At 54.2% G+C, this 114,021-nt stretch carries 114 protein-coding genes and 7 pseudogenes (2 of these 121 only partly in view); 42 read left to right on the top strand and 79 right to left on the bottom strand.

Going from position 1 to position 114,021, the window contains the following annotated elements; translation table 11 throughout:
* On the top strand, positions 1–144 hold the end of the coding sequence (locus VSQ83_RS26090; protein WP_326427907.1) for an MSMEG_0570 family nitrogen starvation response protein. It extends 192 nt beyond the left edge of the window; the window shows 144 of its 336 coding nt (coding positions 193–336); its start codon lies beyond the left edge, outside the window; the stop codon is at positions 142–144.
* A 42-nt stretch (positions 145–186) separates the two neighbouring features.
* Complete coding sequence (locus VSQ83_RS26085; RefSeq protein ID WP_075944571.1) at positions 187–1,488, top strand: MSMEG_0569 family flavin-dependent oxidoreductase; 1,302 nt, start codon at positions 187–189, stop codon at positions 1,486–1,488.
* Positions 1,489–1,759: 271 nt separating this feature from the next.
* Here VSQ83_RS26085 and VSQ83_RS26080 read toward each other — a convergent pair whose 3' ends face one another.
* The gene (locus VSQ83_RS26080; protein ID WP_326427906.1) at positions 1,760–3,652 is read right to left on the bottom strand and encodes a sigma 54-interacting transcriptional regulator; all 1,893 of its coding nucleotides are present in this window, start codon (positions 3,650–3,652) and stop codon (positions 1,760–1,762) included.
* A gap of 214 nt (positions 3,653–3,866) precedes the next feature.
* Between VSQ83_RS26080 and cynS the strand changes: the two genes are divergently transcribed.
* The 4 genes and pseudogenes from cynS to VSQ83_RS26885 all read left to right on the top strand — a co-directional run.
* The gene (cynS, locus tag VSQ83_RS26075) at positions 3,867–4,307 is read left to right on the top strand and encodes a cyanase (protein WP_085702083.1); all 441 of its coding nucleotides are present in this window, start codon (positions 3,867–3,869) and stop codon (positions 4,305–4,307) included.
* Positions 4,308–4,354: 47 nt separating this feature from the next.
* Entirely contained in the window at positions 4,355–5,170 is an 816-nt protein-coding gene (locus tag VSQ83_RS26070) for a formate/nitrite transporter family protein (protein WP_166622849.1), read from the top strand.
* Positions 5,171–5,634: 464 nt separating this feature from the next.
* The gene (locus tag VSQ83_RS26065) at positions 5,635–7,683 is read left to right on the top strand and encodes a 2Fe-2S iron-sulfur cluster-binding protein (protein ID WP_166622850.1); all 2,049 of its coding nucleotides are present in this window, start codon (positions 5,635–5,637) and stop codon (positions 7,681–7,683) included.
* Positions 7,684–7,799: 116 nt separating this feature from the next.
* Positions 7,800–8,138: pseudogene (locus VSQ83_RS26885) on the top strand (aldehyde dehydrogenase family protein); the annotation flags it as partial.
* Here VSQ83_RS26885 and VSQ83_RS26060 read toward each other — a convergent pair.
* The gene (locus VSQ83_RS26060) at positions 8,095–9,075 is read right to left on the bottom strand and encodes a site-specific integrase (RefSeq protein WP_166620389.1); all 981 of its coding nucleotides are present in this window, start codon (positions 9,073–9,075) and stop codon (positions 8,095–8,097) included. The pseudogene VSQ83_RS26885 and the gene VSQ83_RS26060 overlap by 44 nt on opposite strands.
* 178 nt (positions 9,076–9,253) lie before the next feature.
* Between VSQ83_RS26060 and VSQ83_RS26055 the strand changes: the two genes are divergently transcribed.
* From VSQ83_RS26055 to VSQ83_RS26035, 5 genes are all read left to right on the top strand, one after another.
* Positions 9,254–10,261, top strand: coding sequence for a DNA-binding protein (locus VSQ83_RS26055; protein WP_326427905.1), 1,008 nt, complete (start codon positions 9,254–9,256; stop codon positions 10,259–10,261).
* Between the two features lie 607 nt (positions 10,262–10,868).
* Entirely contained in the window at positions 10,869–12,428 is a 1,560-nt protein-coding gene (locus VSQ83_RS26050; protein WP_326427904.1) for a hypothetical protein, read from the top strand.
* A 264-nt stretch (positions 12,429–12,692) separates the two neighbouring features.
* Positions 12,693–13,268, top strand: coding sequence for a recombinase family protein (locus tag VSQ83_RS26045; protein ID WP_195156991.1), 576 nt, complete (start codon positions 12,693–12,695; stop codon positions 13,266–13,268).
* 4 nt (positions 13,269–13,272) lie between these two features.
* Positions 13,273–14,910, top strand: coding sequence for an IS481 family transposase (locus VSQ83_RS26040; RefSeq protein ID WP_228842136.1), 1,638 nt, complete (start codon positions 13,273–13,275; stop codon positions 14,908–14,910).
* Positions 14,900–15,031, top strand: a complete 132-nt coding sequence (locus VSQ83_RS26035; RefSeq protein ID WP_326427930.1) for a hypothetical protein — start codon at positions 14,900–14,902, stop codon at positions 15,029–15,031. The genes VSQ83_RS26040 and VSQ83_RS26035 overlap by 11 nt, the downstream gene beginning before the upstream one ends.
* A 228-nt stretch (positions 15,032–15,259) precedes the next feature.
* On the opposite strand, the gene VSQ83_RS26030 is transcribed toward VSQ83_RS26035, so the two are convergent.
* The 9 genes from VSQ83_RS26030 to VSQ83_RS25995 form a co-directional block, all read right to left on the bottom strand.
* Complete coding sequence (locus VSQ83_RS26030; RefSeq protein ID WP_004574805.1) at positions 15,260–15,826, bottom strand: OsmC family protein; 567 nt, start codon at positions 15,824–15,826, stop codon at positions 15,260–15,262.
* Positions 15,827–15,840: 14 nt separating this feature from the next.
* On the bottom strand, positions 15,841–16,617 hold the full coding sequence (locus VSQ83_RS26025) for an SDR family NAD(P)-dependent oxidoreductase (RefSeq protein ID WP_004574804.1): 777 nt from the start codon (positions 16,615–16,617) through the stop codon (positions 15,841–15,843).
* A gap of 59 nt (positions 16,618–16,676) precedes the next feature.
* Positions 16,677–17,261 (bottom strand): TetR/AcrR family transcriptional regulator, encoded by a 585-nt coding sequence (locus VSQ83_RS26020; protein WP_004574803.1) that lies wholly within the window; start codon positions 17,259–17,261, stop codon positions 16,677–16,679.
* Positions 17,258–17,938 (bottom strand): cupin domain-containing protein, encoded by a 681-nt coding sequence (locus tag VSQ83_RS26015; RefSeq protein WP_004574802.1) that lies wholly within the window; start codon positions 17,936–17,938, stop codon positions 17,258–17,260. Before VSQ83_RS26015 ends, VSQ83_RS26020 begins: the two co-directional genes overlap by 4 nt.
* 128 nt (positions 17,939–18,066) lie before the next feature.
* Positions 18,067–18,378 carry a hypothetical protein gene (locus VSQ83_RS26010; protein WP_326427903.1) on the bottom strand — a complete coding sequence of 104 codons (312 nt, stop codon included), beginning with the start codon at positions 18,376–18,378 and terminating at the stop codon, positions 18,067–18,069.
* A 492-nt stretch (positions 18,379–18,870) separates the two neighbouring features.
* Positions 18,871–19,005, bottom strand: a complete 135-nt coding sequence (locus tag VSQ83_RS26880; RefSeq protein WP_421666832.1) for a type IV secretory system conjugative DNA transfer family protein — start codon at positions 19,003–19,005, stop codon at positions 18,871–18,873.
* A 262-nt stretch (positions 19,006–19,267) separates the two neighbouring features.
* Complete coding sequence (locus VSQ83_RS26005; RefSeq protein WP_326427902.1) at positions 19,268–19,795, bottom strand: hypothetical protein; 528 nt, start codon at positions 19,793–19,795, stop codon at positions 19,268–19,270.
* Between the two features lie 331 nt (positions 19,796–20,126).
* Positions 20,127–20,396 carry a hypothetical protein gene (locus tag VSQ83_RS26000; RefSeq protein WP_326427901.1) on the bottom strand — a complete coding sequence of 90 codons (270 nt, stop codon included), beginning with the start codon at positions 20,394–20,396 and terminating at the stop codon, positions 20,127–20,129.
* Positions 20,397–20,496: 100 nt separating this feature from the next.
* A complete protein-coding gene (locus VSQ83_RS25995) occupies positions 20,497–20,718 on the bottom strand; it encodes a hypothetical protein (protein WP_326427900.1) in 222 nt (73 codons plus the stop codon).
* A gap of 186 nt (positions 20,719–20,904) precedes the next feature.
* Here VSQ83_RS25995 and VSQ83_RS25990 point away from each other — a divergent pair.
* Positions 20,905–21,758, top strand: a pseudogene (locus tag VSQ83_RS25990) (IS5 family transposase).
* A 58-nt stretch (positions 21,759–21,816) separates the two neighbouring features.
* Here VSQ83_RS25990 and VSQ83_RS25985 read toward each other — a convergent pair.
* From VSQ83_RS25985 to VSQ83_RS25915, 15 genes and pseudogenes are all read right to left on the bottom strand, one after another.
* Positions 21,817–23,022 (bottom strand): ISL3 family transposase, encoded by a 1,206-nt coding sequence (locus tag VSQ83_RS25985; protein WP_326427899.1) that lies wholly within the window; start codon positions 23,020–23,022, stop codon positions 21,817–21,819.
* Between the two features lie 94 nt (positions 23,023–23,116).
* Positions 23,117–23,629, bottom strand: a pseudogene (locus VSQ83_RS25980) (site-specific integrase); the annotation flags it as partial.
* A gap of 118 nt (positions 23,630–23,747) precedes the next feature.
* A pseudogene (locus tag VSQ83_RS25975) lies at positions 23,748–23,867 on the bottom strand (Y-family DNA polymerase); the annotation flags it as partial.
* Positions 23,854–24,096, bottom strand: a pseudogene (locus VSQ83_RS25970) (LexA family protein); the annotation flags it as partial. The pseudogenes VSQ83_RS25975 and VSQ83_RS25970, both read right to left, overlap by 14 nt.
* A complete protein-coding gene (locus VSQ83_RS25965; protein ID WP_432780041.1) occupies positions 24,047–24,424 on the bottom strand; it encodes an RsbRD N-terminal domain-containing protein in 378 nt (125 codons plus the stop codon). The gene VSQ83_RS25965 and the pseudogene VSQ83_RS25970, both read right to left, overlap by 50 nt.
* 631 nt (positions 24,425–25,055) lie before the next feature.
* Complete coding sequence (locus VSQ83_RS25960; protein ID WP_279158011.1) at positions 25,056–25,346, bottom strand: hypothetical protein; 291 nt, start codon at positions 25,344–25,346, stop codon at positions 25,056–25,058.
* Positions 25,347–26,057: 711 nt separating this feature from the next.
* Complete coding sequence (gene bhcC, locus VSQ83_RS25955) at positions 26,058–27,221, bottom strand: 3-hydroxy-D-aspartate aldolase BhcC (protein ID WP_279158012.1); 1,164 nt, start codon at positions 27,219–27,221, stop codon at positions 26,058–26,060.
* Between the two features lie 12 nt (positions 27,222–27,233).
* The gene (bhcB, locus tag VSQ83_RS25950; protein ID WP_279158013.1) at positions 27,234–28,181 is read right to left on the bottom strand and encodes a beta-hydroxyaspartate dehydratase BhcB; all 948 of its coding nucleotides are present in this window, start codon (positions 28,179–28,181) and stop codon (positions 27,234–27,236) included.
* Between the two features lie 18 nt (positions 28,182–28,199).
* The gene (locus VSQ83_RS25945) at positions 28,200–28,607 is read right to left on the bottom strand and encodes a RidA family protein (protein ID WP_218277891.1); all 408 of its coding nucleotides are present in this window, start codon (positions 28,605–28,607) and stop codon (positions 28,200–28,202) included.
* A gap of 58 nt (positions 28,608–28,665) precedes the next feature.
* Positions 28,666–29,961, bottom strand: a complete 1,296-nt coding sequence (locus VSQ83_RS25940; protein WP_104882138.1) for an NAD(P)/FAD-dependent oxidoreductase — start codon at positions 29,959–29,961, stop codon at positions 28,666–28,668.
* 55 nt (positions 29,962–30,016) lie between these two features.
* Positions 30,017–30,370 (bottom strand): RidA family protein, encoded by a 354-nt coding sequence (locus VSQ83_RS25935; RefSeq protein ID WP_279158014.1) that lies wholly within the window; start codon positions 30,368–30,370, stop codon positions 30,017–30,019.
* A gap of 307 nt (positions 30,371–30,677) precedes the next feature.
* Entirely contained in the window at positions 30,678–31,409 is a 732-nt protein-coding gene (locus VSQ83_RS25930) for an amino acid ABC transporter ATP-binding protein (protein ID WP_279158040.1), read from the bottom strand.
* Between the two features lie 71 nt (positions 31,410–31,480).
* Complete coding sequence (locus VSQ83_RS25925; RefSeq protein ID WP_326427898.1) at positions 31,481–32,173, bottom strand: amino acid ABC transporter permease; 693 nt, start codon at positions 32,171–32,173, stop codon at positions 31,481–31,483.
* A gap of 2 nt (positions 32,174–32,175) precedes the next feature.
* Positions 32,176–32,907 (bottom strand): amino acid ABC transporter permease, encoded by a 732-nt coding sequence (locus VSQ83_RS25920; protein WP_279158016.1) that lies wholly within the window; start codon positions 32,905–32,907, stop codon positions 32,176–32,178.
* Positions 32,908–32,962: 55 nt separating this feature from the next.
* Complete coding sequence (locus tag VSQ83_RS25915; protein WP_279158017.1) at positions 32,963–33,874, bottom strand: amino acid ABC transporter substrate-binding protein; 912 nt, start codon at positions 33,872–33,874, stop codon at positions 32,963–32,965.
* A 218-nt stretch (positions 33,875–34,092) separates the two neighbouring features.
* On the opposite strand from VSQ83_RS25915, the gene VSQ83_RS25910 reads away from it, so the two are divergent.
* The gene (locus tag VSQ83_RS25910) at positions 34,093–34,995 is read left to right on the top strand and encodes a LysR substrate-binding domain-containing protein (RefSeq protein ID WP_326427897.1); all 903 of its coding nucleotides are present in this window, start codon (positions 34,093–34,095) and stop codon (positions 34,993–34,995) included.
* A 221-nt stretch (positions 34,996–35,216) separates the two neighbouring features.
* Here VSQ83_RS25910 and VSQ83_RS25905 read toward each other — a convergent pair.
* Positions 35,217–36,070, bottom strand: a protein-coding gene (locus VSQ83_RS25905; RefSeq protein ID WP_086005488.1) for an IS5 family transposase whose coding sequence is annotated in 2 segments (ribosomal slippage) — positions 35,217–35,726 and positions 35,729–36,070 — 852 coding nt in all. Because the reading frame shifts where the segments join, the coding sequence is not laid out codon by codon here.
* 51 nt (positions 36,071–36,121) lie between these two features.
* On the opposite strand from VSQ83_RS25905, the gene merG reads away from it, so the two are divergent.
* The 6 genes from merG to yidD all read left to right on the top strand — a co-directional run bounded on the left by merG (position 36,122) and on the right by yidD (position 38,806).
* On the top strand, positions 36,122–36,781 hold the full coding sequence (gene merG / locus VSQ83_RS25900; protein ID WP_326427896.1) for a phenylmercury resistance protein MerG: 660 nt from the start codon (positions 36,122–36,124) through the stop codon (positions 36,779–36,781).
* A gap of 83 nt (positions 36,782–36,864) precedes the next feature.
* Positions 36,865–37,503, top strand: coding sequence for an organomercurial lyase MerB (merB, locus tag VSQ83_RS25895; RefSeq protein WP_033917449.1), 639 nt, complete (start codon positions 36,865–36,867; stop codon positions 37,501–37,503).
* Positions 37,500–37,841 (top strand): mercuric resistance transcriptional repressor MerD, encoded by a 342-nt coding sequence (merD, locus tag VSQ83_RS25890; RefSeq protein ID WP_033869424.1) that lies wholly within the window; start codon positions 37,500–37,502, stop codon positions 37,839–37,841. The genes merB and merD (VSQ83_RS25890) overlap by 4 nt, the downstream gene beginning before the upstream one ends.
* A complete protein-coding gene (locus VSQ83_RS26875) occupies positions 37,834–38,004 on the top strand; it encodes a transcriptional repressor (protein ID WP_196484667.1) in 171 nt (56 codons plus the stop codon). The genes merD (VSQ83_RS25890) and VSQ83_RS26875 overlap by 8 nt, the downstream gene beginning before the upstream one ends.
* A complete protein-coding gene (gene hisI / locus VSQ83_RS25885) occupies positions 38,004–38,477 on the top strand; it encodes a phosphoribosyl-AMP cyclohydrolase (RefSeq protein WP_034389874.1) in 474 nt (157 codons plus the stop codon). Before VSQ83_RS26875 ends, hisI begins: the two co-directional genes overlap by 1 nt.
* Positions 38,474–38,806 carry a membrane protein insertion efficiency factor YidD gene (gene yidD, locus VSQ83_RS25880; RefSeq protein ID WP_034389870.1) on the top strand — a complete coding sequence of 111 codons (333 nt, stop codon included), beginning with the start codon at positions 38,474–38,476 and terminating at the stop codon, positions 38,804–38,806. The genes hisI and yidD overlap by 4 nt, the downstream gene beginning before the upstream one ends.
* A gap of 3 nt (positions 38,807–38,809) precedes the next feature.
* On the opposite strand, the gene VSQ83_RS25875 is transcribed toward yidD, so the two are convergent.
* From VSQ83_RS25875 to merR, 3 genes and pseudogenes are all read right to left on the bottom strand, one after another.
* The gene (locus VSQ83_RS25875; RefSeq protein WP_033869425.1) at positions 38,810–39,226 is read right to left on the bottom strand and encodes a SufE family protein; all 417 of its coding nucleotides are present in this window, start codon (positions 39,224–39,226) and stop codon (positions 38,810–38,812) included.
* Positions 39,227–39,436: 210 nt separating this feature from the next.
* Positions 39,437–40,261: pseudogene (locus VSQ83_RS25870) on the bottom strand (IS256 family transposase); the annotation flags it as partial.
* Between the two features lie 33 nt (positions 40,262–40,294).
* Positions 40,295–40,768, bottom strand: coding sequence for an Hg(II)-responsive transcriptional regulator (gene merR, locus VSQ83_RS25865; RefSeq protein ID WP_023102386.1), 474 nt, complete (start codon positions 40,766–40,768; stop codon positions 40,295–40,297).
* Positions 40,769–40,820: 52 nt separating this feature from the next.
* Between merR and merT the strand changes: the two genes are divergently transcribed.
* From merT to VSQ83_RS26870, 8 genes are read left to right on the top strand one after another with little or no spacing between them, the layout of a single operon-like run.
* Positions 40,821–41,171 (top strand): mercuric ion transporter MerT, encoded by a 351-nt coding sequence (gene merT / locus VSQ83_RS25860; RefSeq protein ID WP_023102385.1) that lies wholly within the window; start codon positions 40,821–40,823, stop codon positions 41,169–41,171.
* Between the two features lie 13 nt (positions 41,172–41,184).
* Positions 41,185–41,463 carry a mercury resistance system periplasmic binding protein MerP gene (merP, locus tag VSQ83_RS25855; RefSeq protein WP_003131880.1) on the top strand — a complete coding sequence of 93 codons (279 nt, stop codon included), beginning with the start codon at positions 41,185–41,187 and terminating at the stop codon, positions 41,461–41,463.
* A 12-nt stretch (positions 41,464–41,475) separates the two neighbouring features.
* The gene (gene merC, locus VSQ83_RS25850; protein WP_003131881.1) at positions 41,476–41,910 is read left to right on the top strand and encodes an organomercurial transporter MerC; all 435 of its coding nucleotides are present in this window, start codon (positions 41,476–41,478) and stop codon (positions 41,908–41,910) included.
* A 32-nt stretch (positions 41,911–41,942) separates the two neighbouring features.
* Positions 41,943–43,622 (top strand): mercury(II) reductase, encoded by a 1,680-nt coding sequence (merA, locus tag VSQ83_RS25845; protein WP_031633059.1) that lies wholly within the window; start codon positions 41,943–41,945, stop codon positions 43,620–43,622.
* A 20-nt stretch (positions 43,623–43,642) separates the two neighbouring features.
* Positions 43,643–44,062: a hypothetical protein gene (locus VSQ83_RS25840; protein ID WP_017849615.1), complete on the top strand. Its 420-nt coding sequence runs from the start codon at positions 43,643–43,645 to the stop codon at positions 44,060–44,062.
* On the top strand, positions 44,059–44,421 hold the full coding sequence (gene merD, locus VSQ83_RS25835; RefSeq protein ID WP_017849614.1) for a mercuric resistance transcriptional repressor MerD: 363 nt from the start codon (positions 44,059–44,061) through the stop codon (positions 44,419–44,421). Before VSQ83_RS25840 ends, merD (VSQ83_RS25835) begins: the two co-directional genes overlap by 4 nt.
* A complete protein-coding gene (merE, locus tag VSQ83_RS25830) occupies positions 44,414–44,650 on the top strand; it encodes a broad-spectrum mercury transporter MerE (protein WP_017849613.1) in 237 nt (78 codons plus the stop codon). Before merD (VSQ83_RS25835) ends, merE begins: the two co-directional genes overlap by 8 nt.
* Positions 44,647–45,024: a DUF3330 domain-containing protein gene (locus VSQ83_RS26870; protein WP_425274543.1), complete on the top strand. Its 378-nt coding sequence runs from the start codon at positions 44,647–44,649 to the stop codon at positions 45,022–45,024. Before merE ends, VSQ83_RS26870 begins: the two co-directional genes overlap by 4 nt.
* Positions 45,025–45,317: 293 nt before the next feature.
* Here VSQ83_RS26870 and tnpC read toward each other — a convergent pair whose 3' ends face one another.
* The 7 genes from tnpC to VSQ83_RS25790 form a co-directional block, all read right to left on the bottom strand.
* Positions 45,318–45,680 carry a Tn3 family transposase post-transcriptional regulator TnpC gene (tnpC, locus tag VSQ83_RS25820; protein WP_017849612.1) on the bottom strand — a complete coding sequence of 121 codons (363 nt, stop codon included), beginning with the start codon at positions 45,678–45,680 and terminating at the stop codon, positions 45,318–45,320.
* The gene (locus VSQ83_RS25815) at positions 45,680–48,697 is read right to left on the bottom strand and encodes a Tn3 family transposase (protein WP_026140367.1); all 3,018 of its coding nucleotides are present in this window, start codon (positions 48,695–48,697) and stop codon (positions 45,680–45,682) included. Before VSQ83_RS25815 ends, tnpC begins: the two co-directional genes overlap by 1 nt.
* Before the next feature lie 132 nt (positions 48,698–48,829).
* Positions 48,830–49,099 (bottom strand): hypothetical protein, encoded by a 270-nt coding sequence (locus VSQ83_RS25810; RefSeq protein ID WP_326427895.1) that lies wholly within the window; start codon positions 49,097–49,099, stop codon positions 48,830–48,832.
* A 114-nt stretch (positions 49,100–49,213) separates the two neighbouring features.
* Positions 49,214–50,095: a hypothetical protein gene (locus VSQ83_RS25805; RefSeq protein ID WP_169872922.1), complete on the bottom strand. Its 882-nt coding sequence runs from the start codon at positions 50,093–50,095 to the stop codon at positions 49,214–49,216.
* A 12-nt stretch (positions 50,096–50,107) separates the two neighbouring features.
* Positions 50,108–50,419 carry a hypothetical protein gene (locus VSQ83_RS25800; protein ID WP_169872921.1) on the bottom strand — a complete coding sequence of 104 codons (312 nt, stop codon included), beginning with the start codon at positions 50,417–50,419 and terminating at the stop codon, positions 50,108–50,110.
* A 199-nt stretch (positions 50,420–50,618) separates the two neighbouring features.
* On the bottom strand, positions 50,619–51,401 hold the full coding sequence (locus tag VSQ83_RS25795; protein ID WP_262384473.1) for a hypothetical protein: 783 nt from the start codon (positions 51,399–51,401) through the stop codon (positions 50,619–50,621).
* A 1,016-nt stretch (positions 51,402–52,417) separates the two neighbouring features.
* Positions 52,418–52,948, bottom strand: a complete 531-nt coding sequence (locus tag VSQ83_RS25790; RefSeq protein ID WP_326427894.1) for a hypothetical protein — start codon at positions 52,946–52,948, stop codon at positions 52,418–52,420.
* 404 nt (positions 52,949–53,352) lie between these two features.
* On the opposite strand from VSQ83_RS25790, the gene VSQ83_RS25785 reads away from it, so the two are divergent.
* Genes VSQ83_RS25785 through VSQ83_RS25770 form a run of 4 tightly spaced genes read left to right on the top strand, consistent with a single transcriptional unit; the run spans position 53,353 to position 65,955 of the window.
* Positions 53,353–54,042, top strand: coding sequence for a hypothetical protein (locus VSQ83_RS25785; protein WP_169872919.1), 690 nt, complete (start codon positions 53,353–53,355; stop codon positions 54,040–54,042).
* Positions 54,039–54,389: a hypothetical protein gene (locus VSQ83_RS25780; protein ID WP_169872918.1), complete on the top strand. Its 351-nt coding sequence runs from the start codon at positions 54,039–54,041 to the stop codon at positions 54,387–54,389. Before VSQ83_RS25785 ends, VSQ83_RS25780 begins: the two co-directional genes overlap by 4 nt.
* 12 nt (positions 54,390–54,401) lie before the next feature.
* Positions 54,402–55,238, top strand: coding sequence for a hypothetical protein (locus VSQ83_RS25775; protein ID WP_169872917.1), 837 nt, complete (start codon positions 54,402–54,404; stop codon positions 55,236–55,238).
* Positions 55,239–55,257: 19 nt separating this feature from the next.
* Positions 55,258–65,955 (top strand): ADP-ribosyltransferase-containing protein, encoded by a 10,698-nt coding sequence (locus tag VSQ83_RS25770; protein WP_326427893.1) that lies wholly within the window; start codon positions 55,258–55,260, stop codon positions 65,953–65,955.
* A 1,117-nt stretch (positions 65,956–67,072) separates the two neighbouring features.
* Here VSQ83_RS25770 and VSQ83_RS25765 read toward each other — a convergent pair.
* The 16 genes from VSQ83_RS25765 to VSQ83_RS25690 all read right to left on the bottom strand — a co-directional run bounded on the left by VSQ83_RS25765 (position 67,073) and on the right by VSQ83_RS25690 (position 79,847).
* Positions 67,073–68,200 (bottom strand): chromosome partitioning protein ParB, encoded by a 1,128-nt coding sequence (locus VSQ83_RS25765; protein WP_326427892.1) that lies wholly within the window; start codon positions 68,198–68,200, stop codon positions 67,073–67,075.
* Between the two features lie 172 nt (positions 68,201–68,372).
* On the bottom strand, positions 68,373–69,254 hold the full coding sequence (locus tag VSQ83_RS25760; RefSeq protein ID WP_326427891.1) for a tyrosine-type recombinase/integrase: 882 nt from the start codon (positions 69,252–69,254) through the stop codon (positions 68,373–68,375).
* An 82-nt stretch (positions 69,255–69,336) separates the two neighbouring features.
* Positions 69,337–70,491: a hypothetical protein gene (locus VSQ83_RS25755; RefSeq protein WP_326427890.1), complete on the bottom strand. Its 1,155-nt coding sequence runs from the start codon at positions 70,489–70,491 to the stop codon at positions 69,337–69,339.
* Positions 70,492–71,457: 966 nt separating this feature from the next.
* The gene (locus VSQ83_RS25750) at positions 71,458–71,805 is read right to left on the bottom strand and encodes an Arc family DNA-binding protein (RefSeq protein WP_326427889.1); all 348 of its coding nucleotides are present in this window, start codon (positions 71,803–71,805) and stop codon (positions 71,458–71,460) included.
* Positions 71,806–71,826: 21 nt separating this feature from the next.
* Positions 71,827–72,291, bottom strand: coding sequence for a hypothetical protein (locus VSQ83_RS25745; RefSeq protein ID WP_326427888.1), 465 nt, complete (start codon positions 72,289–72,291; stop codon positions 71,827–71,829).
* 512 nt (positions 72,292–72,803) lie between these two features.
* A complete protein-coding gene (locus tag VSQ83_RS25740) occupies positions 72,804–73,169 on the bottom strand; it encodes a hypothetical protein (RefSeq protein WP_169872909.1) in 366 nt (121 codons plus the stop codon).
* Positions 73,170–73,568: 399 nt separating this feature from the next.
* Positions 73,569–74,408 (bottom strand): hypothetical protein, encoded by an 840-nt coding sequence (locus tag VSQ83_RS25735; protein ID WP_326427887.1) that lies wholly within the window; start codon positions 74,406–74,408, stop codon positions 73,569–73,571.
* A 135-nt stretch (positions 74,409–74,543) separates the two neighbouring features.
* Positions 74,544–74,960 (bottom strand): hypothetical protein, encoded by a 417-nt coding sequence (locus tag VSQ83_RS25730; RefSeq protein WP_262384472.1) that lies wholly within the window; start codon positions 74,958–74,960, stop codon positions 74,544–74,546.
* 96 nt (positions 74,961–75,056) lie between these two features.
* Positions 75,057–75,404, bottom strand: a complete 348-nt coding sequence (locus VSQ83_RS25725; RefSeq protein ID WP_169872907.1) for a hypothetical protein — start codon at positions 75,402–75,404, stop codon at positions 75,057–75,059.
* An 11-nt stretch (positions 75,405–75,415) separates the two neighbouring features.
* Positions 75,416–75,700, bottom strand: coding sequence for a hypothetical protein (locus tag VSQ83_RS25720; protein ID WP_169872906.1), 285 nt, complete (start codon positions 75,698–75,700; stop codon positions 75,416–75,418).
* Between the two features lie 10 nt (positions 75,701–75,710).
* The gene (locus tag VSQ83_RS25715) at positions 75,711–76,397 is read right to left on the bottom strand and encodes a GNAT family N-acetyltransferase (RefSeq protein WP_326427886.1); all 687 of its coding nucleotides are present in this window, start codon (positions 76,395–76,397) and stop codon (positions 75,711–75,713) included.
* A gap of 283 nt (positions 76,398–76,680) precedes the next feature.
* A complete protein-coding gene (locus tag VSQ83_RS25710) occupies positions 76,681–76,935 on the bottom strand; it encodes a hypothetical protein (RefSeq protein WP_326427885.1) in 255 nt (84 codons plus the stop codon).
* Between the two features lie 59 nt (positions 76,936–76,994).
* Positions 76,995–77,231, bottom strand: coding sequence for a hypothetical protein (locus tag VSQ83_RS25705; protein WP_326427884.1), 237 nt, complete (start codon positions 77,229–77,231; stop codon positions 76,995–76,997).
* 339 nt (positions 77,232–77,570) lie between these two features.
* Positions 77,571–78,098: a hypothetical protein gene (locus tag VSQ83_RS25700; protein ID WP_326427882.1), complete on the bottom strand. Its 528-nt coding sequence runs from the start codon at positions 78,096–78,098 to the stop codon at positions 77,571–77,573.
* A gap of 129 nt (positions 78,099–78,227) precedes the next feature.
* Positions 78,228–78,599, bottom strand: a complete 372-nt coding sequence (locus VSQ83_RS25695; RefSeq protein WP_326427881.1) for a hypothetical protein — start codon at positions 78,597–78,599, stop codon at positions 78,228–78,230.
* Positions 78,600–79,244: 645 nt separating this feature from the next.
* Positions 79,245–79,847 (bottom strand): DUF6012 family protein, encoded by a 603-nt coding sequence (locus VSQ83_RS25690; protein ID WP_222933294.1) that lies wholly within the window; start codon positions 79,845–79,847, stop codon positions 79,245–79,247.
* A gap of 304 nt (positions 79,848–80,151) precedes the next feature.
* Between VSQ83_RS25690 and VSQ83_RS25685 the strand changes: the two genes are divergently transcribed.
* A complete protein-coding gene (locus VSQ83_RS25685; protein WP_169872904.1) occupies positions 80,152–81,504 on the top strand; it encodes a toprim domain-containing protein in 1,353 nt (450 codons plus the stop codon).
* 434 nt (positions 81,505–81,938) lie between these two features.
* Here VSQ83_RS25685 and VSQ83_RS25680 read toward each other — a convergent pair whose 3' ends face one another.
* The 7 genes from VSQ83_RS25680 to VSQ83_RS25650 all read right to left on the bottom strand — a co-directional run bounded on the left by VSQ83_RS25680 (position 81,939) and on the right by VSQ83_RS25650 (position 85,409).
* On the bottom strand, positions 81,939–82,226 hold the full coding sequence (locus VSQ83_RS25680; protein ID WP_326427879.1) for a hypothetical protein: 288 nt from the start codon (positions 82,224–82,226) through the stop codon (positions 81,939–81,941).
* 10 nt (positions 82,227–82,236) lie between these two features.
* Positions 82,237–82,659 carry a ParB N-terminal domain-containing protein gene (locus VSQ83_RS25675; RefSeq protein WP_262384476.1) on the bottom strand — a complete coding sequence of 141 codons (423 nt, stop codon included), beginning with the start codon at positions 82,657–82,659 and terminating at the stop codon, positions 82,237–82,239.
* Between the two features lie 67 nt (positions 82,660–82,726).
* The gene (locus tag VSQ83_RS25670; RefSeq protein ID WP_262384471.1) at positions 82,727–83,173 is read right to left on the bottom strand and encodes a hypothetical protein; all 447 of its coding nucleotides are present in this window, start codon (positions 83,171–83,173) and stop codon (positions 82,727–82,729) included.
* A gap of 12 nt (positions 83,174–83,185) precedes the next feature.
* Positions 83,186–83,524: a hypothetical protein gene (locus VSQ83_RS25665; RefSeq protein ID WP_169872899.1), complete on the bottom strand. Its 339-nt coding sequence runs from the start codon at positions 83,522–83,524 to the stop codon at positions 83,186–83,188.
* Positions 83,525–83,535: 11 nt separating this feature from the next.
* A complete protein-coding gene (locus tag VSQ83_RS25660) occupies positions 83,536–83,784 on the bottom strand; it encodes a hypothetical protein (protein WP_326427877.1) in 249 nt (82 codons plus the stop codon).
* 227 nt (positions 83,785–84,011) lie between these two features.
* The gene (locus tag VSQ83_RS25655) at positions 84,012–84,452 is read right to left on the bottom strand and encodes a DUF6957 family protein (RefSeq protein ID WP_155418777.1); all 441 of its coding nucleotides are present in this window, start codon (positions 84,450–84,452) and stop codon (positions 84,012–84,014) included.
* A 318-nt stretch (positions 84,453–84,770) separates the two neighbouring features.
* Positions 84,771–85,409 (bottom strand): antitoxin Xre/MbcA/ParS toxin-binding domain-containing protein, encoded by a 639-nt coding sequence (locus VSQ83_RS25650; protein ID WP_230679725.1) that lies wholly within the window; start codon positions 85,407–85,409, stop codon positions 84,771–84,773.
* Positions 85,410–85,635: 226 nt separating this feature from the next.
* Here VSQ83_RS25650 and VSQ83_RS25645 point away from each other — a divergent pair, with 226 nt between their 5' ends.
* A complete protein-coding gene (locus VSQ83_RS25645) occupies positions 85,636–86,184 on the top strand; it encodes a 3'-5' exonuclease (RefSeq protein WP_032901853.1) in 549 nt (182 codons plus the stop codon).
* A 28-nt stretch (positions 86,185–86,212) separates the two neighbouring features.
* On the opposite strand, the gene VSQ83_RS25640 is transcribed toward VSQ83_RS25645, so the two are convergent.
* The 12 genes from VSQ83_RS25640 to VSQ83_RS25585 all read right to left on the bottom strand — a co-directional run bounded on the left by VSQ83_RS25640 (position 86,213) and on the right by VSQ83_RS25585 (position 101,387).
* Positions 86,213–86,695: a Mov34/MPN/PAD-1 family protein gene (locus tag VSQ83_RS25640; protein ID WP_032901850.1), complete on the bottom strand. Its 483-nt coding sequence runs from the start codon at positions 86,693–86,695 to the stop codon at positions 86,213–86,215.
* A complete protein-coding gene (locus VSQ83_RS25635) occupies positions 86,692–88,476 on the bottom strand; it encodes a HesA/MoeB/ThiF family protein (RefSeq protein WP_047304352.1) in 1,785 nt (594 codons plus the stop codon). The genes VSQ83_RS25640 and VSQ83_RS25635 overlap by 4 nt, the downstream gene beginning before the upstream one ends.
* On the bottom strand, positions 88,460–89,710 hold the full coding sequence (locus tag VSQ83_RS25630; protein ID WP_047304353.1) for a nucleotidyltransferase domain-containing protein: 1,251 nt from the start codon (positions 89,708–89,710) through the stop codon (positions 88,460–88,462). Before VSQ83_RS25630 ends, VSQ83_RS25635 begins: the two co-directional genes overlap by 17 nt.
* Positions 89,711–90,877, bottom strand: coding sequence for an SAVED domain-containing protein (locus tag VSQ83_RS25625; protein WP_047304356.1), 1,167 nt, complete (start codon positions 90,875–90,877; stop codon positions 89,711–89,713).
* Positions 90,878–91,231: 354 nt separating this feature from the next.
* A complete protein-coding gene (locus VSQ83_RS25620; RefSeq protein WP_047304359.1) occupies positions 91,232–94,375 on the bottom strand; it encodes an efflux RND transporter permease subunit in 3,144 nt (1,047 codons plus the stop codon).
* A complete protein-coding gene (locus VSQ83_RS25615) occupies positions 94,372–95,856 on the bottom strand; it encodes an efflux RND transporter periplasmic adaptor subunit (protein ID WP_047304361.1) in 1,485 nt (494 codons plus the stop codon). The genes VSQ83_RS25620 and VSQ83_RS25615 overlap by 4 nt, the downstream gene beginning before the upstream one ends.
* Positions 95,853–97,109 carry a TolC family protein gene (locus tag VSQ83_RS25610; protein WP_326427872.1) on the bottom strand — a complete coding sequence of 419 codons (1,257 nt, stop codon included), beginning with the start codon at positions 97,107–97,109 and terminating at the stop codon, positions 95,853–95,855. The genes VSQ83_RS25615 and VSQ83_RS25610 overlap by 4 nt, the downstream gene beginning before the upstream one ends.
* Positions 97,110–97,208: 99 nt before the next feature.
* Positions 97,209–97,550, bottom strand: coding sequence for a hypothetical protein (locus tag VSQ83_RS25605; RefSeq protein ID WP_080896087.1), 342 nt, complete (start codon positions 97,548–97,550; stop codon positions 97,209–97,211).
* A gap of 73 nt (positions 97,551–97,623) precedes the next feature.
* Entirely contained in the window at positions 97,624–98,562 is a 939-nt protein-coding gene (gene copD / locus VSQ83_RS25600) for a copper homeostasis membrane protein CopD (RefSeq protein ID WP_042556867.1), read from the bottom strand.
* Between the two features lie 3 nt (positions 98,563–98,565).
* Positions 98,566–98,949, bottom strand: a complete 384-nt coding sequence (copC, locus tag VSQ83_RS25595) for a copper homeostasis periplasmic binding protein CopC (RefSeq protein WP_042556868.1) — start codon at positions 98,947–98,949, stop codon at positions 98,566–98,568.
* Between the two features lie 363 nt (positions 98,950–99,312).
* The gene (locus tag VSQ83_RS25590; protein ID WP_047304366.1) at positions 99,313–100,701 is read right to left on the bottom strand and encodes a heavy metal sensor histidine kinase; all 1,389 of its coding nucleotides are present in this window, start codon (positions 100,699–100,701) and stop codon (positions 99,313–99,315) included.
* A complete protein-coding gene (locus tag VSQ83_RS25585) occupies positions 100,698–101,387 on the bottom strand; it encodes a heavy metal response regulator transcription factor (protein ID WP_047304368.1) in 690 nt (229 codons plus the stop codon). The genes VSQ83_RS25590 and VSQ83_RS25585 overlap by 4 nt, the downstream gene beginning before the upstream one ends.
* 204 nt (positions 101,388–101,591) lie before the next feature.
* On the opposite strand from VSQ83_RS25585, the gene VSQ83_RS25580 reads away from it, so the two are divergent.
* The 6 genes and pseudogenes from VSQ83_RS25580 to VSQ83_RS25555 all read left to right on the top strand — a co-directional run bounded on the left by VSQ83_RS25580 (position 101,592) and on the right by VSQ83_RS25555 (position 106,563).
* Positions 101,592–101,945, top strand: a complete 354-nt coding sequence (locus VSQ83_RS25580) for a co-regulatory protein PtrA N-terminal domain-containing protein (protein WP_042556871.1) — start codon at positions 101,592–101,594, stop codon at positions 101,943–101,945.
* Between the two features lie 167 nt (positions 101,946–102,112).
* Positions 102,113–102,649 (top strand): cupredoxin domain-containing protein, encoded by a 537-nt coding sequence (locus VSQ83_RS25575; RefSeq protein WP_326427869.1) that lies wholly within the window; start codon positions 102,113–102,115, stop codon positions 102,647–102,649.
* Between the two features lie 79 nt (positions 102,650–102,728).
* On the top strand, positions 102,729–102,965 hold the full coding sequence (locus VSQ83_RS25570; RefSeq protein WP_047303434.1) for a DUF2933 domain-containing protein: 237 nt from the start codon (positions 102,729–102,731) through the stop codon (positions 102,963–102,965).
* A 2-nt stretch (positions 102,966–102,967) separates the two neighbouring features.
* Positions 102,968–103,708: pseudogene (locus VSQ83_RS25565) on the top strand (YHS domain-containing protein); the annotation flags it as partial.
* A 49-nt stretch (positions 103,709–103,757) separates the two neighbouring features.
* A protein-coding gene (locus tag VSQ83_RS25560) for an IS3 family transposase (RefSeq protein ID WP_094991569.1) occupies positions 103,758–104,920 on the top strand; the annotation gives its coding sequence in 2 pieces (ribosomal slippage) (positions 103,758–104,013 and positions 104,013–104,920; 1,164 coding nt in all).
* The gene (locus VSQ83_RS25555) at positions 104,917–106,563 is read left to right on the top strand and encodes a copper-translocating P-type ATPase (RefSeq protein WP_326427866.1); all 1,647 of its coding nucleotides are present in this window, start codon (positions 104,917–104,919) and stop codon (positions 106,561–106,563) included. The genes VSQ83_RS25560 and VSQ83_RS25555 overlap by 4 nt, the downstream gene beginning before the upstream one ends.
* A 149-nt stretch (positions 106,564–106,712) precedes the next feature.
* Here the strand turns inward: VSQ83_RS25555 and VSQ83_RS25550 are convergent, their stop codons facing one another.
* The 4 genes from VSQ83_RS25550 to VSQ83_RS25535 are packed head-to-tail and all read right to left on the bottom strand — an operon-like array spanning position 106,713 to position 108,519.
* Positions 106,713–106,895: a DUF1289 domain-containing protein gene (locus VSQ83_RS25550; protein WP_050683282.1), complete on the bottom strand. Its 183-nt coding sequence runs from the start codon at positions 106,893–106,895 to the stop codon at positions 106,713–106,715.
* A gap of 2 nt (positions 106,896–106,897) precedes the next feature.
* Positions 106,898–107,269, bottom strand: coding sequence for a hypothetical protein (locus VSQ83_RS25545; RefSeq protein ID WP_047303440.1), 372 nt, complete (start codon positions 107,267–107,269; stop codon positions 106,898–106,900).
* A gap of 39 nt (positions 107,270–107,308) precedes the next feature.
* Complete coding sequence (gene dmeF / locus VSQ83_RS25540) at positions 107,309–108,223, bottom strand: CDF family Co(II)/Ni(II) efflux transporter DmeF (protein WP_314492650.1); 915 nt, start codon at positions 108,221–108,223, stop codon at positions 107,309–107,311.
* A gap of 20 nt (positions 108,224–108,243) precedes the next feature.
* Positions 108,244–108,519 (bottom strand): metal/formaldehyde-sensitive transcriptional repressor, encoded by a 276-nt coding sequence (locus VSQ83_RS25535; protein WP_047303444.1) that lies wholly within the window; start codon positions 108,517–108,519, stop codon positions 108,244–108,246.
* Between the two features lie 365 nt (positions 108,520–108,884).
* On the opposite strand from VSQ83_RS25535, the gene VSQ83_RS25530 reads away from it, so the two are divergent.
* On the top strand, positions 108,885–109,085 hold the full coding sequence (locus VSQ83_RS25530) for a heavy-metal-associated domain-containing protein (RefSeq protein ID WP_019821359.1): 201 nt from the start codon (positions 108,885–108,887) through the stop codon (positions 109,083–109,085).
* A 118-nt stretch (positions 109,086–109,203) separates the two neighbouring features.
* Here the strand turns inward: VSQ83_RS25530 and flgB are convergent, their stop codons facing one another.
* Complete coding sequence (flgB, locus tag VSQ83_RS25525) at positions 109,204–109,617, bottom strand: flagellar basal body rod protein FlgB (RefSeq protein WP_047303446.1); 414 nt, start codon at positions 109,615–109,617, stop codon at positions 109,204–109,206.
* 353 nt (positions 109,618–109,970) lie between these two features.
* Here flgB and VSQ83_RS25520 point away from each other — a divergent pair, with 353 nt between their 5' ends.
* Together VSQ83_RS25520 and VSQ83_RS25515 are read left to right on the top strand one after the other, a co-directional pair.
* Positions 109,971–110,177: a co-regulatory protein PtrA N-terminal domain-containing protein gene (locus VSQ83_RS25520; RefSeq protein ID WP_047303448.1), complete on the top strand. Its 207-nt coding sequence runs from the start codon at positions 109,971–109,973 to the stop codon at positions 110,175–110,177.
* Between the two features lie 176 nt (positions 110,178–110,353).
* The gene (locus VSQ83_RS25515; RefSeq protein WP_047303450.1) at positions 110,354–112,348 is read left to right on the top strand and encodes a copper resistance system multicopper oxidase; all 1,995 of its coding nucleotides are present in this window, start codon (positions 110,354–110,356) and stop codon (positions 112,346–112,348) included.
* A 152-nt stretch (positions 112,349–112,500) separates the two neighbouring features.
* On the opposite strand, the gene VSQ83_RS25510 is transcribed toward VSQ83_RS25515, so the two are convergent.
* Positions 112,501–113,481 carry an IS5 family transposase gene (locus tag VSQ83_RS25510; protein WP_106117533.1) on the bottom strand — a complete coding sequence of 327 codons (981 nt, stop codon included), beginning with the start codon at positions 113,479–113,481 and terminating at the stop codon, positions 112,501–112,503.
* 31 nt (positions 113,482–113,512) lie between these two features.
* Positions 113,513–114,021, bottom strand: partial view of a methyl-accepting chemotaxis protein gene (locus VSQ83_RS25505; RefSeq protein ID WP_326427865.1) — the final stretch only. The gene runs 1,081 nt beyond the window's last position; only the last 509 of its 1,590 coding nucleotides appear in the window; its start codon lies beyond the right edge, outside the window — the gene reads right to left on this strand; it ends in the stop codon at positions 113,513–113,515.

Below are 114,021 nucleotides of genomic sequence, written 5' to 3'. Positions count from 1 at the left end.
TCGGCCATGGACACCTTGAGCTCGCTGAAGGGTCAGGCCAGTTATCTGGTTGAGCCGGCCGACGTCGAGGGGCGGGTGAACGTGATCAGCATGCGCACCGAGGGCGCGGGGCAAGTGATCGGTGCGGGCTGGAGCTCGTTCTGATTTTTCTGAATTTTTATCGTCACCGATGACCGGAGCAACGTTATGACCAGCCACCTCACTTCCATCAAAACTCAACACCACAGCGTGATCGTCGTCGGCGGCGGGCAGGCCGGATTGTCTGCCAGCTACTACCTGCAACAGGAAGGGGTCGATCATCTGGTGCTGGAAAAGCACAGCGTCACCCACACATGGCGCAACCAGCGCTGGGATGCCTTCAGCCTGGTCACGCCGAACTGGCAGTGCGCCTTACCGGGTTACACCTACGTCGATGATTTCAAGGGCGCCGATCCTCACGGGTTCATGAAAAAAGACGAGATCAACGCGTACCTGGCGGGCTTCGTTAAAGCGGTGAATGCGCCGGTGCGCGAGGGCGTGACAGTACAGCGCGTGGTGCCGCGCGCCATCGGTGGTTTCGAGGTGCATACCTCCCAGGGCGAGTTTTCGGCCGATCAGGTGATTGTTGCCTCGGGTGGTTATCACACGCCAATCATTCCGCGCCTGGCCGAGCGTCTGCCTGCGGGCGTTCATCAGTTGCATTCGGAGCAGTACCGCAATCCCGCGGCCTTACCTGCCGGGAATGTGCTGGTGGTCGGATCTGGACAATCGGGGGCGCAAATCGCCGAGGACCTGCACTTGGCCGGGCGCAAGGTCTTTCTGGCGGTCGGTGATGCACCGCGTTGCGCACGCTTCTACCGGGGCAAGGACGTGGTCGATTGGCTGGCGGAAATGGGCTACTACGAAATCGGGGTTGACACCCATCCGTTGCGCGAAGGCGTTCGCGATAACACCAACCACTATGTCACCGGGCGTGACGGCGGGCGCGACATCGACCTGCGCAAGTTTGCCGTGGAAGGCATGGAATTGCTCGGTCGACTAGAAGGCTTGCAGGGCACGCGGATGCAGTTCGCGCTTAACCTAGCGGAGAGCCTCGACAGCGCCGATGCGGTGTACAACCGCATCAACGGCTCGATCGACAAGTACATCGAACAGCACGGCATCGAGGCGCCGGCCGGTGAGCGCTATGTTCCCACCTGGACGCCTGAGCAAGAACGCAGTGAAGTGGACCTTGTGGCGGCTGGCATCACCAGCATCATCTGGTGCATCGGCTTCAGCCCGGACTTCACCTGGGTCGAGGCACCGGTCTTCAATGGCCGTGGCCATCCGGGCCATCAGCGCGGCGTGACCGCGCAGCCGGGGTTGTACTTCCTTGGGTTGCCTTGGTTGTACACCTGGGGCTCGGGGCGGTTTTCCGGGGTGGCCAAGGATGCGCGTTACCTCGTGGACCAGATCAGCTCTGACCGGGCCGAGAGCTTGATTCAGGGAAAACGGGCAGCGGCGAGGTGATTGAGCAAAGGTTTTGAGCCATGCCTCAGACCCAATGGGAGCAAGCAGGCGCTGACGATGATTGAGCAAGTTGGCTGATTGCCAGTTCGCACCGACCTCCGGTAACTCGGTCATTCTGGCAGCCTGCGTCATCGTTGGCGTCCATCACGAGCTGGCTCGCTCCCATGATCCAGGTTATACCTGATCCTGTACCCGTCACATCACCCCTGTGGGAGCGAGCCTGCTCGCGATGGTCTCATAGACGCTGCGGATAACCAGACGAAGCCCGTTATCACTCGCGGCGACCGGGTTTGTAATTCCGCGGATCAATGTTCCATTTGCGCAGGCGTGAGGCCAGGGTGGTCGGTTTGAGCCCCAGCAGTTGCGCAGCTCCGCCTTCGCCGGAGACTTTGCCTCCAGTGCGTTTGAGCATCGCCACGGTGTTCAGGCGAAGTTGCTGTTGCACAATCTCATCGCGCAGCGGTTCGCTGTCGTCCAGCGGTTCTACGGGTGTCTCAATCTGCTCGCGAGCGGCGGCCGGCAATAGCTCATCGAAGCGTAAGCGGCCATCCTGCGAGACGATGATCTGTCGCTCGATCACGTTTTCCAGCTCTCGAATATTGCCCGGCCACGGATAACGCTTGAGCACCTCGACCTGGGTCAACGGCAGACGCACTCCCGGTTTGTTGAAGGCCTGGCAGGCGCGCTCAAGAAAGTGGCCAGCCAACAGCGGTATGTCGCCCAGGCGTTCGCGCAAGGGCACCGAACGCACCGGAAACACGTTCAAGCGGAAGTACAAATCTTCACGAAATCCGCCAGCGGCGACCATCTCCCGCAGGTCGCGGTTGGTGGCGGCAATCACCCTCACATCCACCGCTCGGGTCAGGTTATCGCCCACCCGTTCGAACTGCTGGTCCTGCAGCACCCTTAGCAGTTTGCTTTGCAGCTCCAAGGGGATTTCGCCCACCTCATCGAGAAACAGCGTGCCGCCATCGGCCAGTTCAAAGCGTCCGACCCGATCATTGGTGGCCCCTGTGAAGGCGCCTTTGACGTGACCGAAAAACTCGCTTTCGAACAAGTCCCGAGGAATCGCCGCGCAGTTGACGCGAATTAACGGGCGGTCGCTGCGCCGGCTGCTGGCGTGGATCGCCCGGGCAATCAATTCCTTTCCGGTCCCGGATTCGCCAGTGACCAGCACGTTGGCGTCGGTTGGCGCCACCAGTTCGATCTGGCGGATCAGATGCAGCACCGCAGGACTATCGCCAACGATCTCGTGGTGATTGCGCTCCGCCTTGATCTCTTCCTGCAGGTATTGGTTTTCCAGCTCCAGACGTTGCTTGAGTTGCTCCACTTCATTCAAGGCTTCGCGCAACCGCAGTTCGGCCCGTTGCCGCTCACGAATGTCGCGGAACAACACCACCGCCCCCACCAGACGGCCCATCTCGAAAATCGGTGTGCTGGTGTACTCCACGGGTATGGCTTCGCCGTTCTTGTGCCAGAAAACCTCGTTGTCGACACGGTGCACCTGGCCGTCGCTGAACGAGGTGTGAATGGAGCACTGCTGTACTTCAAACAGACTGCCATCACTGTGGCTGTGGTGAAACAACTGGTGGGCGTCATGGCCGACCATGTCCCCTGCGCTCCACCCGAGAATCCGTTCGGCGGCCGGGTTGATGAAGGTGGTTTGCCCAGTGGCGTCCAGCCCGTAGATGCCTTCACCTACGGCGCCGAGGATCAGGCGGTTCTGTCGCTCGATGCGTTCGAACACTTGGGTGATGCGCTCCCAGCCAACGTGGCCCAAGCGATGCTGGCGGCGGGCTTCGGAACGGTTGCGGCGGGTTTCCAGCTGATCGCGGTCTTGGATCATCAGCAGGATGCGCTGGCCATCCTCCAGTGCCCGGGCGTTGACTTCGACGGCGTGGTGTTTGCGGGTCAGGTCGAGCAGGCTGAGATCGTCGGACCAGGCTTCGCCCTGAGTTAGCACCTCGTCGGTGAAGCTGACCCACAGTGCGATGGCGCTGCCGAAGAAATGGCTGAAGCGGGTGAGGGAAGTAGCATTCTCTTCGCAGCCAAGCAGAGCGAGGCCGGCGGCGTTGACCTGGACCAGAGCGTCCGATGCCGGGTCCACCACCAGCATGGCTAGCGGAGCGTACGCAGCGGATATTTTGTCGATGGCGGTGGACATGGTCCGGGAGCCCTAGCTGATACGGTACGTCGAATATACGAAAAATCGTAAATTAATTAACCAAGTTTCGTTATTTACGATAATTCGTTAGTTTCTTTTGAAACTATTCTGAGAATAAACCTCTAAAAATCAACGTGATAAGAATAATTTAGCAATTGGCACGACTCTCGCTATCTCTCCAGTATCGCTAAAACCCACAAGAGAGATCTTCAACATGAACAAAGTCGAAATGCATCACACCATCATGGCCGCCAAGGCTCGCAAGGAAATGACCTGGGACCACTTGAGCGAACTGGTCAGAAAGGCGCCGGTGTGGCTGGCCTCGGTGTGCTACGGCATGAACAGCGCCTCGCCGGATGTCGCCGCGCGTATTTGTGAGGTGCTGGAGTTGGGTGAAGACGTGGCCATAGCCATGACCGAGTTCCCGGTCAAGAGTTGGGAAAAGACCGTGCCCCAGGACCCGCTGATCTATCGCCTGTACGAGGTGGTGGGTGTCTACGGCCCGACGCTCAAGGACGTGATCCAGGAAAAATTTGGCGACGGCATCATGAGCGCCATCGACTTCTCCATGCATGTCGAAAAAATTGAAGACCCCAAGGGCGATCGCGTCCTGCTGACCCTCAATGGCAAGTTCCTGCCTTACCGGTCCTGGTGATCGAGCAGCCGTTCCGCTTTTGAAAAATCAGCTACGAGGAAAGCCCAATGTCCTATCTACTTCCGTTCGAATTCGTCACCAAGATGCTCGATGCCGGCGAATCGAAAATTCACATGTCGACCCGCGACACCCTGATTCGCAGTTTCATGGCGGGGGCGATTCTGGCTCTGGCCGCAGTGTTTGCGGTCACCATCGCGGTGCAGAGCGGTTCCGCGCTGCTCGGTGCGGTGCTGTTCCCCGTGGGCTTCTCGATGCTGTACCTGATGGGTTTCGACCTGCTGACCGGGGTGTTCATGCTCACGCCACTGGCGCTGCTGGACAAGCGTCCGGGCGTCACCGTGCGCGGTGTGTTGCGCAACTGGGGGCTGGTGTTTGTCGGTAACTTTGCCGGTGCGCTGACCGTGGCGTTCATGATGGCGTTCGTCTTTACCTACGGCTTCAACACCGGTCCGGGCGCGGTCGGGGAAAAGATCGCCAGCATCGGCGAGGCCCGCACCCTGGGTTATGCACACTATGGCGTGGGCGGCTGGATCACGATTTTCCTGCGCGGCATGCTGTGCAACTGGATGGTCTCCATGGGTGTGGTCGGCGCGATGATCTCGACCTCGGTGAGCGGTAAGGTGATCGCCATGTGGATGCCGATCATGCTGTTCTTCTTTATGGGGTTCGAGCACTCGGTGGTCAACATGTTCCTGTTTCCGTCGGCGATGATCATGGGCGGCGGGTTCTCGGTGATGGACTACCTGGTCTGGAATGAGATCCCGACCGTGCTGGGCAACCTGGTTGGTGGCCTGGCGTTCACCGGGTTGACGCTGTACAGCACCCACATCAAAACGGCGGCCAAGCGCTCTGGCGTGATATGAAAAGTCACGCCAAGGCGACAAACGCTCACCGCTGATTATTTTTACAAGGCGTGAGCGTATGGTTAGGCGGCAGCTGTGATTCATGAGCTTGAGTCGACAGGAACGCACCAGTGCGGGGTTCTCGAACTTTGCGAGCTAGGCGTCATCGTGGAAAACCTTGGAGGTGTCGTGAATCCAGACGAAGTCGATGCTGTCCACGTCCATGCACGTAAAGCGATCCTCGAACGACTTTTAGCTAACGCCTTCGGAGTAGTCATACGGGGTGCCTTCGCCAACTCGCTCCTACAGGGATTCACAAACTCGCTATTGACGCCCCAGCATTTCATTTTCTGAAATGCTGGATTGCATTTTGTGCCCATTCCGCCACTGGCACTTCAGCGTCAAGATGAGCCTGACTCAGTTCACCTCCACGTTTGAGGTGACGAAGCAGACAGACCGTTACGGCGGGCGCAAGGGGAAAGCGAATGGACGACACCTCAAAACCTCTATCTTCACCTTGGCATGAAGGTGAATTGACTTTACAGCGCGCCGTCGGTGCAGTGGACATGATGGTGGGTGTCGGTCAGCGGCAGATGTCGCGGACGTGGATGCCGGACCAGCATCGCGAGTTTTATTCGCAACTACCTTTTGTGGTGTTGGGCGCCGTGGATCGGCAAGGCGATGTGTGGGCCACCCTTCGCACCGGGCAACCGGGCTTCATGAACTCTCCCACACCGGAAGTTTTGCAGATCAAGCTCGAACCACAGCCTAACGATCCTGCTCATGAAGGCATGCAGCCGGGCGATGCGATAGGTATGTTGGGCATTGAGTTGCACACTCGCCGCCGCAATCGTATGAATGGCAATGTACTGCGGGAGCTGGACGATCGTATCGAGATCGTCGTGACTCAAGCCTATGGTAACTGCCCACGCTACATTAATCTGCGTCAGTACGAGTTCGTCGAAGAGACGGCAGACATCGCTCAAGAGCTGACCGTGACCGATCCACTGATACGCCGCATGGTCACATCGGCGGATTCGTTTTATGTAGCGACCTACGTCGTGCGTGATGGTCAGAACCAAGTCGATGCCTCTCATCGCGGCGGCAAGGCTGGTTTTGTACGAATGGAAGAAGACGGCTCGCTCACTATCCCGGACTTTTCCGGCAACCTTTTTTTCAACACCCTTGGCAACATCTTGCTCAACCCCCGTGCCGGGCTGACGTTTATCAATTTCGAGAACGGTGACCTGCTACAAATGACCGGCACCGCTGAAGTACTGCTAGACGACCCGGAAATCGCCGCGTTCCAAGGCGCCGAGCGGCTCTGGCGTTTCACGCCGCAGCGCATCGTTCACCGTCAGGCTGCGCTGGCATTGCGCTGGGCCGACCAGGCCGAAGGCGAATCACTCAACTCGACGATGACAGGAAGTTGGGAGCAGGCTGCGGAGCGATTGGAGGCCGAAGCCCTTCGTACTCACTGGCGTCCGCTGCGGGTGGCGCGCATCGTCGATGAAAGCCGCAGTATTCGTTCGTTCTATTTTGAGTCGTGCGATGGCGTTGGTTTGCCCGGATTCGAGCCGGGCCAACACATGCCTGTGCGGCTGTTGCTGGATGGGCAACCGCCGACGATTCGTACCTACACCGTGTCCAGTGCACCCTCGGATCAATTTTTGCGCATCAGCGTCAAGCGTGATGGCGTGGTGTCTTCACATCTGCACGATCGGATTCAGGTCGGTGACTTGATCGAAGCGCGGGCACCCCAGGGGCATTTCACGGTTCAACCCTCGGAGCGGCGTCCTCTTGTGCTTCTGGGGGCGGGCGTTGGCATTACGCCGATGTTGTCGATGCTGCGGGAAGTAGTCTACGAAGGAAAACGCATTAACCGTATGCGCCCGACCTGGGTGTTACAAAGCAGTCGCTCGGTGGACGACCTGGCCTTTCGCGAGGAATTCGAAGAGTTAGTGGCGAGGGCAGGGGACAAGGTCAAAGTCCTGCGGGTGGTCAGCCAGCCGCCGACCGAGGGCGGTGGCGAGAGTTATGACCTGGCCGGCAGGATCGATGTCGAACTGCTCAAGACCCTGCTGCCGCTCAACGACTACGACTTTTACCTGTGCGGGCCGGGGAGTTTCACCCAGGCGTTGTATGACGGCCTGCGCAAAATGCGCATCCCAGATGACCGCATTCATGCCGAGACATTCGGACCGTCCACGCTAGTGCGTGACGCCGAAGTCAGCGTTCCCGCCGCACTGCAGGTGCCTATCGCCAGTGAGCCCGTGAAGGTGCTGTTCGCCACTTCCGGCAAGGAAGCGCGCTGGGAGCCAGGCACCGGGACTCTACTGGAACTGGCGGAAGCCCGCGGCCTTAACCCTGAGTTCAGCTGCCGTGGCGGCTCCTGCGGCACCTGTACTACCAAGATGACCAGTGGGCAGGTCCACTACCTCAACACCCCGGAACAAGGCTTGGCGGCGGATGAAGTACTGATCTGCTGCGCCGTGCCGGCCGCAGGCAGTGAGACCCTAGTACTGGACATCTGATTCTCACAGCAGACCGAGTTCTCCTGTAGGAGCGAACTTGCGAGCGATGGGTGTCTACGATAACGCGGGGCAACTGCCTCTATAGTGCTGGATGAGGCAGAACTCTCGACGACGCAGTTCCCCTGACACTGTATGCGGCCTTTAGGAACAACCGTCGGGCCTGGGTTGCTGGCACAAGACTATGGTTGCGTCGCGCGCGCTTTAAGGATGCGCTTAAAAGGATAAAGACTTCAGTAAGAGCGGTACTAGTCGACAACCATCACGATTCGGCAACCTCCATCGGCCCACTAGTCAGCCGCGCCCAAGTTGACCGCGCACAACATTTCATTCGATGGCGCGCAACCACGCGAACCGAGTCCATCCGCTCCATCAACGGTGAAACAAATTTACTCGCGACACTTCATCCGGCCCTTAGGGATTTTCAGCCACTGTCAACGCTTGCACTTGGGAAATAGCTGATGAAGTGAGTGGCCGACTTGTCGCCAACTCCCCAAAGGAATCTGCCGTGTCGATGTAGCGCATGGCTGACTTCATGTCCTTCCAGCCGACGTACGTCATCATCGCTTTGATATCCCAGCCATTGGCCGCTGCCCAGGTGGCGAAGCCGCGACGTAATGAGTGACTGGTGTAAAGATCGCCAGACACCCCCGCGCGATTAAAAATTCGCCGCAGCAGTGGAATCAGGCTGTTAGCGTTAAAGCCGTCTTCAGCTAGATGCCCCCAACGATCGAGCTTTCTGAAGACTGGGCCATGTGCAATGCCGGCGATGGTGATCCAGTTCACATAGGCTTGCACCGGACAAAGCTTCTTCAAGGCAGGTGTACGGAACGTCGTGCCGCGGTGCTGGCGATCGCCCTTGCTGTGCGGTAGGTAGAAGGTAATGCCCACCCCTGCCTGCGCTTGGGTGTTCTCAATCTGCAAGCGCGACAACTCATCCCCGCGAAAACCACGCCAGAACCCGATCAGCACCAAGGCCATGTCACGCCGGCTGCGCAGCAGGGTGGTCAGATCCTGGCGGGCAGCTGCTTGCTCCGCGTCCTGCTCCAGCCACTGAACAGCTTGTTCCAGGTGCTGCAGGAGCAGGGGAGTCGCTTGTTTCTCCTGAGCGGGATGCAACGCGCGGATGCCCTTGATCATCTGCCGCACGGTGGGTGTTTTGGTGGGGTCGGGGAATCCCTGCGTGATGTGCCATTGGGCGAGGGCGGCCAGGCGCTGCTTCAGCGTGCTGATGGTGTGCTTGTCCGCGTACTCGGCGAGGTAGCGCACGATGCCATCGCCCGTCGTGGGGAGGAAGCCACCCCAAGTCACTTCGAAATGTTCCACCGCTGCACGATAGCTGCGCCGGGTATTTTCCCGGGTGCCGGCCTGCAGGTAGCGATCCGCCTTGTTCATATCGTTCCTACGCCAAACGTACCTTTTCCCACGCTGGAAAAAACGAAAACCAGCTCTATGATGCGATAACGCTCGATTATTTTATCAAATAAAAGCTCTCATATCGTTCTTTTTTTAGCAGTAAAGTGCTATGTATATACGTGGTATGTAAAACAGTACGAAATCGTAGGAGAGAAAAATGGCACGCGGCGGAATTAATAAGGCGATTGTCCAAAAAGCCCGGGAATCGCTGATAGCTCGGGGAGAAAATCCGAGCATCGACGCCGTGCGCATCGAGTTGGGAAATACCGGCTCCAAGACAACTATTCACCGTTATTTGAAGGAATTAGAAGATTTTGACCCTCGGCCGCGGTCCTCTAGAGAACGGCTGAGTGATGAATTGACTGAGCTTGTTGCCGGCCTCTTAGAGCGAATGACAGAGGAGGGCGGAGAAGCTCTTGCGTACGCCCAAGCGCGCTTCGACGAGCAGCGCAGCGAGCTGGAGCAAAAGCTCGACGGCTTGAGTGCAGAACTCACCTCATTGCAGCGTGAAGTGGATAGTCAGAAAGGAGCGTTAGCGCTTCAAGCGGATGAGTTGCAGATTTGTCAGGCAAGCCTGCAAGCCGAGCTCACCCGCAATGCCCGCCTGAGCCAAAATTGCAGTGACTTAGAAATTCGTGTGCAGGAGAAGGATGAGCAGATCCGCTCTCTCGAAGAAAAGCACCTCCATTCTCGAGATGCATTGGAGCATTACCGCAATGCGGTCAAGGAACAGCGAGACCAGGAACAGCAACGGCACGAAGGGCAGGTGCAGCAAGTTCAGGTTGAGCTGCGCCAACTCAAGCAGACGTTGATGATCAAGCAGGACGAACTGACTCGACTCAACAGAGATAACGAGCGCTTGCTGAGTGAGGCTCGGCAGCAGGCCAAAGCGGCAGCGACGCATGAAGATGCAGCGATGCGGTTGGCCGGTGAGATTGCTCACATGAAGACAGCAGTTGCCAAGGCAGATGGGGCGAAAGAGGCGCTTCAGGAGCAGCTTGGTTTGTCACGCGCTGAATCCAAGCGCCTAGGGGATAATTTGCTGCATGCGAGCGCGAAATTGGCCGAAGCCACGAAGCTGTCAGAGCACAATTCACTGGAGCTTACTCGACTTCGACACGCCGCGGATGACCCAGGTAGTGACAATGAAAGCTCAACAAAATAACGCCCAAGGAGAGGTAAGTTGATCAAATTTAGCGCAGTGTGCAGAGGAACTGTTGTAAGTGCTTTTGGCCTGAAGCATGCGCATTAGCGCTTAAATCAGATGATTTCTTCGGATGATTGGACCGTGCCTCTGAGGCGCCCAGCGCGACTCACCTCTAAAGCGAAGAAGGCGAGGGCAAAAAAAGAGGTGGCAGCTAATGAAATACGCGCCGTGCCTACCGATGCACGCAAAGATGTAAGTGGCCTCTTGCGCGGCTAGTTACGCGTAACCCATGCAAGATAGGTAATACGGTCGACTCCATCGGCACACCGTCGCCGCTGGAAGCCCAAACCACCGGAAGACTGCGCGCCAGCAAGCCGGGCTGCTTAAGCAAGCAGGTTTTCACCCCGTTGACATTAATTTGCGGCCGAGACCTAAATCGTCGTTATGAGGCTCAGTCGTTTGGTTTGCCCGAAACTTAGGTGTCTCATGCGGCGCCCTGGCTAACTCAAGATTGAGCTGCTGATGGCTTTCTGATAGCTTTGCTGCATAGAAACTTAAAAAGGCGAACTTTGTTATTTCGCTGACAAGCTTCGCGAGCAATATTACGAACATGAAGAGTACGTGAGTGAGCCGGGACAGAAATAAGACGAAAAAAAAGATTATTGCCGATCCCAACATCTACCGGGCGCGCCACGGCGAAACGCCCATACACGTTGCCAGCAGGGTCCTGCGTCAATTAAAGAAACTTAGCGACATCGGGGCGCGACGTGCAATCTTCGAACTGTCAAAAAATGCACTCCTGCCGCGCTACTTGAAGCCGCTCTACACTGCAGAAACATTCTATCGAATACCGAGTACTTCTGAATATTGCTCTGCCGAGCATTATCTCTATTGGGTGCTTGGGTTGTTTCATAATTGTGCCGGCCAACTGCGCACATTCAACACAGTGCGCATTGACTTTAACGGCGCGTTACTGCGCTCCGATGAGGCAGGCGCTCACGCGGCTTTGGACGCAGTCGAGGGAGTTACCCACTGCTGGTGGGCAATTGAAAATAGAATTCACGTCATGAAGGAGCTGACCAAAGCCTCCACCAAGGACGCGATCCAGAAACTAAGGGAGCGGTTTGAAAAACATTCCGTATCGGGACGTTTTCGTGATCTATTGCTAATCTCCGAAAGTGGCTCTATCACGGTATTCGCCACCATTTTAGACGCTCAGCTTAAAGAGTATCGAAGTTCCGGATTAAAGCCCGTCATTTCATATGGGGCGGTATTGTCCTGTATGCAATTGCCGATTGCGTTTGACATGGACAGGGCAGTGACACCGGAGGAGGCCAATGTTTATAAAATCGAATCTCTGGTTGATCAGTTTGTGCTGTACAAAACCATCCTGTCAGAGATGTATGTCCGCGATGAACCGATGGACCCCCTTTTGCGAGAATTGTCATTAGATTTGGCTGAAAAGCTGGATGATGATGAACTCCGCAGTTTGGTCAATCGCGAGGTGGCCCTGAGCCCAACGATGCTTACGACGGTCAACCAATATACACATGGACAATACGCGGCTGTTCTTCCCCGCGTGCAGGAAGCTCTGGTCCGCGAACCTCGGATGGCATTTGGCTTGCTCGAGCTTTACGCGCGAGCCAAGTTATACGAGGGCGATCGAAGTGAAGCTCACCTGTACGACAGCATTGCGTTGGCACTGGGTGACATCTTCATGCTCCGGCAAAATAGCGACGAGCGAATCGCCTACCTGAAGCGACTGTGCGTCAAATTCCGCAGTGAGCCCTGGGCGAAATCTTTGATGTTCCACGTCGCCAATGTGCTCTCCGAAATGGAAGGCGCCGCTGTCGTGACCGCCAGCCGAAAGGCGACGCTTGCCTTGGGCGAATGGAATACTCCCAAGGCTTCGCCCGATTACCAACCGGACGATCTTTTCATTGGTAGCAACCGAGACCTCATCCCTGCCGAGCGCATGCTCCGTCACAGCCAGAAGTTAGCGGATGACCCGTTACTGCAGGAATCAGATTTCCCTATCGCTGCCGACTATTTGAAGACCCAATCGGTGCGCTACTTGGTCCGTGAGCAATGGACCCATCTCATCGATTTCTCAATCGATATGTGTAACGGCTTGCATTTGAAAACGGCCGGACTCGCAATCATCTCCATTTCCAGCTCAGATTAACTGCGACTGACGATGCGCTCGGGCTCACATTCGCTGCGAGTGAACTTGCATTCACCCGCGCCGGCTTGCATTCCATCGCGATGGGCTCACGCTTTCTGCAACTGAACATCACCACCACAATCCGTCCAACAAACCAGGGTTTGGTGGACGCCAGCCTCTCGGCAGGCAACCCCCGCGCAAACCCGCATCGCGCGCATCCAAGTACAGTCTCCATCTTTCAATATCCGACTACACTGGAGTATCGCTGAATAGTTGGACAACGCCATGTTGATTGGATACGCCCGTGTCTCGACCGACGACCAACTCCTTGATCTGCAACGCGATGCTCTGGCGAAGATCGGTTGCGAGCGAGTGTTCGAGGATACCGCCAGCGGCGCCAAGGCCGAGCGGGTCGGTTTGACTACCTTGCTGGCCACGCTGCGCCGTGATGACACCGTGGTGATCTGGCGCCTGGATCGCCTCGGCCGCTCGCTGAAGGATCTGATCCGGCTGGTCGAGCAACTAGACGCCGCCGGCGTCGGCTTACGCAGCTTGCAGGAAAACATCGATACAGCGTCAATTGGTGGCCGCCTGGTATTTCACCTGTTCGGCGCCTTGGCCGAGTTTGAGCGCAACCTGATCCGCGAACGCACGCAAGCCGGCTTAGCCGCCGCGCGAGCGCGTGGCCGCAAGGGCGGGCGCAAGAAACGACTCGATCCGGCCAAGCAGGAACTCGCCCTGCGCCTGTATCACGAGCGGAAACACACCGTGGCGGAAATCTGCCGGATGATGGGCATCGGCCGCTCGACGCTCTACAACTATCTCACCGAGGCCGAGCGTGATGCCCAGCGGGCGGCGTAAAGCCATCCCGACCGATTCGCTGATGCAGTTGCGGCAGAGGCTTGACCGTCTGCCGAAGAAAAGCCCAGAGCGGGCCGCTCAGGTGGTCGCGATAGCTGAGTTGTATGGCGTGTCCCCGAGCACCGTCTACCGGGCGCTGAACTTCATCCATAAACCCCATGCGGCCCATCGAGCCGATCACGGCAAACCGCGCGTGTTGCAGCAGGCTGAACTGGAACGCTACTGCGAGCTGATTGCCGCGCTGAAACTGCGCACCACCAACAAACAAGGGCGGCACCTGTCCACCCGCCGCGCCATCGAGTTGCTGGAAGACTACGGGGTGGAGACAGTGCAAGGGTTGATCAAAGCCCCTAAGGGTGTACTCAGCCGTCCGACAGTAAACCGCTACCTTTCCCTCTGGCGCTTGGATCAAGCGCGGCTGTTGCGGCAGCCGCCAGCCACGCGCTTTCAGGCGGCGCACAGCAACGATTGTTGGCAGTTCGATCTGTCGCCTTCCGACCTGAAACACATCGACAAGCCTGAATGGGTTGATCCGGCCAGAGGTGAGCCAACGTTGATGCTTTTCAGCGTGGTGGATGACCGCAGCGGGGTGGCCTATCAGGAATACCACTGCGTGTACGGTGAGGACGCGGAGTCGGCGCTGCGCTTCTTGTTCAACGCCATGGCGCCGAAGGCAGATCCGACCTTTCCATTCCAGGGCCGACCCAAGATGATCTATCTGGACAACGGCCCGGTGGCCAAACGCCGAGTTTTCCAGAACGTTATGCAGGCGCTTGGCATCGAGTGGCAGACACACATCCCGGCCGGCAGGGACGGCACGCGCACCACGGCTCGCTCGAAAGGCAAGGTTGAGCGGCCATTCCGCACCGTGAAGGAAGCCCACGAGACGCTGTATCACTTCCACAAGCCGGAAACGGAAGCGCAAGCCAATGAGTGGCTGCTACGTTATCTGGTACGTACCTACAACGTGCAGGATCATCGCTCCGAACCGCATTCGCGGATCGAGGACTGGCTGGCCAACCTGCCCGCCGAGGGCCTTCGCGAAATGTGCACGTGGGAGCAATTTTGCCGCTTCGCCCGCGAGCCTGAACGGCGCAAGGTTGGCGTCGATGCGCGAGTCACCATCGAGGGCACGGCCTACGAGGTGGAGCCCGACATGGCGGGCGAAACCGTAGTCTTGCTCTGGGGCTTGTTCGATGACGAGCTCTATGCCGAATTCGGGGGGGCGCGCTTCGGACCTTACTACCCAGTCACCGGGCCAATTCCACTGCATCGCTACCGCACATTTAAACGCGGCAAGGCGGATGAGCGGTCTGATCGAATCCGATCGCTGGCTGACCAGCTTGGTCTACCCATCGCCGCATTGGCCGGCGACGATGTGCGACTGACACCTCCCGCAGCTCCCATGGCACTGCCGCGCCAACCCTTCGATCCCGAGGTGCATGAATACCGGTTTCCCAGCGCCATCGCGGCCAAACTCGCCATTGCCGACGACTTAGCGCAGCCGTTAGCTAAGCTCCCACCCGAAGATCAGACATTCATCCACCAGGTGCTGAGCGAAACCCTGACGCGCCGCATTGTGTTGGAACGCATTCGGGGCTACTTCCGCCACAAGAAAGCAGGAGAAGAACATGCGGGTTGAAGTGATGCAGCACTACGGACTGACGTTGCCATTGAACCATGCCGGCTACTTTGAGACCGCCCACCATCAGCAATTGATCAAGGAGGGGCGAATAGAGAAAACGGAAATTTTCGTACGCTAAGCGTTCTGTGTCAGGTTGAGGTCGTAGAGGTGGACGCTGCAGCGTCAGAAAATGCAGAAATAAACCCTAATCTGACGTGGGGCGAGTAATCATCCTGACGCCTGAGTGAGGTGTACCTCAAATTGACACTGCGTATTCCAGAGAACGTGATGACGGAAGGTTGAACCTTCCGTCATAGCGCATCTGGTTTGGCCTCCCGTCAGCCAACCACGGGAAACACTGACTCGATCATTGGAGAATGGTCAGCTTGGCCTTGAGATCAATGGCTCTCGCGAAGTTGTGGTAATTCGGCGATGTTCGCTGCACCTGCGCGTGCAATGCTTTCAGCGCCGCCGAATCCGCCGACGACTCCATTTCGACCTCATACTCGACCTGGTCGTACCCTGGATTGATCCCAGGATCGATTCCAAGAAAACCTCTCAGATCGAGGCTTCCCTTCGTGCGGATAGTCAGCGATTGCAACTCGATGTTCATTGCCGCCGCATTTGCCGCGTAGGTTGCAGTCATGCATGCGTTCAACGCAGCCAGGATCAATTCTTGTGGATTAGCGGCCGTGTCGGTACCGAGCAATTCTGCCGGTTCGTCCGCGTCGATGACAAAGCCGCGCGCCAAGGCCGTGTCACCTAGTACGAGCGGCATGGTTCGCGCACGCGTCCGGGTGCCACCCTCCCAGGTTGTCACGACGCCGAACGTCGCGATGCCTGCGGCGGGCTTTGCTGCGACCTGATCTGCAAACTCACGCAATGCGCCGACGTTGATCCCGTTGCCGGGAGTTCCTTTAATGTTTGTGTTCATTTCTCGTTCCCCCATTATGTGTTACGCCCGGCCATCACGCCGCCGTCAACGTCCCAGATTGCGCCCGTCACCCATGCTGCCTTGTCCGACAACAGGAAGAGGATGACCTCGGCGACGTCTTGTGGCGTCCCAACCCTGCCGATTGGGTGGAAGCTGTTGAATCCCTGTAAGGCGCCATGAACCTCGGCCTTGGGTATGAATCCCTCGTAAATCGGCGTTTCGACAACCGCCGGAGAAACGGCATTGACCCTGATTTGTTTGGATGCCAGCTCCATCGCAAGGTGCTGGGTCAGCGAATGCAAACCTGCTTTTGCCATCGAATACGCGGACGACGGCGTAGCCGCAATCGCCTGCTTGCCCCACATCGAGCCGATGTTCACAATGGCGCCGGGACGCTCGCTGGCCACGAGATTGGCCACGACTTTTTGTGTGATGAAGAAGAACGCTTTATTCAACGTCAAATATTGTTCGTAATCACTTTCCGTGTGCTCAAGAAACGCCTTCGGGAAGAACACCCCAGCCGCGTTGACCAGAAGATTGATGTCCTTGTGGTGTTCATCGATGGTATGCAGGAGTCGCTTCACATCTTCGGCTCGCGAGAGATCGGCAGTCAGGGCGGTCACGGTGCCCAACGACGACAGCGCCTTGCGGGCCTCTTCGGCCTTGTCTTCACGGTGACCGACGATGACGACGCTTCCGCCTTGCTCAAGAACCATGCGGGCAGTTTGCAGTCCCATCCCGCTAGTGCCGCCGATGACCAACAACTTCTTGCCATTAAATTCAGTACTCATAATAATCTCCTTAACTACCAACTAAATGGTAGGGTTGTGTTGCAAAAAAAGTGCCGACCTCAGGTCAACACGGTGGAAAGAAAAGTGTTTCCAACTTCGGCCGGTCCGCGTGACGACCGCATGCCACGGCCCACCATCATCGAGCCTTCCAACGCGCACAAGAATGCCTCTGCGAGAGCCTCTGGGGTGGAATTCGAGGTGATCAGCGCGGCACGCTGACCATCGGCAACGACAAGAGTCAACCAGTCGAGATTGACTTTAAAGAATCGCTCGACCTCGCTCACAACGGCGTCCGGCAGCGAGTCCGACTCGGCACCCAACATGCCGCAGACACAAAGGCGCCGGTCCTTGGCGAAGGTGCGTTCGAAAAGTGCCGCATACGCAGTTAGCCTGTCAGGCGCTTTCGCATGCTGCCCTTCGATGCTCAGCAACTCCTCACGAAACCGGTGCGTGTAGCGCTGTGCGACCACGGCCACGAGTTCACCCTTCTTGGGAAAGTGGTGGTGGATACTTGGTTTTTTGATGCCTACCAACTGGGCCACGTCGTCGTATGAGAAGCCGTTGTAGCCGTGCTGCTGTACCAACCCTTCAGCGGCATCGACCACCCGCTCGGCGGTCGGCGAGATTTCGGAGAAATGCTTCATGCAAGCGCCTCATTTGATTCGGCGACTGGCAGGTGGCCTGTCTTGACCAGGATGGTGCAGCCTGTATTGCTGAAGGGACGGTGAGCACTCAAATGCGGACTGCGCATCCATGTGCCGGTAGGGTAGCTTCCGAACTCATCCTCAAAGACGCCTTCCAACACATAGATTTCTTCACCGCCGTAGTGACGATGCGAATTGAATCGTGTCCCCGGGGCCCAGCGCACCAAAGCCGTATGTTGTGTGTCGAACTCAGAAAGTGGCATCACCGACAGACCCGGCACGAGGCCTGGAAACCAGGGGCCGTTACGGGTGTCGACCACGGTGCGTTGGCTGTCGGCTAGATCAAGATGGCGCAGCTTGACGAACAACGTGCAACCCGTCGCGGAGCTCGGTGCATGCGAAGAACCTGGTGGATTCTTGATGTAAGTCCCAGGCCCGAAGGTCCCGGATTCGTCGCTGAATTCGCCGTCCAGGACCAGAATCTCCTCGCCCAAGTCGTGCTTATGATTTTCAAAAGCGGAGCCCGGCGCGTATCGCACGATCGAGGTGGCACGCGCCACTTCGTCGCCATCACGCTCCAGTAACTGGCGTTGAATCCCGGTCGCTGGCGAATCGACCCACTGTAAGCTTGAAGGCTCGACGACAACACGCTGCGAAAGATCTGAATTGAGTTTCATGGCTTTATTTCATCTACCGACTACTTGGTAGGTAAGTTATAAGATCCCGATTTGTTTGTCAAATAGCTTTCGCCATTTTCTTTCATCCATTGAAAAAACAATGAATTGGTTACAAGAACTCGCGAAGCTTAGCGTACGATTTTTTCCGAATTCTCTATCGTCCCCAGGTACATGTTATTGGCGTGCTGTACCAGTTCACCGTTGCAGTGCCGCAGCAGGTAAACATCAGACCCGAAAATGCCTTGGCGGCGGCGGATCTGTACAACGTAGCCAATCTGATTTACCAGCGGGGCAGGGCCTGGGCCAGTCCGCACGTATTGACCGAACACCGGCAATTGATCCTGGGCACCAGCAAACATGGTTGTGGCCCGCTCTTCCCAGTCAGCCAATTGAAGTACGCTGGAGAACACCTCTTGATAATCTGGCTTTGCGCGACTCATGTTTGTTCCTGCTCGATCCGAGGGCCGAAAGTGGCCTGTTTCTACGTCCTCGGCCCCGGCTTGGTGGGCTAGGGCTTCGGTACAGCGTCGTTTCCCTGATTACTTCGTACTTTTCAGCGCCTGTACGCAGAAGGGGCAAATCCACCCTTCGCGGGACTTATTCCAACCGCCAGACCTTGCGTCCTCGTCCAAAGACTTGAGCGTTTCAGTAACGCTTGCTCTGGTGTCGTTCGCCATCTCCATGGGGCCAGCGTTATCGTGGGAGTAACAGCGATCACCAACCTTTAGGCCGGGGCCTTCTGAGTTTGAGTTGCTCCGGTTTTCGCACCGAATCTCAATCCAAGTACCCATGTAAGTTTTCCTTGAAGCCCCGCATACCGGGGCAACGTGGTTAGATTTCGGTGGCTTCCACATCGCAGAACGGATGGCCGTGTGCGTGGTGGTCAGCTTCGATCTTTGCTAATTCCTCGGCGCTGGCATCATGGTATTCACTCACGATATGGCCGGTTTGGCGTAGCCTCGTTTGCGAGGTTCGGCCATCACGTCAGTAACATCCGCGCTGTTCGGCCAACTGAGCAACTTTGGAATTACAAAGCCAACCCCAGCCCCATGACCTGGTGGGGCCATGATTACCGGAATTTCGGTTCCGTCGCTGGTAGTGATGATCTTTACTTCGTTAGCCATCCTGATTCCCTGTCAATTTCGCGGACGCGAGAACCGCGTCTCCCCTACGACCTCGATCCGCACGAGGCAGGCTTGAGGGTGCAGCGGACTTTTCCTTCGTGTCGTTGCTGCATTGGCAAAGCGTTCACAGGACTGTCCCCTGCCAGCTTGATTGGGCCTATGAACGCTTTGCCAATGCAGCCCCGTAGGACTGGTCGGATTTTCCCTAAACCTTAGCGAGAGCTTTAGTGCGCCGTTGCAAGGCGGCGATCTGGGCTTTTAAGTCTGTTTGTTCGGCCTGGAGGGAAGCCAGTTGATCCGTATCAGTTTCGTCAGCTATTACGCTGATTAACCACTCCGCATCTTCCATTTGGCTAGCAAGCTCAAAAGCGAGTGCTGCGCGCTTTGTGGTGTATATCCCTATCGGTAAATCTGTACCGACTTGGAATTGCCGACGAAATCCGCGCCAAATGTTCGGCAACCAACCAACGTCACCTGTCTTGGTTGAAAGCTTGCCCCAAGTCCCATGAGTTTTCATTGCAAGATTGACCACTTTCGGCACTTCGATATCACGCGTCGCAAGGCTGATACCGCGAATGGTTTTTGAGTTCCGCCGCGCCCGAATATTCCGAACAACCCATTCCTCAAACCCGGTTTCTACCTTCCCATCATCGACCAGTGAAAATGCGCGGTAGAGTACGGCACCGACTTTTATTCGACTGGCGGGGTAGGGTTGCCGCTTCGGTGTGGCCATCTGTTTTCCTAATCATCGTCGCTGTACTGGTCAGGGTCGAAAATTAGCCGCCCTGGTTGAAATTTGCAGTGGATGGCTACAAGCGTTCCTTAAATAAATTCCAGCTCATATTCATGCTACTTGGATCGTATCGCCTTTTCGCAGCACTGCTTTCATTGTTCAAGTGTAATCACTGTTTTCCGTGTAGTCGTAAGTCTTTGATAAACCTTGTGACCTTGCTCATTCCGCTGCACTGGGCAGCGTTTTCCTATGACCGCAGGGTGATACAGCTTGCGATAGCCTCGGTGCCTTCAACTGTTGCTTGGTTGTACCGACGTCCCATCAGGCCGGATCAGCTAGCGCTGCTTGCCACGATGAAAACTGGCAAATCGATACCCTGCTCGGTCGCTTCCCTATCACCGTGCCAGCCGCCCGCGTCAAAGCTTTCACTAGCAAACGACTCAAGCTCTGCGATATCTGCTTGACCGTGACGAATCGGGCAACAGAACAGCTCATCATTAACGAGCACAGCGGCGTGGCCTGGAATGATGACCAGCGCTTCGTCAAGCCTGCCCTTGAGAAGCAAACGATATGCAGTGAGTGTTGTGCTGTGAGTGAGCATCACATGATTCCCTTGTTCACGTGGACACCAGAACGGTATCCCTTTACTGACTTTGCCCCGGTTTTTGAGGCCGGGGCTTGAATGACTGCAGGGGAGGTGCTTACCATCCGCGCATATTGTGGCGTTGCATCAAGAGCGATGTGGCCGTGCGGCAAGGTTCAACCATGTAATCAAGTAGATGCTCAGATTCAGCGGCAGTTACCTCGGTATATGCATCCTCAGGCGTGATACCGATATGAGCGGCAATGGATTTGAGAATCATTGTTTTGGTTTCGGTATCGATCAGAGTAAGAAACGTTTTGTTGCGGTTGCTTGCTTCCATGGCCAGCTCCTTATGAAGGTTCAATTATGCAAGTGTATACCCCTAGGGGTATACATGCAAATCGAAGTGCCACGAGCCTAAACCCCAGATATGCCCCAAATTTGCTCAGCATGTTAGGCTCTGTACGTAAACCCAAGAAATACGATTTTCTGTAAAATACACCGCCATTAAAGCCAGGAGGCCAAGATGGCAAAGCGGTATGAACTCCCCGACGCAGCCTGGGATCTGGTTGCAGATATCTTCACCAAAAATCAGCGCACCGGGCGCCCTCGGGCCGATGATCGCCTGATGCTAAACGGTATTCTCTGGGTGCTTTGCTCTGGCGCAGCCTGGCGAGACATGCCCGAACGATTCGGCCCTTGGTCAACGATCTATCAACGGTTCCGGGGATGGCGTGATTGCGGAGCTTTTGATCAGATGCTCAAGCGTCTTCATATCCGATTGAATGAGCAGGGTTTGATTGACTTGGAAACATGGATGATCGACTCCACTGCCGTACGAGCAACCCGGGCCTCATCAGGTGCCGGGAAAAAAGGGGATTTGAAGAACCGCAAGACCACGCGCTCGGGCGCAGCCGGGGTGGCCTGACGACCAAGATTCACATGCTGTGCGACGCCAATGGTGTGCCTCTGCGTTTCCTGTTGTCAGGCGGACAAGCCAGCGATATAGCCTATGCCCAACCGCTACTCGATCAGGCTTGCATACCCAGCCTGCGCGGTCGCCCACGCAAGCGTTGCCGCTGGTTGCTGGCTGACAAGGGTTACGACGCTGAAGCGCTGCGCCAGTATTGTGATCGTTATCGCATGCAGCCAGTCATTCCGTTGCGAAGCATGAAGCGCAAAACCAAGCCAGGATTGCCTCGACTTTTTGATCGCCCCAAATATCGGCAGCGCAACATCATCGAACGCATGTTTGGCTGGCTGAAGGAGAACCGTCGCATCGTGACGCGCTTCGACAAGCTCGCAACAAGTTTTGCGGCGATGGTCTCATTGGCCTGCGCTATGCGGTGCTTGCGACAATACTTTACGTACAGAGCCTAGGATCAGTATCCGCTGCAAGGCATACCTTGACCTGATCTTTGGTCAAAAATTTGGTTCTTCACGGATTGCCGGGAAAGTCATTCTTGATCTTCATGAAAAAGAATTCGCTGTCCCGGTAGCCGTAAGCCATCCGCTTGATCACCTTGATCCGGTTGTTGATGCCTTCCAATTGCCCCGTATGCATCGGCCATCGCACCCTGCTCAGGATGCCGCGCCAGTAGCTCTTCAGTCGTTTAGCGAACTGCTTTAGCGCGGGTACTTCGCTTTCATTGGCCAGGCGTAACCACTGCTTCCAGGCTGATCTCCAGCCCCAGGCGGTAGTGGGTGACCACAATGCTTTAAGCTCCGCCTTCATCAGGTAAACCGTCATCAGCGATTGGTTAGCCGCCAGCAGATCCTGCAGATGTACCTGTTGATCCTCGCGCTTCAAATTCTCTGGATTACGCAGCAGTAGCCACCGCGCCTGCTTAATCACCTTGCGAGCGGGTTTGTCATGCCGCAGGCGGTTGGCTTCATCGACCCGTACCCGGTCAATCACCTCTCGTCCATACTTGGCGACCACATGAAATAGGTCATAGACCACTCTTGCCTGAGGGCAGTGTTGGCGCACCTCCAGGTCAAATGCGGTGTTCATGTCCATTGCCACTGCTTCGATCTGCGCACAGCTCTCCGGCCCAAGTTCTTCAAAGAAGGGTCTGACAGCAGCTCGGCTACGCCCTTCGCCAATCCACAGCACCCGGCGGGTATCAGCATCCAGCACCACACTGGCGTAGCGGTGCCCTTTGAAAAGCGCAAACTCGTCCATCACCAAGCGCCTGGGTCGGGCCTTCGGTAGCTTCTCCAGCGCGGCTTGTAACGCCCGTCGCTCCAGCAAACGCACGCTGTCCCAATGCAATCCAAACAGCTCGGCGACGTGCAGGGTGGGCAGTCGTTGGCAAGCCTGGATGACGGCTTCGGCCAAGCGCTTGGTCATCCGCGAATAGCGGTCAAGCCATGTGACGGATTCCATTCGCTTGCCGCATGCGCTGCAGCCGACGCGCCGCAGCTCCACACTCAACCGCACCGAGCGGCCTAGAATGGGCAGGTCACGGATCGAGCGCTGGCAGTATTCGTGGATGGTGGTGCTGGGGTGATGGCAGCTGCTACAGGTGGGGAACCTGGTAGGCTGCGGAATCAGGTCGATCACTAGATCATTGCCGTCGGGACGGATTGAGGCGACAGAAAAGCCCTCCCAAAAGGGCAGAAACGTATTAATATCGTGCACAAGAACGCCGGTTTGTAGATGTGTTTGCTCGCACGAACATCATCCATCAAACCGGCGTTCTTGTTTCTGTCTTTCCCAAGATTCCGTGAAGAACCAAAAATTTTGTCGGTCGCTTACGGTCACGCACCATCACCGACGCTTTGGTGTTCTCGGCTCCAGGCCTCGCAACGTGCGTAAGGAGTCCCTGGTGAGAAGCCGCTCTCACCCTTTTCTCTCCAAAGGGAAGAATGGTGATAAGGCCGCGCTGTTTGGCCCATCGGTAGAACCTCACGACAAGAGCCAGGCGATTATTCACCGTGCCAGGATCAAGAGATAATTCTCCGCTAGACCAATCCCTGTACCTGGAGAGAACGCTGAGACCGTGGGCCGGGCTTTCCTCGTTCCAGGCCAAGCCATTGGCCTCAAGGAAGGCGAAGTAATCGTATAGACGGCGTCCGTAGGCTTCCCACGTCAAATCGCTCAAAGACTCCCCTGACTCAATGAGTGCTTGCCAAAGAAAGGTTTGCGCTGGCTCGACTGGCCATCCCTCAGACCCAATCAGCAACGGAAAGCCTTCGAAGGATCTGCCTGCCAGGGTTAGGTCTTTTGTTGCGAATACAAGCCTCATACCGCTGCCTTAAGCCAGTGCTGATGGATTTCCTCGTGAAGCTGGAAACGGCTGTCCCAGAGCAGTTCAGAAGGTGGCGCGGACTCTACAGGATTTACTAACGGTTTCCACCCCTCAGATCATTGTTGCTGAGCACCACGACGGGCTTGGTGCGAAGGTCAAGGCGGAACACCCGTTCACAGCTCGCATAGAAGCTGTTGCAGTCGATGAGGGCGAAAACCCGCTCAGGCTTTGTCATGGCTTCGCACGCTGTAGGTAACCACACCCCAGACCTGCAGTTCTTCCCCTTCGAGAAGGTACCGAGATGGGTAGCGCGCGTTCTCGGATTTGAGCACCACCTGGCTACCGTCCCGAGCAAGACGCTTGCACAGCGGCTCGCAGTTCACAGCGGCGATCACAATGTGGCCAGGCTCAGCCTCAATGGAGCGGTCGACTATCACGAGGTCGCCTGGGTAGATGGGAAAGCCACAGCCGCAGGACGCTTGATCGAAGTGCCCGATACTCGGAGACCATCTGATCCAGGCTGAAGCCATCTATCAAGCGCATGACCGCGTGGGTCTCAGCGGCACTTTCCCCTTCGAGGGATGGCGCAAGTCCCTGGGACTTGTCGATTTCCTGTTGCAGGGTCTGTTTGGTCTGCATATCTCGGGCAACGGTCGAGAGAATATGGGACGCGTGATTTCTCAAACCGGTGGCATTCAGGTCTTCTCTCGGAAGATCAACCGTGCGGGCGAAATCCTCCCAAGACTGCAAAATTTCTTCCATGTGTTGAGTGATGAAAGTGGACAACCGCATGCAGTCGAACCTCCGCTCCGTGAGCATGGGCATTTTTGAGTAGTGAATAAGCGTAGCGCTTAGCCGTTGAGCTTTCGAGCCAAAGTATCACCAGGTGATGGAGGGAAAGTGAGCGCTGAGCCAAGATTTCGTACCACCGCCTAGAACGTTGAAGTGGCACGCTAGAAGCCTCAGAGGAGCTCTGCAGCGAACGGGGTAGAGTGATCACATTCCTCGCTGAGTAATACCGTCAGGCCTAGCGATTTGGCATACCAATCATCGGCATTCTATGTGTAGTCGATCGTTGATTCCGGTAATCTCTCGCCGCATTTTCGCCATCCTAGCGGAAACGTGTCATGCAGGAATTGATCGATGAGCAATGAAGGCTCTGAGGCAATGCTGGTATGGCGAAATCGCTTTCTTCAGCATGGCACTCTGTGTGAGGACAGACACCATGAGGTTGGCAGGACGCTGAACGGTTGGAGCGATCACGCCTGATCAGTGTAGAGCAGTGGATTGGACTGACGAAATTGGCGAACAGGGCATTGCTCGCCGGTGAGGATGCGCCGAGCTTGTAGCTGCACCTCAATTCCCAAATGAGGTGGCCGTACTATGCGTATAGTACGACCAGCTGAATGGTTAGCGACTGATTCTAAGCTACCTGCGCCACAGGAGATCGCTGCTTCGTAGCGAAACGTCTCGCTCTTCCGACGCCCCATGCCAAAGCTCGGGTCATCGACTCGCCTGGTCGGGAGTCGAAGGTTTCTTCGTGAATCGCCATGCCGCTACCGGCATACACACCGATAAACATCTGCGTTTGGCCTGTCCGCGAGAGCCTCACTTGGACGTCGATGGTGGTGCCGTCATCAAGCTCCTCGTCATGAGTCCGATGATGAAGCACTGGATCAGCCCACTGCCAAAAAACCTCACCGCGAATACGCATGCCGCTCTCCTTCGACTTTAGTCTTATACGGAATCCTCACCTTACCAAAGCGAGGAGGCAGTTCAATTACTAAGGCGGTAGAGATATGGGTATCAGACAATCGGCGCGATTTTCGATACAAAAAAATTTTCTTGTATAACTTTTCAATACTGGTTAGTCCGACGGAGCAGGGAACCGCTTTGCCAAGAAGTCGGCTGCTGCGGAATTCAGCAAGTCAGGAGTAGGTTTTTCCCCAAGGATGACATTAACTGAACCTCCACATGTATTCGAGTTTGGAGCGAAGCGGCATTCGACAATTCAAGGTGGTATAGCGACGGTACCTCGGTGGAGGTCGAAATCTAAGCACCTCAGTTATGGCCTCTCGTGTACAACCTTAGGCGCGGCTTTTAGCGGGACGAATGCCGGCAGCGAAGCCGCTGCGGGCTGATCTCGATAGGGCGGCAGCCATTTGCGGATGACGGTGGCATTGATGCCGTGGCTGATAGCGACACTGGACACCGTTGCGCCAGGTTGCAGGCATTCGCCAATAGGTAGGCGACCTGCAGGTCATCGGCCTCACGGCTCAGCGACTGGTCTCAGACCGAATGTCAGAACGGGTCGTAAAAAAGCCCACCATTTAGGTGGGCTCGCGGGCAATCTTGATTGCAGCTAGACCAATACTGGAAAAACGGCGAATCATACCCAATTTTTCAAACACACCGAGGCTTACATTTAAAAGGCTTTCCCACGAGCCGAGACGGGCCATAGAGACTCGACCTTACCGTTTCGCACCCCAACATACCAATCGTGGACGTTGCAGGTTGGATCGCAATGACCGCTCACCAGTTTCAGCTTATCGTTTACCTGTAGGACTTGATCTGGGTCTTCTACAACACCGTGCTCGTCACTGCACTTAATGTATTTTACGTCATCGCGACCGTGCACAAAAGGAAGCCCACTATCAACAGACTGCGCCTTGAGTCCGGCGTCCACAACTGCGAGATGGGGTTTGGCATGGGACATGACGCTGGTCAGAATGAACAGCGCATTTTCCCACTCACCTTGGTCGATACGCTTACCTTCGATGTCACGAATCCGTCCATAATCCGCGTCCATGAAAGCGTAGCTACCGCACTGAAGCTCATTGTAAACTCCAGATTCACTTTCAAAATAATAGGAACCGGTACCCCCGCCGGATACCAATTCAGGATTGAGACCTTCGGCTTTCAGTGCGTCAACCGCTTCAGTCACCTGCGCAATAGCAGCAGCGAGTTTCGCTTTGCGATCCTCGTAATTGTCCATATGCTGCATTGCGCCCTGGTATGCCTGGATGCCCTTGAACTCAAGATTTTCGGCACGAGCAACTGCCTTGGCGATCTCTACGACCGCGCTGGAGGTAGTGACACCGCAACGGCCAGCACCGCAGTCGATTTCAACCAAAACACCAAGGTGGGTTCCATATTTTTTTGCAGCGGCAGACAAGTCAGCGACGTTATCGATGTCGTCTACGCAGACAGTTACGGTAGATCCGAATTTTGGCAGTCGGGCCAGGCGGTCAATTTTCAGCGGATCCCGAACTTCGTTGGTGACCAAAATATCAACAATGCCACCACGCGCAAAAACCTCCGCTTCTGATACTTTTTGGCAGCAAACGCCAACAGCGCCGCCAAGCTCGATCTGCAATCGAAGTACGTCGACAGATTTATGCATTTTGCCATGGGCGCGGTGACGCATACCATGCGCTTTAGCGTAATCACCCATTTTTTTTATGTTGCGTTCAAGCGCGTCCAGATCCAGGATCAGACACGGTGTCTGAATTTCACTTTCATCCATCCCTGGAAGAGCAGGAACATCGTAACCAACTTGCAACTCATTCATGTTTGCAGGGGCATTCATAATATTTTCTCCTCAATTCCAAGGCAGCTTATCGAGATCAACATTCCCACCGGTAACGATGATTCCAACTCGTTGGCCAGCAAAAATTTCTTTATTTTTCAAGATGACAGCTAAAGGTACAGCGCTGCTTGGTTCCACTACGATTTTCATTCGCTTCCAAATAAGCTTCATTGCATCAATGATTTCTTGTTCAGTAGCTGTGAGAATGTCAACAACATGGTTACTAACGAAATGCCATGTAAGTTCTTTCAATGGCACTTTGAGACCGTCTGCAACAGTGACAGGTGCATCGTCTGCGATAATCTTACCTGCTCGAAAGCTACGGGCTGCATCATCTGCATTCAAAGGTTCAGCTGCGTATACTTTAATCTGGGGAGCGAGATGAGAAAGCGTAAGACATGTACCTGAGACCATACCGCCGCCGCCGATTGGGGCAATTACCGAATCGAGCCTCTCAACCTGCTCGATTAATTCTGCAGAACAAGTTGCTTGTCCAGCTATCACCCGCCAGTCGTTGTAAGGATGCACGAATTCCGCGCCACTTTCCTCGACCACTTGAGCGAAAACCGCCTCACGCGAGGATGTGGAGGGCTCGCATTCCACAACAACACCGCCATAACCTTTGACTGCATCCTTCTTGGCTTGGGGTGCCGTATGGGGCATTACCACAGTACAGGGAATCCCGCGCTGGCCTGCGGCATAAGACAGGCAAGTTCCGTGGTTGCCGCTAGAATGGGTAGCCACGCCTTTAGCTGCTTGTTCATCGGAGAGCCCAAAGACTGCATTCGAGGCACCGCGAGCTTTGAAGGCTCCCGCTTTTTGCAAATTCTCGCACTTAAAAAACAGCTCTGCGCCTACCAGATCGTTGATAAAGCGTGATGTGAGAACTGGAGTCTTATGCACATACGGGGCGATCCGTTCCCGTGCTTCAAGCATGTCTTGAATCGTCGGAATAATCATCTCTTCCACCGCTTTTGACTATTTGTAAATATGGTTTGACGGATCAATTGCAACGGCGTCCAGTTCGATGAGGAAGCCATGGTGTAATTCTGGAACGGGCACTACAGAGCGGGCAGGTTTCGCGCTTCCAAACGCTCTCGAAAATGCAGCGTTGAAAACACCCCACTGATCCACCCCAACAATATAAGCCGTTACCTTCAGCACATTATCTGGGCTAGCACCTGCCGCATTTAGAATCGCAAGAAGATTGCCCAGTACTTGGTCAACCTGCTCCGCAAAAGGAGCTGCTTCATAGATACCTTGGGCATCAACTTTTATGGGGAGTTGGCCAGATATATGAATTAACCCCCCACCCTTGACCGCCTGACTGTAATGCCCCAAAGGCTGAGGCGCGCTATTCGTATTAACAATTGTAATATCAGTCATGAATGCCTCATGTTTCGTAAACAGTTAACCTTTCACCGACTCGGAGCAGACGAGGAACTCAATACATTTGGTGGGACTGAATCCTTCCAAACAGATTGAAGCGAGCAGGTGAGAAAGGTGAGATATCAATTGTTGTCTTTTCGCCTGCCACAAGGTCAGAAACCAACATCGCTGTCATCGGCGCTCCCGTCATTCCTAAGTGCCCATGGCCAAACGCATAGATGACATTTTGGCAACGTCGGGAATGACCGATTACCGGTAATGAATCGGGGATGCTCGGACGGAACCCCATCCACTTGGTAATATTTTTTTCCGGTCTAGTCGAAGAAAGCCCTGGAAAAAGATTTCGCGCATGCATATACAGCACGTCCGCACGCTTCCAATTGGGTGGGGCCTGCAGCCCTGCAAACTCCACAGTTCCCCCGATCCGCAAACCGGTATCCATTGGTGTAGCAATGAATTTTCCCTCGGCGTCCGTGGTAGGTATTTTGGGCACCACAAGAGGATCACGAATGAGAAGATGGTAACCGCGCTCAGTATCAAGCGGAATGTTATCCCCCAGGATTTCAGTGAGCGGTTTGGAGTGTGCACCGGCTGCGACTACCGCAGCGTCAACTGACACCACGCCAGAGGTGGTTTCAATTCCTATTAACTGTTCCCCGTTTAGAGCAAAGCCAGTCGCACGAGCGGACAGAAATTGACCGCCATTTTCTAGAACTTTTCGAAAAATTGAAGTTACTAGCTCATGTGGATTTGTCGTGTGCGAGTTTTCCGCAATAAGGACGCCTTTGGTATAAGCGCTGGAAATGCTTGGATCAAACTCACGTAGCTCTTCGGCACTCAAAGTCTGAGTTGATATTCCGTTGGCGTTCCTGAGCTCCCAACCACCGCGATCTTTGACAAAGGCCGATTCGGATCGATACACATAGAGGTGCCCTTCGTGTCGCAGAAGATGCTCAGCACCCGCCTCTTTCGCCAACGACTTAATCAAAGGAACGGTAGAACCGATGAGGCTTCTAAGCGCCTGGGACTGTTCCCAAACTTTAGCGCGCTTACCCGCGAGCAGAAATCTGACAAGCCAAGGTGTTATATTTGGCAAGTAGTTGAAACGAACGGCAAGTGGGCCCATCGGATCTAGGAGCCAGCTTGGGACATTTTTAATCATCCCGGGCATAGACATGGGAACAACAGATGATCCATTGAAGCAGCCAGCGTTACCGAACGACGCGCCTTCACCTGGCGGATCTGGATCAATTATCGTGACTTTGAAACCACGACGCTGAAGCATCAACGCAGTGCAAACACCGACGACTCCCGCTCCGATGACTCCAACATGCTTATCGGTCGAACTCATGATTGCTCTCTCAACGGCAGTGCGAAGCGCTGCAGTTAGAATGGGGTGGAATTCATTATTGGCACTTAGCTGCAGTTACAACGACTTCAACGAGAATATTGTCACCCAAATCAGACACGCCGATGGTAGCTCGAGCCGGTAGGGTTTCCGCATTGAGCCAAGACGTCCAAACCTCGTTCATTTCGGCTTTATTATTCATGTCTGTAATGAATAGACTGGCAGAGAGCAAACGGCTTTTATCGCTTCCCGAGGCAGCCAAGATCTTATCCAGCTTGCTGCACACCTGAAGCATTTGCTCACGCATGCCCAGATCTTTTGCGGCATCTGCAATTACGCCACCCAAGTAAACCACGCCGTTAAATGCGACGGAACGGTGCATGATTGGTGTTTTTTCGCGACGCGTAATCATAATCGTTATTCCAAGTAGTAGTTAAGCACCTTCCCGCGCATGTGGAACGAACACATGCGGGAAAATCGAAGCTTGTGGTGATGCGAGCGCCACCTGTCATAATATTTGGACATGTAGCTGGAGTAGTCAAATGCCAATTCAAGCCAGCTCGATGACTAAATGTTATGACTGAAATATGCAAATTATTTTATTGCCCATATAGGGCCCTAGACTCACACACTAGCTAGGAGTGGTGAACATAGGTTAAGTAGTTATAACGACCGCCTTTCAAAGAAGGCGGTCGAGGTTACCGCAGCCAGGGGCCGGGTTAGTGTGACAGAATTTTTGAAAGGAATGCCTGGGCCCGCTCGCTTCGAGGGGTACCAAAGAAGTCATCTTTTTTAGCATCTTCCACAATTTGTCCCTTGTCCATAAAAATGATCCGGTCTGCGACCTTTCTAGCAAATCCCATCTCATGAGTTACGACCATCATGGTCATCCCTTCCTGGGCAAGCTCGACCATTACATCCAATACTTCATTGATCATCTCTGGATCGAGTGCTGAGGTAGGCTCGTCAAAGAGCATGCAGATGGGATCCATCACTAATGCGCGTGCAATCGCCACTCGCTGCTGCTGACCACCGGAGAGCTGACCAGGGAATTTATTGGCATGATCCTTCAAGCCAACTCGCTCAAGCAGTTTCAGAGCCTTGGCCATCGCCTCGTCACGAGATCGTCCCAACACCTTAACTTGCCCCAAACACAAGTTCTCAGAAATCCGCAGATGAGGAAAGAGTTCAAAGTGCTGAAAAACCATTCCCACACGCGAGCGGAGTTTGGTGAGGTTTGTTTTACTGTCAGTAACTTGTATTCCATCAAGGGTGATAGTTCCAGCCTGAACTGGCTCTAACGCGTTAACGCATTTGATAAGGGTAGACTTACCCGAACCGGAGGGCCCACAAACAACTACAACCTCACCTTTACGAACATTCGTTGTACAGTCAGACAAAACCTTGAAATTTGGGCCATACCATTTACTGATGCCATTTATCTCAATCATAGCCGGCCCTACTGGCTGCTGCTGCGACATATCGGTTACAACCTGGAATTTAGTGTTAACTGACATTTTTATCACCGTATAATCGCAGTACGAGCTTCCAGACGCTTTACCAAGCGTGAGGCCACATACGAAATGAAGAAATAGACCAAGGCAGCGAAGATATACATTTCTACCAAACGAACATCGCGCTGCGCAACTTTCGATGCCGCACCAAGAAAGTCAGTCAATGAAATAACATATACAAGCGACGTATCTTGGAATAGCACAATCGTTTGAGTGAGAATCAGCGGCACCATGTTTCTCAAGGCTTGCGGCAACACGACATTGGTCATCACCTGTGTGTAGCTCAAGCCAACCGCATACCCAGCAGCTGTCTGCCCTCGCGATACGGACTGGATACCCGCCCTCATAATTTCCGAGAAGTATGCAGCTTCAAAAAGTGTGAATGTAATTAAAGCGGAAGTAAATGCACCGACCGCGATTGGCTGCTCCGAACCGATCAACCACGCACCCAGATATGGCACTAAAAAATAGAACCAAAAAATTACAAGGATGAGCGGAAGCGAGCGCATCAAGTTAACGTAAGTCCCAGCGAACGTTGACAGCGAGCGATGAGAGCTTAAGCGCATCAAAGCAAGAACTGTACCTAAGGCCAAGCCACCTATCGTTGCCAGGATGGTGAGTATTAATGTAAATTGCATGCCCTCTAAGAACAAGTACGGCAGAGAGCGAGTGATGACTTCAAAATCAAAATTCTGAAACATTATCATCTTCCCCCACTAAAACCTGGTATCGCGAGTTTTCTTTCAATTGCGCGCATACCCAGAGCCACCAAGACGTTGGTGATCAAATACAAGATAGTCGCAAGCGTGAACGCTTCGAATACTTGAAAAGTGAATTCCTGCATCGCACGTGTTCTAGCAGTGAGCTCCAATAGACCGATAGTTAGAGCTACAGAGGTATTTTTGACGGTATTGAGGAACTCTGAGGTCAGCGGCGGCAAGATGATTCGAAAAGCCATCGGTAGCAATACATACCTATAGACCTGAGCAGTCGTCAGCCCTATCGCTGTACCTGCGAATCGCTGACCTCTCGGCAGAGAGCCCAAGCCAGCCCGCAATTGCTCTGCTACCCGTACTGACATATAGAACCCGAGTGCAAATACAGTCGTCCAGAATGGAGCGTCAGGTAGGTTCTTTAGCCATCGGCCGATTTCTTGAGGTAAGAGCTCGGGCAGGACAAAGTACCAAAGGAATATTTGCACCAAAAAGGGGATGTTACGGAACAACTCCACATAGCCACTGGCAAAAGTTTGGCCAGCTTTCGATGGCAGCGTTCGCAAGACACCTACGACCAACCCTAACACGAGCGCAAGGAACCAGGCGCAGAGAGCCGTAGTGATCGTAACCCGCAGTCCCATCAAGAGTAAGTTCAGATAAGTCCCTGATCCATCAAGCGACTCTTGAGCAAATACAGACCAATTCCACATATAGTTCATAAACCAATCCTCCTTAAGGAAAAGTTTTCTAAAACTTGGTCATGACCAAACAGTGTTATGGCAGGTAGGTTGCCGAATCGGCAGAATCGGACGGGGTCTTGAAGGCTTTAGCGAGTGCCGGGCTAAGCGGAACACTCAAATTCAATCCACGTGGGGGAATCGGTTCGTTGAACCATTTATTATAAATTTGTTGCATCTGGGCGCTTTGGAAAAGCTTTGCTGTAGCTTCATTCACAAAGTTTTTGAACTGCTGATCCCCTCGGCGAATCATGATCGCATAAGGTTGAGGTGCTGAAAATGCTTCGGAGGATATTGAATATTCAGAAGGTTTTCTTGATCCGGCTACCAGCGATGCCAGCAAAATATCATCCATAACGAAGGCTGAAGCACGACCTGTGTCAAGCATCAAAAAAGCTTCTGCATGATCATTCGCTGCAACGATTTTTATACCAAGGTTGCGTGAAACATTCGTCCTACTCAGCTCCTGAATATTCGCAGTACCAGATGTAGAGACCACTGTTTGACCAGCCAGATCCGCGATGGTATTCAGATTGCTAGATTTTTTGGACACAAACCTGTTTGCAGTCAAGAAATAGGTATTCGCAAAGGCAACCTGATTCTGGCGCTCCAGCGTATTGAAAGTAGAACCGCATTCCATATCGACGGTGCCGTTTGCAATAAGCGGGATTCGAGACGCTGAGGTAACAGGATTAAATTTTATTTGAAGCTGCGGAGTCTGCAACTTTTCTTTCAGTTCGTCGACGACCTTAACGCAAATGTCGACTGCGTAACCAACAGGTTTTTGGTTTTCATCCAAATACGAAAAAGGCAACGATGAGTCGCGAAATCCAATCGTAACGATTCCGCTGTCTTTGATTTTCTTGAGAGTACCGCTAAGTTCTTCAGCAGATACTGCTGTAGAGGTAACTGCGATAAGCAAGGCGAGGTTGACCGCTTTCTTTAACATTATAGGAGTCCTCAACATTCCGATTGTGGAATAAATTGTATTTTTTGTATTTACGACATTCCTGCTTTAAATCTGCATTCCGCCTGGACTGCTACCAGCCGCTTCCGTGACATCACTCCGTCATCGTTGACCTATAATAAATGCGGTATGATGATGCCCGTCAAATGCATTATAATGCCTGCTCTATAACGTAATGTTATGGCCTTAGGAGAGAACAGATGCTCAAACATCGTCAAATTGAGGCTTTTCGCGCAATCATCATCGGTGGATCCATGTCCACTGCGGCGGGAATAATGGGCATCACCCAGCCTGCGATCAGCCGGCTTATCAGGGATCTTGAGCATGAAACGAAGTTGAATCTGTTCGAGCGCATGGGCGGGCGGCTTATCGCTACCGGTGATGCGATGGCACTGTATCGCGAGGTGGACAGATCATTCCAAGGCTTAGAACGTATACGCGATGTGGCACGAGATCTGCGGGAAAGACGAGGTGGTTCGTTACGGGTCGCTGCACTGCCAGGGCTAGCCAATGGCTTTCTACCTTCATTTGCCGCTAGATTCCTCAGCGTAAGACCTAACTTAAATATGTCGTTGCATGGCATGAACTCCCATTTTGTTCTTGAGTGGGTCACGAGTGGTCAATGTGACGTGGGCATTGTAGAAAATACTCAGATGGCTGGGGTCAAAACTGAAGACCTCCAACCATGTGAAATGGTCGCTGTCGTACCTTTCAACCATCCTCTTTCCGAACGCGATTATTTAACCCCTCAAGACTTTGAGTCTGAAGACTTTATATCGCTCATAAAACCCTCGGTAATGCATGTTATGGTTGACAGCATTATGAGGGATCGGGGAATCATCCGTCGTATTAAGGCAGAAACACCACTGTCGATGATAGCTTGCGGCATGGTATCAGCCGGCTTCGGTGTATCTATCGTAGATCCATTTACTGCTGAAAGATATTCGTCATCACTGGTAATACGTCCGTTGGAACCACCCATAGCAATCAACTGGAGCATAATTCTGCCTACGCACATTAAGGCATCCACTATCACAAATGAATTCGTCAGCGAATTCAAATCAGCTTTCAAGTCGTTTCTTTGTGATCCTAGGCAACACTAATATCTTCTATTTCAAACAAGCGTAGATTGCATATCTTTAGACAGTCCGGATGTTTAACGTAGCTTACACTAATGACGCTTGTCATCAGTGCTTGGATTCCGATAGACAGGAGCCATAGGTGGTAGGCACGTGAAAGTGAGTAAGCTAGACAACCGGACGAAATGATCCGAGGGCTATCATCAAGATAGTTGGACGACGTTGGTGCGGGCTGGAAATTCCCACTAGGCTCTGTACGTAAAGTATTGTCGCAAGCACCGCATAGCGCAGGCCAATGAGACCATCGCCGCAAAACTTGTTGCGAGCTTGTCGAAGCGCGTCACGATGCGACGGTTCTCCTTCAGCCAGCCAAACATGCGTTCGATGATGTTGCGCTGCCGATATTTGGGGCGATCAAAAAGTCGAGGCAATCCTGGCTTGGTTTTGCGCTTCATGCTTCGCAACGGAATGACTGGCTGCATGCGATAACGATCACAATACTGGCGCAGCGCTTCAGCGTCGTAACCCTTGTCAGCCAGCAACCAGCGGCAACGCTTGCGTGGGCGACCGCGCAGGCTGGGTATGCAAGCCTGATCGAGTAGCGGTTGGGCATAGGCTATATCGCTGGCTTGTCCGCCTGACAACAGGAAACGCAGAGGCACACCATTGGCGTCGCACAGCATGTGAATCTTGGTCGTCAGGCCACCCCGGCTGCGCCCGAGCGCGTGGTCTTGCGGTTCTTCAAATCCCCTTTTTTCCCGGCACCTGATGAGGCCCGGGTTGCTCGTACGGCAGTGGAGTCGATCATCCATGTTTCCAAGTCAATCAAACCCTGCTCATTCAATCGGATATGAAGACGCTTGAGCATCTGATCAAAAGCTCCGCAATCACGCCATCCCCGGAACCGTTGATAGATCGTTGACCAAGGGCCGAATCGTTCGGGCATGTCTCGCCAGGCTGCGCCAGAGCAAAGCACCCAGAGAATACCGTTTAGCATCAGGCGATCATCGGCCCGAGGGCGCCCGGTGCGCTGATTTTTGGTGAAGATATCTGCAACCAGATCCCAGGCTGCGTCGGGGAGTTCATACCGCTTTGCCATCTTGGCCTCCTGGCTTTTAATGGCGGTGTATTTTACAGAAAATCGTATTTCTTGGGTTTACGTACAGAGCCTAGACTAACAGCACGTTGCACCCGTGCATGCTTAACCATTCTGTTGGCGGGTACTGCAGCGTTTGGCTTGTCAAACAATGCGCTGGCGGCCTACGACTTTTCTAAGCTGGGAGCAGCGATCGAAACATTGGCGCCGGAGACCGTCGACGGCTGGGAAAAGAAAGCGAGGGCGGGCGATGCCATGGCGCAGAACATCATGGGTCTTGCCTACAAATGCGGTATGGGCGTAAAACAAGACCATGCTGCATCGATCCAGTGGTTTCGCAGGGCGGCCGAGCAGGGTGAAGCTGATGCGCAGTTCAACCTGGGGCGCCTCTACGCAAGCGAAGTCGACGGTATGTATAAGAAAGGGCGTGCGGCTCCTGCCGACGATGCACAGGCGTTCAAGTGGTACCGCCTCTCTGCCGAGCAGGGACACACGCAGGCTCAAGTCAGGCTGGCTCAACTGTTTGCGAAGGGGCTCGGTGAGGTCGCGCGCGACCAGGTTCAGGCCTACAAGTGGATGAGTCTGGCAGCAGCGTCAGGAGAACCAACGGCAGCAAAAGTCATTGCCGACTATGCGGCTCAAATGAAGCCCGAACAGGTGCAGCAAGCGCAATTGCTGGTCCAGGAATGGAAACGCCGGCAAAGCGCACGCTGACGTGATCTTTGAAAAGCGCGGCATGTAATCGCCAAGGGTGGGTTTATGCCGCGTAACCGCTGCTTGGATGTTGGAGGTGGAAATTGGACAAGACTATATATTCCAAAAAGATTGCCGAGAGCCTCTCATCTGGCAATCATCCAGAAGAGTTCGCAACCCTCTTCGTCACCCTGCTTCGTCAGCTTGTGATGGGAAGGCCTGTGTCACGCGAAGCGCTCGGCACCGCACTCGGATGGTCTGGGCAGAGGGTTGCAACTGTACTTGAGCCGGCGCCCGGTACCGAATATGACGAGCAGGGCAATATCATTGGACTGGGCCTGACGCTACGCGAAACCCCTCACGTTTTTGAAGTGGATGGCCGCCGTTTATACACCTGGTGTGCGCTCGACACCTTGATGTTTCCCGCTTTGATTGGCAAAACAGCCCGTGTCACGTCGCGCTGTGCTGCCACCGGCAGGCCGATTACGCTCACAGTTGCGCCAGAAGCAGTGCTTCAGGTTGAACCGGCGGAAACAATGGTGTCTCTGCTAACGCCGGATGCTTCACCCGACATTCGCTGTTCCTTTTGCTGTCATGTGCATTTTTTTGCATCGCCTTCTGTTGCAAATGCATGGGCTTCGACGCACCCGGGGATAGAGCTCGTGCCTGTCGAGAATGCATTCGGTCTCGGACATCTGATCGCGCATAAGCTGTTAGAAGACAGCGAGCGAAACACGGCATGAATGCCTACTCGATTTCGAAGCTTGCTGAAGATGCAGGCGTAAGCGTGCATGTTGTGCGCGACTACTTGATGCGCGGGTTGTTGCATCCCGCCTGGCGAACCGAAGGTGGCTACAACGTTTTCGATGCCAAAACACTGGAACGGTTGCGTTTCCTGCGCGTGGCCTTCGAGTCGGGACCCAGGCTCGACGAGTTAACGCGACTTTGCAGGGCGTTGGATGCAGGCGATAGCAAGTGCGTACACGGATGTGTCGAGCAACTGCGTCGGAAGATCGATGTGCGCCGAAAAGAGCTGATGGTGATCGAGACCTCTTTAGGCGAGTTGGCGTCCAGTGCATAACCTCACTATCTGTCGCCAGTGCGGCTACGTCGAAGAGCTGCACCTTGATGAAATTAGCGATCAGCTTGCCGCCCTGGCCCAGCGCCAAGGCTTCAACGTTGAGCGCCAAACGATTGAGCTTCAGGGCTTATGTCAAGCATGCCGATCCGTGAGTAATGCCTAATGTCCCAATTTGATGAACTCGCCCCTCAACAGCTTTTTAAGGCGTTAGAGTCAGCGACCACAACAGCTTCCCTGCCCAAGCTTGCAACGCTACTAGATGCCATTCGCTTTAATGAAGACGGCCTGATTCCCGCCATTGCCCAGCAACATGATACGGGCGAAGTACTGATGATGGCGTGGATGAACCGAGAAGCCCTGGAAGAGACGTTAACAACGCAGCGAGTTTGCTACTTCTCACGCTCGCGCCAAAAGCTATGGCGCAAAGGTGAGACATCAGGACAGCAACAGCGCCTTAAAAGCGCAGCGCTAGATTGCGATGGTGATACGCTGCTGGTTCAGGTGGAGCAAACTGGTCCCGCGTGCCATTCCGGCCGTCGCAGCTGCTTTTATGTGTCGCTCGGTGCAGACAGCGCCAAGATTACCAGCGAGCCGCTGATTGATCCGGCCACGCTATACGGTAAAAAAGCGCCGTGAAAAATTGGCTGTTCGCCATTAAACAGGTTTTTCTTAAGCTGCTAACAGCAGTGATGGTGGGCTGTATTCGCGTTTACCAATACACCATCAGCCCACTGCTTGGCCCTCGCTGCCGCTTCTGGCCAAGCTGCTCTTCCTATACCATCGAGGCCATCCAGGTGCACGGCCCTTTCAAAGGCGGCTGGATGGCTGTCAAACGCATCGTGAAATGCCACCCAGGCAGCCCAGGCGGCATGGATCCGGTGCCCGGTGGGCGCAGCGAAGCGCTCTGCCGTGAAAATGACGACCGCCCTACTGAGCGTTGCCGCTCAACCTTCTGCCGCCACTAACGTTTATCCTTGCTTAGCCACCTGATAGATACGCTCTAACATGGCGTGCAGGCCGTTACTGCGCGTGGGTGAAAGGTGCTTATCAAGCCCGAGATCTTTCAAGAAATGCGGCTCGGTCTGATTGATCTCTTCGGCTGTGCGCTCACTATAGATACGCAGCAATACGGCAATTAACCCTGATACGATGGCAGCATCCGATGTAGCCTTGAACACCAGTTTGTCGCCTGCCTGTTCATGGCACGTCCACACGTTGGATTGGCAGCCTTGGATTTTATATTCTTCCGTACGACGCTCCTCCGGAAAGTCAGGCAGCTGCTTTCCCATATCAATAATGTACTGATAACGGTCCATCCAGTTATCAAACATCTCAAACTCTTCGACCAGCTCCTGTTGGGCTAGCTCTGCGCCTGAAGTTGCCATGGCGTATCCTTTGCGTTGATGAATCACAGTCGCGGCTATTATAACGTTTCAGCCCCTGCTTTTGGGGGCGTTTTCAAGCGGTGGCGCTGCTGCTCTTGATGCCACTCATCGGCTTCGGTGTGCAAATAACGGCTGGTGGTATCTAGCTTGGCATGGCGAGCGCTTTCCGCTAAGTAACGCGAGTTATTGTCAAATTCTGTGTATGGCCGGTCAGGCGGCAGTCCTGTCTGACTGATCGGTCAAGGGTTCGCCGTCCTTGAACTGGACGTTGTTCACGACCAGCTCCAGCTTGTTGAACCCCTTGATCCGCTTCCAGCGCTTCTGGGCGCTCTGAAGCAGCTTGAAGACCATCGCCAGGGTCGTCGCTCTGGAGCCGCAGTTCCGGCTGCGCTTGCTCCGCAGGCGGACCGTGGCGAAGGTCGACTCGATCGGGTTGGTGGTGCGGATATGCACCCAGTGTTCTGCCGGGTAGTCATAGAACGCCAGCAGCTCCTCCCGATCCTTGGCCAGGCACTCCATGGCTCTGGGGTACTTGGCCTCGAAGCGTTTCACCGTGCGATCGAAAGCCTTGTGCGCCTCATCGCGGGTCTCGGCCATCCAGATCTCATGGAGGTCGGCCTTGACCTTGGGCTGCACGGATTTCGGCAGTTTATTCAATACGTTGGCAGTCTTATGGACCCAGCAGCGCTGGTGCTCGGTCTCTGGATAGACCTTGCTCAACGCCGCCCAGAAGCCCATGGCGCCGTCGCCAACCGCTAGCTTGGGGGCCGTCGTCAGCCCGCGCTCGCGTAGCCCCGTGAGCAGCTCTTTCCAGCTGGCCTCTGACTCACGCTGCCCATCCTCGACGACGACCAACTCCTTGCGGCCCTGCTCAGTGACGCCGATGATCACCAGCAGACACAGACGGTCATCCATGCGCACGTTGCTGTACACGCCGTCTGCCCACCAGTAGACGTAGCGCTGCTCTGATAAGCCCCGCTTCTGCCACTCGGCGTGCTCAGCCTCCCACTGCTTCTTGAGCCGCGACACAGTATTGGGGTCGTCTCAGAATTCGGAAAATAAAGCACGCTAAGGCGTAGTCACCCCGTGACTCCCCCGCGCCGATGCAGCGAGCTTCGTTCCGTCTTGCAGTGACGCAATCAGCGGGCAGGAAACGTTCCCTTTCCGCGCATGGCAGGCGCACACCAGTTCAGACAGCACGGCCTCCATGCGTGCCAAGTCGGCCATCTTCTCGCGCACATCCTTGAGCTTGTGCTCGGCCAGGCCGCTGGCTTCCTCGCAATGGGTGCCATCCTCCAGCCGCAGTAGCTCGGCGATTTCGTCCAGGCTAAAGCCCAGCCGCTGGGTCGATTTCACGAACCGCACTCGTGTTACATCCGCCTCGCCATAGCGGCGAATGCTGCCATAGGGCTTGTCTGGCTCCGGCAGCAGGCCCTTGCGCTGGTAGAACCGGATGGTCTCCACATTGACCCCGGCCGCCTTGGCAAAAACGCCAATGGTCAGATTCTCCAAATTTTTTCCATATCGCTTGACTCCGTACATAACTACGGAAGTAAGCTTAAGCTATCCAAACCAAATTTGAAAGGGCAAGCGTATGTCTGAACCTCAAAACGGGCGCGGGGCGCTCTTCACTGGCGGGCTAGCCGCCATCCTCGCCTCGGCTTGCTGCCTGGGGCCGCTGGTTCTGATCGCCCTGGGATTCAGCGGGGCCTGGATCGGTAACCTGACCGTGCTGGAACCGTACCGCCCGCTCTTCATCGGCGCGGCACTGGTGGCGCTGTTCTTCGCCTACCGGCGCATTTTCCGCCCCGCTCAAGCCTGCGCACCGGGCGAGGTCTGCGCCATCCCTCAGGTACGTACCTCCTACAAGCTGCTGTACTGGCTGGTGGCGGCCTTGGTGCTGGTCGCGCTCGGCTTCCCCTACATCCTTCCCTTGTTCTACTGATCAGGAGTTCACCATGAGAAAACTGCTCGCATCCTTAGCCCTCGCCAGCCTGGTCGCCACACCCGTCTGGGCGGCCACGCAGACCGTCACCCTGGCGGTGCCGGGCATGACCTGCGCCGCCTGCCCGATTACGGTGAAGACGGCGTTGACCAAGGTCGATGGCGTGACCAAGGCTGAGGTGAGTTTCGAGAACCGCGAGGCCATCGTCACCTTCGACGATACCAAGACCAATGCCCTGGCGCTGACTAAGGCGACCGAGGACGCTGGCTATCCGTCCAGCGTCAAGCAATAGGAGGGACTTCCGATGGCAAATCCTCTCAATCTGTTCACGCGGATCGGTGACAAAGCCGGCTCCGTCGGCGTGCTGATTTCTGCCATAGGCTGCGCCATGTGCTTTCCCGCCCTTGCTAGTCTGGGGGCCGCGTTCGGTCTGGGCTTTTTGAGCCAGTGGGAAGGCCTGTTCATCACCACGCTGCTGCCTCTGTTTGCTGGACTGGCTCTGCTCGTCAATGCCCTCGGCTGGCTCAATCATCGGCAGTGGCGACGGACTGCGCTCGGCCTGATCGGTCCTACCCTGGTACTGGCAGCGGTATTTTTTATGCGGGCTTATGGCTGGCGGAGCGGTTGGCTGCTCTATATCGGCCTGGCCCTCATGTTTGGGGTGTCGATATGGGATCTCGTGTCGCCCGCTCATCGCCGTTGTGGGCCGGATGCCTGTCCGACGCCGCCAAACCAGTGAACCTGACAAGAGACGATCTAATGAGTAACGAAATGACCGAACTGAAAATCATTGGTATGACCTGCGCCTCCTGTGTCGTGCATGTGAAAGAGGCCTTGGAGAAGATTCCGGGCGTGCATCGGGCGGATGTTTCCTACGCCAGCGGGAAGGCCGAACTGAAGGTCGACGAGGGCGCAAGCCGTGAGCAGATGCAGGCCGCTGTCGAGGCCCTGGGGTATCGAGCGGCGTTCGAAGACGCCATGGTACAAGCCCGTCCTGGCCTGCTCGATAAGGCACGGGGTTGGTTGAGCAGCACTGACGCCGGGAAAGAGGGCGACAAGCTCCACGTCGCGGTCATCGGCAGTGGTGGCGCCGCCATGGCGGCCGCGCTCAAGGCGGTGGAAGGCGGTGCCCGCGTCACCCTGATCGAGCGCGGCATCATCGGCGGCACCTGCGTCAACGTGGGCTGCGTGCCCTCCAAGATCATGATTCGTGCCGCGCATGTGGCCCATCTGCGCCGCGAGAGCCCGTTCGACGCCGGGCTTTCCGCCATGACGCCGACCGTCCTACGCGAACGTCTGCTCGCGCAGCAACAAGACCGTGTCGCCGAACTGCGCCACGCCAAGTACGAAAGCATCCTGGAGAGCACGCCGGCGATCAGCGTGCTGCGCGGCACCGCCCGTTTCCAGGACGGCCACACGCTCAGCGTGAAACTGGCCGAGGGTGGCGAGCACATCGTAGCCTTCGACCGCTGCCTGGTCGCCACCGGCGCAAGCGCGGCCGTTCCACCGATTCCAGGACTGAAAGACACGCCGTACTGGACCTCAGACCAGGCACTGGCGAGCGATACAATCCCTAAGCGGCTCGCCGTGATCGGCGCCTCCGTAGTGGCAGTGGAACTGGCGCAGGCCTTCGCCCGGCTGGGTAGCGAGGTCACGATCCTGGCACGCAGTGCGATGTTCTTCCACGAAGACCCGGCCATCGGCGCGGCGGTGACGGAGGCCTTCCGTATGGAGGGCATCGAAGTGCTGGAGCAAACGCAAGCCAGCCAGGTGTCCCACGCCAACGGCGAGTTCGTACTGGCCACCAACCATGGTGAGTTACGTGCCGACCAACTGCTCGTCGCCACCGGCCGCACGCCCAATACCCAGGGCCTGAACCTGGAAGCGGCCGACGTGCAGCTGGACGAGCGCGGCGGCATCCAGATCGACGAGCGCATGCGCACCAGCGCAGCGGATATCTATGCGGCCGGCGACTGCACCGACCAACCGCAGTTCGTCTACGTCGCGGCAGCGGCTGGCACCCGCGCGGCAATCAACATGACCGGCGGCGAGGCCAAGCTCAATCTCGACGTCATGCCGGCCGTGGTGTTCACCGATCCGCAAGTGGCCACCGTCGGCTACAGCGAAGCCGAAGCGCAGCACGCCGGGATCGAAACCGACAGCCGCACCTTGACCCTGGACAACGTGCCGCGCGCGTTGGCCAACTTCGACACGCGGGGTTTCATCAAGTTGGTTGCCGAAGCGGGCTCCGGCCGACTGCTGGGAGTGCAGGCTGTGGCCCCGGAAGCAGGAGAACTGATCCAGACGGCGGTACTCGCCATCCGCAACCGTATGACCGTGCAGGAATTGGCTGACCAGTTGTTCCCCTACCTGACGATGGTCGAGGGACTGAAACTCGCCGCACAGACCTTTAACAAAGACGTCAAACAATTGTCCTGCTGCGCAGGGTAATGAGAGAGGGAGGTTGAAACATGAGCAACACGGCAGACGATCTCGGTAGGTGCGACAGCCTACGCAAGACATGGCAGTTGGTCAGCTTCTGGGGCCTGCCTGCCGTCGTGGCGACGATAGCGATTGTTCTGTCTAATCGACGCCCCGCGTTGTTCCTGGCAGCAGGCGCCGCGCTGGCCGTGATGGGCGGCGCCTGCCTGGTCAACGCCACGCGTTGTCGCCGCCTTCACTGCTACATAACGGGGCCTCACTTCCTGTTGCTCGCAGTTGGTGCGCTATTGGCTTATGTGTTTGACCAAAACGGCGAGCATCTCTCCAGGTTGTGGCTGCTACTGGCTCTGGGAGCTGCACCGTTGCTCATCTGGCTACCTGAGCGCCTAGCCGGAAGGAAATATCTGAGCGCCCCAGTTTGCGGTGAAGGTCGGGAGTGTCGGCGATGAATGCCTACTCCATATCCAGATTGGCCGAGGACGCGGGCGTCAGTGTCCATATAGTCCGAGATTATATGCTGCGCGGCTTGCTGCACCCCGCGCGGCGCACGGAAAGCGGTTACGGCATTTTCGATGAGCGGTCCCTGGCGCGGCTGTGCTTCGTACGTGCCGCCTTTGAGTCCGGTATCGGGCTCGACGAATTGGCGCGGCTCTGTCGAGCGCTCGATGCAGACGATAGTACCGATGTGATCGGGTGTATCGACCGCTTGCTTGGGCAAATCGCGACCCGGCTGGCAGCTTTAGACGCAGTGAAAACGGAGTTGGCCGGGCTGACTCATCGTGCCATCGAAGGTCACACCCATGCGTAATACCAACCAATCCGAATCAATCAAGATGCCCCGCTGGCACGCCTACACGTGGGGTGTGCTCGCCGCGCTCACTTGCCCCTGCCATCTGCCGGTGCTGGCATTACTGCTCTCGGGGACTGCGGCCGGGGCCTTCGTCAGCGAGCATTGGAGCCTCGCGACGCTCGTGCTGACGGTTCTCTTCGTCCTCTTCCTGAGAGCGGCTCTACGGGCCTTTCGGAAGCGGGCGTGACCCGCTCGGAGCACGGCGCGGTCTCCGCTGCCGAGTTGCGGCAGGCTTGGGAGCGTTGGGAATTGTTGCTGCACTGCCAGCCGCAGGTCGATCTGCGCGCAGGTTCGATCGCAGGTGTGGAAGAGTTACTAGGTTTTCTTGGACGATGGAGAAACCCCATCATGAACGCAAACGACACCCCCACTATCAGTTGCTGCGAATGTTGCAAGGAAATTTCCCTTGACGCCGCACTGACGCCGGAAGGTACCGAGTACGTCGTGCACTTCTGTGGCCTTGAATGCTATCAGCGCTTCATATCGCGCGCGGATAAGAGAGCGGCATCCGAGCCTGATCACCCCTGCACACCAGAGGTCAGTACCCGTCACGACGACTAATCTTTGCCTCTGGAAAGTGGCTCTGGTTTTTTTTAGAAAGCGTGAGTCCATTGAGATTTAATGCAAGTCCGCTCGTGGCTAATGTAAGCCCGAAGGCTTCGTCAGTAGTTTTATCTAGGCCGATGCCCGGGAGGATGGCAGCGTGCCTACAGGGCGTCAAAACCGGCTACCCAGAGTCAAATTCACCCCACAGTACAGCGATGCTATAGAGTTACTCGTCAGTCCTGCAGCATCAGTTTTACTCTGCACCTCCATTGTATTCAGTCTGCCGGCAGCCCATTTGCACGAATAGTCTAGTCCTGATAGTCAGGAGCAAGCGCTGCCAAAGGAGCAACGTGTTTAGAACCCGCCTGCAAGCATGAACATAAAGCAGAAATATCCTCTTGAAGGGCCATCGCCTGCGCCCAAATACTGTCGACATCACTGGTAGCCACAGTGAGGGGGAAACCTTCCAGTACCGTCATGGCCATGCCATGCAGGCGTAGGAAGTCTTCTCGAATGCTGCCGACCCCTCCGATTTCAGCAAGGCAGGCATCCAGCCGGTCGACCAAGTTGAGCAACTGAGCGGTGTCGTAGCTTGCACGCAGAGAGTCGAGTACCTTGGTATCGACGTCCCCATAAGGTGTCACGCGGAACGAAGCTGGCGGGATATGCATCAGTTCGTCACCTCAACGTTGCTGTCAGACATCTGTTTCGCACGCATTGATCCCGCAGCCTGCTGGAAAATGGAATCCTTGATCCAGGGTTCCGGTGGGCGTTTGAGTTTCAGGTTGAACTCCCCAAAACGTTTGACATTGCTGGTTAGGTAGGGGCTGAGAAACGATACGTCGTCGTCAGTGAACTGCCAGCCATCACGGGCGAGCTTCTGCAGGATGCGCATCATGTCCACGGTGTTCTGCAGGATCACCGACGAGGCCACCATGTCGTTGTAGCGCAGGCGTTTCTGTTGCTCGTCCGGATCGTTTTCGGCGATCACGTCACCGCCAAAGGACAGCCACTTAGAGAAGCCGTTGTAGGACTCGATCTTATTGGTGTTGGCGGTGACTTCCTGGCGCAACTCGCGGCTGCCGATCCAGTTGAGTAGGAAGATCGTCCGGATCACGCTGCCCAGCGCTTGCGCGGCATGATAGAGCTTGTTGCGCCGACTGTAGGAGCCAAGTTTGCGCAGCAGCATAGGTGAGGAAATCTTGCCGGCCTGGATTGACAACGCGACCTGCATCAGATCCTGCCAGTGGGTTTCGATCAGGTGCCAGTCGGCGGTGTCGGTGAACAGACGGTTGATGTGTTTATACGAAACGCCGCGATCTGGCCGGCACATCACCAGGTCGCGCCAGTTGCGGATACGCGGCATCAGATTGATGCCCAGCAGATGAGTGAAGGCGAACACCGTGGCCGACTGGCCCTGGGTGTCAGAGTACACCGTATCGGGTTCGACGCTGAGGTCGACCTTGAGCAACCCCTCAATCACATAGATTGCCTCCCAGATACCAGGCGGGATGAAGTGCTGGAACACCGCGATGTAGTTATTGGCCACGTGTCGGTACGCCACGGCCCCCATCTTGCGATAGCGGAAGTGGTAGCCGGCCAGCAGATTGTCGTCATAGAAGTCGAACTGCGTACCGTCCGCGGCCACCGCCTTGCCATCGCCCCAGAGCTTGGGCAGGTCAAGTTGCAGATAGAGTTCCACCAGCTCGCGGTTAGCCTTGTCTAACTTCTCAAGCGAGAGATGGCGGCGATTCGTATAGGACAGCATGTGCGGCGTGACATTACCGGCCAGATGCCGTGCGGCCTGGTTGGGGCCAAGGTTGCAGCCCATGGCGAAGATCGTCATCAGGTAGCGCTCGGCCGGTTCTTTGAGCTTTGGCTCGTTGCCGGACATCGGCCCGAAATGCCGAGTGAACTGAATCCAATGCTCAATGTTGGCCATGATGTCGAGCACGTGCCTGGCCGGCATGCGCTGCATAAGCGCCGTCTGTAGCGAGATGGCCGAAGGCGGGATGTCCCGCGCTATCACTCGGCGTAGCACCGGTTCGCCGGCTTCATTGATCGATACGTCACCTCGGCAAGAAGGGAATTTTTCATCCAGATGCTGCGCGGTTTCCTCCAGCTGAATCTTGAGGGAGGCGACAAACTCCTTCGCCGTGCCAGGCAGCCCCACCTTTTCGCAGTAGGCCGGTAGACGATGGAAACATTCTTCCCAGGGCAGCAACTGCTTACGGTAGTCGGCGAAAGATTCCGACCCCAGCACGCACATATCACCCGAGCGCAGCTCACTGGCCAGGTAAGAGAACACGCAGACTTCCAGATAGCGCCGGTTGGTAGGTGGCCCTTCACTGGCAGGACGACGCACGACCTTAACCCAGCGCTCCGACGCAAACGACAAGTCGACATGCTCGTCGATCCACTCGCGGTGTAGATTTTCGCTGTCCTGGATGAGCTGAAGCGCCTGGATAAGTGAGCGATCCTGAGTCGTGGGTTCCAGTTGAAGAAGGTGGCTCAGACGGAACAACAGCGAGCGATGGGACTTGAAGTGCTTCCAGATCAGCGGCAGGTAGTTGTTACCGCCCGTAGCCTGGACTTCGGCGCAAGTCTCGCGCAACCGATCCAGGTTGCCATCGGGAGAGAGGAATTCCCGGATCAGACTGCCAGCCTCCTGGTCATCCGGTTCCTGAACAAGAATCTGCACCACGCCATCCAGGGTGGCCGCCAGTTGCTCCAGCTTCTGGCGTTGCCGCGCCTGGATTTGCTCCAACTCCTCCTTGGCGCGTTTGTGGATCGTCGAAATCCGTCGGATGAACATCTCGGCCAGGTGATCCCGAGTTCGCACCCGCATCCGATAGATCAAGGCCAGCATCAGTGTGTAGCGTTTCGGCAGCGAGCAGTCCTTCAGCTCGGCGACGTCCGACGCGGCGGCTTGGGTGGCGAAGTGGCGGATCTTAGCATCGACGACCCCCTCAAGAATGGCATCCAGATCTCCGAAGCTCTCTAACCACGCCAGGTGGTCGATCAACACCTCCAGGTGCTTGCGGGAAGGCTTCTTGGGTGCCTGCTTGAGTGCGTTGAAGTCACTCTGCCGACGCCCGAAATCCGTGTCGAGCAGCTCCTTTAGCTTGTAGATCACCTCGATTGGCGCTCGGAGCACGATCAGGTTGAAGGTAACTTCCTGAGCACTCGCCAAAGCGGTTTCTGCGATGTTGTTGAGCGTCGAATAAGCCGGAAGCTCATAGCCACGCTGAATCAGCTCATCAAGCATGGCATTAATGAGATCGACTCGCTGCTCAAGCACTACAGCGCAGTCACGTGCGATTTCCTCAGTGATCGCTAGCCCGTCGCTGCTATAGAAGGGTGTAACCTGCAGGTACTGCCGAACCGCCGCTTGGTGTCGGTAAAGGGTGCGGGGGTTGCTGTAGCGCGGAGCTATTCGTGCGCCGTAGCGAAGGCATTGTCGGACATGACTGATGAGCTCCTGAGGAAGCTCCTCGAACGGAACAAAATAGTGTAGCTGCTGAAACACCTTTAGTTGGATTGCCAGCCCAATCGATAGCGCTGGACTCTTAGCGGTGTTATTGACCCATTCGATCTCTGAATCAGACAGGGAATAGCATCGATGCAGCTCCTTAGCTGGCAACTGACTGGGCAAGAGCGGGTAGGCTGTCCTTTCCACCGAAGCCATTGAGTTCATCCCCCAAGTAAGGCAAAACATCAGCATAGACGGCTAGTCAGGCGGGGGATGACCAGCAATCAAGAACTCAATAAATTTCCTTTTAGTTCAATATCTTGCAGAACGAATGTCCTAATTTTTGCCTTATCTCGGCATAACCCCTGATAGACGCTGCTGTTGCACGCTCCATTCAACCGGGCGATCTGGATAGAGAAATTGCAGAACGTCATCAAAATTGGTTTGGCAGTAGCCCAGCAAAGCCCCTTTTGTCGAATGCGCGGGACTTACGAAATTTAGAAATTCGCCTTGGTGAGGACGATCCTGGGCCAATACGTACACGCCCGTATCTGACTTGAAAACATCCACATCAAAATCAACGCGTAATGCGGTAATGTCTGCTTTTAACTGTTTCATACCAACTCCGTGTGTGGCGCGGACGAGCAGGCGGGGGACCTTCCACTGATTTGGTTCACCGCGATGTTTGGCGGGGCGCTCCAAATCAGTGGTGGGTCTGCGCAAAGTGACTTGCTAGCGTAATCCTGGGGCGCGCGCATCGGGTGCTGATTGTGATGCGAGACTTTGGCTGTCCAGAGCTGTATTCATTCGACTCATGCCACCCAAAAACTTAGCCCGAGAACTGGGCTCGCTCGCAGCAACCATGTCTTGAGTTTGCTGCGCTTTATACACCGCGTACCAGCCCTCAGTGGGTTTGCCCGCCTTCTCAACAGCCTCTTCGACCTCAAGGCGTACTTGCAGCTGAGGGAGGATCTCTCCAGTGGCCTGAGCATCGAGCACCAACGCAATCATGCGTTTCTCATCGGCATCCCGCAGCAACTCAGGAAGTGCTCCACGTGTGGAGCGCTCCTCCATGCGAATACGCACAACCTCTTCGCGCTGGACACGAGCAACACGCTCTGAAACCTGCTCCAGTTTCTCGTCGAGCAATCGCTGCTCCCGCTCTTGAACGAAACGGTATGTTCCGTAGGCCTCGTCAAGAACCATGTATGCGCCAACAACCGGTGCAGCTGAAGATAAGCGGAGAGCACTACCTGTAATGCCAACTGCGCGTTGAACTACCGTTTCCGGTTCGTCATCGGCGTACAGTAAGCGTCCGACAAGCAGGGTGCTTGAGAGCCTTGCAGCATCGTAGAAAATGGAGTTTCCTTCAGGTTCACTCTGCTCAGTCTGAGTCACGGCTGAAGCATCCTGGTACGCGGTCATATCAGAATCTGCTACAGCATTTACAGAGCCAAAAGCACCGACAGCCATCGCAAGTGCAGCAGTGAGAGCAAGACCGCAGCGTTTACCTGCAGGCCCCTGTTCTACAACGACAGCCGAAGTGACACCAAGGCTATCAAGTAGCTTTGATTTCCATGGAACTGATGCAGAAGATATATTAGATTCGCTCATGCGGAACCTCTTCTACTGGCCGATGGCTGGAATGAAATGCTCTGCCTCTGTGCTCGGATTGAGCACCACAAATGGCAATCCGCTGTGCACTGCCTCAAGCGCCGACATGGCCAATTTCTTCAGCACCAGTGACCCTTGCGCACTGCTTAGGTGAAGGTCGTACCCACTCAAGGAGGCTTTAGTGGCGGACATGGCCAGCGTTCCACCTTCAGCAAGCGAGTCTTGGCTGAGGATGAGACATACAGGCTTTTTATCAGCGTCGAACCCAATGGCCAATGCGTAGCTATCGACCTCGACAGCTGCACCCGATAGATGTGAATTCATGAAGAACACCTCAGCACTGTTCAGTTAAAAAGTTGGTGATATTGAATCGTTAACCCAGAGCACACGGCGGAACACCCCGTACCAGAGAAACCGCCTGGCATCCGGCTGGATCGCAGAAATGTTAATGCGCCAGCTTAGCCAGACGTCATTACGGACTAAGGCCCCAAAAGGGGCCTGAAGAGCAATCTAACTGTGCTTGCTATGCGCGGTTTTTGTACTGATATGCGTCTTGGCGTAGAACAGCTCTGACGGCGCGGGTACGGGCGGAATCCTGAGGTCTACCCATCGGGTCCGGTGACGCTACTGTTCGGGCTTGAGCGATGTCACGAATGCGCGAGCGCATCCAGTTAGCGTCGGCGGTGTAGGTGGCGCCGGGATTGTTTGCCAAAAGTGCTGAGATCTTTTTCATCAGCTCAGCGGTCAGAATCACGCGGCCAAGAATGTGAAAATCTGAGTGCTTAAGGGATGCCGCATCTTCCACGCCCATAGCTGCCAAATTGGCTGGGATACCGGCGCACAAGCGTGACGTTCCGAAGATTTTCTTTGCTTCATCGAGCAGCTGGCCAGCATTCAATGCACCACACTGTAGAGGCACTATCACCCTAGCGCCTGCATCTACCCAAGTAGCAACTCGGGCGGCATGCTCGGTCCACAGGAGGAGTGTTGCGGCCTGATCGCCAATGACATCAGGGGCGACGATACTCAATCCCTCGGGGCGAGAGGTCATCATCAGAATGCTTTCGTATACATTGAACACTCGCTCCCAAGCGACAGTTTCACCTTTCTGAAAGGCCGCAAATGCGCCCGAATCCACGAAAGCGGTACCGCCGTTGTCGAGGTGGCGGGGGAGCACCAAGAAAGTCTTTGAGAGATCCAGCAGGGTTGCAACGACCCCGACCGGGACGCGCTCATCTACAGCAGCGCGAAGATCAGATTTGGCAGACATGCCAGAGTGAAATGCTAGATCCCAAGTAAATGACATTCAGACATCCTTAGTGCAGAGAAGCTCGGTTTACCGAACGTCCAGGTTTAGTTAGAGGGTGCTAATACACTGGTGGAAATGATGGGCTGCCACGTGTGATTCCAGTCTGCTTCCCGAGTATCCCGAGCCTGACGAATCGCTAACGCGTTCGCTTCTTCCTCACTATTTGCACGTACCTCAATCACGATGGTGCGAGTAAAGGTTTCGATGACTTTGGCTTTGTATAAGGTCTGCATGCGGGTCTACCGTGGGTGCTGAGCCAGATGACCAATATACCTTTTATGGTATATATCGGACACACAAATATTCCTTTTAAGGGAGATTCTGTAGATTGGGTTACACATCCCCCTCCGCATACGAGAAAACCAACGCCGTATACCCACGCGAGACATCCACATTTCACGTACGTGCGTGGACATCAAATGCAGTCCGGTACCTGGGTGAGCGCCAGCGCCATCACATTGCGAATGGACAGTGAATCCATTGGATAGAGGGGGGCGCGTTTTGCCGTGAGGAAGACCGATTGCGGCGACTTCTGTAGATCCCCCGCGACATTTCCCATTGCCCATAACCGCGCCTTTTAGGGGAGTACCTAATCTAGGTACCCATAAATAGACCATCCTCCCCAGTAGACGCCTCAGATCAAAAACCCGTACCGCCCCCTCCGGGGGCTGCCTGGACTGCCCAACCATCTGCATACCTTCATCGACATCTGCAGTGCTTGATTGCTTTTGATCTTCCCAGCGGGCCCGACCGCTCAAGCGCATTGCGCTGCCAAGCGCAACCCCGAAGGGGGGCACCCTTAGGCTGGAATGGAGGATTGTGGGAAAGGGCTGTGTGTGATGCTTCGCAGTTCCCGCTATGAGGCTTTTAAGCGTCAACGCTAGAAGCCTCACTGTGTTCTCGCTGAAGAGCTACAAGCGTTAACTCAAAGCAGTAGGGCCGACGCATTGATGCGTTGACCTGGTACAGGGTGAGCACAATACAAGCGTTAGCATAAAAGCACTCGCTGACGCTCATAGCGTCGACCCAAAGACTGTGCGTTGAGATTGACCTGTTACGGGGTAACGAACGACTGAGAACCACAGAGTGCGATCAGCAGTGGTCGCACTATTTGGACAACGCTCACCCATGCCACCCCAATACTGCTCGATGAAGTCTTCACCATATTCTTCAATGGCTTCCTCTTTGGTCATGACTTCATCTTTAAAGGGATGCTCGTTTCCAATCTGCTCAACAATCCTAAAACGCATTTCATAGAGTAAGTCGTCGTTCAGATCGTGATGAGGATCTGAGTGAATCTGGCTATCGAACGTTGGCAATGCTTCCAAATGCATTCGGTTTGCAATGGACTGCAGCGCTACTTTTTCAGCCAGTGCCGTCATCGAATCCAACATGGCTGTCAGCTTTTCAACTGCACCTGGGCCATCACCAAGGAAGATCGTCGGGTTGTCGAGGACATGGTCCAGCACAAGATTGCGCAAATGATCGCTGGTGAAGCGAGCGCTTGAAGCTTTTTCGTTAACGCTGTCCATATCGCTGGCCATAAAACTTTCCGGTTAGCATGTAATTGCAATGTACAATATCATAAGACGATGTCGTTTTATGAGGTCACGCTAACCTGTGGCAACAGAATCCGGCGCTAACTCTAGAGCTTCATAGCGTCACCGCATGAAGCGCTTTTAAGTCAACGCTTTAAAAGCTTCAAAGCGTTAACGATGAAGCCGAGCAGCAGAACCCTGACTGGACCAGACGGTTTTCCAGACATACCCCAGCGAAAGATACAGGGCGTCCAAAGGCCGCCTGCGGCGGGGAAGGGGTAAAGCTGCGGTGTGAAAGGTATAGGCGTACCTCAAAAGTACGCGGTGCCCAGTCAGCCCCCGAAGGGGGCGGGGCGTTCTTGAGTGAGGAGGCTCACTTAAGGAGGATGGTCTAAATTCAGGAGCCGGACGTGACAAATCTCAAAAATTACGAATTCCAACCATTGCTGCAGGGCCAAGTATGCGTAGACCGCGAGGAGAGCGGGGTTTTCACGGCATTCCATGCTGTGGCCACCGATAACCACGGCCTTCGTTGGATTACCCTCGACCGCAAAACCTTCGCCGCGCAAGCTGCCATCAATGGCTATTGCGCATGGCTTGCTCACAATGAAGAGGCCTCGTGGCACCCAGCCTATGCCGTAAGCCAGCGCCAGCTTGGCCAACTTGTGGCCCACCGCGCTTCGATCCTAGCGCTGGCGCCATCAACCCCGCTCATCAAGATCGCGATGCTCTCGATCAAAAACGTGTTGAGCACGGTCATGAACGACGACATTGGACAGGTCATCAAAGGTTTGTCCTGCCTGGGCCTCGATGTCGGGAACTCCCGCAATCGCCATGCTCTACAAATCGTCATCAAACTGGCTGAAAAAACAGCCTGTGAGCACCTGCTCGATGGCCTGTTGATCCAGCCTCTGGCGCTGGATGGTTTCGATAACGCCACTCGTTGGATTGACCAGATGGCCACACCACTCTTTCTGCTGGAGCTGGCGCGCTTGGCATACACCGACGATGTGGCCAGCGAGCTTGCCGCACGTACCCGAGCCACTGTGCCGTGCGTGGACCCGGATTCGATGGTCTCAATGATGGCGCTCGAAGCATGAGCGCTGTCGCAATCCCGAAAAGTTACCTGGTTGAAGTCAGTGCCAAATTCAGCGAGCGCGCTGATTTCCAGCAGCTGATCAAACCCGTCTTTGTGGGTGAGCGGGAGCTTAAAGAGCTGCTCGCGGAGTTCCGGCTTCTGAGCGGCAAAAGCTACCCCCTTGATGGGATTCATTCCTTTTACTCGGAAGAGCAGCGGTTCCCATTCAATCGCCTGCTTGTCCTCAAAAGTGAGTCGAATTTCGGTCTGCAGGAATCGGTCGATACACTTCTGGTCAACCTCTGTTCATTCGTGCGCTACAACGCCGCTCCACCGAGTCAGGCGCACGACAATGCTGCAAATTTATAGGATCTCATCCCCATGCGTCAGCCAATCGTCCTGCAGGTTCAAGGTCTCGGAATTCCGGTTGTAGCCAGCCCCGCCTCTGAAAAAATCGAGCTGCGCTGGTCTTCAGATCCGGACATTGACGCTGACGCTCCGGCCTACCTTTTCCGCGACGCTAGAGAAATTGAGAAGTTTCTGACCTTTGCGGTAGATAAGCGCTTCATTAATCAAAGTCTGCTGCTACCGATTCGCGTGGACGCCGACAAGGACGCTATCTCACTTTCTCGCGCTAGTGCCGAGGATCAAGGCGTAGACGCCGTGAATTGGGACTTGGTTCGTGTGGGCGTGGTCATCAACGGTAATTCGAGCATGGGACCGGTCAGCGATACCCTGGAATGGATCGGCACTCGTGAGGAGTACCAAGCCAGCGCTCATATGCTTGAGGCTTTCCAGCATGCCGCCCACCGTGAGATTTCGAACCCCATCATCATCACGCACAACGAATCTCATCAGACGCTGGCGGCGGCTGACTTCATGACGGCCTTCCACAGCAGCATCAAGCCCCAACTCATGAATGCGCACCAAGTGCTGGAGCAGATGACCAGCGAGCTGCACACGCTCGATGTGGACGCCATAAATCCAGATCGCGCAGCGAGCATTCTAAAGCAGCTGCAGAGCGCCCTGATCGACGCCCGCCATCAAGACAACATCCTGCGCGAAAGCCTAGGCATGGACACCAAACCATTATCGGACCTGGAAGCACAGCAGCACGCGTCTCAGCCATTGGAAACCGCGACACCCGGTTCCTCTGTGACGTTGGAGCCTGAACCTGAGCCCAGTCCGGACCTATTTCGAAGCCCTCGCTTGGGGTGATTCCACGGAGTGACGCGGCATGCCCGGTCTTCAGTCCCTGCTTGAAAAGTTTGTTACGACGACTCACGGCTACACCACAGACAGCGAAACAGTCTTCTCACATCCCCTCACAGACGCCCGTATTGCACTCGCCACCGATGACGAGACCATACGGGCGCTGGCCGTCTACGGCTGGATCGTCGCAGAGCCCAGCCTGGAGCCGAGCTTTAACGTGTTGCCGGCACTGCAGCGAACATTCCCTGAACTGCTGAGCCAGCATCCTGATGAACTAGATCGGCTGCTGGCGCCTGACAGCGTGGCCAAACTAATCGAAGCGCAGCAAGTTGAGCATCGTGGCCGTATGGCGCGCTGGCTCCTTGGGCGCAGTCGGTCCACTGGCAACACTGAACTGGCCAAGTGGACACGTGAGGCCTGCGCGGACATCGCTATTCAATCGAGCCATCCGCTGGCGCCAAGACTGGATCGGCCAACCTACATCCAAGGCCCTGAGTCATTGGGCCGGATCACTGGCAGTGAGCTTACGGGTTACCAGCTCTTACTTGTCGCCAGCTCCAACGGGCGCACTATGTTGTCTTCCGCGCCAACGATGGATGAGCTGTTTGCGCCCAACGTCGAGTGGACTGCAGCCCAGTGGATTGCCTACGAACAGTTGCTACGCGCAATCCCTTGTTCAGAGCAAACCTTTGCAACTCAGGTGAACGCGCTGCGCGCCGACGCTGCCTGTCACAGCCAGCACCTGTGGGCCATTCAGCAGGGCACCGCCGCATACCTCGGTACCGCTACAGATGATCTACGTAGACGCTTTCGTCACTCCCCGTCATCGCAATGGCTTGATAGCGCCAGCGCTGAAACTGGGATCTCCCTGAGGAGTGCAGGCGGCATGAACCGCCTGATCGATCTTTACATGGTCGAGCACCTGACTGATTCAGAGGTGCTTGAGCACATTGTCCCGGCTATGCGTGACGCAGACTCCGACTTTGCTGAATTGAGCGACACCGCACTCGCAGCGATTTGGCGCAGCGCCTACAACCCGATTCTTAACTCAGTCCTGCGCGCTTCCGCCGACGAAGCGGTGAGGCTGAGGGTGGGCGAGACTCCACCTGCTATAAAATCATCTCCTGAGGCAATGCGTGGGCTGCTATCCAGCTACTACGGTGAAGCGCCAATAGCGACACTCGAACTGGCGGGCAAGCTGCACCTGGTGAGCACCGTTGATGATCTGCCTCCCAGCCTGCAGGATGAGGTTTACCTAATTGGCGGGCGTGACAGAGTCTCGGGAATCACCTTTGAAGGGGCTGTATACCTCATTGGTGCCAATACTGCCCCTGAAGACGTGTGCAGCGTTTTCTTGCATGAGGTCGGCGAGCACGCCGCTCTGCGATCCATGCTCGGGCGCGATTATGGCCGTATCGTCCAACGCTTCAATCATCTCCTTAGCGAGGGTGATACCTACGCGGTTCAGGCCTCTATGCAAGTGCCGAACTCCACCGATCCCTCCAATCTCGATAGCGAACATCTTGCTCACCTGATTCAACTGGCAGCGGCTGACATCGAGGCCAAAGAAGGGGGTGAGGGTGGTTTCGACTTGGGCCAACGCTGTATCAGGGATTTGCGCACCTGGTTGTATCGCACACCACTGATGCGCGAACTGGAACGCCAAGGCGAGCTGGAGGATTTCAAGCTCGATGCCCATGACATCGCTACCCTGGCGCGTGAAGCGGTCGACTTCCACGTCGCGGACATTCAACACAGCACCACGGCGCTAAATCAGTGGGACTCGAAGCTCGATAGCGATTTTATTTCTGTCCTGCACAAGCAGACGGTAAGCGAGCGGGTTAATGCACTGCAGCACCTGCCGCTTGAGCAACAGATAGCGTACGTCTACGCCCTTGGAACCATGCAGGCCACTGATGGCGCCGAGACACTTGTGCGCATGGCTGGCGCAGTTGCCGAGGCTAGCAATAGCGCTGACGAGGTAACACGCCTGCTGGCAAGCGAAGTGAGCGCACTAACTCTGCGACTGAGCACTCAGTCCAGAGCCAGTCGTCATCTCGACACACAAGGGTTGTTTGCAGCCATAAGCGGTACCGATACGCCATCAGCTTCAGTATTAACGCTGATACGCTCGGCGCCGAATGGTAAGTGGGTCGCCGAGCATTACCAAAATGGGCTTGGACTCACGCTGCTAGAAGATTTCGACACCAAAGAGGCCGCTGTCCAAATCCTGGGCCAGCACCATTTCCCCGTTCAGTCGAAAGAGTTGGACAGCGTCATCGCTCGATGGGGCTCTGCAATCGCAGCTGAACACCGTCAGCTCGACAGCCAAGCGTTCAAGCGCTGGTTTGCAGGAAGTGTGACGCGTTACAGCGACGGCACCCCGATGGTGCTCTACCACGGTACCGCTAAGAATTTTTCTAAGGCCAACGGTATTTTCTGGGCAAGCGCACCAACACCTGCCGAGCAACGCCCAGCGCCAGCACAGGCACCGGCGCCGATAGTTGAATTACAGAAGGTGGAAACACCATTTGACCAGTGGTTTGGTGCCTCGAAGATAGTGGATGAGGGCGGGAAGCCACTCACGCTTTATCACGGCACCTCGGCCAGCTTCAATGCATTCAAGGTTAGCCTCTACGGCGCAATCGGTACCGGGGTATACACGACACCGAATGCTGGCGACGCGCAAATCTACGGAGATCGGTTGGTTGATCTGCACGCCAACCTGGTTAACCCGCTGATCGGTACATTCGCTGAAGTCCGCGCCATGCAGTATGCGAATGAGACCTCCGAAAAGTTCACTGAACGATTGATCGGTCTGGGATACGACGGAGTCGCAACCACTGATGCCACAGGTCGGTTTGACTACGTGGTTGCCTTCCAGCCTGAGCAGCTGAAGTCGGCCAGTCAGAACAACGGTATGTACGATCGATCGAACCCAGACATTCGCTTCCGTGACATGCCACAGCACGGCTCGCCGACCGAAACAGTCGCATTCAAGAATTGGTTCGACGGCTCCTCGATCACTGACCAACAGGGGCAACCGCTGGTTGTCTACCATGGCACTGATGCTGACTTTACGTCATTCAAAGCCGGTCCCAACTACTTCACGACTCGGACGGATTACAGCTACATCCGAAATTGCGATGTAGTCATGCCCGTATATTTGAACATCAAGAATCCATACCGACCGGAAAGTCAGCATGAGATCGAATCCATCCGCTCTAACCCTGAACGCTATGAAGAACTGAAGGGGTTGGGGTACGACGGGATGCTCTGGTCAGCACCTGGCAATATGATGAAAGGGGCCTCTGGGTGGGGCAACGATCTACCGCAGATAGTCACGTTCTATCCGAATCAAATTAAGTCGGCCATCGGGAATGTTGGCAGCTTTGATCGCGCCAGCAATGACATCCGATTCAAGCAAAAGCATGCAGTTCAGACTTCTACCCCTGAATTCCAACAGTGGTTTGGCGAATCCAAGCTGGTGGCGCCCAGTGGCGAGCCTATGGTGGTGTACCACGGGACGAACATGGACTTCAGCGTGTTCAACACCAACTCTGTTCAAAGTCGTTTTCCGTACTCGTTCGGCTTCCACTTCACTGATCAACGCAATGAGGCCAGTACCTACGCGGACAGCATTACCAATGCCGCAGCTGGCTTCAATCCTGCCTCGCCATATGTGAAACCTTCCATGGAGGGCGGGAACGTTATGCCCGTATTCATCCGGGCAGAGAACCCACTGATCATCAAAACTGATCAGCTGTCGGCCTCAATCGAAGCAGACATCAATCGCGCCGAGATCGTTACCCAGCTCGAAGAAGCGCGGGCCGCTGGCCAACCCTACGACTCAGTAATCATCAAACGCGAGCGTGGCGATGAATACGACGGGCTCAACGTCATCGTCTTCAATCCAAACCAGATTAAATCTGCTATTGGCAATGCTGGCAGCTTTGATCGCGCCAGCAATGACATTCGGTTCAAGTTACAGAACCCAGTCCCGCTGACCAGCCTGCCTACCTTCAAGGACTGGTTCGTACGATCCATGGTTGTTGACGCGGCTGGCGCTCCACTGGTCGTTTACCACGGGAGCCACAAAGACTTCACTGTGTTCGAGCAGCAAGAAAGTGCTCACTTTGGTTTCCATTTTGGTAACGCGCAGGCGGCAAATACGCGCCTGGATGACACAGCTGAAAAGCACTTCGACAACGCTGAATTTATTCGCCTGCATGAACGTGCAACCAAGTTTTGGATGGACATGCAAGCGTTCAGAAAGTCACTGGAAGAGAAGTCCGCAAAACCTTCTACAGAGATGATCATCGCGGACGCTGCTCGGCAAGGCAAAGAGTTATGGGAGGTGATTGGCGACTACACCTACCAGCCTAACCCAATAGAGCGGGCGCAACTCAAGGAGCTTGAGGACCGCTTCAAAGAGGCGAACGTTATCTCCCACAAGTACGGCGAAGGGAGCCACATCAACTCGTTCTACCTCTCCCTGCAGCGCCCGCTGCGCCTTCCGGATGTTGGTGACTGGGGTACACCTGACACCGTGGCGATGGAATTACCTTGGGGCTCTGACGCAACGACATTCGAGGAGATCGTCGACGAAATCAAAGAGCACGGCTATGACGGTATTGTGTACCTCAACACCGTCGAGAACCTACGTGGCGAGCAGGCTGACAGCTACATTGCCTTCGACCCGGAGCAGATTAAATCAGCCTATGGCAATGTAGGGACATTTGACAAAGATAGCCCAGACGTACGCTTTGCCTTTGCTGGCGCTGCTGCCCAAACCGCTGAGCGCCAGCTGCTGGCCAGTGCCAAAGTAGCAATCGAAGCTGGCGCCGATGCTGAGCAAGTACGTCAAGAAACTGGCTGGTTCCAAGGTAGCGATAGCAAGTGGCGCTTCGAGCTGGATGACAATCAGCTCAAAGCCCGTGAGAGCTGGAATCTTTGGGGGCAGAATAAAACCTCAACGACTTTCCGCGCCCATGACCTAATCGATCACTGGCCCCTATTCGATGCCTACCCACAACTGCGCTACTTAAAGGTAACAGTAGAGCCTGGGCTCGCGCCTGACACAGCCGTATTCTTTCCGCTCGACAGCAGCATTTCACTTGGCGCGGAGCCAGAAGAAGGGCTTCTGACACTTTCGATGCAGCAGTTGTCTGCGCTCGCGCATGAGCTGCAGCATGGCATCCAAGAGATTGAGCGGTTTTCCCATGGAGGCTCGGCATCGGACGAAGCATTGCCCACAAGCCGAGTAGTACTAAAAACCCTCAATGAAACATACAGAGAACGTAAACAGGCGCTGGAGCAGAGCGCTGAGTATGCCGAGCACATCGCGCAAGTATTGTCCGCGATCCCACCTGGCGAGCGAATGCGCCAAGGTGCCCGAGGCGAGTACGACCACGGCCAGAAAGTCGCCAATGAATCCGCCTACAACCTCTTCATCGAACCACTGGAGGAAGAGAGGCTTTCCATATTCGATAGGTTGGTGAAGCTGGAGGGGCCAATGCAGGGCGCCGACAGCCGCATGCTTAGCTATCGTCTATTGGCGGGTGAAGTAGAGGCCCGCAATGTGCAGGCTCGCCTGCATTTCAGTGCTGCAGAGCGTATGGCCAGATCCCCCCAAGACACCCAAGACGCGCCTGAACAGTCTGTCTACGATTGGCACGAGGATGAAGTACGCCTTGCGAGTTTGATCCGTGCGCAGAGCGCTGACTCCCCAGTACTTCCCACCCCCAGCGCCAAGCTGCGCTTTGCCTACAGTGACAATGGCATCCGGACGCAGATGGATGCTCTTGCTGACTTCTACACCCAGAGCGATGAGTACCAGTTTGATCAGTATGAAAAACGCGAACGCATCACTGACCAGTTGATCGAGCAACTGGCGGGAAATGAGCAGTTCATAGGGATGGTACTGCCCGTCGCTTTCGGATTCACCGCGATTACTCAGTCCGCGAAACAACCTGGTGCTTGGCAAGTCACAGCTTTGGACGCCAGCTTTGCACCACTTAGTGATGAAGGGACCCAGTCTAAGGCCGAAGCGTTGGCGACATTCTTTGGTCAGTTCGATACGGCATCAGCTTCGGCGGTTATTGCTGGAGCCACCGCAGACATCAGTCTCGCGGATACGCATGTGGGGCTCAACAAAGCCCTCAAGGGTTCAACATTGGCGGATGAGTACGCCGAGTTGCGGCAAGACATGGCCCGCTATTCGCAGCCAGCGCTTGAGGCTGACCGTGCTCTAGTGATGCCTGTTTACCTGAACGTCAAAACCCCATTCGACGGCGACAAGCTATCCACTAGTTCTTTGAAGGTTGGCGAGCTGCGCGATGAACTCGTACGCCAGACGGAGGCATCTGGTCGGCATATTGACGTAATGCTCGTGGCGAGCTTGGTGAAGACAATCACCAAAGCTGCCCGCGTGGAGGAGAGCGGCCCTTATTACAGGCGTCATGACTTCTGGATGAACCGAACAAGCCACTTTGGTGGCGCCGGGGCAGCTGCACTTCAACAGCTGTTCACTCATTGCGGGTTCGACAGTATCAAATTGACTGAGAACGACCATCTGACATTCGGGGTTTTCTCCGCCGCACAGGTGAAGTCTGCCAGTGGCAACACTGGCCTTTACTCAGCAAATCCAGACATCCGCTTTGCATTCGCTGGCACCAACGCGGCAACCAGTGACTTGTCCCGCCTAAAACAAGCAAAGCTACTGGCTGAGCAAGATGTCTCAGCAGACGACATATGGAAGAGCACAGGATGGATGTTCGGTGCTGACGGCGATTGGCGTTTTGAGATCGATGACAGTAAAGCGCGAATTCGTGGGTATGACCACGAGAAGGACGAAGCAGAAGTAACCACGACTGAGCCAGATCGGTTCGTCGATTGGGTAGAAGAGTCTATCCACCGTCGCAGTGGAGTCCCTCTTAGCCAGTTCTATGATCACCCTGAGCTGTATGCCGCGTACCCACAGCTGGCAAAACTTAATGTGGTGGCAGTTGAGCGCATGCCTGGTGATGAGACATTGGGATCGTTTGGTTTTCATCGATCCTTCGCCCAGTCAACTCTGTATGTGGCAGCGCCATATACCCTGAGGTCAGATGGGCCGACCTTTGAAGAGGTGCTTGCCCACGAGACCCAACATTGCATCCAGCATATAGAGGGCTTTGGGCCGGGCGCTATGGTCAGCGATTTTGAAAGTGACCAGACCACCAGTGATGAACTGAAGTCGAGCATGCTGGCCTACATAGAGATCCATGACCACTCCAAATCACTTGGTTGTACACCTGAAAAGTTTGCGGAGCTGTCCGGATACTCGCAACAGATCATCGAGCGAGTTGGTACATGGCGCCAGCAAGGGAACTGGGATAGCAATGTCACCTCGTTTCGTCGCAGTGTCATGTCGCCCTTCGAACTCTATTTCCATGAGGCAGGAGAAGTAGAGGCTCGCAACACTCAACATCGTATCGACATGAGCGCAGAGCAACGTGCGGTTAAGTTCCCACTGGACACAATCGATGTTGAGTCATCCCTAATAAAGGTAAGTCGCAAGTTTCGCGTCTTCGCTAATTCGACCATGGCACCCGAAGCGACAGCGTATGGCCGTGCTGACAGCGCTTTTGAATGGGCAATCAAAACTCAAGGCTGGCGCACTGGTTTGAACGATAACGCGCAACTGCTTCACGCGGGCAAAGCGATGAATCTGTTCGCGGTTAAAACTGATGCGGCTTCCAGGACGTATCACGGCGAGATCTTCGCTGTAGCACTGGATGATTCGGTCATAGGCAGCTTCCTATATGGCCCCGCACCTGAAGGGGCTGGTCAGCACCTTAATGCAGCGGCAATGGTTCACCCTGACTTCCGCCGCCAAGGTGTTGCAAGTACGGCCTACAACGCGATTGAGAGCCTTACAGGTAAGAAGCTGGTGCCTTCGCTTGCCAACACCTCATCCAGCGCCAAAGCATTCTGGGAAGCACGACAAGCGCCAGCAACAAAGAACGCGACAGTAGGTGACAGCAACGCGCTTAGTCAGTGGATGCGGCAATCAAGCACCGTCGGCGCCGATGGCAAACCCACGGTGTTCTACCACGGCACCATGGCTGCATTCGAGAACTTCGACGCAGCGCGCCATCGCTCGATCTTGAACAACGGCTATCAAGGTGATGCCTTTCACTTTTCGCCATCGCCCGATGTGGCCAGCTCGTACGCAACAGCGGCAAGAAACCAACTATTCCGGCAGTTCGACCTTTACCAAGCAGCCGAGAAGGCGCTGCCGCCCACGATCACTCAGTTGCTAAAGGGGTTGGTGGAAGAGGGCCATGCAATCTGGGCCAAATACTCCGAGGATGAGTTCTGCAACATGCGGGATATGTGCCTCTCGAAAGGTTTCGACATCAACGACCTTATGGACCTTTCTGAGTACGTGGAAGGTAGTGCGGGGATACACCCACGCGAGAATATCAACCTCTTCGCAGAGCACCACGATTGCGACATGCCGGACGACATCAAAGATTTGGCCGTCACTCTTGGCTTAGCTGACGCAGTGCCTGTACCCATCGTCATGCCGGTCTATCTGAGGTGCGAGAACACTCTCTACACCGACGATAAGCAGCAGGCACGCGATGCCCAATCAAACGGCTATGACAGCGTTTGTTACAGCGGAGATGGGACCGTGGGTCAAGATCCTGAGTGGATGGTTTTTCACACAGCGAACATCCGAAGTGTTTTCGAGTTTGAGCAGGACGCGAAGGTTTTAATGCAAGAGCACAGCAATCCATTGAGCCCAGTACCTGGTGCTTCGATTACACCGCCCGCATCAACACTGTTTGACCATTGGTTTGAAGGGAGCAGCTGCATCAATCAGTTTGGCGAGCCACGGCTCGTGTTTGTGCGGGACAATCCTGGTAACGCCTTCAATACGTTTGCGGATCTGAATGCTGCAAGCCCTGACGCCCAAGGCAAAGTGACGCCAGCGATCTTGGCAATACGGTCACCCTTCATTGTCACGGACAGCGCGCACATCGCAATTACTGACTTGAACGACAAGCTTGGCCGTCGGAAAGCTGGGCTGATCGTGGGCGACCTACTGCGTGATGGCCAACTGGGCATTGAAGACATTATCAAGAATCCGCGGTGCAACAAATGGATTCAACAGGCAGGTTACGACGGTGCGATTTATCGCAACCGGGATGGGGAAAATCGCTATGTCACCTTTGACGTTGCGCAAGCGGTAGTAGGCTCAGCGATACAGAGAACCCTGAATGAAAGCTCACAGTGGGGCCCCGTCCCTGCAGCACCAGCAATGTCATTCGTTGGAGATCGAGCGCGGGCCCGCCAGTTCACCCTGAGCAATCATGGGAAACCACATGGCCACGTGGTGCCAATGAGTGCAGCAGACCAATACTTGGCCAACTCGGACAGGCTTTACGTCAATCATCTCGGCAACATCCGCCTGAGTGCGACAAACATAGCAGCGATGTGCGAAGCCACTGATACGCCCAAGCACCTGAGTGAGTTTCTGACGCGCAACCGCAAGGGATTGGCAGGGAAGGCAAGGATCGAGGACATCTTCGCTGAACACATTCGAAGTTTACGACAGGGTATAAACCAAGCACGAATGGATGCTCGGGCTGACACCCCGCAAGCAAGCTACCAACGCAATATGGTCGATAAGCTCTCGAATGCCCTGGTGTGGGCAATTGAACATTCCAGCTCTGGCAAATCATTCAAAGGTCTGGTGAGTGAAGATCTGCTGCAGTGGAACAAGCCCCTGTCACAACAGAGCCCAATGGTGCTGCAGGTGCTTTCAACGCTGGGCATCAATGGCCTGTATCAGGTTGTTGGGAGCGGCACCCTGCAACTCAAAACATGCAACAGATACACCGCTGACGAATTCACTCGCGATTACCCAGATGGAAGAGTTGAGCAGATCGATGCAGCTGGCCTGACTGGGCGCGCCTGCTTTGAGGAGTTGGCCAACGACTTGGGGGGTAGCAAGCAAGCAGCTGACCTGCTGTCTTCAATGGGTATAACGGGGGCTCAGCAGAGCACGGCGGAAGTGCTGTTGTTCAAGCCTTCCTTCACACACGCTCCACTGTTGCCGCTGGCGCTGTGTAAGCCAACGCCTGACGCCCTCAATGGCGACAGCCTTGCAATCCAAGACCTTGGGGGCGTAATGATCAAAGGGGGCGTGCACACGGCTTGCAAGAGCCTGTGGGGCAATCAAGAGCGAGCACTTGAAGTTGTCGAGTCGGCAATTCACCTGCTGTCTACGCGGCACTCCCAACTGGCCGACTTTAGCTCGCCACTGGCTGTAAATGACCAGCACAACAAGCAACAGTTGGCTGAGGCCAAGGCCCTGCAGCAGGAATTGATGTTCACAGCCATACCAAGCCAGTTCTTACCTTGGGCTGACCCGCTATCAGAGCAGCACCTGAAAACACTGAGCCCAGTCATCAAAATTGACCCAGCGCATGCACTACCTGGTTCTGCAGTCTTCCGCCTAATCGCGGGTCGACAAGAAGGCATTGAAGGAGCCAAAGCCATGCTGAGCAAGGTTGGGATCGTCGGGGTTTGTACTGAGGATGCCACACTCGCTTGGAGTACTGGGGCCCGGACGGTATGCAAAACGGTTGCTGCTGACACACCGATAGCAGGGTACGCATTTGCAGATGTCACCGCTAAATCCAGCCAACCTAATCTGTCGATGATGTAGGCCACCGCTAGAGATGCAGTTTTGGAGGTGGCTGCGACAGGAATATTAAGCCCGCCTACGCGGGCTTTGAGTCATCCGATAAGGTTGTTGGCCACCACGGCTGAATGATGAATTTTCCCGTTGGTGGCTGTAACTACCTTCGTCGTCCGTTCAACCGACACCGACAATTTGTAATGGTCGCGGTATGGTCGGCCCCTAAAAATGACAGCCAGCTGGGCCGCGAACTTGTGAGCCAAAGCTTCACTTTCCAAATACAGAGTTTTGTACGTGAGTCTTCCCGTAGGGGACACATAGAGGCCTTTAACAATGTCTTCGCTCTCGTAGAACTCTTGCCTAAGGTTTGTAGGGATCAACCTATGTGGAATCTCGACCTTTATGGTTGCGTACTCGACAACTGTTTTGCTGGGGAGATCTCCAGCTGTCCGCAAGTCACTCATCTGGATTTTCCATGGCCAGCGCCCTCAATCAAGGCAGGCACTGTTCAACTCTATCCGCGATCTCACGCATAGCTTCGTAAGCTTGTTCTGCCCCATTGTCAGAAATGGCGCCGATAGGTCCTGCTGCCGTGTACCTAATCCGGTCGAAAGTAAAGACCGTTGCTGTTCCAGTGCTGATCAATAGGGTGTACCTGAAGGGCTTCCCAATAGATGGCGGCGGCGGCTCGAATGAACTGGTACCAGACACTTGCACATTGTGGCCGATTAAAACGGGGTCAGCTTCTAGGCCCTCAACGCCCGCCTTGGCACACAGCGCAGCTTGGTCGAGCGTTGATGCTTTAGGGCTGACAAAGCGGATGGAGGATAGGACGGGATAGCCTTGGCCACCTAACACCGTCTTCACGTTTGGGTTAGAGGCTAGGGTAGGGGCCACTTCGTTCGTAGTGCATCCCTGCAGTAGTGTGAGTAGACCGAGAGTAACCATTTTACGAACCATCATTCCCTCCTTTGATTGTGAATTTGTCAGATGAATCATTCAGCTTGAGCGTCGCAGTATGTCGTGGGTCTACCCAAGAAAGGCAGGAAAAACAAACAAACAAACAAACAAACAAACTTTTTGGCCCGCAAACATAAGGGGCCATTCAAGGCCCCTAAATTATTTCGGATTCTACTTCACCAAATTACTGCAGTGTCTGGCCAGTGCTATTTGCGGCTTCGTTTTGACCTTCGAGCAGATCAGCTTGCGCCTGGTCCTTTTGATCTGGTTCAGGCTTGCTGACAGCGATCAACTGAGCCTTCATTTCCTTCAGCATTTCGAACTCTTCTGCGCTCATCTCCATCACAAAGCGGTCACCCTTAAGCGTGATCTGATCAATGCGTTCAGCCAAAGCCTCGAAGCTCTTATGGACGAAGCTAACTGTTTTTTTACTGATTTTCGGCGTAGTACCAGTTAACTTAGCAACATCTTTGCCAGTGATCTTAATCCTGCGAGGAGTCGGCTCCGGCGCTGGCGCTTCGGCTTGAGGCTCTACTGTCTTGCCTTCACCTCCTTCATCAGAGCCTGTTCCACTCTCAGCAGGTGCCAGCCCCTCGGCCACACGAAGTACTGCCTGCTCCAGCTCATCAAGGACTTCAGGTTCATTGGCCTTGGCCTCAACAGCTTGTTTTACATATTCAACTGCCTTTGAACCATGCACGTTATAAAGCGATAGTGCCAAAGTAGCCGCGAGTGTTTCTTCTGCAATCATTCGCTTCAACTCGATTGGCAATTCGAGCAGCGGTAGTGTGGTGCGCACGTGCTCTGCAGTCTTGTTTACCTCTTTACCGATACGTGCGACCGACCAACCCCATGCCACAAGCTTGCCGTACTGGACTGCGCGCTCTAAAGGCGAAAGAGGGCGCCCATCGTTCGCCGTCAATACGAGCTTTGCTTGCTCAGCCTCATCGCCTTTCTGCTCGACGACGTAGATCTTTTCAATCACAGCGCCTTCAGAGATTGCCAACATAAGGCCGCGACGACGGTGAGCACCATCACGTACCAGGACATCGCCGTTACGTACAACGACCACAATTGGCGGCACAAACCGGCCAGCTTTGTATGACTCTGCAAAACCACGAACATGAGCTACAACATCGGGCCTGTTCCAATAATCAAGTGCGAACGCGCCACGGCTATTAAAGCCTTCTTCTTCGAGCAGCATTTCTGGCACCACACCGTGGGCATCTGTACGCGAGATTCCGCTCTCAGAGTATGTACGCAGTTTGCTCAGAGAGTTGATACCGCCAGACTGCTTGGTTTCCTTGCTCATTTTAAGCCCTCGGTGTTCGTAGTTTTGTTTGCCTTCGATAGTTCACATATTACGGTTTCTACCGGTGAAGAGCAATATAAAAATATTATATTTTTTTATTAATTCGATCCAGCAGAAACAAGAAAGCCCGCAAAATGCGCGGGCTTTAGCTCGTTTAGCAGTAGATCAATGATTATTCGGTCTTTTTGCTGAAAATATTCTGCATGGCATTTCTATCAGTCATGTCATAAATCGCTGTTGTCGCGATGTCGCGGTGTCCCAAAGCAAGTTTGGCAATGTTGAGGCCATGCTCGCTAATCAGGTCGGTGGCCAGCGTTCGTCGAGCATCATGCGGCTTAATCGGCTGCACGCCTGCGTGAATGCATCGTTCACCAAGTGCTCTCCACAAACCATTTGGACTCATCGGCGACAACGGCTTGCCGCCCTTGCTCATGCGACGAAGAACCGGGCCAGATTTGATTTTCAGGCTGGCCAGCTCCGCTATCCACTCCCTGAGAGGAGGAATAGCCCAAGCAGTCAGGTATTTTTCGACGAGATGATCCCCCTTGACCACCACCTGGAAGGTGCCCTCATCAAGATTGATGTCCTGAATCACAAGCCGAGTTGCTTCCGCCCGCCGTATCCCAGAACCGAACAGAATGCACAACATAGCCTTGTCGCGCATCGCAAGAGTCTTGCGCTCGTCATCCTCGCAACTCTGTAAAAGTCTGCGCCGGTCCTTCTCCTTGATGTACTGGCCGAGCCCAATGCGGTTGGTGCCTTTTGGTGCCCGAACCTTGCGCATAGGCTCATACTGATCACGATGAACCAGCCTATGGCTCACGCAAGACTCAACAACCCCACGCACCGCGTAGATGTAAATGCGGATCGAGGCATTGGACACAGTCCCGCGCCAGCGCTCGACCAATTGCCGCAAGACGGGCTCATCGATGTGGTCCCATGGCACGAGCTGAAGAGGTACGTCTTCATAGCCCAACTCATCAGCGGCCTTCCTTAATCCGTGGCGCACCGTGGCCTTACTGTTATCAGCCAAACGCCCGAGAAAGGCATTCATAGCGAACTCTACGGTGTACACATGGCCACGCTCCGAACTCAGAATGGTCGGAGTCGAATGCACGCGGGGTGACACAATCAAGTTATTTGGCATCTGGCTTAAGCACCCTGGAAGCTATTACCTTTTTGAGCTTTGCAATTGAACCAAGTTCAGAAAGCTTCAGTATGTTTGAATCAATATCAGAAATAAGTGGGGGATGATGATCAGAACTAAGATCAATGAAAAATCGAACCTTATTTGATCGTAGCTCAATTAAATGATTAGTAACAGGGTCAAATATATTTCTTCTCAAAATTAGCGGCTTTCCAGAAGTTTTGTGAATCCAATCAACAAGGCCGAATAACTCTTTTAAAGGGGCGCGCTCGGCTGCACTTACAACTGGAAAGAGATTGGCCTTACTTAATACTGGCACAGCTGCGACATGACATAACTCAAAATACCCTGGGCGATCTAGCTCCGCGATTGTTACCAAGGCGAGGGTAGGGGAGTCAGACCTGAACTGGCACTCATACCTTCCATAGAAGGGCATTATGTGGCCACCGCCAGAGGTAATACTTCGGGCCCCAATCTGGTCAACCACATCCAGCATTGCACCCCATTTCAGCACAGCGGCCTGATGAGGCTCTGCACGAAGCCGCTTTGCCATACCGAACAAGCGAATAGGCTCAATGTGGGTATCCAGCCATCCGCCGAATGGAGTTCCGCCAGCCATGCTGAACTCCATAGCGGAATCCCGCAAAGCGGCGTATTGACTGCTGATGGCTATGGGTTTTGAAGGATCATAAATGCTTACCCCTGCACGCTCGATCATCGAGAGCAGAAGGGCGAGCACGCGCCTTCCCCTTCCACTGGCGGGCACGCCAGTACCTTGTGGACTGCGCTTGACGTGCAGCGGAATGAAGGTCTCCGGATGGATTCTCTCAAGAGCAATGTTGCTATTGAGCCTGGAGGTGGTGAGCACGGAAGTTTCGGCCTTAATGAACGGGCAGGTGAGGGCGTGCATCTCGCAAGATGGATTGTTGCGCAGCACGTATCGGCCACCTTCCAGCAAGGCAATATTCAACACTGGTCTTGGCTCTACACAACCACATGAAATCCAGTGCGAATCACGATGCACATTGCGGAGAAGGGTAGTTGCCTTCACTGACTCCCCTGTTCGTTGAAACTCGCACAAAGCCTTAATTTCAGCGTCATCCAACTTTCGTACTGGGCCAAGCTTCCTGTTCACCACATACATGCTTCATTCACTCCATGGTTAACGGCAGTTGTACGCAGTCAATATCAGGCTGTGCGCACGTTCATAGCGCCGAACTGCATTACTTATTTGTTGATCTGTTAAATCACTATTTGACAGCATTATTCGCGCCTGCTCAGCATTGAGTCCATCCACTAGAACAAGTCTAGCAGCCTTATGAGCGACACCTTTTCGCGACCTTATTAGATGGGCGCAAACATCAAATTGATTTTCGGTCATGACACGTTTTAGCCATAAATTAACTACACGCTTAGGCGTGTATTCAATATGAATAATACCGTGTGCCCGACCTAAAATGGGGTTTTTCACAGCACTTTTGCAGTTCTGATTTACCTGGATTCGTCCTGCACCACAGTACAAAGAGCCGCCGCAGAGACACAAAAGCTACTGATCAAAACGCGCTCCTACGTGAAATCTGCAGCACACTGACCCTGCAGAACCATCAGATTTCACACAGCAGCGCCTAAATCTAATTAACCTATATATATCAATAGGTTAGCTATTTCGCGGAGCGCCGAGCCAGCTAGCATAACCAAATGAAATCACAATCAGGTTTAGCATGAATAATAGCTATACTAAACAACCATTTAGTAGAGCTATTAAATTCTATTGATTAATTGATAAAGACTATTATCCGCGTTTTTTATGCCTTGCCGTTATATCAACAGCCATTACGCAAGCAAATGAGTATTATAGTGCGTAATGTATCTTGTCACGGAGATAACCGTGCCAATCTTACTGTCCACCCGTCCAAATGATTTTTAATACATTGTCGTGGCATTATAATGCCTCGAACCACCCCCCCCACCTTTTCGGGCAAGATCTGCAGGGGGTCGGGCATTTCAGTGGCACCAAATTGCTTTGCTTCAGCATGCCCGACCTGGCACTACAGCAGCCCTATACCAAGCCGTTACAGAAATTTAGCAAACCAACCAGCAGTGATTAATATCAGGACACCTTGTTGGCCGAAGCCAAGGCTTTCTGCAATTCAGCCCTTAAAAGTACCAAAGAATCTAAAATTATTTTTTGCTCGTCTCGGCAATCCAGATGATTTTTTAGAGCGCTGACAAGTACCGAGTTCATGCTTATATCATCTGACTTACTACGTGCCGCCAGCCTGGACCGAAGATCATCTGGCAGCCGTGCGACAAATTTGTCTGCATCGCGAGACGCGCTTGCTTGTTTGGTCCTGGAGGTACTTTTTCTAATTTCACGTTGCGCCGACTGTCCCGGCTCCGTAGAGACTTCCTTCGCCTTTGTGTTTCGCTCTAAGGCTTGTAGTGCTATTGGATTCATCGTACTTCCTTCATGTCGAATTTACGGTAGGCGCCGATCTAGAAATTTACTTTGTCCCTTAGAGTTTTCTCGTATTTCTTCGGCATATATTGCGGCTTTCTCCGCTGCTACCCAACTATTTATCGCCGCTGGGGCCCAACCATCGAGGGCAACAACCTTCTGCAACTGCAAGTAGGCATCTTTGTCGATAGGCTCATAAACTGCCAAGGCAGCATCGAGAGCTTGTTCCCAAGAATCTGGTTGTTTACTGAATTTTAGAAAAGCTAGAAAGAAGCACACGCCCCAAACAAATGCCAGGCCAAGCCCATATAACGTCGCCTTATTCAAACCCCAAGGGAGCAAAATACAGAAACATGCAACTACCACCAGCATGCTTGTGAGACGTGCAGCCGCGCTAACACGAGGCCCAAAATTGGATGTCTCAAGTGAACGTACAACGTTTTCAATATAGGAAAAACTCGATTTCTTAGTTTGTTTTGTAGGCATTACGCGCTGCTCGCTCTTAGTTAAAATTTCGGGATACCCTTCTGCTCAAAGACTTAGTCGAGCGTTGTAGCAGTGGAATATTTTTCCGCAAACACTGTAACTTGAATGAATCCAAGTGCACCTAGGGACTTACTAACTTAGCTGCTATGTGACGACAGTATTAGCGCCCCTATAGTAATCACTAGTGCAGCTCCCAAACAAATCGCAGCGACTATCCTAAAACTACTAGACTGCTTGTGTCTTTCTTCTGCAGTTGCAGCGTGGTTATCTAGCCATGCTCGCCTTTCTTCTGAGGTGTACTCATCGATGGGCTTTTTAGGTGCTCGGTATATCTTCAAGTTCTTCCCCTTTCCTCCAGCAGAGCTGGCCATCATTTAGCTGTCTTCTTAATCTTAACTCTTCAGGGTCATCAACGCGATAAGTACAAGTCTCATACTAGATTTGCCCCAGTTATTAGGCTGGGGCATTAGTGCTGCTGGGCGATAAACACAATCGGATTTGATATAAATCCATTATGGTAGAGTTCTAGAGCAACGCTTTACCTCGATCTCTATTACCTGCATCCATTGCAAGGGGGTCAAAACAACGACCTCTTCATCATCAGCTTCACGATACACACCAATCATGTTTTCCTTCCAATCCTGCATATCTGGTAGATTGCTACCATCTTCATCAGTGATCAGCATGAAAAGGCCACCCATGCTACGGCGAAGTGCCAAGCACCCACCGCCAGTATGCATCTCCTCAAATTCAACATCTGTTGAAGCGGAACAACTACCTTCAACAGCACACAACGGGTAGGCAATCCCACCCAGCTCCAAAGAGAAGTCAAAACCAGCAGCAAAGAGGGTGTTATGTGCTTTGGTAGACTGATGCATGCTCGTATCCTGAGAGTATTCGATAGGGCCTTAGTGTATTACGCTAGAGTAATATGCTCAAGTATTTTGTCATTATTTCATAAATGCAGATTTAATTAACTCATAGGCCTCAGAGTACCGTTTTACTGTTAAGTGAACAGTCGTTCGGCTCGCACCTGTTTCTCGCATTGCATCGGCCTGTGAGATTCCATCTACTAGTACAAGACGGGCTGCTCGGCTAGCAGGACTCTTAGTATCACCCCGCATGAGCTTTATAAGCACGTCATACTGGCCGCTTGTTATTAATGTCAAATCGACCTCCGATTCTTGACTCACGATTTTCTGAAAAATATTCCTGGCATTGGTGAATACCCGCCATATTTGCGGGCGGACTAGCCGGTAACAATTTTTACAGAGCAATTACTCACTCAGCAGTAATAAACGCCACTTAACACTTGCGCGATCGAGGGAACCTTTTCCTGGCATTCTGCTGCTATTAACCATAGATGTCTTGATCACATATCTATCCTGGTCGCCCCATTGAGTCAGTGGCGCAGGTGATTTACACATGATATAGCCACTTTTAAAGCCGGGTAGATCATTGATTATAGGAAAGTTGTCTGAAAGACTGAACCATTTAGCATTTTCCTCTTTGAGGATCTTGTGCCGGTACCAGTGCAAAAATACACACAACACTCCAGAGATCCATAATCCTGTTTTTGGGATCGATTGAACACCCCATCCATTACTTGTATCAGCCGTGGGCCCAACCAAGGCGATTGCTACAAATGTTAAAAACCAAGTAAGTGATAGAGCACAGGCTTCATTATATTTATCCAGTGAATAGTGCTTCATCAACCATTTCTTGATGAGTCGCTTGTCTATTTTTTCGAGATGATCTGCATTCGCAAATAAGGTAGGCACGCCTTCACGCTCGAAATAACTTCTTACTTTCTCGTCAGCGCTCATGAAGATCCAAACGCTCGCAATAGCCATCACTATTAGCGCAACAATGGTTACATCCGCATCTGCAGTGGTCTGTACATCCTTTTTGATGCCATCCCAATACTTCCAAGACATAACAGCTGCGCCGATGTTAACGCACCATAGCTTAGGGCTGTGAATGAACTCTAACTGTGTTTTAAGTACAGACCATTTCTTTTTAAACATCCTGGCCAACTGTGGCTTAAGTACAGACCATTTCACTTTAAACATCTTGGCCAACTGAGGCTTTAGTTCAGACCATTTCTTTTTAAACATCTAGGTATTCTCTTCCTGTTCTTGGTTCGTAATTCCAGAGGTCGCCGATACTGCAAGTTCGAAAATTGCGCCTCATCTACTGCCGCTGCCCAGCGCTGAAAGCTGGGCATACGGTGTACCTCTATGAGCGATTTCCTATGGCTCGATGCCGTTGAGCCAAACCGGCTCTTTAGCTTCTGCCAGCCACTCGCGCAGGGAGCCAGCGTCTTTATCGGGTTCGTCTTCTTCACGCCACCGCTTATCAAGCAGCTCATCACTGGACAAAGTGACCTCGTAGTCGCTCACATCCCAGTCTTCATCGCCGACGATTTCGCGCATAAGCTCCGAGGCTTGCTCAGGGGATGTAGCGGCGAACCAGTCGTAATCGCCAACCTGATAGCAGCGCAGGGGCTCGGTCGAGATACCCGCTGCGCGTGCGACGCCACCGATGCCGAAAGCATCGTTAATCTTTTGCCGCGTTTCGTTGAAATTGGCCATGGCTGCCGCTGCGTCCGAGGACTTTGCTTGACCGCCCTGAGTCCAGTTGTTGGGGGTATCCGTTTTGCTGGACATAACTGGTCATTCCTTCGATTGGGTGGACGCCGATGCGGTGCCCTCTACGACCTCGGCCCAGCGCATGGCTGGGCTTGGGCGCACCTGGGCGTTTTCCTATCCGCGACCAATCTTGCAGTGAACAGGTATTACTCGGCGCAAAATCCGTTGGCCATCTTCGCCAATCAATGGCTCCTGTGCTTGCTCGACGGGTAAATACACACCATGCCAAGGCGAGTCGATTTCAGCCGCACCCACTTCGTAAGCAAACCCATTAATACAAATCTCGGCGCGGGTATCGGTGGTAAGCATTTCCAACTGAGTTGGATGCTGCTTAATGACCTGCTGAATCCCCACGGCGCCGACCAACATACCGACGCACACACCCACGGCAGCCGCAGCAATGGTGCTCCAGCGAATCGCTAGGGTTGCTGGCTGAGTTTTTGTCATCACGTTAGATTCCATGGCTCGTTTTCCTATAGCCCTATGGGGACTTCGTAAATCCCGAAATGCTGGTATTGGGAGGCTTTAGCTCCTGCAGGATGACGATGCTCCCATTCTTTCACCTGTGCCTTGTAGTCGCTCCAAATTTCGCGGCCTTCCTCAATAGGCATTTCAGGTGGGTTTAGGTGATAGTCGATCAGCATGTCCTGCCACACCTCGGCTTGAGCGCGGTCCTCAAATGCACGTAATGGCAAAGGCTTTCTTTCGTCGCTTCTAAAACCGCTGGCTGTGGCCATCACCAAAAATACTGTTGCCATGGTCGTGTTCCTATACTGCTGACATGCGTTCGCGGACAAACGATGCTGCCTGGCGCGTAAGCTGGTCTACATGGCGCTGGAGCTGTTTCTCCGCATTCACCATCACTTTCAGACCCAACCGGTCAACAAGCTGCGCATGAATCTGCTTCGCTTGGGATGAGTGGAGGATCTGTTCCGCGTTTACAATCCCCATCAGCCCCGTAGTGCTTGCAGACCGGGTGTTCATCACAACCTGCGTATTTTCCGAGTCAATCACCTGAAAGCCAATCTGCTCGTAGAAAGGAACTTTCTTAACCGGACAGGTCAATTCAACATGAGGATACCGGGCTATAGCTTCACGCATCATGGTAGTGCCGAGCCCACGCCTACGGTGCGATTGCTTGACTGCCATGTAGGTAATTCCACATGCGTCAGGGTGAGACGGAACTGGTAGATACAGAAGAAAGCCGACCACCTTCCGCAGGTCGACATCATCGAAAGCCACAATAAGCTCTACGGGAGCTGTAGGCACCTGACCGATTCGCTGCAGGTACTGATCGACCTCGCAGGGCAAAGTCCAACGGTAAACCTCATAGAGAGGGTTGCTTGGCGGTACGGCCAGCATGCTTAAGTCGGATAGGTAGGTATCTACCATTTGCAGTACTTGGTCAGCCACCTCATGTGATGGAGGTGACTCATGAAAGAGGACTGTAGACATTTGCTTACCTGAATCGGGAGTGAGTTAAATGCGGCCATTGATGCTTAGCGACGTTGAGCCTTGCCATCACAACTGGCGACGCAGCGCAGAAGGTTTGAGTTTGTCGAGCCAGTCGCTATGTTCGTCTTCGTCGATCAGGTCTGGCCAAGCGCTCAATATCCGCTCCCTGATCGCGCCCCCTTGTGCCAACAAGGCATAAAGATCATGCACGCTCCTCAGCGTATCAATCACATCGCGTAACGCTTCCAGCTCAGCTGGGCGAGCTTTGTCCGAATGCTGAGGGTTATAGCTGCAACCTTCTGAGTTTTGCTTTAACGCTGGAATGAAAAAAGCCGCACAGACCTGTGATTAGCGCAATCAAGATCACTATCGGCGTACCCGCTGTCGCAACAGCTTCCTGGTCTACGGGAACTCCTCCGATTTTGGAGACGATCACAAAGGCCATCATGACCATGACCACTAGAACGCCGCAAAAGAACGACGAGCGCTTCGCTTTGCGCAGCTTTTTTTCAAGTTTTCTCAATGCTTCTACGTTCATGTGTGAACCTCTTTTCTATCTGATTATCAGCGGTGCAAACCGCTTGGTGATGGCCTACCCTACTTGGCTGAAGCTTTAGCAATAAGTGAGGCGAGGATGCCCCCAAGAGCGCCGAACATCACAGCATTATCCAAAGGAGTCGTTCCAATGAGAACTCCAAAACCAAGTAGGCCGTGCGTTGGCGCGGGGCCAAGACTAGGAATTAAACTCAATCCAAAGCAAACCAAAACGGCGCACAGTGCTCCCCAAAAGGCAGCTTTCAACATGGCTTTGATGCTGGGCATTACGAATGTCATATAATTCTCTTCTCTCTCCTGAGGAGTGCTAAGCACCCTTCTCTACCTGAGCTTAAGTGACTGGTGAACCATGACAGAAAGGCAGCGACGGCAATTTACAAGGCCAGTGCTTTGCTCCTGGGGGCTGCCATCTGTTTCGAATGCCACGACGGGTGTTCCGCAAGCCGTGAACGCGCCATTACCTTCGGTGTAATGCCACTTAGTCCAGACCTGATTACTGAATCGGTCCTGTCTACGCGCCCACCTTACGGCACGAGCTACTGAATCGCCGAGTACTTGGTGCCAGTTATCGGACCGACATAACCGCACGTCGTTGACCTTACTCAACTTGGACATGGCTTATTTCCGTAGGCTGTTTCTATCTCGCGGACAGGCATCTGCCCAGCCGATTACTCGACGCAGCGGGATCTCGAACTTTTCATTGATACCACCTGCAGTGTTCAGGGTGCTTAGAGAGCCAGCAGCAAAAATTGCCGAGTTACGCACCACCTCTCCGGCATGGATTGATCCATCATCGAGCAGGAAGATGCAGGGGCCATCAAAGGGGCCTGGCAGACCGTCAAGGAAAGTGACAGTTACCTGGTTAACCGGCGACTGCTGCTCCGCATGTACTTCATGCTGGGTCTGAGTCACTTGCCTGACTCTCTCGAACAGCACCTGTAGATGTTCCTGCTGCTCTTCACTGATGACCATACCAATGCGCATACCAACAAGCACACCGTTCGCTTGAGCAACGGCAACGCTAAGCTCGCCTGCATTGCTCGCTAGCCGCAGGCTATTGCACAGTAATGCTGCTTGTAAGAGAGGCTCGGGCGAAAGGCCTACATCATTCAGTTGGTCGGTGACATTGATCTGTTGGCCTTGCATGAATCGTTATCCCGCTAGATCTGAGGGAGCAAAAAGCACCCTCTTGTACGGCTTCAGCCCAACGGTTTGACGGCTGGGCTGGGAGGTAGGCAAAGCGGCTTACAGGCCTTGAGCTAAGGGCTCAGGCCTTCACGTTGGCAGATCCCCTTCAAAATCGAGCATGTGCGCCACGGTCATAGGGCTCGCATCTGGCCGCTCACCACTCTCCCACTGTTGTTGGTTGAACCAAAGGCCTCCTGCCGCGAAGTAGTCGCCCTCTTTGGTATACATCTTCCAACAATCCTCGTCATGCCCAGAACACTTGTCGATCAACTGTGAAGCACCGCTATGGTCTCCAGATTCGATTGCCATCGCGATTGCGAAATTGAGCGACAGCGGCATGTCAATATCCTTCGGGGCGGGTAATGTCAGTTGCCCATCACTCCACACCACTTCGATAATGGGAGTTACACCGAAACCTGAAACTGCCGCGACGTATTCACCATAGTTGCGCTTTAACATTATTATCTCTGGGGTCTATTGAATTGACTTAAGTGTATATCTCTAGAGATATACACGCAAGATGCAGCGCCATTCCATTTTCACGGCAATTAACGTGACTCATGCAGGGCATCAAGCTTTTGCAGCGCGGCCCAACAAGCTGATCTCTTTGCAAAGTTTTCCGCTAGGGATTGGTTCTACTTGCCGCTCGTTCGGAGCAACGATTCTCCCAGCCCTCTGCTACATCACCAGTTGTGTCACCACACGCCGAGGCCTCAATCACAAGGGTCGCTTGCTCCACTCCATGCTGCCGAGCGATTGGACCTAAAACCATGAAAGCGACCGGGACTGTGATTGAAACCACGCAACAGCAAATCCAAAAAAATCTCATTTTTTTCCCTTAGCTTTCCTGCCAATGGCACGCTAATCACTGTTAATTTTTCAGACTTCGAAGTCAGGGTCGATGACCCAAGTTTTGCCTTTGCTGGCGACAGCCGATGGTCTCTCCCGAAGGGCATATACCGCATGCTCGGTAGACAGCTTTCCAGTCAGGTAGTGGTGGGCAACGCTAATGACGTATCGCATGAGTTTACTCTAGGTTCCGGCAAGATCTGCCTGGGTGGCGTCAGCTTTGGGAGGTTCATTCAACGAGTTAATGACAAGCGCTTATCGAAACGCACTCTCGATTCCGGGGATGCGGTCATCAAAGGAATACTTCAGATCCATGACTCGTTCGCGCTGAACTGTGGGCAAGCGGAATACCTCGGAGCGCTCGATGATGGCTCCTTGCTCGTCCGTCTTGTCACTGATCTCTCCACATCTATCTAGGCGCGGGAACACCTCCATTCGTGGCTGCGTCCTAGCCGGTGTGCTGTACTCCACATCCTTTGGCCAGCGCGATTCAAACCCCCCTGAGCTTTCGCTAGTGCCGTACCACAACACCATGTTTTCGCTGATTGTGTCGTAGTCATCGTCAAGGACGATGTAGCGCACTCGATGGGTGGCAATGTGGCTTGCAGCAACCGCCCAGCGGGTGACCACGGTGAATTCACGGATTGGCTCCTGCAGCTCGATCAGAATCCCATTCATGGCCCTTTGACCGACTTTACGACAAGCCACAAGGTAGTCTTTGTTTGGGTATGGACGACGGGCAGTTAGATCTTTGCCGCCCTCCAAAACGAAGCCCAGCTCTTCGGAAGTGACGTCGATCAGCGAACAGATCTCGTTGGTGCTGCAGGCGCGAATTTGCGGTGTCAGATGAACAAGCATTTCTGATTCCCTATCTGCTTTTAGCGGCTGCGGAAACCGCATCCTGGTAACGCCAAAGGCCCAATCCGGGCCAGTAAGGGCGCATCTCTCTGCGCCGGGTTTCGGACACAGATGTGCTGATTATTCGCGGCAATCAAGCCGCGATCATTATTTTATCGTAATATTGTACATTGCGCATTTGTTCCAGTTATCCACCGCTTCACTGGATAACTCTGTGGGTAAGTGTCTACGATAGCGACTGGCTGCCTCAGCCTTGACGTGATCAAATTTTAAACAACGATCGGACGTACCTGGGAGCCTTGCCGTGGACGACAAACCTGCACAGAGCGATTCAAGCACCTTGCTCATCGCCATGAATGTGGCCCGGATCTACTATCAGAGCCACGTCAAAGACGACGCTCCCAAAGCTTATGCTGAAGGTCGTGGCCTAACACCTGGTGCGATGTACAAATTCCAAATCGGGTACGCCCCACAAGACTTTCGCGGCCTTGTTGATCACTTCAGCTCGCATAAAATCCGAATGGCTGGCAAGGAAGCTGGCGTTGTGACCACGGTTAAAGAAACTGAACGGTTAAGGGACTTCTTCCTGGGACGACTCATGTTTCCTATCCGGACTCACGAAGGAGAGCTGGTCGGTTTCGCGGGGCGCCTACTCGAAGCAAGAGAGGGGTCACCCAAGTACATCAATACCCCCGAAACGGAGGTGTTTCACAAGGGCGCCATTCTTTACGGCATGTTTGAAAATCGGAAAGCAATCCAAGCTTCGAAAGAAGGCATCTTGGTTGAGGGTTATACCGACGTTATAACCATGGCCGACAACAATATCCCCCTTGGCTTTGCACCAATGGGTACCGCCCTCACCCCCACTCAGTTCTCGCTCATTCTCAATTCCGGTGTGCGAAAACTAACGGTGTGTCTGGACGGCGATAATGCCGGAGTTAAGGCTACAGAGCGTACGCTCGACACCATCATGGAGCAGTACCATCCCGGCCTCGCAATCTACATGGCCACCTTGCCGGATGGCCACGATCCAGATTCGATGATCAAGGCGCATGGCGCCGATGCATTTCGGGAAGAGATGGCAAAAGCCGTCCTTCTCGATGCCTATATTCACAAGCTCTGCTCAGCTGGTCATCGCGCTGCACCTGGTATTGATGACAGAGCTGAATACCTCACCAAGCTGACACCTTTCATTGAGCAGTCGAGCGGCGCCCTTTACAAAGTGCTGCTGGACAAAGCGATTGAATACACTCAACTGACGCGAGATGTTCTTGTCGAAATACTTCCGGCACGAGCAGAACAAGACACCCAAATAGCTTGGGACAAAAACACCGCTCTTGCAGCGCGCTGGTTAGTTCATGACAAGCCTCTACAAAAGGAAATCGCGGCAAAGCTGGCGGGCATCAAGCTGAAATCCTTAGGCCTAGATGAACTGTCAGCTTTGGCAAAGCAGTACGAGGCTGGGGCCACGCCAAATGGTCGGCTCCATCAATACGCTCAGGCCCACGGTGGGTTGTCGCCCACGGAAATTAGTGACTTGCGTTTGAATTGGCAAAGCTGGATGAAACGGGCAACGCTTGATGAAGGCCTGAAAAATATCGCTGCAAACCCCTTCAGCGAATCGGCCAAACAAACTATTCGAATGGCCCTGCGCTGATCTATGTCGAGCGCTTCTAGTTTCTAAGGGGGGATATGCCTGGTGCGTGCCCTCCTCGGCACGTCTTCGTGGAATACGTGTGTCTACAACCTTGTGATGAGCCACCCTTTATTGCGTGAGCACACACGATCCGACGCATCAAAACTATCCACCGAGAGACAAAACACCAGATATTCACTCGAAGCGCCACCCCCGCCACCACATCAAGAGATGCCCTCCCCGTTAAACCAAGAGATAGATAGCCCGATAATCGCGGTTGCAGCTGCTGCAACGGTCCTCCAGGAGATGAAACCGCGTAAACCCAAGAGACAAATCGCTCGATATTCACGCCACCAGACCTCGCTCAGCGAGGCTACACATGTGCGAATCCGCGCTGCATAGGACAGAGGGCCATCTACTTCGAAATCGGCCCAGCGGCAGATCCGCCGCGTTTTCTACTGTCCGAGGGGGACTTCATAAACCCCATAATGCTGATAATCCGAAACGACAACACCGGCTGGATGGTCAGCACGCCACGCGGTCTTTTGCAGGCGCCAATCGGCCCATTCGTCCTCACAATCTGAACCGTTGGGTTGCTCAGGCGGGTTAATGTGATAGTCGATCAGCACATTTATCCACTCTTCGGCCCGAGCGCGGTCGTTGAAGACTTTCAATGGTATTGGCTTCTTTTCGGAGCTTCTAAAACCGCTGGCTGTTGCCATCACCAAAAACACTGTTGCCATGGTCGGTCTCCTACAACTTCTCGCTATTAATCTTGCATCGGGCTAAAACGGCATTGATACGTGCTTGTAGTTCCGGGTTAGAGGCCGCGGCCTCGCGAAGGTCAGGTAGCTGCTCCATGACCAGATCAGCCACATTCTCGCCAAACTGCTCGATCAGCATCTCCAGGTTGCCAACCGTTTCTTCGGGGGCTATGGACTCACGATTCATATTCGTGATGAGTGACGCTGCTGCGCAGTCCTCTTCGTCGAGTTGCAGTACCCTGATTGGGACTATATCCATTCCCAACTTCGTAGCCGCAAGCCACCGAACCATGCCTCCACCAGGTGTGATTTCATAGCGGTCGCCCACTTTACGAACGAGGATCGGCTCTAGGATGCCCATGCCTTTGATACTGGTAGCCATAGCATCTACCTGGCTCTGACTAGGAGGCATAGCCGGGCCGCTAACAGGTAAAATTTTGCTGGTTTGGATTACTGTAGGAGTGCTCATAAGATTTCCGTCAACTTTTCGGTGATTGATCTTTTGAGGCTGGTAAACGCTTGTCACACCACAAATCCAGCCCATCGGCACGGTGCACAACGGTCCCGTCGTCGATCCGCAGCCAGTGTTCGCGCAGCACCTCATAGCGGGTTGCATTTCGGCGCAGCGCCTCCAGCTCGTTGTCTGCTGCTTCAATCAAGCCAACTGCGATTGACGATGCCTTGCCTCGTACATCTTCCAAGCGCCGTGTTTCGTGGTCAACCTTATTCAGCCCGTCACGCAGGCAGTGGGCCTGATCCTTGTAAACATCAGAACGGGCCAGAACCTGACCACCAGCGTCCGTGACCTGCCAAACGCAATCACCGGCAAACACCTGGTCGACCAACAGCTCAAGAATTCGGTTCTCGTCAATCTGCACACTGAAAGTCAGCTCAAAGCCTTCTACATTCTGTTCTTCAACGCTCATGACACTGTTTTCCTACCGTTCGACAGTGCTAGTCACCCTGGCACCTGCACCCGTGACAATCGGACTTCCAGCGCCATGCGTTGATATTTTGTAAGTCCCTGGTACGCAGTTGGCATTCTGCCCTGGTGCATAGGTCTTGCCATTTACGACCACAACGCTATGTTCCCCCGTAACGATTGGCGAGTTAGGCCCGGTGGTCTTGCAGTTGTTGCCATGATCGGTAACGGGAATCCCACCGCTTTGATTGTTCTGCATCGGTGCTAGCGGTTCAGGCTCAGTGACGACATCAAAACCGTAAGCGATCAGGAAGATGACAATCACACCGGCAACCAAACCTATTCCAAATTTCATGTGGTTTTCCTTTAATCCGGCTTGCTCGCCTTGAGGTGTACGTTCAGTGCATTGCGAAGGTACTGGACGGGCTCAGGCATGGGATGGCTTTTGCCCGGTTTGGTCTTGCGCACGTGCTTGGCGTACTCCCGCTCGACCTTCTCCCAGTCCTTCGGGTACTGAGCCAGGAACGCAGCCAAGAACTGTTCAAAACTGAAACCTGCGTCAAGAGTGCCGACCGTGGCACTGACCTTCTCAGCTTTCTTCGTGATTACGCTCATGGTGGTTACCAACAACATAGTTTGACTCAGCCCCTCCCGTAAATCGGGGTCTGTAGGATGATTCGGGGTAAAGGCAACAGCAACATAGATTGACACAGACAGGTCGCACTTCAAATACGGGGCTCGATTGGTAACAACATAGATTGACACAACAGCGAGAGCGTTCATACAGGCCGAAATATTATGTGAGCGCGACCAGTCACTCACCTGTGTGGGAATAGCGTTTTTCAGCACAGGCTGAGTGCGATGTCTAAATCCGTGCGCAACCTTCGACCGGTCCCCATCAGCACATAAACTGTGTTTTTTGTTCTAAATAAGTAGTTGTGGGTTAAGGAAACACCCAGCGATGTTCGGACCCAATCACCAGGCGGGAAGCGGCCTTGACTGTCTTGGATAACAGTCAAAGCGTAAACGAGAGCAGGTATTAGCTGTCTATCCGTAATGGCTTTTCGCTGACGTGGTGTAATGTCGAGATCCAATATTGCCCAATCAGCAACAAGACAATAGGCACTGGAAGGAAAATGCAGACTGGCGAGGTCCACAGCATCTGAGGTGGTAAGTTGGCAACCATCTATTTTCTCACCCGCAGAAAGCACTGAAACATAATCTGCCAAATTCATTTGTACCTCCTGCCGATCAAAAAAACCGATTCGAACGAGAAGCATCATTCAGCTTAGCTCCCAGCGGATCACCAGGTTCCGATGCCGACGGATAGCAGCAGGGTGATCTCATGGCTGTTCCGTCTTCTCCCTTCCTCTCACTGAACGGGATGATTTCTATCGAGCTGTCACCGGATAAAGTGGTTTGCGCCAGTACCCAGCTATGCCATTGGCGCGCGTGATCCCTACCTAGCGGTAGGTGCCAATGTGGGTGACCTAGTGCTTCATGGATGCCCGTGCATGCCGTATTCGGCAAGGCGACGCCGGTATAGGCGCATGAATCCATGGTACTCAAGGAGCGGTAGAAGCCGTTTGGCTGCGACTGAATCAAAATGACATGCCCTCAGACACTTGAATCAGCATTTCTTCAACTAGATGTGTGCCAAAGGTTGTAGTGACCATCGCCGATGGGCTTTCTCCCAAAAAACGGGCTTTGGGTTTGGAAAGCCATTGTTTAGCCTTCCCTTTGTCACCGAAGATCACCTCGGCCATAGCAGTAACATGTGCAAACCGGAACAGGCGATCACTCTCATGCAACGTTAAAAGCTGATTGGCTGACAGTTTTGTTTTGAGCGTTTTGGGGTGAATGATTCTGTCGCGTTCTTCGTTGGAGAGGGTTCCATCATCACAAAGCATTTTGATCAGGCTGACCGAGAAGCCAGCTACTATCATGTCGTGAATGTCCAGATCCGAAGCATTGACAGAGATATGAAGAAGCGTCTCCAGACGCATGCGGTAAGCATGATAGGCATCCTGACGCAGGGCGCCAGCAAACATGGGCCGCACCGATGTTGAGTTGCGCACGGGCGTCAGGACTAATGTGCCATTTAATACCGTTAGCTCCAGGTCGTCCCCAACACCTAACCTCATTTGGTCAAGCAACTCTTGAGGCAGATCAATGATGATGTCGCCAGTACCGTCCTCAGTTTTCTGGCATTTGACTATCCAGCGCTCAGTTTCACTCATGATCGTCCGGCCCTCATCCGCCATCAGAGAATGACACACATCATTATGCTTGGGCCCAGAGCTGACCAAAGGAACGCGCAATCCGCTGGTAGACAGGCACTGCCGCTGCTCGAAGCCCGGATAGCGAGTGAAACAGCAAAAAATGGGCAATGGCTATACCTGCCTTTCCACCTTCACATGGCTAAGAGCCTGAGCGTAATCAGGTAACTACACAAAAGGATATGACATGCACCCTGATGAGCTTTATGTTTCCGTCGACGTCGAGACTTCTGGGCCTATACCAGGCGAATACAGTCTGCTTTCCATTGGAGCTTGTCTTGTAGCCCAACCTGAAACGTCCATCTATCTTGAACTACGGCCTGACAGTCCGAAACACGACCCCGAAGCGCTGGCAGTATCGGGGCTGAGTCTGGAGAAGCTGGAGAGCGAGGGCCTTGCTCCGCAACAGGCGATGCTGACATTTGATCAGTGGCTGAAATCGTCCTGCCAAACGGGGCAAAAAGTCATTTTCGTAGGACTCAATGCACCGTTTGACTGGTCATTCGTCAATTACTACTTCCACAAATACCTGGAAACCAACCCCTTTGGTTTTACAGCTATCGACATGAAGGCCTATTTCATGGGAGCTGTAGGGTGCAGCTGGCAGGAAACAAAATCATCCAAGATGACCGCTGCGCTGAAGCCACTCAGCGAACCGAACCATAACGCATTGGATGATGCCCGCTTTCAGGCAGAGCTCTTCGCACTAATGCTAGCGGGTAAAGGTAAACGCTGACCTGCGTTCCACCGCACGGACTTGAAGCTCATCTGACCCAGGTTGCCTCAACATATCTGCCGTCCCTGAACGACCACGCCTTGATACCTTCTGGTTTTTCGGACTTGCCGACAATAATGGCTATTGGGTGCGGCAGATCCTGCGTGTAACGTGCAGCAAATTTGGAGAAACTTCCGATGTCTGCCGGAGAGATCACCGGAACGGATTGGGGGTGCGTATGCCAATAGCCCACCAGACGTAACCCTTGTTCGTTGGCAGCCTGGATCTCCTGACGGCACCGCTCCGCATCCAACTCTAGCCAAGACCAGCCTGACCGATCGGCGCGATGAGGCAACGTGGCCAAGGCCAGCAGCAACCCTTTCGGATCAACCGGGTTGACGAATAACTGTCCCCCTCGCTCCACGCCAAAAAGGCCCTGCCGATGGCTATCCAAGATGTCCGCGACAGCTTGGGACACCAACAGCTCGGAATTCACCTCCGGCCATCGCCAGCGCCATGCGATATCCGTCATACCGTTTCGTCCTTATCTTCCGGCCATCCGCGCTCGAGTAGGATCTGCTGCGCCCCCTCTGGCAGCTTGGGCCCATGGTATTGGCCTCCTAGGCTCAGCACATCTTCAGGTCTGTAAATGCTGCTGACCCAAGATGCAGTGGCGATGTTGCCGGTCAATGCGCGTAAGGCCGTGTGCGACACCATGGAGGCGATATTGGTCATTCCCAGCGAGCCGCCTGGGATGAAGCTCTCGCCACACGCGGGCAGTGGAACAACACCGCCTCCCGGCCACTCTGTAAATCTATGCAGAAAATCGCCGACGTCCGTGAACAACTGACGGCCATCAAAGGTGCCGGCTGGTGCGAATAGAGCATGGCCTACCTGTGTATACGGTTCGCTCCAGGCTTGTAAAAGCCCCCAAGGAGCGCCGCTTGATTTGGCTCGCCATACAGTGACCTCCGACTGCCAGTCTGCTGTCGTGATCACCACCAGATCTGCGTTATCAAACACTTCTGGTTTGCTGCTCATCACCACTTCGGCAAAAGTCGCATAAGCGGTACATTCTGTCGTCGGAAGATCTAACAGAATCTTGTCCCTCAACGCTGAGGCTTTCAGTCTCCCTAGGCTATCCGCTCCCAGTACGTGCCTCCCCAGATTGGCTGACACCAAAGTGTCAGGATCGATGAGGGTTAGGTGGCCGACACCGGATCGTGCCAATTGTATTGCCACCGCACTGCCTAATGAGCCAACGCCAACAAAAACGACTCGAGCATTTTCAAGGTGCTGTGCAGTGCCACTTATATCGCGGGATAGAATGGACGCTCGATCAAGCACGTCCAGGGCAGTTGCTCGGACGAGCGCCGGAGGATGTGCATTTGCGATAGCTGGCCGACGGCGCGCTGTACGCAAGCCAAACTTTGCCCCCCGCTCCTGCTGTACGCCGAGCGACCGCACATTGAGGCAATATGTTGGAGCATCTGCCCCTCCTGGAAGCTCGAGAACAATCCATCGACTCGGCAACGTTCCATGCAGCTCAAACCATGCCAGCAATTGCTCGGCATCGTCTGGTTGAAGGTGTGGCGTGAGCCACAGCAATAAATCTTCGGGATCCGGGGTGCGTATGTCCGGATAAGTCTGAAGCTTGACGTAAAAACCGGGAGTTTCGGCCGCGCGAATGACAGCGGAGCGCCCGACAACCCGTCGGTAATGTCCTTTGAGTGCAGCTACGTTCGATGCTAACCAAACCGTTTCCTGACCGGATGGCACAGCTCGGCGCGGATCGCTGAGCGCAAACAACTGCGAGGCAGTCTGAGGTCGATCCAACAGTAAGAGGTTCTGGAATGACTGACCATGCTGAAACGACCAGTAGGTAGTGATCTCATTCTGAAATTCGATATCGCGCGTTGCCTGGCTTGATCCCATCTTGGACAACGAAACGATCTGGGCCAAGCGAGCAAGGCTGTCCTCTACCACGACCTCCGGGGAGCCCATGATGGGGCGTTCCTGAAAGCCATGAAGGCAAAGCCCCGACTTGGTGGCATGCGGCCAAACCAGCCATGGAGAGGGTTCGACGTTTAGGCGCAAGAGCCCACGGGGAAAGTTGGAGGGGAAACCAATACGCAGTCGCCGCTCCTGCCCCGTGTAATCGATGGGCAAGGGGAAGTAAAAGCACGCCGCTTCGTCAGCCCGCATGGGTGCGGGCTGGAGCAATGCATCGGCAGCATCCTGACCTAGGGTGTTTCGCAGTGCGGCGATTCCGCGCTGCAATGGCGTCTTAATAGGATCAGCCAAGGCGTCCAACTGGCTTTACGCTCGACTGAGAGGTTCCGCCACCGCTAGCCCCTCCGAAGAGCGAACCCATCGAAGCAGAGTTTCGAGTAGTGCCATCCGGTCGACCGGGCATCGTCCAATTCGCAGGGATTTCATTGTTCACTGCCGTGATTAACGCCGGCGCAATACCGAAATTCTTTTTCACTGCCTCGGCAAAGGAATCATTGGATTCAAAACTTTCCAAACCCAATGATACGGATGCACTGGCGTCCGCATGCCACTTGGCAAATGCTTGACGATAGCCTTGCCCCTCGCCTGGTCGATTCCACTTTTCTGCAAAGTTTTCGCCGTTATCGGCAGGGTTGCAGACAAAGCAATCGTTACCTCTATGCGCGATGTGCTGCGGCATTCTGCGAACGATTTCCAAAATTGCATCGAGCGGAGCCAAAGGCTTCGACTGCGATTCCTTTACGACATCCAGGTATGCGTGAGTAGCCAAAGTGGTAATGACCACAGATATGGGGCGAGTATCAGCGCTCCTTGTGTTGATGGCCCATTCATCGCGATGCCGCTTGAGCAGCTTAATGGTCGCACGCAGGGGATCTTGATCGATGTAATCCTGATAATGCGGCAATGGATCTTGTGTCGCGGCATCGAGCATCCGCTGGTTTTTGGCAACTACCAAGCTTTCCAGAGAGATTTCCTGGGCAGAAGCAACCTGCAACCAGTTCGAGTAAGGGATAGGGCTGCTTGCTTTCCACCCTGTGACCCGATCCGGAACCTCCAGCTTACCCTCGCCGTTTGCTTCGCCATTTCCGTTGATCGCGCGGGCAGGCGTGACATCAATGTGGAAACCTGGATTTTCGTCGGCATAAACGATCCGGATGCCACGACGTAATTGCTTAACTTCTTCCTGAACGCGGGAGCCTTCCCTAAAACGCTGCTCAATCGCTTCTAGAACTTCCTTCGCACCAGCGCCTTGAGCGTGAGGGAGCCAGATAATCGCGTCCGCATCAATGGTGTCCAGATCCGCAGGCGCGCCGGGGATTGGCTTGATGGTCGTTTTCAGCCGCATCGAGCCTTGCACAAAGATATGGGCCTCAGCGAGCAGCGGATTGTCGGAAGCCGAGAGGATTTTTTCCAGTTGGGAGTAGCGGTCATTAATTTTTTCGTACTGCGCTTCCGACAGCGAGATTTCCCGCGCAGCGCGAAGCAGAAAATATTCCCAACTGCTGCGCTTGGTCTGTTCGTTGCTCAACAGCATTTACCTAGCCTCCTGGGCCACCGAGCCCAATTGCAGTGTTTGCGTAAACCGATCTTGGTTTTCTTTGTCCCGATCGAAGATCAGGTACGTATGTTGATGCTGCGTTGTGAGCAACGCGCCAAACTCGATGGCCAATGCCGCAGGAATAGCGGCGAAGACGTGAATAGGGTCAGGAGTCGAAGCTTCAAGCTGGCTCAGTCGTATTTGAAGTGCGTCACGAAAGGCATGAATCACCCGACGGTTTTGTACCATCGCATAGCTTGGCTCTGGGATCGACAGCTCTGCAATACGTGCACCGGGTAGAGCGTCGGAAACGTCGCGAACTGGAACTTGCGCAGAAATGGAGAGCACCAACGCCAGTGGACCATCGCCGTTGGGTGGAGGCGTAAACAGAAAACTGGGCGGCTCAGCAGACTGATCGGGCCAGCGCAAAAGATGCTCGCGGTGAAAAGAGAAGATTAAGCGTTTGGAACGATCGCCGATGCTCTGGCCCAACATCATCAAAGCTGGGATATCGGCCAAGCCTACTACTGCTAGCGCGGGCGAGTCGCCATAGGTGCCGCCGCGACGCTTGAGTTGCTGCTCCAGCTCATACTGGATGCTGTCTTTGACGTTCTGCCAATAGGCAGTGTCCCTGCCGCGCGGTCCGGGCGCAGGGAAGGCAATTTTGATGCCTTGATCGAAGGCGGTTAATCCCTCCGCAGACATCGCAGTCAACAGATCGCGAACGGGAATATCGTTGATCGTCTGGAAATGCTGACTCTGGACAATGAGAGGAATCGCTCTGCCACCATCAGGGGTCGTTGCGGCGATTCGGATGCGCTCTAGGTATGCTTGGTGTAAACCACTCAAATCATTTTCAGGATAACCGTCTGCGTCACGATCAATTTTGTCATGACAGCCTGGGCATAGGAGCATCAGGTTAGCAGTATCGTTCGTGTGCGCCTCAGCATCATGATCCGCGCGTCCCCGAGGACCTTTGGGACTGGCGGGCAGGATATGCGCCACTTCGCCCCATTTCATTGGCTTGCCGGCACGATAATCGAACGTCAGATCCGTGCCGCACAGTTCACAATGACCAGCGGTCTGTGTCCATACGATCCGCTTCGTCTCATCATTTGTGTTGAAGCGCCCGCTTGCGGGTTTAGCGTCTTCTTGTTCTGCCATTCCGACCTACCCCAGAGAACATCCATGATTGAAAACGATGATGGCAAGATAAGATCATATTAAGGTCATTCGCCTCGATTTCAAGAGTGATCTGAGGGTGACGAATGCTGAGTCGGCTTTGAGCAGGATGCTGTTTGTGGCTCATCGAAACGCAGTGGCGGCAGCGTTCGTTTTTCTGGCAAGTGCAGGTGGGTAACGGCACTGACCACAGCGTATGTATCGAAATTAGCGAGTTTATGCAAAAGACATAAACTTGCTAATTTCGATACATACCGCGTGTAGGACCGATGAAAACGGGCTGTGCAGCTCAAAAGAGGCTGCAAGCGCAGCCCCTTTTGTATGCATTTTTACGCGTCAGTGCTTGCCGGGCTCAACGGACAAGTGTCGACGACGCATGAGGTGATAGGCCGCCGGGATCACAAACAGCGATAGCAAGGGCGCCGTAACCATACCTCCAATCATCGGGGCGGCAATGCGGCTCATCACCTCGCTGCCGGTACCGCTTCCCAAAAGTATTGGTAACAAACCAGCGATAACCACCGCAACGGTCATGGCCTTGGGTCGAACGCGCTGCACAGCGCCTTCACGAATCGCGGCCATCAACCCGCGTTCTGTGTTGTCACCGAGGTCTTGACGCTCGGCCCAGGCATTTTTCAGGTAGAGCAGCATGATCACGCCAAATTCGGCAGAAACACCGGCCAAGGCGATGAAGCCGACCCCGGTGGCGACCGACAGGTTGAACCCCAACAGATAGAGGAACCATGCCCCGCCAGTCAGGGCGAATGGCAGAGTGGCCATGATCAGCAGGGCCTCATCGAAGCGGGCAAAAGTCAGGTAGAGCAGCACGAAGATGATCAACAGCGTGGCAGGCACCACCAATTTGAGTCGTGCGTTGGCCCTTTCGAGAAACTCGAACTGCCCTGAGTAACTCAGGCTCATGCCGGGCTGCAACTTGACCTGTTCACTGACGACCCGACGCAGGTCGGCGACTATCGAGGCAATGTCCCGGCCACGCACGTCGATGTATACCCAACCGGAGGGCCGTGCATTCTCGCTCTTGAGCATCGGTGGGCCGTCGCTGACCTTGACCTTCGCCACAGTGGCGAGGGTGATCTGGCTCCCTAGCGGGGTGTAGATCGGCAACTGCTCCAGGGCGCCGAGCGAGTCACGCCACTCCCGAGGGTAACGCACGTTGATCGGGAAACGTGCGAGCCCTTCAATGGTCTCCCCGACGTTCTCACCGCCGATAGCACCGGCCACGATGGATTGCACATCGGCGATATTCAGTCCGTAGCGGGCGGCGGCTTTTCGGTCAATATCCACGTCGATGTAACGCCCACCGGTTAATCGCTCGGCCAAAGCCGAACTGACACCCGGTACGCCCTTAGCCACTCGCTCGACTGCCTGAGTCGCAGAATCGATTTCTGTCAGGTTGGTGCCGGCAATCTTTACACCAATAGGACTTTTGATCCCCGTAGCCAGCATGTCTATTCGGTTGCGAATTGGTGGTATCCAGATATTGGTCAGCCCAGGAACTCGCACCACTCGGTCCAGCTCTTCCACCAGTTTTTCCTGAGTCATGCCTGGGCGCCAATGCTCCTGTGGCTTGAACTGGATGGTGGTTTCGAACATCTCCAACGGCGCCGGGTCGGTGGCAGTTTCAGCACGACCGGCTTTACCAAAGACATGTTCGACCTCCGGCACGGTCTTGATCAGGCGGTCGGTCTGTTGCAGCAGTTGCGCCGCTTTCTGCGCCGACAATCCCGGCAGAGCCGAAGGCATATAGAGCAGGTCGCCTTCGTCCAAAGGCGGAAGAAACTCGCCACCCAAGCGCGACATTGGCCATAGTGCGCTGATAAAAACTAGCAACGCGACCAACAGCGTGGTCTTCGGTCGTCGCAAGACTGCATCCAGAGCCGGCTGGTAGATCCGGATCAGCCAGCGGTTCAACGGGTTCTGTTGTTCACTGGGAATTCGTCCCCGAATCCAGTAGCCCATCAACACAGGCACCAAGGTCACTGACAATCCCGCCGCTGCGGCCATGGCGTAGGTCTTGGTGAAAGCCAGCGGGCCGAATAGCCGCCCCTCTTGGGCTTGCAGGGTGAACACCGGAATGAACGATAGGGTGATGATCAACAAACAGAAGAACAGTGCTGGTCCAACTTCAGCCGCCGCTTCGGTCATCACGTGCCAATGACGTTCGTCCTTCAGTTCCTCCCCCGGATTGGCCATGTGCCAAGCCTCAACCTTCTTGTGCGCGTTTTCAATCATCACCACGGCAGCGTCGACCATGGCACCGATGGCGATGGCAATTCCGCCCAGGGACATGATGTTGGCGTTGATCCCTTGATAACGCATCACGATGAAGGCGATCAGCACCCCCACCGGCAGGGAGATGATTGCCACCAGAGATGAACGCAGGTGCCAGAGGAAGATGCCACACACCAACGCGACGACGATGAACTCTTCGATTAGCTTGTGGCTGAGATTTTCCACGGCGCGGTCGATCAGCTTGCTGCGGTCGTAGGTGGTGACAATTTCTACCCCCGCCGGCAAGCTGCTTTTCAACTCGTCGAGTTTGGTCTTGACCGCCGCAATGGTTTCGCGGGCGTTCTTGCCGCTGCGCAGAATTACCACGCCGCCGACCGTCTCGCCTTTGCCGTCGAGTTCGGTGATGCCACGCCGCATTTCCGGACCCAATTGGATCGTGGAGACATCGCCAAGGGTCACCGGCACACCGCCCGATCCCAGCTTGAGTGGGATCGCCCGAAAATCATTGAGCGTTTTCAAGTAGCCGGAAGCCCGCACAATGAACTCGGTCTCTGCCATTTCCAGGACGGCGCCACCGGTTTCCTGATTGGCCTTGCCGATCGCTTCGGTCACCTCGGCCTGCGTGATACCGAGGCTGGCCAATTTGAGTGGATCAAGCTGCACCTGGTACTGCTTGACCATCCCACCCACGGTGGCCACCTCGGCAACGTTGGGCAGAGTCTTGAGTTCGAACTTGAGGAACCAGTCCTGAAGTGCACGAAGTTGCGCCAGATCGTGTCCGCCACTGCGATCTACCAGCGCGTACTGGAAAATCCAGCCAACGCCTGTCGCATCTGGCCCCAACGCCGGTTTGGCGCTGGCTGGCAAGCGACTTTGTATTTGGCTCAGGTACTCCAACACCCGCGAGCGGGCCCAATACAAGTCAGTACCGTCTTCGAACAGCACATAGACAAAGCTGTCACCAAAGAAGGAGTAGCCGCGCACGGTCTTGGCGCCAGGCACCGAAAGCATGGTGGTGGCCAACGGATAGGTCACCTGGTTCTCGACAATCTGCGGTGCCTGTCCCGGATACGGGGTGCGGATGATCACCTGAACATCGGAGAGATCCGGCAGCGCATCAATGGGCGTGCTCTGTACCGACCAGATGCCCCAAGCCGTGACAAACAGTGTCGCCAGTAGCACCAGGAATCGGTTGGCTACTGACCACCGAATCAGAGCAGCAATCATAGCTGGCCCCCTGATTTCTCTAGACGCTCAACACGCAAGCCATCGTCGGTTTGACTAACAGCAATCCGGACCTTGTCGCCCGTTTTGAGGCCCTGCATCAGCGCCGGATTGGCGAGCGGGAACGTCATCGTCATGCCAGGCATGCCCAGCGTTTTGAAAGGACCATGGGCGAGCGTGACTTCTTTGTCGTTGATCTCAACGATCTGCCCATCCGCTTCATGAAAACTGGAGACTGCTGCGCTGGGTGGTGACTCTTCCTCCGAGCTTGCAACGATGCCCTTGAGACTGGCCTCCGAGTCGAGCAGGAACTGGCCAGAGGTAACCACCTTCTGGCCCTCTTCCAGACCTTTCAAGATCGCCGTCTTGTCATCGTTTTCCTGCCCGATCAACACTTCAACAGGACGATAGCGGCCAGCGTCTTCAGCAAGCATCACCAGAGCACGTCGACCGGTGCGAATGACGGCCTCGCTCGGCACCCACAACACACTTTGCTCCGTTGAACGATTGAGGCTCACTCGTGCGGTCATACCCGGCCTGAGAAGGCCTTCTGGGTTGGGTAACTCGACGCGTACGCGAAGGGTGCGGCTATCCGGATTGGTTTCCGGAAGAATCGCGCTGACGACGCCCTTGAGCACAACCCCAGGGAACGCGGGCAAATGCGCCTCTGCCGTTTGCCCCATGAGGATCGATCCAGATTCAGTCTCCGGAACGGCCAGGGCCAGCCAGACGCTACTCAAACCATTAACGCGTGCCAGTGTCTCGCCGGCGGCCACCGTCATACCCTCGCGCACATTGAGCTCTTGCAGCACACCACTAATAGGGCTGGTGAGGGTAAAGTTTGGTTGGACTTTGCCACTGCGCTCTACTTGAGCAATCGATGCCGCCGGCATCCCGGTGAGCCGCAAGCGCTGGCGAGCCACGGCCAGCAAGCCTGTATCGCCACTGCGCTTGAGTGCGAGAAACTCCTCCTGAGCCGCAGCCCACTCAGGTACAAGGATATCCGCCATGGCGGCATTGGCTTTGATCACGTCGCCAGGAGCATGGGCATACACGCGCTCGACGAAACCCGCCGTACGGGCTTGAATGACGGCGACGTCCCGTTCGTTGAAAGCCAACACTCCGACAACGTCCAGACTCGAAGCAAACACACCTCGACTGACGGTAGCCAGTCGCACACCGAGGTTCTGGGTCAGGCTTGGATCAATGCGAACAGTGTCACTGTCCCCCTTGCTATCCGCGTACTGAGGGACCATTTGCATGTCCATGAAGGGCGACTTACCCGGCTTATCGAATTTCTGTTGTGGGTACATGGGGTCGTACCAATACAGAACTTTGCGATCGACTGATGACTCAGGCTTCTGCTGCGGTGCTGCATCCGGTACCGAGCTCACCCCCGGTTGGGCCAACCAGTAACCACCGGCAACCCCCAAAGCAACTGAGATGCTGACAACAAATACCCCTTTCCGTGTTCTAGAGATCATTGAGCGGACTCCCCATAGGCGAAATACAGGCGAGCGCTGGTGAGAGCACGCTGCTCTTCAACATCAATCTGCTTGAGACGGGCTTCGATAAGCTCGCGCCGAGCAGCCACGACGGAGTTCAAATCGCCTTTGCCGGCGCGGTAGCTGGCCATGCTGAGCTCGACCTTCTCCTTGGCCAGAGGCAGCAGACTGTCCTGGGTTCGGCGAACGGCACGATTCAAGCGTTCATAATCGGCCAGCTCGTCCTCCAGTTGCTGGGTACGCTTGCGTGACAGGGCTTCCCGCTCGGCCTCTAGCTGGTTGAGTTCAGCGTGCTTGGCCGCAATTTTGGGGTTTTGCCGAGAGTCAGGAAACAGTGGTAGATCCCAGGAAAATTGCACACTGACCATGTCGCCGAACTGTCGGCCGCGATTCTGATAGTCGACTTCCCAGCTCCAATCCGACTGTTTTTCCGCTTCGGCTTCACGGACCTTGGCTTGCGCTTCGCGGGTCATTGGCGCAAAAGCTGCCAATTCTGGATGATGTTGCAGCTTATGAGAGTAGTCAGAGGCTTCGACAGGCCATTCAGGCAAGCTGCCCACAGGTTTGTCATTGGCGGCTGGTCCAATCCAGCGCTTCAGGGCAGCTCGGGCCTGCGCTCTCTGACGAATCAGATCGTCCTGCTGCTCTTCCAGTTGTGCCGCTTCCTGTTTGGGCGTTACTGCATCAGCAGGTTGAGCGCGGCCGCCGGCAATTTGTGCCCGGACGGTATCGGCCAGCAGACGGTTTTCTTTGTAGAGGTCCTGGAACAGAGTGTCTTTACGCTCAACCGAGTAGCTGTTGATCCAGGCCAACGCCGTGGCCTGACGAACCTTTAGACGTTCGACCCGGCGCTCAGCGGCGGCGCGTTCAATGGCCGCATCAGCGACCTCGATTCGGGCTTTGCGCTTGGCGCTGCTGGGCATCTCCTGACTGACTCCGACCATTCGCATAGTCATGAAGTCTTGGTCGATGCTCCAGCGATCCGGCCCCCCAATGGGGTAGTTCTGTACGCCTAGCAGCAACTTGGGATCGGGTAGTTCACCAGCGGGGATGGCCGCACTACTGGCAGCCTGAATTTTCGCGTCTTGTGCAGTCAGCGACGGCGCATTGTTTTCAGCCAGCTGCAAAGCTTCATCGAGTGTCAATGCGGCAGCGAGACTCGGCAATGCCAGTACGCTTGCCGCCAGGCCGGCCACGAGGGACCACCCTGTGCAATAGCACTTGGAGTTCATGTTCACGATTCCTGTGATGATCCACTGCGCGCTTCATCAGACATGCACGCAGATATGCCATCCCGCTAACGCGGAATGAGGCTCAGTGTGGTACAGGAATCAAATGCGGGGCGGTCGCCATACCCCTGAAGGGGTTTGGACAGGATGGGAGTCTATGGAGATGGACGCTTCGAGGGGGCTAGATAGGGGGACCAGAGGCTTGATGATAGAGACTTGCAGCATGCCGCCGGTCTTACACTCCTGGCCCGGCTTGCAGGGTTTACCATGCTCGGTGGGACTTTTCATGTCATGGCAGCAGTCTTGGCCCATGCCGTCCATCATCGCCATGCCCATGGTTTGCATGGGACACGGCTCTGTCGGCGCCTGAACACCCGCCATCCCACTGAGGGGAAGCGCCAAGCTAATCAGGAATATCAGGCAAAACCGTACATAGCGTGTCATGGACTGAAGTGTAGCCAGTAGAAATGGTGCTAACAATCCCGTTCCCGGCTTCTTGGTTAGCTGCCAGAAACCTCTATTGCGCGCTCATTTCCATTTCAGGACTTAGCGTGCCTAACCATGCGACCAGACAGATGATGAGGATTGCCATCAGGAATTCGAATTTCATGCTGCGGCGCAAGGCATTAACCGCTACAGAGTATTGACCATTGCGAACTGAGCGCTCCAACTGCGGGCTTAAGTGAAAGCGGTTCAGTGTGGCTAAAACGATCATCCCGGCAAAGAGCAGGATCTTCAAAAACAGCAGCTGACCATAGGTACTCAGCATGACCTCATCAAGGTTTGGACCGACGATGAAAAGGTAATTCACGACTCCCGTTACGCTTATGATCGCAACAATCACACCGCCGGCCGACTCAAAGCCAGTCAGCACGCGGGCAAGAATTCGTGCTTCCTCCTCGCCCTTCAGCGATTTCAACCGCAGCAGTAGAGCGAAGGCCGCTAGAGCACCCAACCAGCCACCTGCCGCTAATAAATGGAAAATATCGCTCAGAAAATGCCAGTAGCGGCGGCTGCCTTCGTCCATGGCACCGTGCCCTGTCCAGGCTAGCGTGGCCAACGCGATTGCTCCACACACGGTGACGATCCAGAGGCTGGGTGTCGGAAATCGTTTATTCAACGCGACGCCCATAATTGCCCCAACCAAGGCGGCTATTCGGACCATCCAGGTCAACCCAACGTCGGTGCCCATGATGACCATTTCAAAAATGTGGTGATGTAGCTCCATAAGCTCCGATACACCGCTCATTGCTTTCGCAAGCAACAACATCGAGGCAAGGGACAGAGCTACACCTGCAACAGAAGTACCGTAAAGAAGCGACTCAAAATTCAAGACCGTGCCCGATACCCTTTCTTTTCCCCTGAGACTGTACAAGCCAAATATGGCCAATCCAAATAACAACATCAGGTCAAAATAGAGAGCAAAGCGAACCACAATATTTATTGAGTCGCTCATGGATCATTTCACTTTGAAGGAAAAGTTGCCGGTGATCGGGTGGGTGTCCGAGGAAACTGCACGCCATTCAACTTTGTAGGTACCGGTCGTCAGAGGTGCAGCCGGCGTAATCACCATCGTTTTCGGATCACCGCCAGCAGCGACGGCGGCCTTTACACCCATTGGAGAGTTCGGCATGCCAGGCATATCGGTCATGATCAGTTTTGCACCGGAAAACTGAGTGGTGAGATTCTCGGAAAAGTGCAGTTCAATTTTCGAAGGGGCCGCCGCATCCGAGCCTTCCGCCGGAGTGGAAGAAAGGAGCTTTGGATGTGCTTGAGCTACGGCACTCAGAAGCAAACCAGCAGTAAGTGCAACAGCTACGGTCGTAGTTTTAAGGAATGACATGCAAGACTCCTCACAGCAAGAGCTGTTGATTTGAGGTTTGTTTGGGAAGAACTAGTTTGTAATTTTCAATTTAAAACCACTGATGGTTAACTCGGAGCTTCCATCTCTAGTGCAGGTTGAACACGAACATCTCGCTAAGCCCCAACGTCACAGTGCAAGAACACGATGCCACACGAACGCAAACTGTTCGATTACATTTCAGTCAGCTTGACACGCTGTTTGGGATCGAATTGGCGAAGGTCACAAGTCTTAGAAACGAGACCGCACGCCGCAAATACTGGGGTATTCACTCATTCAAAAAATTACGAAACTGGATGCAGGCCCAAGTCGCGCTAACGCCGTTGATCACAAATGCGGCATTGCTCAGCTGACCTGCAAGTCAACACTAGGAAACTCGAGATGAAAGGCCGTTTTACCGTCACTTGACGTACACCAGATTTTGCCATCATGCGCCTCAATAATTGATCGGGTAATCGACAAACCTAGCCCTGCGTTGCTTGGGCTTCCTTCCCTGCGCGCTGGGTCCACGCGATAAAAACGATCGAAGAGCTTTTCAAGATGTTCGGGGGCAATGGGTTCACCCTGGTTCTCCACGACGACCAATATCGACATCTCCTTCTGGAGGATTTCGACACTGATCATCTTCCCTTCCGAGGTGTAGCGAAGCGCATTAGAGAGCAGGTTAGATATAGCTCTGTGGAGCATAAGGACATCGCCTCGGACGCTGCCCCTTCCTGAAACCTTCAGTTCTATCCCTCGCTCATCTGCCAAAAGACGGTAGTATTCAAGCAGTTTCTCCACGACTTCCACCAAATCTATTGGTTTGTTCTCGTGGGTGATCAGACCATTGTCTGACTTCGCCAGAAATAGCATGTCATCAATCATCCGACTCATACGCTTCAAGTCATCAAGATTTGAGTACAGGTTGTCTTCGTAGTCTTCTATATCCCTTTTTCTTGAAAGCACGACTTCGGTGTGGGTCATCAAGTTGCTTACAGGAGTCCGTAGTTCGTGGGCAATGTCTGCGGAAAAATTCGATAACCGGACAAATGCATCGTCGAGTCTGGACAGCATTGCGTTAAAGGACAGCACCATTTGCTGAAGTTCTTTAGGAACAGGCGCTAAAGGGATGCGCTCTTTTAGTGATTTTGCTGACATAGAGGCGGCGACCCGCGTGACCTGGCGAATAGGCCGCATGCCACTGCTTGCTACCATCCAGCCAAGCGCCGCACTGACCAACGCGCTAATTACCAGCCCTATCCAAAACCAGCGCTCAAGCGTCTCGAAAAAAGACATATGCTGAGTAACGTCAAAGATCAAAATGACTGTCAACGGCTTGTCTTGCCCCGTTACAACGGCTTGTGCTGTCACGCCACGGAACATCTGCTCTTGCTCCCGCCACTCCCAGACGTTGTTGTTTGTGGTTGTGCGGAACTCCTTCGGAATATCTACCGGACCGGGATCTGCGAACAGCAGCTTGCCTTCACCATCGATTATTAGGGCCGTCAAATCACGGTGAGCACCCAGCAGCGCTTCCAACTCAGGCTTAAATTCGCTGAATTGATCGATGGTGTTCAACCCCGACAAAATTCTCTGGGTCGAGTGGAGCTTTTCGTTCAATGCCTGCTGATCCAGCATCTTAAAGTGATGCCGACTGAGGTTGTTGAAACTAAGTCCGGCGACCGTAAGCACGGCCGTTACCGCGAGCATGAACATCAGACTCATGCGAGTTGTCAGGGACATCCGATTCATTCCGACTCCGAATCAGGCGCGTCTAGCATGTAACCCATTCCCCTCGAGGTATGAATCAACTTGACCTCAAAGTCGTCATCTATCTTGGCCCTCAACCGTCTAACCGCAACCTCGATAACGTTGGTGTCGCTATCGAAGTTCATATCCCAAACCTGGGAAGCGATAAGTGACTTTGGCAGCACCTCCCCACGACGTCGCAGCAATAGCTCAAGCAACGCGAACTCTTTGGCCGTAAGGTCAATTCGCTTGCCTCCACGAATGGCTCGACGCTTGAGGAGGTCCACTTCCAGATCAGCCAATTTCATGTAGGTTTGCGAAGGCGCGCTGTTACCGCGACGCAGCAACGTTCTGACTCGAGCAAGCAATTCAGAAAATGCGAAGGGTTTGATCAGGTAGTCATCTGCGCCGAGTTCAAGTCCTTTAACTCGATCTTCAACGCGGTCTCTCGCTGTGAGAAAGAGCACGGGGACGTCTTTCCCGGAAGCGCGAACCTTCTGCAGAACTTCCCAGCCATCCAATCCAGGCATCATGACGTCGAGAATCAACAGGTCATACGCTTCGCTCAAAGCGTGCTGAAGCGCCTCTTTTCCATTAGTAAAACGATCAACATTGAACCCCGCCTCGGTGAGTCCTTGCTGCAAATAGATACCTATTTTTGGTTCGTCTTCAGCGACAAGAAGTCTCATGAGGTCGTTCTCTGATAGTGATGAAGCGGAGTCTGCAACGAAAACCGGCAGCCAACCAGCAACTGACAGAAAAGTAATATTGGCTTCAGGTAGATGTCAGCGAGCGCTGTCTAGGGTTCAAGCATGAGTACTTCCTGGTGCTCGACCGACTCTTTAACATGAACCGTTTGGGAGCCGGAAAACAATTCCATAAGGAGTTGCCCCATGAATCGCCTGAAAATTCTGTTTTTTGTGAGCTCAATACTCGTCTCAGCTTCTGTATGGGCTGAAAGTGGCGGAGACCGGGTGATAGAGCGCATGGAGGGTCTGCGCAACAAGGCAGAGGCTGTCCTGATACAAGCTGAAAACGCCCCTGAAGGTCAGCGTCATGTCCACATGACCGAGCATATGAAGATGCTGGGAGAGCTCATGAGTCAACTCCATAAAGATCATCCAGACGCCTCAATGTCACCTCAGCAGCATCTCGCCTGGATGGAAAAGCACGACAAAATCGTCGATGACGTTTTGAACCAAATGCAGCGCGAGCACAAATTGATGCTTTCAGAGAATCATCAGTGAAAAACGGCTTCCAAGGGGCTTTTTGAACAGTAACGTTAAATACGGCGTCGTTTGGACGCCGTGCTTTTTTGAAAACTGACAGAAATGTAGTGTTCAGGTCAGTTAACTGGCAGCTCCGTGTCTTTAGCATAGCCAGTGCTCCCACTCCTCTTACTCTCGAGGTCACTATGAAAATTAAGCTCGTTACCCCTGTCATCGCGGCAATCACTCTACTCTTCGGTGCTACGGCTATGGCCAGCGCAGGGCATGGGAAAGAGGACATCGGCCAGCCTGGAGTCGCCTCTGAGGTTACCCGTACGGTGGAGGTCGAGATGGGCGATATTTTCTTCAAACCTGAAAGCATCAACGTAAAGCCTGGTGAAACCATTCGATTTGTCCTTCGCAATGAGGGTTCGCTGCTGCACGAGTTCAACATCGGCAAAGCCGCTGCTCATGCAGCACACCAAAAAGAAATGGCGAGCATGTTCCAGAACGGGACGCTTAACCCCACCGGTACCGGGAAAACGATGAGCGGTATGAGCCACAGCATGGGCGGAATGAAGATGGTCGGAATGGAGCACAACGACCCGAATAGCGTCCTGATTGAGCCTGGCTCAACCCAAGAACTGATCTGGACCTTCAACGACAGCACAGGCCTTCAGTTTGCCTGCAATGTGCCCGGACATTACCAATCGGGAATGGTCGGTCAGTTTGACCTGAAATAAGCCTAAGCCGGCTTCTCCCACCGCTTCGACACAGGAGTTGGCTACGCTCTGTTGCAGAGTACACAGTGAGGCTTAGATCATGAGTAACCATCAGCGTCTGGATGGAAACACCACCGCACCATTTTGGAGGCGCAAAACAGGCGTTGTACTAATCATGCTCATTGCGATTGGTGCCTTCTACGTGTTGCGGGAGCATTTCAGCCACGTTTATCCATTTTGGCCTTATCTGATTCTGTTGATCTGTCCATTGATGCATTTTTTTGGACATCGCCATGGCGATCAGGCAGCAACCCACAAGGACAAAGAAGGGAAATAGCCATGCCTAACATATCGAGCCACCACGACCACAGTCACGCCCATGCTGCTCCGCTAAATGACGATGATCTACGTGACCCGGTGTGCGGAATGGCAGTCACTTCATCAAGTAAATTTGGTGAGTCTTATCAGGGACAGAAGTATCAATTCTGTAGCCTGAAATGCCAGGAGAAGTTTCGAGCTGATCCTGAACGCTTCAGCAGTAATGTTTCGAGCGCCGAATCCCGTGTCACCACTCCAGAGTCTGCGGTACAAACAGGCACTGAGTTTACCTGTCCGATGCACCCGGAAATACGTCAGCCCGGACCCGGCAACTGCCCTAAATGTGGCATGACATTAGAGCCGGTCATGCCCGCGCTCGATGAAGAAGAAAATCCTGAACTCCGGGATTTCGCCCGCCGCTTTTGGTGGTCGCTGCCATTAACCGTGATAGTGACCTTGCTCGCCATGGCGGGACACACGTTACAACTTTTCCATGGCCCGATCCAAAACTGGATCGAGCTGGCTCTGGCGACACCGGTGACCTTGTGGGCAGGTTGGCCTTTTTTTGTCAGAGGCATAGCCTCTATTAGAAATCGCAGTCCAAATATGTGGACACTGATTGGGTTGGGTACCGCCGCAGCATACCTTTACAGCGTCATGGCAACGCTCTTACCTCAAAGCTTTCCGGCCACCTTCATGCAAGATGGACGCATCGGCGTCTACTTCGAAGCCGCAGCGGTCATCATCTGTAGTGGTCTAATGAAACCGGACACCCATTTAGGCGAGAATGCTCGCCAGATCGAGGTGTCAGATGACCAAACAACGCCGCTCCTTTACTCCTGAATTCAAGCGCGAGGCTGCCGACCTTGTGCTCAAGCAAAACTACAGCTACATCGAAGCCAGCCGTTCACTCGGCATTGGTGAGTCGGCATTGCGCCGCTGGGTTGACCAGATTCAGAAAGAACATAAAGGCGTCACCCCGCAGAACAAAGCACTGACTCCTGAACAGCAAAAAATTCAGGAGCTGGAAGCTCGGATTGCTCGGCTTGAGCGAGAGAAATCAATATTAAAAAAGGCTACCGCGCTCTTGATGTCGGAAGATCACGAGCGTTCGCGCTGATTGACCAGTTGAGCGCACATGAGCCGGTTGATTGGCTGTGCAAGGTGTTTGACGTCACTCGCTCGTGTTACTACGCCCAGCGCCTGCGGCGCCGCTCACCCGCTGTTGAACGGCTTCGATTGCGTAGGCGTGTCAGTGAGCTGTTCTCACAAAGTCGCAGTGCTGCGGGCAGTCGCAGCATTTTGTCGCTGATGCGTGAAGACGGTGAGCAGATCGGTCGATTCAAAGTGCGCAGCTTGATGCGCGAGCTTGATTTAGTCAGCAAACAACCCGGCTCCCATGCCTACAAACGAGCAACAGTAGAAAGACTGGATATCCCGAACACATTGAACCGCGAGTTCGACGTGCCAGCGCCCAATCAAGTCTGGTGCGGCGATATCACCTACATTTGGGCGCAAGGAAAGTGGCATTACCTGGCTGTCGTCCTGGATCTTTGTACGCGTCGGATCGTGGGCTGGGCGCTGTCGGAAAAGCCAGACGCTGAGCTGGTGATCAAAGCGCTAGATATGGCTTACGAGCAGCGTGGCAGGCCTTCGGATCTGCTATTCCACTCGGACCAGGGATCGCAATATGCAAGCCGACTCTTTCGCCAGCGGTTGTGGCGATACCGCATGCGCCAGAGCATGAGTCGACGAGGAAACTGCTGGGATAACGCACCGATGGAGCGCGTATTTCGCAGCTTGAAAACAGAATGGATACCGACCGTGGGCTATCGAACTGCGCAGGAAGCACAGCGCGATATCAGCCATTTTTTGATGCATCGCTACAATTGGATTAGGCCTCATCAATTCAACGATGGGTTGGCTCCAGCGCGGGCCGAGGAAAAACTTAAAGTCGTGTCCGGGATAAGTTGACCACTACAATCTCACTCACCTTGCTTGGGCAGATTCTTGAGCTCAAAGCACGATCGCAAACCTCCGCCGCCATCAAGTCCCTTCTCGGCCTGTCGCCCAAGACAGCACGCCGGATCAATACCGATGGACAGGAAGAAGACATTCCTCTCACCCATGTCCACCTTGGAGACCATCTACGGGTCAGACCCGGTGAAAAGGTTCCAGTTGATGGCTCAGTACTGGAAGGTGAAAGTGCGGTGGATGAGTCCATGCTTACTGGCGAACCAGTGCCGGTAATGAAGAGAGCTGGAGATAGTCTGATCGGTGCCACGCTCAATACACATGGCAGCTTGGTAATGGAGGCGCAGAAGGTCGGCGCCGAGACCATGCTGTCACAGATAGTACAGATGGTCGCTCGGGCTCAGCGGTCCAAAGCACCAATGCAACGAATGGCCGACTCGATTGCTGGCTACTTTGTGATGGGTGTTATCGCGATTGCGATACTGACATTTGTCGGCTGGGGGCTTTTTGGCCCTGAGCCCAGTTGGGTGTTTGGTCTGATCAACGCTGTTGCTGTGCTGATCATCGCTTGTCCCTGTGCGCTAGGTCTTGCTACGCCCATGTCGATCATGGTTTCGACGGGTAAAGCGGCCAGCATGGGGGTGCTGTTCAGGGATGCCAGCGCCATCGAAAACCTTTGCAAGATCGACACGCTGATTGTCGATAAGACCGGCACCCTGACAGAGGGACGGCCAGTGTTTCACAGTGTGGAGGCCACACCCAGTTTCAATCCCCACGATGTTCTCCAGCTTGCTGCCAGTCTTGATCAGGGCAGCGAACATCCCTTGGCTCATGCAATCGTCGATCACGCCCGAACTAAGAACATTAAGCTCACCAAGCCAGAGTCTTTCGAGTCTGGTTCAGGTATTGGGGTCAGTGGGATCGTTGATGGTAAGAAGATCGAGCTGGGGAACACCGCATTGATGGAAGCCGTAGGCGTAAGCGCCACTCCCCTACAAGAGCGTGCTGAGGCGTTGCGACGTGATGGCATTAGCATCATCTACCTCGCAGTCGACGGGGCATTGGCGGGGTTGTTGGCAGTATCAGATCCAATTAAGCCGACCTCCAAAGAAGCAGTCACCAAACTCAAGGCTGATGACATCAAAATCATCATGGCAACTGGCGACGGGCTATCCACCGCTCGGGCAGTCGCCAGGGAGATGGGGATTGAAGAAGTCCATGGTGAAGTGAAACCTCAGGACAAGGAGCGTCTGGTCGCAGACCTTCAGCAATACGGCCGGAAGGTCGCCATGGCCGGTGACGGTATCAACGATGCACCAGCTCTGGCCCGAGCAGATGTGGGCATTGCCATGGGGACAGGGACTGACGTAGCGATGAATAGCGCGCAACTCACGCTGGTAAAAGGTGACCTGATGGGAATTTTACGAGCACGGGCTCTTTCGGTCGCAACAGTAAAAAACATGCGGCAAAATTTGGGTTTCGCCTTTCTTTACAACTCAATGGGCATTCCTCTTGCCGCAGGCTTGCTCTATCCACTGACGGGACATCTTCTGTCGCCAATGATCGCTGCCATAGCCATGAGCGTCAGTTCTGCATCTGTAGTTTTCAATGCATTGAGACTGAGAAATACCCGAATTGACTGAGCTGCAAAATTGCAGCGCACTTGCCATGCGTTTGCATACGACCTGACCAGTCATTCGCATTTGACTGATCAGCGATTGAGAATTTGACCAACCAGACATCAAAGCTGAGGGGCTCATAACGACCCAAAGCGGTAAACCTGGGCAAGTGACTACCCATGTGCTTTCTTCAGTCCCTTCAAGCGCACATTCGCCCTTTGCACAGCGGCCATTTTTTCAGGCCGCTTCATGCGTTTCCATTTTCTGATGTCTTCCTTGCTTCGCCCACAGCTCACACACAGATCACCACTGAGTTGGCAAACTGAGATGCAGGGATTCTCGATTTCTTTAGCCATTGTCAGCCACCTTTGGACACACGTGATTGAGTCAGGCGGGTGTTCCAGTCACCTCCGTGAGTTCGCTGACACTCCTCCTCAGAGTCGAAGCGGACGTTAAGGTCTGAAGGGATCAGCTCGATGTTGGCCTCATTCAGCGCTAAGGCCGTCAACTCAAAGATGCGCGCCTTAGCGTTAACCTGGGCGCGCTTTCTGTCAGCCTGGGTTTCGAACACCCAGATTACCTTCAGGGTTTCAGCCAATGCGCTCAGGTCAGCGGCATGAGTGAGCCAGGTAAAGCCTTCGATTTCACCTTTGGCTGTTTCGCACGCTTCGGTGAGCGTGGTCATCAACCGACGTTCGATTCGTGCCAGTTCACGTTTCCCTGGAGGCATTGCGGGTTCCTTTGGAGACAATGGTGGGGAGCCGCTGAATCAGACAGGTCGAAACTCGACCGTTAGATGGCTGACTTCGTGGACCGGCTTGAGACGTTCACGAATTCTATCGGCGTTCGCAGTGGCCTCACCAAGGACGCTGACGATGGCCGCATGGGCTTGCGGTCCAATCCGCCAGACGTGCAAGTCCGTGATAGTGGCATCCCCCGGTTTCTCAATCAGTTCGCGGATTTCCTCGGCAACGTGTGCGTCTGTCTGATCCAGTAGTATTCCTGCGGTGGCCCCCATCAAGGTCCATGCCCAGCGCGCGATAACAATGGCGCCGACAATGCCCATAACCGGGTCTAGCCAAACCCAGCCGAGATACCGGCCGGCGAGCAGTGCAGCAATGGCCAGAACCGAAGTCAGCGCGTCTGCAATTACGTGAACGTAGGCCGATTTCAGGTTGTTGTCGTTCCCGTGATGGGCATGGCCGTGATCGTGATCGTGCCCATGACTGTGCCCGTGGCCCAGCAGTAAGGCACTGACAATGTTGACGATCAATCCGACAATCGCGATGAGCGTAGCGGTGCCGAACTGAACTTCCGTTGGCTGCAAGAGGCGCATGACAGACTCAATGCCAATTCCCAGGGAGACCATACCGAGAATCAGTGCCGAGGCGAATCCGCCCAAGTCTCCAACCTTTCCGGTACCGAAACTGTAGCGCTGGCTGGAAGCATGGCGTTTTGCGTATCCGTAAGCGGCGGCCGCGATGCCCAATGCGCCAGCATGGGTTGCCATGTGGAAGCCATCGGCCAGTAACGCCATCGAACCCGTAATATAGCCGGCGGTGATCTCGCCAACCATCATCACCACCGTCAGTGCCACAACCCAAAGCGTACGCTTGGCATTTTCGTCGTGCGCTGAGCCAAGGAACACGTGGTCGTGTGTGTAATTGATGTTGGTGCTGCTCATGAGTGTGTACCTAGATGCGTTCACTTGGCGTAACGGCGAATGGCTTCAAGAAGCTCTTCGACGCCCTTGTTACGCTCTTCTTCGCTGAGCGCAGGGTTCGCGACATGCTCCCGCGCGTGGTCCTCGATGATTTCCTCCATTAAGCCGTTGATTGCTCCGCGAGTGGCAGCAACAAGGTGTAGTGTTTTTGCGCAATCGAGATCCGATTCCAATGCCCGTTCAACGGCTTGGATTTGTCCGGCTATGCGTTTTACGCGGTTGAGAAGATTTTCTTTGTTTGCTGCAATATGGCCCATGGGATCCCCCCCTACCTATGTATTGTGCATGATAGGCATACCCCCTATACCTATACAAGATCAAAGAACGGAGAGAGCATCTACAGTCCCTGGCAGGAAAGAGGCTTCAAGTGCGAGCGAGGAACGAGAGGAGCTGTAATGTCCGCCTCTGGCCGTTCTTTGCCGGCCATGGCCAAAAGAAGCGTACTGGTCGAATACGCTGCAAATGGTTGGTCAGGTCAAATGCAAACGGCTGGTTAAGTCTGCGCAAATACCCATCAATGACGCTCACAACCCGAAACATATAGCTGTTGACCTTGCCATCGTGTCAACGTTGATGCTGTCGGTGCGGTGAAAAGAGACCGCTCAGCACGAGAGGAATAACCATGTTCGTCTTAGATGTATCAGGCATTGGTTGCGGCAGTTGCGTCAGCAAAATTACCAAAGCGATTCAGTCACTGGACAACGAAGCTACAGTTTCCGTGGATCGGTCAGCCGGTAAGGTAAGTGTTGAAAGCAGCGAAAGCCCAGAGCAGATTCGTAAAGCTGTAGAGGCGTTGGGTTTTCCTTCCCAGATCAGCGCTTGAATGCTGGCACCTTTCCATGGTCAGGGCCCCGTATACAGGGGCTCCCCTTGGTTAACCCCTCAGGGAATACCGAAGCAGCCACGTCGGCCACAATTACCGCTCGCAAGCCCTTGCGCTACTAATCACCTCGCAGAGCTTTGAGCAAACCTTTGAATGCTCCATTCAACCGAGTAAAAGCGGCGTCGAAACGTATTCCATTTTCTGTGTACTTTGCGACCTCAACCTGCTGATCGACAGTATTTTGGTCAATGGCAGGTTGAGCCGGTGTACTGTAAAGCAAACTAACTCCATAAATATCACTGACGGATTCTATTCCGGCAATGTGTTTTACATTTGTCGTTTCCAAAGAAAATAGAGTGGCAGGTGTTTTTTCTATTTCGCGGGCGAGCACAGTAGAAAAATCTAAATCTCGGGCCTTGTAGTTCGGCGTATCAGCATTTGCGATGTTGTTACTCAGGATTTCGGCTCTTTGGCTACGAAGATTCAAAGCTCTTTCCGCTACGCCGACCGCTTTTTCGAAACTAATACTCAAGCAATAATCCTCAACAAGCTCACTTAATGTGCTACGCGATACCTCCGGTATTCACATCTCCGACCAGTAGAGGTTCAAAGACGTAGTCACCTTGAGTAACGAAAACCTACAAAGGTTCGCCCGTTGATATTGTTAGTGAGTAAATATCGATGCGCGCTGGAAGACCGAGACCTTAAGGACTAAATACGGTGTTCTTCAAGAGAAATATCGCAACCTGACGCAACTGTAATATTGGCCTAAGCTTCCCGACAGCGGGTGAGTCTTATAGTCCTATTGAGCCTAATGCTCACCCGCTACGAATCAATGCACGATTGGATTCAGGGGCGGCCAGTACTGATCTGAGGAAACCCAAAATGAACACTATCAAATCCTTGTTCGTCATCGCTGCTCTGACCATTTCATCTTTGGCTATGGCTGAGGGCGGTGGTGATCGGACTTTCGCACGTATGGAATTGGCCAGGAATAATTCGGTGGAATCGTACCAGGTAGCTCAAACGCAGAGCTCTCAACCGCCTGTCGCTGAGAGCAAAGCCAAAGCGATGGATCATAAAAACTGCTGAACGATTAGGCACGCGGCCAAGCTGACAGAAATGTAATCACTAAGGTGGTTTAGATGTGGCAATTTCTGAGCTCGCTTGCTGTAAATATTCGTCTTTTTAACGGTAAGCGAAGCTCATCTTGCCAACTCACGGGTTGTTTTGAACGGCTCCCTTTTGACTGATTGGAAATAAACGGCATGCATTCCAAAACCTCTAGACGGACATTCGTTAAAGGCCTAGCCGCCGGCGGCATCCTTGGCGGCCTTGGTCTGTGGCGCACTCCTGTATGGGCAGTGACCAGTCCAGGCCTGCCGAGCGTCCTAACCGGCAACGAATTTGATCTGTTTATTGGTGAAACCCCTGTAAACATCACCGGCTCGCCGCGCACGGCCATGACCATCAATGGATCATTGCCAGGACCCTTGCTGCGTTGGCGCGAAGGAGAGACAGTCACACTGCGTGTGAAAAATCGCTTGGACCAGGACACTTCCATCCATTGGCACGGGATCATCCTGCCGGCCAATATGGACGGCGTACCCGGATTAAGTTTCCATGGCATCGCACCCGACGGTATGTACGAGTACAAATTCAAGGTCCATCAGAACGGTACGTATTGGTATCACAGCCACTCGGGCTTACAGGAGCAGGCAGGCGTTTACGGGCCAATCGTTATCGACTCGAAAGAACCTGAACCTTTTCAATACAACCGCGACTACGTGGTGATGTTGACTGACTGGACCGATGAAGATCCTAGTCGCGTCATGGCGAAGCTTAAGAAGCAATCTGACTACTACAACCACCACAAACGTACCGTTGGCGATTTCATCGACGATGTCAGCAAGCAAGGCTGGTCATCTGCCGTAGCCGACCGAAAGATGTGGGCAGAAATGAAAATGAACCCCACTGACCTCGCAGACGTCAGTGGAGATACTTACACCTACCTCATGAATGGCCAGGCGCCCAACGGTAACTGGACCGGTATTTTCAAAACGGGTGAGAAGCTGCGCCTTCGTTTTATTAACGGCTCGGCGATGAGCTATTTCGACGTTCGAATTCCTGGCTTGAAAATGACCGTTGTGGCCGCCGACGGCCAACACGTCAAACCGGTCAGCGTCGACGAATTCCGCATCGCCGTAGCTGAAACGTATGACGTGATAGTTGAGCCCGCCAGTGAAGAGGCTTACACCATCTTCGCCCAGTCTATGGACAGAACCGGGTATGCACGCGGAACCCTCGCAGTTCGCGAAGGATTAAAGGCACAAGTGCCTGCGATCGACCCCAGGCCTCTTTTGTCCATGGATGACATGGGAATGGGCGGTATGGCTGGTATGGACCATGGCAGCATGGCTGGTATGGGCAGCGGCGACATGTCCGGCATGGCTGGCATTGATCACAGCAAGATGGCGGGCATGGACCAAAGTGACATGACCGGGATGACCGGCATGGACGGCGGTGATATGACTAGCATGGCTGGTATGGATCACAGCAAGATGGCTGGTATGGACAAAGGCGACATGGCCAACATGGCTGGTATGGATCACAGCAAGATGGCGGGCATGGACAAAGGCGATATGTCCAACATGGCCGGCATGGACCACAGCAAGATGGCAGGAATGGGCGGTGGTGATATGTCGGGGATGGCTGGCATGGGTAGTATGGGTGGAGAAATGCAGACTCACCCAGCCTCCGAAACCAACAACCCCTTGGTTGATATGCAAGCCATGACCCCGACGCCAAAGCTAAACGATCCAGGCATCGGTTTGCGGAACAATGGTCGTCGAGTCCTCACCTATTCAGACCTGAAAAGCACTTTCCAGGACCCTGATGGCCGCGAGCCCAATCGCACCATTGAGCTGCATTTGACCGGTCACATGGAAAAGTTTTCCTGGTCCTTCAACGGCATCAAATTTTCTGACGCTGAGCCCCTTCGTCTCAAGTATGGGGAGCGTCTTCGCATCACCTTGGTAAACGACACCATGATGACGCACCCCATTCACCTTCACGGAATGTGGAGCGACCTTGAAGATGAAAACGGCAAGTTCATGGTGCGCAAGCACACAATCGACATGCCACCAGGTACCAAGCGCAGCTATCGAGTCACCGCCGATGCCTTAGGTCGCTGGGCCTATCACTGCCACCTGCTTTTCCATATGGAAATGGGCATGTTCCGTGAAGTACGGGTTGATGAGTAAAGGAGACGATCTGTGAGCACATACCTAAGGATGCTCCGATCAACTTGCTGCGCGGCGGCCGCAAGTCGTAATTTGCACGGCACGCAGCGCTATTTGCTCAAAACGACCTGATGCAGTGTTCATCGAGGGCGTTTTTCGCCCGGTTTTCCATGTTAAGCGCGCAACTCGCCCATACCCATCAGTTGTTTTCGAGCCATCCACAGGTTCGACAGGGCGAACAATGTGGTCAACTGAGCCGTGTTTTTCATCAGCCCACGAAAGCGCACTTTCACGTACCCAAATTGGCATTTGATCACCCGAAACGGATGTTCGACCTTGGCCCGTGTCTGGGCTTTGCAGTACTCAATCTTGCGCTTGGCCTTGTAGAGCACGCTGCGTTTATTCAACTTGGAATAGGTGCTGCGGCGCGCCGCGATTTGCCAGATCACTTCACGATTTTCATGCTCTTCACGCTTCTCAACGCCGGTGTATCCGGCGTCTGCATACACTGCATTTTCTTCGCCATGCAAAAGCTCGGCGACCTGTGTGACATCGGCGACGTTGGCGGCGGTGCCGTGGACGTGATGAACCAAGCCGGACTCGACATCAGCGCCAATATGGGCCTTCATTCCGAAGAAATACTGGTTACCTTTTTTGGTCTGATGCATCTCGGGGTCGCGCTTTCCCTCTTCGTTTTTAGTCGAACTGGGAGCATGAATAATGGTGGCATCGACGATAGTGCCCTGACGCAGAGACATGCCTTTGCCCTGCAAATAACCATTGATGACCGCGAGGATTGCAGGTGCAAGCTGATGCTTTTCCAATAAGTGCCGGAAATTCATGATCGTGGTGTCTTCAGGTATCGGGGCGCTCAAGGTCAAACGTGCAAACTGGCGCATGGGCGTGATTTCGTAGAGCGTTTCTTCCATGGTCGGATCGCTCAGGGAAAACCAATTCTGCAACAGATGAATACGCAGCATGGTTTCCAGAGGATAGGGTTTTCTGCCGCCACCGGCCTTGGGGTAGAACGGCTCGATCAGGCCCAGCAGACCCGTCCAGGGCACGACCTGATCCATCTCGGCGAGGAAGCGTTCGCGGCGTGTCTGCTTGCGCTTGCCGGCGTATTCGAAATCGGAAAAGCTCATCTGGCTCATAGGCGGCTCGGATCAGGTGGTCAGGCGTATTTCAGCACATTTGAAAACTTGTTCGGAGATTCCCTAAACGCGCGATTGCGTCGGCCCCATGGGTGGTTGTTTGGGTGTCTGTCTGAAGAACTTCGGTATCGTTCTGAATCGACTTAGATAGACTGATCTGCTCTTGGGTAAATTGAGCGATACCTGCGTTGAGCACATCGATCTGACGAACGGATTTAGCGATGACTTCAAGGGTATGAGTAGCCTCAACGGAACGCTCAATACTCGCTTCAGCTTTTTCCCCGTTGAGCGTCATGACGTTCAAAACACCATTTGCACTGAGTTGCAAACGCTGAATGATCGTTTGAATTTCTGCCGTTGAAATGGCTGTTTTTTGGGCCAAATTGCGCACCTCATCAGCCACCACGGCAAATCCACGACCCTGCTCGCCAGCCCGGGCAGCTTCGATAGCGGCGTTGAGCGCCAGCAAATTTGTTTGTTCAGCAATGCTGCGTATCACTGTTAGTACCGAGCCTACCTGCTGCGTCTCCTCTTCCAGCT

Source organism: Pseudomonas sp. DSV-1 (genome assembly GCF_035830915.1).
Taxonomy (GTDB): domain Bacteria; phylum Pseudomonadota; class Gammaproteobacteria; order Pseudomonadales; family Pseudomonadaceae; genus Aquipseudomonas.
The sequence above is the reverse complement of the archived record's forward strand: the minus strand, read 5'-3'. Positions and strand labels throughout refer to the sequence as shown.

Bases quoted from the DNA above. Each gene is read 5' to 3' on its own strand.
- VSQ83_RS25910 (WP_326427897.1), top strand. From the start codon at position 34,093: ATGCTCAAACATCGTCAAATTGAGGCTTTTCGCGCAATCATCATCGGT.
- VSQ83_RS25640 (WP_032901850.1), bottom strand. From the start codon at position 86,695: ATGACGGATATCGCATGGCGCTGGCGATGGCCGGAGGTGAATTCCGAG.
- VSQ83_RS25760 (WP_326427891.1), bottom strand. From the start codon at position 69,254: ATGAATGCCTTTCTCGGGCGTTTGGCTGATAACAGTAAGGCCACGGTG.
- VSQ83_RS26085 (WP_075944571.1), top strand. From the start codon at position 187: ATGACCAGCCACCTCACTTCCATCAAAACTCAACACCACAGCGTGATC.
- VSQ83_RS25545 (WP_047303440.1), bottom strand. From the start codon at position 107,269: ATGCCTCCAGGGAAACGTGAACTGGCACGAATCGAACGTCGGTTGATG.
- VSQ83_RS26070 (WP_166622849.1), top strand. From the start codon at position 4,355: ATGTCCTATCTACTTCCGTTCGAATTCGTCACCAAGATGCTCGATGCC.
- VSQ83_RS25745 (WP_326427888.1), bottom strand. From the start codon at position 72,291: ATGCCTACAAAACAAACTAAGAAATCGAGTTTTTCCTATATTGAAAAC.
- VSQ83_RS25585 (WP_047304368.1), bottom strand. From the start codon at position 101,387: ATGAGACTTCTTGTCGCTGAAGACGAACCAAAAATAGGTATCTATTTG.
- merC (WP_003131881.1), top strand. From the start codon at position 41,476: ATGGCAAATCCTCTCAATCTGTTCACGCGGATCGGTGACAAAGCCGGC.
- VSQ83_RS25875 (WP_033869425.1), bottom strand. From the start codon at position 39,226: ATGGCAACTTCAGGCGCAGAGCTAGCCCAACAGGAGCTGGTCGAAGAG.
- VSQ83_RS25730 (WP_262384472.1), bottom strand. From the start codon at position 74,960: ATGTCCAGCAAAACGGATACCCCCAACAACTGGACTCAGGGCGGTCAA.
- VSQ83_RS26880 (WP_421666832.1), bottom strand. From the start codon at position 19,005: ATGGCCCCACCAGGTCATGGGGCTGGGGTTGGCTTTGTAATTCCAAAG.
- cynS (WP_085702083.1), top strand. From the start codon at position 3,867: ATGAACAAAGTCGAAATGCATCACACCATCATGGCCGCCAAGGCTCGC.
- VSQ83_RS25810 (WP_326427895.1), bottom strand. From the start codon at position 49,099: ATGAAACAGTTAAAAGCAGACATTACCGCATTACGCGTTGATTTTGAT.
- VSQ83_RS25755 (WP_326427890.1), bottom strand. From the start codon at position 70,491: ATGTATGTGGTGAACAGGAAGCTTGGCCCAGTACGAAAGTTGGATGAC.
- VSQ83_RS25520 (WP_047303448.1), top strand. From the start codon at position 109,971: ATGAACACTATCAAATCCTTGTTCGTCATCGCTGCTCTGACCATTTCA.
- VSQ83_RS25720 (WP_169872906.1), bottom strand. From the start codon at position 75,700: ATGGCAACAGTATTTTTGGTGATGGCCACAGCCAGCGGTTTTAGAAGC.
- VSQ83_RS25665 (WP_169872899.1), bottom strand. From the start codon at position 83,524: ATGAAATTTGGAATAGGTTTGGTTGCCGGTGTGATTGTCATCTTCCTG.
- VSQ83_RS25590 (WP_047304366.1), bottom strand. From the start codon at position 100,701: ATGAATCGGATGTCCCTGACAACTCGCATGAGTCTGATGTTCATGCTC.
- VSQ83_RS26080 (WP_326427906.1), bottom strand. From the start codon at position 3,652: ATGTCCACCGCCATCGACAAAATATCCGCTGCGTACGCTCCGCTAGCC.
- VSQ83_RS26005 (WP_326427902.1), bottom strand. From the start codon at position 19,795: ATGGCCACACCGAAGCGGCAACCCTACCCCGCCAGTCGAATAAAAGTC.
- bhcB (WP_279158013.1), bottom strand. From the start codon at position 28,181: ATGATTATTCCGACGATTCAAGACATGCTTGAAGCACGGGAACGGATC.
- VSQ83_RS25915 (WP_279158017.1), bottom strand. From the start codon at position 33,874: ATGTTAAAGAAAGCGGTCAACCTCGCCTTGCTTATCGCAGTTACCTCT.
- VSQ83_RS25650 (WP_230679725.1), bottom strand. From the start codon at position 85,409: ATGAGTGAAACTGAGCGCTGGATAGTCAAATGCCAGAAAACTGAGGAC.
- VSQ83_RS25605 (WP_080896087.1), bottom strand. From the start codon at position 97,550: ATGACACGCTATGTACGGTTTTGCCTGATATTCCTGATTAGCTTGGCG.
- tnpC (WP_017849612.1), bottom strand. From the start codon at position 45,680: ATGCATATCCCGCCAGCTTCGTTCCGCGTGACACCTTATGGGGACGTC.
- VSQ83_RS25750 (WP_326427889.1), bottom strand. From the start codon at position 71,805: ATGAATCCAATAGCACTACAAGCCTTAGAGCGAAACACAAAGGCGAAG.
- VSQ83_RS26025 (WP_004574804.1), bottom strand. From the start codon at position 16,617: ATGAGTACTGAATTTAATGGCAAGAAGTTGTTGGTCATCGGCGGCACT.
- VSQ83_RS25790 (WP_326427894.1), bottom strand. From the start codon at position 52,948: ATGGCCAGCGATATGGACAGCGTTAACGAAAAAGCTTCAAGCGCTCGC.
- hisI (WP_034389874.1), top strand. From the start codon at position 38,004: ATGTCCCAATTTGATGAACTCGCCCCTCAACAGCTTTTTAAGGCGTTA.
- VSQ83_RS25940 (WP_104882138.1), bottom strand. From the start codon at position 29,961: ATGAGTTCGACCGATAAGCATGTTGGAGTCATCGGAGCGGGAGTCGTC.
- VSQ83_RS25530 (WP_019821359.1), top strand. From the start codon at position 108,885: ATGTTCGTCTTAGATGTATCAGGCATTGGTTGCGGCAGTTGCGTCAGC.
- VSQ83_RS25715 (WP_326427886.1), bottom strand. From the start codon at position 76,397: ATGTCTACAGTCCTCTTTCATGAGTCACCTCCATCACATGAGGTGGCT.
- VSQ83_RS25935 (WP_279158014.1), bottom strand. From the start codon at position 30,370: ATGATTACGCGTCGCGAAAAAACACCAATCATGCACCGTTCCGTCGCA.
- VSQ83_RS25645 (WP_032901853.1), top strand. From the start codon at position 85,636: ATGCACCCTGATGAGCTTTATGTTTCCGTCGACGTCGAGACTTCTGGG.
- VSQ83_RS25575 (WP_326427869.1), top strand. From the start codon at position 102,113: ATGAAAATTAAGCTCGTTACCCCTGTCATCGCGGCAATCACTCTACTC.
- VSQ83_RS25925 (WP_326427898.1), bottom strand. From the start codon at position 32,173: ATGTTTCAGAATTTTGATTTTGAAGTCATCACTCGCTCTCTGCCGTAC.
- VSQ83_RS25660 (WP_326427877.1), bottom strand. From the start codon at position 83,784: ATGAGCGTAATCACGAAGAAAGCTGAGAAGGTCAGTGCCACGGTCGGC.
- VSQ83_RS25770 (WP_326427893.1), top strand. From the start codon at position 55,258: ATGCCCGGTCTTCAGTCCCTGCTTGAAAAGTTTGTTACGACGACTCAC.
- VSQ83_RS25550 (WP_050683282.1), bottom strand. From the start codon at position 106,895: ATGGCTAAAGAAATCGAGAATCCCTGCATCTCAGTTTGCCAACTCAGT.
- VSQ83_RS26045 (WP_195156991.1), top strand. From the start codon at position 12,693: ATGTTGATTGGATACGCCCGTGTCTCGACCGACGACCAACTCCTTGAT.
- VSQ83_RS25930 (WP_279158040.1), bottom strand. From the start codon at position 31,409: ATGATTGAGATAAATGGCATCAGTAAATGGTATGGCCCAAATTTCAAG.
- VSQ83_RS26060 (WP_166620389.1), bottom strand. From the start codon at position 9,075: ATGAACAAGGCGGATCGCTACCTGCAGGCCGGCACCCGGGAAAATACC.
- VSQ83_RS25655 (WP_155418777.1), bottom strand. From the start codon at position 84,452: ATGATGCTTCTCGTTCGAATCGGTTTTTTTGATCGGCAGGAGGTACAA.
- merT (WP_023102385.1), top strand. From the start codon at position 40,821: ATGTCTGAACCTCAAAACGGGCGCGGGGCGCTCTTCACTGGCGGGCTA.
- VSQ83_RS25630 (WP_047304353.1), bottom strand. From the start codon at position 89,710: ATGCTGTTGAGCAACGAACAGACCAAGCGCAGCAGTTGGGAATATTTT.
- VSQ83_RS25775 (WP_169872917.1), top strand. From the start codon at position 54,402: ATGCGTCAGCCAATCGTCCTGCAGGTTCAAGGTCTCGGAATTCCGGTT.
- VSQ83_RS26055 (WP_326427905.1), top strand. From the start codon at position 9,254: ATGGCACGCGGCGGAATTAATAAGGCGATTGTCCAAAAAGCCCGGGAA.
- VSQ83_RS25675 (WP_262384476.1), bottom strand. From the start codon at position 82,659: ATGCCTCCTAGTCAGAGCCAGGTAGATGCTATGGCTACCAGTATCAAA.
- VSQ83_RS25805 (WP_169872922.1), bottom strand. From the start codon at position 50,095: ATGAGCGAATCTAATATATCTTCTGCATCAGTTCCATGGAAATCAAAG.
- VSQ83_RS25960 (WP_279158011.1), bottom strand. From the start codon at position 25,346: ATGCGTATTCGCGGTGAGGTTTTTTGGCAGTGGGCTGATCCAGTGCTT.
- VSQ83_RS25515 (WP_047303450.1), top strand. From the start codon at position 110,354: ATGCATTCCAAAACCTCTAGACGGACATTCGTTAAAGGCCTAGCCGCC.
- VSQ83_RS25995 (WP_326427900.1), bottom strand. From the start codon at position 20,718: ATGGAAGCAAGCAACCGCAACAAAACGTTTCTTACTCTGATCGATACC.
- VSQ83_RS25510 (WP_106117533.1), bottom strand. From the start codon at position 113,481: ATGAGCCAGATGAGCTTTTCCGATTTCGAATACGCCGGCAAGCGCAAG.
- copD (WP_042556867.1), bottom strand. From the start codon at position 98,562: ATGAGCGACTCAATAAATATTGTGGTTCGCTTTGCTCTCTATTTTGAC.
- VSQ83_RS25580 (WP_042556871.1), top strand. From the start codon at position 101,592: ATGAATCGCCTGAAAATTCTGTTTTTTGTGAGCTCAATACTCGTCTCA.
- VSQ83_RS25735 (WP_326427887.1), bottom strand. From the start codon at position 74,408: ATGTTTAAAAAGAAATGGTCTGAACTAAAGCCTCAGTTGGCCAAGATG.
- VSQ83_RS25535 (WP_047303444.1), bottom strand. From the start codon at position 108,519: ATGGGCCATATTGCAGCAAACAAAGAAAATCTTCTCAACCGCGTAAAA.
- VSQ83_RS25625 (WP_047304356.1), bottom strand. From the start codon at position 90,877: ATGGCAGAACAAGAAGACGCTAAACCCGCAAGCGGGCGCTTCAACACA.
- VSQ83_RS25765 (WP_326427892.1), bottom strand. From the start codon at position 68,200: ATGAGCAAGGAAACCAAGCAGTCTGGCGGTATCAACTCTCTGAGCAAA.
- VSQ83_RS26065 (WP_166622850.1), top strand. From the start codon at position 5,635: ATGGACGACACCTCAAAACCTCTATCTTCACCTTGGCATGAAGGTGAA.
- VSQ83_RS25795 (WP_262384473.1), bottom strand. From the start codon at position 51,401: ATGTCATTTACTTGGGATCTAGCATTTCACTCTGGCATGTCTGCCAAA.
- VSQ83_RS25670 (WP_262384471.1), bottom strand. From the start codon at position 83,173: ATGAGCGTTGAAGAACAGAATGTAGAAGGCTTTGAGCTGACTTTCAGT.
- VSQ83_RS25705 (WP_326427884.1), bottom strand. From the start codon at position 77,231: ATGACATTCGTAATGCCCAGCATCAAAGCCATGTTGAAAGCTGCCTTT.
- VSQ83_RS25780 (WP_169872918.1), top strand. From the start codon at position 54,039: ATGAGCGCTGTCGCAATCCCGAAAAGTTACCTGGTTGAAGTCAGTGCC.
- VSQ83_RS25725 (WP_169872907.1), bottom strand. From the start codon at position 75,404: ATGGAATCTAACGTGATGACAAAAACTCAGCCAGCAACCCTAGCGATT.
- merD (WP_033869424.1), top strand. From the start codon at position 37,500: ATGAATGCCTACTCGATTTCGAAGCTTGCTGAAGATGCAGGCGTAAGC.
- VSQ83_RS25840 (WP_017849615.1), top strand. From the start codon at position 43,643: ATGAGCAACACGGCAGACGATCTCGGTAGGTGCGACAGCCTACGCAAG.
- VSQ83_RS26035 (WP_326427930.1), top strand. From the start codon at position 14,900: ATGCGGGTTGAAGTGATGCAGCACTACGGACTGACGTTGCCATTGAAC.
- VSQ83_RS25690 (WP_222933294.1), bottom strand. From the start codon at position 79,847: ATGCTTGTTCATCTGACACCGCAAATTCGCGCCTGCAGCACCAACGAG.
- VSQ83_RS25620 (WP_047304359.1), bottom strand. From the start codon at position 94,375: ATGATTGCTGCTCTGATTCGGTGGTCAGTAGCCAACCGATTCCTGGTG.
- merE (WP_017849613.1), top strand. From the start codon at position 44,414: ATGCGTAATACCAACCAATCCGAATCAATCAAGATGCCCCGCTGGCAC.
- VSQ83_RS25570 (WP_047303434.1), top strand. From the start codon at position 102,729: ATGAGTAACCATCAGCGTCTGGATGGAAACACCACCGCACCATTTTGG.
- VSQ83_RS25945 (WP_218277891.1), bottom strand. From the start codon at position 28,607: ATGACTGATATTACAATTGTTAATACGAATAGCGCGCCTCAGCCTTTG.
- VSQ83_RS25740 (WP_169872909.1), bottom strand. From the start codon at position 73,169: ATGCATCAGTCTACCAAAGCACATAACACCCTCTTTGCTGCTGGTTTT.
- VSQ83_RS26020 (WP_004574803.1), bottom strand. From the start codon at position 17,261: ATGAAGCATTTCTCCGAAATCTCGCCGACCGCCGAGCGGGTGGTCGAT.
- bhcC (WP_279158012.1), bottom strand. From the start codon at position 27,221: ATGAATGCCCCTGCAAACATGAATGAGTTGCAAGTTGGTTACGATGTT.
- VSQ83_RS25700 (WP_326427882.1), bottom strand. From the start codon at position 78,098: ATGCAAGGCCAACAGATCAATGTCACCGACCAACTGAATGATGTAGGC.
- VSQ83_RS25965 (WP_432780041.1), bottom strand. From the start codon at position 24,424: ATGCGGTTGTCCACTTTCATCACTCAACACATGGAAGAAATTTTGCAG.
- VSQ83_RS25610 (WP_326427872.1), bottom strand. From the start codon at position 97,109: ATGAACTCCAAGTGCTATTGCACAGGGTGGTCCCTCGTGGCCGGCCTG.
- merR (WP_023102386.1), bottom strand. From the start codon at position 40,768: ATGTACGGAGTCAAGCGATATGGAAAAAATTTGGAGAATCTGACCATT.
- VSQ83_RS25815 (WP_026140367.1), bottom strand. From the start codon at position 48,697: ATGGCTTCGGTGGAAAGGACAGCCTACCCGCTCTTGCCCAGTCAGTTG.
- copC (WP_042556868.1), bottom strand. From the start codon at position 98,949: ATGTCATTCCTTAAAACTACGACCGTAGCTGTTGCACTTACTGCTGGT.
- VSQ83_RS25920 (WP_279158016.1), bottom strand. From the start codon at position 32,907: ATGAACTATATGTGGAATTGGTCTGTATTTGCTCAAGAGTCGCTTGAT.
- VSQ83_RS25695 (WP_326427881.1), bottom strand. From the start codon at position 78,599: ATGTTAAAGCGCAACTATGGTGAATACGTCGCGGCAGTTTCAGGTTTC.
- dmeF (WP_314492650.1), bottom strand. From the start codon at position 108,223: ATGAGCAGCACCAACATCAATTACACACACGACCACGTGTTCCTTGGC.
- VSQ83_RS26000 (WP_326427901.1), bottom strand. From the start codon at position 20,396: ATGCTCACTCACAGCACAACACTCACTGCATATCGTTTGCTTCTCAAG.
- VSQ83_RS26030 (WP_004574805.1), bottom strand. From the start codon at position 15,826: ATGAACACAAACATTAAAGGAACTCCCGGCAACGGGATCAACGTCGGC.
- merD (WP_017849614.1), top strand. From the start codon at position 44,059: ATGAATGCCTACTCCATATCCAGATTGGCCGAGGACGCGGGCGTCAGT.
- VSQ83_RS25680 (WP_326427879.1), bottom strand. From the start codon at position 82,226: ATGGCAACAGTGTTTTTGGTGATGGCAACAGCCAGCGGTTTTAGAAGC.
- merA (WP_031633059.1), top strand. From the start codon at position 41,943: ATGACCGAACTGAAAATCATTGGTATGACCTGCGCCTCCTGTGTCGTG.
- VSQ83_RS25615 (WP_047304361.1), bottom strand. From the start codon at position 95,856: ATGATCTCTAGAACACGGAAAGGGGTATTTGTTGTCAGCATCTCAGTT.
- VSQ83_RS26010 (WP_326427903.1), bottom strand. From the start codon at position 18,378: ATGAGTCGCGCAAAGCCAGATTATCAAGAGGTGTTCTCCAGCGTACTT.
- VSQ83_RS25710 (WP_326427885.1), bottom strand. From the start codon at position 76,935: ATGAACGTAGAAGCATTGAGAAAACTTGAAAAAAAGCTGCGCAAAGCG.
- VSQ83_RS25800 (WP_169872921.1), bottom strand. From the start codon at position 50,419: ATGAATTCACATCTATCGGGTGCAGCTGTCGAGGTCGATAGCTACGCA.
- VSQ83_RS26015 (WP_004574802.1), bottom strand. From the start codon at position 17,938: ATGAAACTCAATTCAGATCTTTCGCAGCGTGTTGTCGTCGAGCCTTCA.
- merP (WP_003131880.1), top strand. From the start codon at position 41,185: ATGAGAAAACTGCTCGCATCCTTAGCCCTCGCCAGCCTGGTCGCCACA.